Consider the following 115,343-nt stretch of genomic DNA (forward strand, 5'->3'; position numbering starts at 1 on the left):
AATCGGTGCAGTCACATCTGTAGAAACCGTACCTGTACTTGGTAATGAGGTGTTACCCGCTGGGTCTGTCGCTGTTGCAGTAACCGTTTCACCATTGGTCAAGCCACCTGGATTTGGTGTGGTCCACGCCCCAGTCGTTGGATCTGTTGGGACCTGAACACTTGTACCATCTGGGAAGGTCACGGTCACAGTCGAACCAGGTTCTGCTGTACCACTGATTGGGTCGGTCGCATTGATCGGATCAAGCACTGGTGCATTTGGTGCAGTGGTGTCCACTGTATAAACTTGAGTGTCCGTTACATTGCTGCTGTTACCTGCTGCATCTGTAAACGTAACTTTTGCATCGATGGTCTTATCGCCATCTGCCAATAAACCACTGCCCGGTACACTCACACTCCACGTACCATTTGCTGAATTTACTGTTGCGGTATAAGTCACCCCATTCACAACAACAGTCACAACCGTCGTTGCAGCATCTGCAGGCACACCTGTTAATGTCCCCGTTAATGTCACATTCCCCGCCGATTCTGCCGCATTAATAACATTATCCGCAGTCACTGGATCAATGTTCAGCGTTGTACCAGAAACATCTGGCCCAACCGTATCCACTGTTTCAGTCCCTGGTACAGACGGGTTACCCGCCGGATCAGTTGCTACAGCTGTTACTGTACTGCCATTCGGTAAGTTACCTGGATTTGGTGTGGTCCATGCCCCAGTCGTTGGATCTGTTGGCACCTGAACACTTGTACCATCTGGGAACGTGACCGTTACTGTTGAACCAGGCTCCGCTGTTCCTGTAATCGGATCTGTACCATTGATTGGATTAATCTCTGGCGCATTCGGTGCAGTGGTATCCACTGTATAAACTTGTGTATCCGTTACATTGCTGCTGTTACCTGCGGCATCTGTAAACGTCACTTTTGCATCGATGGTCTTATCGCCATCTGCCAATAAACCACTGCCCGGTACACTCACACTCCACGTACCATTTGCTGAATTTACTGTTGCGGTATAAGTCACCCCATTCACAACAACAGTCACAACCGTCGTTGCAGCATCTGCAGGCACACCTGTTAATGTCCCCGTTAATGTCACATTCCCCGCCGATTCTGCCGCGTTAATAACATTATCCGCAGTCACTGGATCAACGTTCAGTGTTGTACCTGAAACATCTGGAGCTGTGGTATCAACTGTATAAACTTGTGTATCCGTTACATTGCTGCTGTTACCTGCTGCATCTGTAAACGTAACTTTTGCATCGATGGTCTTATCGCCATCTGCCAATAAACCACTGCCCGGTACACTCACACTCCACGTACCATTTGCTGAATTTACTGTTGCGGTATAAGTCACCCCATTCACAACAACAGTCACAACCGTCGTTGCAGCATCTGCAGGCACACCTGTTAATGTCCCCGTTAATGTCACATTCCCCGCCGATTCTGCCGCATTAATAACATTATCCGCAGTCACTGGATCAACGTTCAGTGTTGTACCTGAAACATCTGGTCCCACCGTATCCACTGTTTCAGTCCCTGGTACAGACGGGTTGCCTGCAGGATCAGTTGCTACAGCTGTTACTGTACCGCCATTCGGTAAGTTACCTGGATTTGGTGTAGTCCATGCCCCAGTCGTTGGATCTGTTGGTACCTGAACACTTGTACCATCTGGGAAGGTCACGGTTACTGTTGAACCTGGTTCCGCTGTTCCTGTAATCGGATCTGTACCATTGATTGGATTAATCTCTGGCGCATTCGGTGCAGTGGTGTCCACTGTATAAACTTGTGTATCCGTTACATTGCTGCTGTTACCTGCTGCATCTGTAAACGTCACTTTGGCATCGATGGTCTTATCGCCATCTGCCAATAAACCACTGCCCGGTACACTCACACTCCACGTACCATTTGCTGAATTTACTGTTGCGGTATAAGTCACCCCATTCACAACAACAGTTACGACAGTAGTCGCTGCATCTGCTGGTACACCTGTTAATGTGCCTGTTAAGGTTACGTTCCCCGCCGATTCTGCCGCATTAATAACGTTATCCGCAGTCACTGGATCAATGTTCAGTGTTGTACCTGAAACATCTGGTCCCACCGTATCCACTGTTTCAGTCCCTGGTACAGACGGGTTGCCTGCAGGATCAGTTGCTACAGCTGTTACTGTACCGCCATTCGGTAAGTTACCTGGATTTGGTGTGGTCCATGCCCCAGTCGTTGGATCTGTTGGTACCTGAACACTTGTACCATCTGGGAAGGTCACGGTTACTGTTGAACCTGGTTCTGCTGTACCACTGATTGGGTCGGTCGCATTGATCGGATCAAGCACTGGTGCATTTGGTGCAACGGTATCAATCGTCAATACTGCGCTATCTGTACCGACATTGCCCGCTGCATCTGTCGCAGTCACCGTCACCGTATGGTTGCCTTCACCCAAGGTCGGTAAAGTATTGTCCGCCAAGGTCCAAGTACCATCACCATTGTTCACCGCTGGATAGTTCACACCATCCACAGTCACCACAATCGTGGCTGTTGGATCATTCACGGTACCCGTCAATGCAGGGCCCCGTTAAGGTTACATTCCCCGCCGATTCTGCCGCATTAATAACGTTATCCGCAGTCACTGGATCAATATTAAATTTTACGGCATCGGTACTTGGTGGTGTGGTATCTGTATTGTTGTCATTATTTCCCCCACCTCCACCGCCACCACTTGCTGCTGCAATACCACCAATCGCAAGTACAGGTAAAGCCCATAGCCACGGACTGAAACCACTAGATGCTTCACCCGCATAAAGTAATGGCTCTACTGCCTGAATAGGTTGTAATGTTGCTGCTTCAACAGGTGCCGCCGCCGCCTCAGGCACAACTGCTGGAGTTTCTTCTAGAAAAACAGCCCCTTCATGATCATCATCATCTGAGTCCGCATCAGCATCGGCGTCCGCATCGGCATCTGCGTCTGCATCAGTTTCAGCATCTTTAAAATGCGCCCAAACTAATTGATTATCTTCACCTTGAAGAACCAGACTATTATCTGCTACTTCACTATTATTGAAGAAATTATGAATAACGATTGTTTCGCCATTCTTTAATACTACTACCGCATTTACACCATCTCTCTTAACAACTGAAATATCATTTGCAGAGACCTTAATTAATACAACTGAAGGTTCAGAAGGTAATGTGGCTGTTTTTCCCGTCGTATTTACAAGGGTTTGATGACTTTCCTTGGAAATAATTTGTATCTGAGACATGGTTATATTCCTCATTATAAATTTTTAATATTTAATCAGTTCTTAATGCATTATTAACTTAAGTTTAAATTATTGTTTCTAAGTGATAGAGTTCACAGCACCACTTTAAATCAAACCAAATAAATGTTAAATAGCTCACAAAATAAAAAAGTAAAATAACATTGAAACACTTCTTAACAAATAAACAAGATATTGATTAAAAAGAAAATAAAACATTAATTTTTTTTAAAATTAAAATTCAAATTACACTTTTAAACAAATAGAACCCCAATTACCATTAAATTCCCAAAAGGTATTTAAATAAAATTTAAAAGACTATTAAAATATAATATCAAAATAGATTTAGCATAAAAAAATATTTAAAAATTCTTAAAAGACATTTAAAAATCTTTTAGATATAAAATAAAAAAAGCCTTTCAAAAAAGGCTTTTTTTAACAAACAAAAAAAACATAGTATTAAAAGTTATCAGGATTCTCTAAACGCTTAACCTCTTCACGTTTATTCGGATGATGCATGGTTGCAACACCATCATCAGTTTTTTGATCCAATAAAATCTCTGGATTAAAGATAGTAATTGTTTCACGCCCCTGACTATCTTCACCTACAATATATTTAAAACCACGACGATTCATCTTATTACACAGCCGCTGATAGAAGCCTTTCAAACCTTGGGTCTCTTCACTCGGGTTGTAGTAGAAAGCATTCATTACAGCTGGTAAACCAAGACCACAAACCACACCTGATAGCAATACACTAATAAAGGTATAACCTATCAGGATGCTGCTGTATTGACTCAATTCAGGAATATTCGCTACAGCAAGGATCAATGCCAATGAAATGCCCCCACGCACTCCGCCCCAAGAGAGTATCGCTAAACTACCGTTATAGCTTTTATTTCGGAATGATGGAAATAAGGCAAAAGCGGCAAAGTTCGCCGCAAAGCGAGATAAATGTAGAATAATAAAGGCAATGATGCCACCAATAATCAAATTCGCACTCAAATCAAGGATAAACAGCTCTAAACCGATCAAAGTGAATAGGAAGGAGTTAATAATCCCCTCAACCGTATGCCAAAAATGATTGACCTCGCGAATTTCTCGCTGCTCACGAATTTCCTGCCATTTATTTCCGACGATCAACCCACCAATCACACAGGCAATCGGTGCAGAGGCATGTGCAAATAAAGCCACTAGATATGAACCACTGGCAAGTAAGGCCGTGGTTAAAATCAGAGATTCCATCTCATGTTTACCACGAAGTAAACGTAAGATCGCAAAACCAAATGCAAAACCGATAATTACTGCAACGAAGATCTCATATAATAAGGTTTCAACTGTTGCCAATAATGAAAAATGCTCTCCTTGTAAAACTTTTAACAGCGTCATAAATAAGGCAATACACATTGCATCATTAAATAATGACTCACCTTCCAGTTTCACAATCAAATGATGCGGTGCCCGAATAGAACTGAGTACTCCTTTAACCCCAATTGGATCAGTTGCACCAAGTGCCGCACCTAATAAGAGTAAAACACCGATTGGTACTGGGTAGCCAACCAGCCATTGAAATAAGTACAGTAAACCTGCATAAAATCCAGCACATAACACCAAAGCAATTGTGGCCAAAATGCTAATCGGCTTCCAGTAACTTCTCAAATCTGAAATTTTAAACTTCAATGCAGATGAAGTTAAAATAAAACAAATCACACCATTGATTAGAAAATCATAAAAATCAATATTTCTTACAGCAGCTTCAATATTATGAATATTAATGGTAATAAATTGATTGCCATTTAATAAACTCGCACCCCACTGTAAAATAAAGACAAAAATAGCCGAGACAATTGGAACACCAATGGCCTGAGGAAAACCTAATATTCGTTTATTAAAAATGGTCGTTGCAATGGATAAAGCAAAAACAACCGTCAATGCTTGCAAAAGAAAAAAGTTACCCATAAGACCTCTTTATTTATTCAATTTTAATAACATAGACCTGCTTTAAATTTTAAAATTTTAATAAATGATAAAATTTAAAATACTGTACGATTGAATAAAGAATGATGGCCTATGCTGTAATTCATTCATCTGATTATTTAATTCTTATTAACAAATGGTTTAAGCACAACAATAAACCAATCATCCTCAATTCAGCATAGACGCTATTATTTTACGTTAATTCTTCTTCTGATTCGTATATCTTCCGTATAAAAATCAAGGAGCAACGCTCCTTTTTTATCCTACTTAAAGGTATTACACTGATTCACATCACCCGATTTCAACCCAATTTGGAACCATTGCATCCGTTGTTCACTGGTACCATGGGTAAAACTATCTGGCACAACTTGTCCAGTCGCACGGCGCTGGAGATAATCATCCCCAATTTTCTCAGCTGCATCCATCGCTTCTTCGATATCACCTTGCTCTAAAAATTGAGTTCGTTTCTGATTCTGATGTGCCCAAATGCCTGCGAAACAATCTGCCTGCAGTTCCAAACGTACAGAAAGTTGGTTGCCTTGTGTTTGACTGGCTTGGGCACGTGCCTGCTGTACCTGCCCTGAAATACCTAATAGGTTTTGGATATGATGCCCTACTTCATGTGCAATCACATAAGCTTGGGCAAAATCACCCGCTTGATCCTGACGAGAGAGTTCAGTTTGATTCTGCTCACCAGAAATGCCCATTTGCTGACGCATTTCTTTAAAAAATGAGGTATCGATATAAACTTTCTGATCAGCCGGACAATAAAAAGGTCCCATCGCAGCCTGTGCAGTACCACAACCTGATCGAACCACCCCACTAAATAATACAAGTCGTGGTGGTTTGTAGCTCATCCCCAATTGTTGAAAAATCGGCGTCCACGTATCTTCGGTATCTGCCAACACCGTCCCAACAAAATCACTGGCCTCTTTTTGATCAGGTGTTAAGCTTTGTGGTGCACTGTCTTGCTGTGAAGACTGAGCATTGGTAACCGCTTGGGTTGCTTGATAGGCCTGTTGAGGGTCAACCCCAAAAAATTTCCAAGCCACAAAAGCGACCACCAAACCGATAATACTAATTCCACCTGCTTTCGCACCGCCACCACCGCGACGGTCTTCAACATTGGTACTGACTCGACGACCTTTCCAACGCATAACTACCTCACATAATTCTGATGATGACGACTTAGCTTTAAGCGGATGCTTTTTTTGGCCAGAATTTCTGAATCAAACTGACAACCATCAACACAACCGCACCTGCAAGCAACCCCACCCCTAAGTTAATTAAGGTTGGCGTTAAAGCACCAATAATTGAACCTACACTTGGAATCAGCTCTAAATGATCAACCGTTTCTTCAGTAAAGTGATGCAATAAAGGAATGGTATGCGTAATGATCCCCCCGCCAACTAAAAACATTGCAATCGTGCCTACAATTGAAAGTGTTTTCATTAAAATTGGCGCAAAAGCAAGTAAACCACGACCGATTGTATTTTTTAATTCAGAAGCTTGTTGTGTAAGATATAAACCTAAATCGTCAATTTTTACGATCATTGCAACTAAGCCATACACCCCGACAGTCATGACGATTGCAATAATACTTAATACTGTCACTTTATTCATAAATGCAGCTGTTGCAACGGTACCTAACGAAATCACCACAATTTCAGCAGAAAGAATAAAGTCTGTTCGAATTGCTCCCTTTACTTTTTGCTTTTCAAACTGAGCCAAGTCGACCTCGACTTGTTGTAAGTTCTCACTGGCTTCCTCTGCTGTTTTGGCTTTTTTATGGAACAGCATATGCACGACTTTCTCTACCCCTTCATAACACAGAAAGAGGCCTCCGATCATAAGCAATGGATTAATCAACCAAGGGGCGACAACACTAATCAATAGGGCCAATGGAACGAGAATTAATTTATTAACAAATGAACCCTTTGCAACACTCCAGACCACAGGTAATTCTCGATCTGAACGCACACCGCTGACTTGTTGGGCGTTAAGTGCTAAGTCATCACCTAAAACCCCTGCGGTTTTTTTGGCTGCCATTTTACTCATGACTGCAACATCGTCTAAAATCGTTGCAATATCATCCAGTAGTAGTAATAAACCACTCGCCATTTTTATGTCCTAATTTGTATTTATATACCCATTGTAGAATCACGCAGTGAAAGCACAATATGATTTTAAGAAAAAGTTAAAATTATCGCTGACGAAAAAAATTTATTTCTCGTACAATAATATCAATCTTATATCTATGAAATTACTGAATCTTGGAACATATCATGAGTAATGTTGATCAACGTCCCATCATTTTGACAGGCGACCGTCCTACAGGACAACTCCACCTTGGCCATTTTGTCGGTTCATTACGTTCTCGTGTAGGTTTACAAGACAGTCACCATCAACATCTGCTCTTAGCTGATGCACAAGCGATGACAGACAATGCAGATAACCCAGATAAAGTACGCAACAATATTCTTCAAGTGGCGCTCGACTATCTTGCTGTTGGCATTGATCCGACTAAAACCACGATCTGCGTACAGTCATGTTTACCTGCGCTCAACGAATTGACCATGCTTTATCTCAACTACGTAACTGTTGCACGTTTAGAGCGTAATCCAACGATTAAGTCTGAAATCCAAATGCGTGGTTTTGAACGTGATATTCCAGCGGGTTTCTTGTGCTATCCAATCGCCCAAGCAGCTGATATCACTGCATTTAAAGCAACGGTTGTCCCAGTGGGCGAAGATCAGATTCCAATGATTGAGCAAACCAACGAGGTTGTGCGTCGTGTGAATCGTCAAATTGGTCATGACCTACTACCAGAATGTAAAGCCCTGTTATCAAATATGGCTCGTTTACCTGGTTTTGATGGTAAAGCGAAGATGTCAAAATCCTTAGGTAATACCATTGTGCTCAATGCCACTGATAAAGACATCAAAAAAGCCGTAAATGCGATGTATACCGATCCAAACCATTTACGTATTGAAGATCCAGGTCAGGTTGAAGGCAATATTGTCTTTACCTATCTTGATGCTTTTGATCCAAATAAAGAAGAAGTAGAAGAGTTAAAAGCACATTACCGTCGTGGTGGTTTAGGTGATGGGACGGTAAAAAAACGTTTGGAAGGTGTGCTAAAAGAGTTAATTAGTCCAATTCGTGAACGTCGTGCCGAATTAGAAAAAGATCCGGATTACATCATGGATATTTTAAAACACGGTACAGACAAATGCCGTGATATCACTCAACAAACACTGGATGAAGTAAAAGCGGGATTAGGTTTATTTAGATTTTAATTTACGTTACTTTTCCCATAAAAAAGCCCACACTTGGGCTTTTTTTTATTTAACTATCTGATTAACTTTAATTATAAAACTTTATTAAAAAAATGAAAAACTAACAGTTTTCGTCACTTCTTAACATCAATTAACAGTATTTAACATGAATACCGATGAACTTAGTCAGGTTTTTTAATAATATGGCCTCGTAGGTTAGTTAACACTAATCTCATGACATTTCTCCTTTCAACCGAAACTGTTTTAAACAGATTCGTTGTTCAACGCACTGATCACCCCAATCATTGCGTTTTTTTTTGCCTGCAATAATGTGGTCGATATAGGTTGAAATTCAGACGTATACGCTTTACTCTTATAACTGTTTTATTTTTATAAAAAATTTATTAATTAACGCTAAAAGAAATAAGAGTAATCGCGATGATCTGGGATCTTTTAATACATCCGTCTAATTTGGTTTTTAGCATTGCTTTAATGCTGTGCCTATTTATCGGTATCCTTGAACTCATTCTTTTATTATTCGGTGGTAGTTCAAGTTTTCTAGAACAGTTTTTACCTGACAGCCTCAGTGAGGTTGATCATGCAAATGTCTCTTTAGAGTCATCAGAAAATATTTTCACCCAATTATTAGAATGGCTCTATCTCGGTAAAGTCCCTTTACTCATTTGGCTGATTATCTTTTTAACTGTGTATGCACTGACGGGCTTGATCATCCAAGACCTTTTTTTCCAGTTTACTGAACACTATCTATCAGCATGGATCATTGCACCTGCCTGCTTATTTTTATCAATGCCACTCGTACGCTATAGTGCTGCATTAATTGCCAAAATAATCCCCAAAGATGAAACAACTGCAATTCAAGCAGATGATCTGATTGGTAGAACTGCACACATCATTTTAGGGGATGCTAAACCCAACTCCCCTGCACAAGCCAAAGTTAAAGACCAATTTGGCCAAACGCATTACGTCTTGGTTGAACCCGAGCTGGATCTAGTTTTCCATCAAGGGCAAGACGTGATTTTAACGCAAAGAACCAAAATTGGATTCCAAGCGATTGCTGCTTAATTTTTATATTTATTACATGAGGGTATTTACATGTTGAATTCAGCATTGACTGAAATTTTAATTATTACTGGTGTTATTTTTGCAGCACTGATTTTTATTGGCATTATCATTGCCCGTCTCTATACCCGTTCAAGTAAAGAAGTCTCCTTTGTCCGCACAGGTTTTGGTGGCGAGAAAGTGATTCTAAACGGTGGCGCCATTGTTCTCCCTGTTTTACATGAAATTATTCCTGTAAATATGAATACCTTACGTTTAGAGGTAAAACGTGCCGCGGACCAAGCACTGATTACTCGAGACCGTATGCGTGTTGATGTGATGGCCGAGTTCTATGTTCGTGTCAAACCGATTGCTGAATCAATTGCAACCGCAGCCCAAACCTTGGGGCGTAAAACCATGTCCCCACCAGAACTTAAAGATCTGGTTGAAGGTAAATTTGTCGATTCACTCCGTGCTGTTGCCGCTGAAATGGCGATGGAAGAATTGCACGAAAAGCGTGTCGACTTCGTACAGAAAGTTCAACAAGTGGTCTCAGAAGATTTATCCAAGAATGGTTTAGAGCTTGAAACAGTATCCTTAACAGGTCTAGACCAAACCAGTTTTAAATTCTTTAACCCACAAAATGCCTTCGATGCGGAAGGTTTAACTAAACTGACTGAAACCATTGAAGACCGTCGTAAAAAGCGTAATGACATTGAACAAGATGCGGACCTTGCCATTCGTGCCAAGAACTTGGAAGCAGAGCGTGCACGCCTAGAAATTTCACGTGAAGAAGAATATGCAAAGTTGCAACAAGAGCGTGAAATCTCGATTCGTAAAGCTGAACAAACCGCAGAAATCGCCTCACAAGAAGCAGGTAAAAAACGTGAGGCTGAAGAAGCTCAAATTGCTGCTGAGCGTGAAGTGGAGCTAAAACGAATTGCTTCTGCTCGTGATGTAGAAAATGAAAATATCCAAAAAGCGCAGCTCATTCAAAAAGCACAGGTCGAACAGAAGAAAACTATTGAATTGGCTGAGCAAGATCGCGCCATTGCGATTGCTGAAAAATCTCGTGCTGAATCAGAAGCCAAAGCGCAAGCTGACAAGGCCCGTGCCGAAGCGGTAAAAGCAGAGGAAGAAGTTGTGACGGTACGTGAAACTCAACGCGCTGAGCGTCAAAAAGCAGTCGAGCTGGTTGCAGCTAAACAAACGGCAGAGAAAGAAGCGATTGCGATTACCGTAGCTGCTGATGCAGGTAAGAAAGCCGCTGCCGATGAAGCAGAAGCAGTACGTATTGCAGCAGAAGCAGATGCTGAAAAGATTCGCTTAAAAGCGAAAGGTGAGGCGGATGCAAAAATCCTACTTGCTCAAGCGTTGGAAAAACAATATCAGGTTGATGCGGAAGGTGCTCGTGCAGTCAATGAGGCAGCCAATACCTTGTCTGCTGAACAGGTAGAGATGCAAGTTCGCTTGGCACTGCTCAAACATTTACCAGAGATCATTCGTGAAAGCGTCAAGCCAATGGAAAATATTGATGACATCAAAATTTTACAAGTGAATGGCTTAAATGGCTTTGCAGGTGGTTCTGCTGTTTCAAGTGAAAATACTGAACATGGCTCAACGGCTTCATTATCAGATCAGGTGGTAAATAGTGCCCTACGTTACCGTTCACAAGCACCATTGATTGATAGCTTGATGAATGAATTAGGTCTACAAGGTGGGGACATCAATGGTTTGACGCAAGGGTTAAAACCAAAAGCGGAATAAATGTATATACGCCATTTATAGCACTCTTTTGTCAATGGAGACCGAAATGCCGAATGTTCGGTCTTCAATTTTTATCTTACGCTCTTCATTCTTTTCACTAGTATACATGCCAATCCATAACCTCATATTTTACAAGTATGAGTACTTTAGGCAAGATGAACCACTGCATTTCACTGAACTTCAGCCAAGAATAGTTTGATAATCGAGGCAGCATGACTCGGCACAGCTTGAAGTAAACAGTGAGGTGCATCAATCGGTACAATACGAACGGTTGAAAGTTCCTTCTGTATAAAATATGCAGCCGTAGGTGGAACGACTCGGTCTTTGGTTGCTTGTAAATACAAAACTGGCACTGCAATGAATTTTAACTTTGACAAAACATTAACTGCGTGAACTGCATTCAGTCGTGCTTCAAACGCTGCAGACGACACCTGCCCCACTGCCAAAGCTAGAGCTGAACGAAGTTCTCTAGTCGAATAGCGACCGAGCAGTAGGTAATCTAGCACCGCAATCGGCGCTAACCTAGGTGGGAGGATTTTAAGCAGAGAACGAAATACCGAAAAAGTTGGACGAGGGTTGATCGCAAAGGTGCAGCATAAAATCACACCAATCAGACCTTTCGGCTGTGCCGCAGCAATAGAGATCGCGATAGGTCCAGAGAATGATTCACCAAGGATCACGAAAGGCTCATCAACTGGAAGGCTCTTTACAACAAGCTCTTCCAAAGTCTCATAACCGAATGCTTCTGTAGATGGATATCGAATAACTTTGACGTTAAAAGTATCACCAACTTCTGCGATCAGTGGCTGAAACAACGTGCCAGTGCCATCCATTCCAGGAAGAAGTACGAGAGCAACCATACAATACTAGCTACAGCTATACGGAAGATAACCATATAACTTTCCAAAAATTATTCCAAGGCTTCTCATCGATTTTATGTAATAACCAAAATTTGGGGATTAAAGCAATAATAACCCAATAAAAAAACCCCAATGTCTCCATTGGGGTTTTTTTAAAGATTAAAATCTAACGTATTACGCTAAACCTTTCTCTTTTAAAACTTGCAACATTGTTGAACCAAGCTCAGCTGGGCTACGCGTGTAAGCCATTCCTGCGCGTTCAAATGCAGCGAATTTTTCTTCAGCAGTACCTTGACCACCAGAAATGATCGCACCAGCGTGACCCATACGTTTACCTTTAGGTGCAGTTACACCAGCAATGTAACCGACTACAGGCTTAGTCACGTTAGATTTGATGAATTCAGCAGCTTCTTCTTCCGCTGTACCACCGATCTCACCGATCATGATGATTGCATCAGTATCTGGATCGTCTTGGAACAATTGAAGTGCTTCGATCTGATTCATACCTGGGATTGGGTCACCACCAATACCGATACAAGTAGACTGACCTAAACCAAGCTTAGTTGTTTGAGCAACAGCTTCATAAGTCAATGTACCTGAACGTGAGATGATACCAATACGACCTGGTTGGTGGATGTGACCAGGCATAATACCGATCTTACATTCACCTGGAGTGATCACGCCTGGGCAGTTAGGACCAACTAAACGAGTACCGTTACCGTTAGTTTCTAAGTAGCGTTTCGCTTTAAGCATGTCGATTGTTGGAACACCCTCAGTGATCACAACGATTAGGCCAACACCTGAATCAACCGCTTCAACGATTGAGTCTAAAACGAATGGAGCTGGTACATAGATTACAGATGCATCTGCATTTGTTTCACGTACCGCTTCTTTCATTGTGTTGAATACTGGTAGGTCAAGGTGAGTTGTACCACCTTTACCTGGAGTAACACCACCAACAACTTTTGTACCGTAGTCTAAAGCTTGTGCAGAGTGGAAAGTACCGTTTTTACCAGTAAAACCTTGTACCAATACTTTAGTGTCTTTATTAATTAATACGCTCATGATTGATACTCCTTACGCTTTAACTGCAGCTACAACTTTTTCTGCGGCATCAGATAAACCGTTCGCAGAAATTAATTTCAAACCTGATTCATCAAGTAATTTAGCACCTAACTCAGCGTTGTTACCTTCTAAACGAACAACAACTGGTACAGTTACATTTACTTCTTGAACCGCTGCAATAATTGCTTCAGCAATCATGTCACAACGTACGATACCACCGAAGATGTTGATTAAAACACCTTGTACAGATGTATCAGCAAGGATGATTTTGAACGCTTCGATTACGCGCTCTTTCGTTGCACCGCCACCAACGTCAAGGAAGTTTGCAGGCTGACCACCATAAAGTTTGATGATGTCCATGGTTGCCATTGCAAGACCAGCACCGTTCACCATACAACCAATGTTACCTTCTAAAGCAACATAGTTAAGGTCAAATTCAGATGCTTTCAATTCACGCTCATTCTCTTGAGACTTGTCACGTAAAGCAGCAACTTTAGGTAAACGGTAAAGCGCGTTAGAATCGATACCAACTTTCGCATCTACACATAAAATATCGCCATTTTCACGAACTGAAAGTGGGTTAATTTCGAATAATGCAAAGTCATTTTCAACAAATGCTTGGTAAGCAGCAGCCATAATTTTTACAAATTGGCTGATTTGCTTGTCTTTCAAACCTAAAGCAAACGCAACTTCACGTGCTTGGAAAGGTTGTAAGCCAACTAAAGGATCAACTTCAACTTTGATAATTTTTTCAGGCGTTTCTTCTGCAACTTTCTCGATTTCTACACCACCTTCGGTAGAAGCCATGAAAGTAATACGACGGCTAGAACGGTCTACAACCGCGCCTAAGTAAAGCTCACGCTCAACAGGATAAACGTCTTCAGCAACGATAATGCTGTTAACTGGTTGACCATTTGCATCTGTTTGATACGTTACAAGACGAGTACCAATGATGTTGTTAGCAAATTCAATTACATCTTCTTTAGATTTTGCAACTTTAACGCCGCCAGCCTTACCACGGCCACCAGCATGAACTTGCGCTTTCATTACTGCGAATTTACCACCAAGCTGTTCAAATGCAGCGACTGCTTCGTCTGCATTTGTTGCCAAGATACCTTCTTGTACTGGCATGCCATATTCTTTCAATAATGCTTTAGCTTGATACTCATGTAAGTTCATTTAGTTACCTACTATGTTGTTTGTAGTGATGCAGCCTAGATCTTCTTAAAACCAGACTGCTACATATTGAATCAATGATTATCTAAACTAGACAATCATCATCATTCAAAAAAGTGTGGCGAACCACACTTTATGTTTTATTTACGCTTACGTTGAATGGCGTGGATTGCACGACCGTCAACTGAAAGCGCTGCTTCATGTACAACTTCTGAGAATGTTGGGTGACCAAAAGTCATCAACTGTAAGTCTTCAACAGAAGAAACAAACTCAAGCGCGATCATACCTTGGTGTACGATATCAGATGCATTAGGACCCACAACGTGCATACCTAAAAGACGATCTGTTTTCGCATCAGCAACGAATTTCACAAAACCAGCAGTATCACCAGCAGCCAACGCACGACCATTCACCGCAAACGGGAATTGACCAGCTTTAACTTCGTGACCTTTTTCAGCAGCTTGTTCTTCAGTTAAACCAACCCAAGCAGCTTCTGGGTGTGTATAGATAACGCTGATAATCGTGTCATAGTTCACTTGAGCAGCATGACCGTGAATACGTTCAACCGCCATTACGCCCTCTTCCATTGCTTTATGTGCAAGCATTGGACCGCGTACCAAGTCACCAATCGCGTAAACACCTTCTACAGATGTTTGACATTGATCATTTACATCAACCAAACCACGCTCAGTCAATTTAATGCCTGAATCTTCAGCCAATAAACCTTCTGCATATGCTTTACGGCCTACACAAACGATAAGCTTGTCAAAAACTTGTTCTTTGTCTTCGCCAGCTTGGTTGTATTTAACCGTTACTTCTTGACCATTGGTTTCAGCGCCAGAAACTTTCGCACCAATGCGGATATCCAAACCTTGTTTTTTCAAGATTTTTTGATATTCCTTCGCCAATGCTTTGTCAGCCATTGGTAAGAATGCATCTAATGCTTCAAACACAACAACTTCTGAACCAAGACGACGCCATACTGAACCAAGCTCTAGACCGATAACACCTGCACCGATCACACCAAGACGCTTAGGAACTTCTGAGAATTTCAATGCGCCAGTTGAGTCAACAATTAAGTCTTCATCAACAGGTGCGACTGGGATATTTACAGGTACAGAACCCGTCGCAAGAATCACGTACTTCGGTTCTAAAACTTGTACTTCACCTTCAAACGGTGTGAATTCTACTTTTTTACCTGCAAGTAATTTACCCGTACCTTGTAACCACTCGATACCATTACCTTTTAGTAACTGAGCAACACCACCCGTCAATTGATCTACAACTTTGTCTTTACGTGCCAACAAAGTGTCTAAATCAAATTTAACTTCACCCGTGGTGATACCGTGTTCAGCAAGTTCGTGAACAGTTGCTTCATAACGGTGAGAAGAGTCAAGCAATGCTTTAGAAGGGATACAACCAACGTTTAAACAGGTACCACCTAAAGATGGCTTACCATTGTGAATACGTTTTTCGATACAAGCGACTTTGAAACCAAGTTGAGCTGCACGAATCGCCGCTTCATAACCACCAGGTCCACCGCCAATGACAACAAGATCAAACTGTTGAGACATTTTTATCTCCAAAATCCCATATAAAGGATCACTTTATATGGGAGGCAATATTTGTAGTATTAAAGATCAAGAATGAGTTTAGCTGGTTCTTCTAACAATTCTTTGATTGTTACCAAGAAACCTACAGCTTCTTTACCATCGATTAAACGGTGGTCATAAGAAAGCGCTAAGTACATCATTGGCAAGATTTCAACTTGACCATTTACCGCCATAGGACGTTCTTGGATTTTATGCATACCTAAGATCGCTGTTTGCGGCGTATTCAAAATTGGCGTAGATAATAATGAACCGAAAGTACCACCATTGGTAATCGTGAACGTACCGCCAGTCATGTCTTCGATACCTAATTTACCGTCACGCGCTTTGAAAGCGTAATCACGGATACCGTTTTCCACTTCTGCATAGTTCATACGGTCAGTATCACGAAGGACTGGTACAACTAAGCCACGCTCACTCGATACAGCGACACCGATGTCATAGAAACCGTGATAAACAATATCATCACCATCAATAGAACCGTTCACTGCTGGGTAGCGTTTTAATGCTTCAGTTGCTGCTTTAACAAAGAAAGACATAAAGCCTAAACGCGCACCATGACGTTTTTCGAAAGCATCTTTATATTGCTTACGCATTTCCATGATTGGCTTCATGTTAACTTCGTTGAACGTTGTTAACATTGCAGTTTGTTGTGTCGCAGCCAATAAACGCTCAGCAACACGCTTACGTAAACGTGTCATCGGAACACGTTTCTCGATACGCTCGCCAACAGCAACGCTTAATGGTTGAACTGATGTACCTGGCTTATGGTTCGCAACATCTTCTTTAGTGATGCGACCGCCACGGCCTGTACCTTGAACGTCAGCAGCATTGATACCAGTTTCAGATAATGCTTTACGAACTGCAGGCGCTTGGTTCGAATCAACTGCTTGAGTTGATGCAGCAGCCGCAGGAGCAGATGCAGCAGGTGCCGCTTCTGCTGGAGCAGCAGCTTCAGGAGCAGCGGCAGCAACAGCACCAGCTTCGAATTGAGCAATCACTTCGTCAGAAAGAACTGTATCGCCTTCACCTTTGATGATTGCAACTAAGCTACCATCAGCTGGAGCAACCACTTCTAAAACAACTTTATCGGTTTCAATGTCACAGATCACTTCATCACGTGATACAGGTTCACCTACTTTCTTGTGCCAAGTTGCGATCGTACCGTCAGCAACTGACTCTGGAAATACCGGTGCTTTAATTTCGGTTGCCATTATTTAGAATCTCCTGATTGTTCAACTTCAATCGCAAGTGCGTCATTGATAAGCTGAGCTTGTTGTTTTGCATGCAAGTATGGCGAGCCACAAGCAGGTGCGGCAGATGCTTCACGACCAGCATAGCTAATACGGATTTGTTTACCAGATTTAAGAACGTCTTCATACAAACGAGGAACGATGAATAACCAAGCGCCTTGGTTCTTCGGCTCTTCTTGTGCCCAAACAAGTTCTTGAATGTTTGGATACTCAGCCATAACTTCAGCTAAGCGTTGTTCTGGGTATGGATACAATTGTTCGATACGTACGATTGCAACATGGTTTAGACCAAGTTCACGACGTTTTTCGAGCAAATCGTAATAAACCTTACCACCACAAAGCACTAAGCGAGTTACGTCAGCTTTGTTGATTTGATCAATTTCATCAATCACAGTTTGGAATGAACCGTTTGCTAACTCATCTAAAGTTGAAGTCGCAAGTTTATGGCGCAATAACGATTTTGGTGACATTACGATCATTGGTTTACGAATCGGGCGAACTGCCTGACGACGTAATGCATGGAAAATCTGTGCAGGCGTCGTTGGTGTCATCACTTGCATGTTGTCTTCAGCACATAGCTGTAAGAAACGCTCTAAACGTGCAGATGAATGCTCTGGACCTTGGCCTTCATAACCGTGTGGTAACAACATGGTTAGACCACACACACGCTCCCACTTGGTTTCACCCGAAGCGATAAACTGGTCAATTACCACTTGTGCACAGTTAGCGAAGTCACCAAATTGAGCTTCCCAAACGATCAAGCTTTTTGGCAATGTCGTTGAATAGCCGTATTCAAATGCAAGCACGGCTTCTTCTGACAATAAAGAGTCATAGACCGCAGTGCGTGGCTGATTTTCTTTAATATGGCAAAGTGGGATATAAACAGAACCATCGACTTGGTTATGTAATTTGGCATGACGGTGCGAGAATGTACCACGCCCCACGTCTTCACCCGTAATACGAACCAAGAAACCGTCATCAAGCAAAGTCGCATACGCTAAGGTTTCTGCAGCACCCCAGTTGAGTGGCATTTCACCGGTTTGCATTTTCACGCGATCATCAATGACTTTTTGAACTTGGCGCTGCAATACAAAACCTTCTGGTAATGTATTCATGGTTAAACCAAGTTCTTTCAAACGATCGATGCTGAATGTTGTATCCCAAAGATCGGTGTATTCATGGCCCAAGTAAGGCGCCCAATCAACAAACATTTTTTTGTTTGGTTCACGAACAAGCGCATTGGCAACATGATTACCTGCTTCTAAATCAGAACGATACCCTTCAACCATTGCATCTGCGCTTGCGCGATCGAGGATTTTTTCTTGAACCAATTGATCAGCATACAAGGTACGCGTAGTCGCTTTCTTGTTGATCACTTGATACATCAATGGCTGAGTTGCAGATGGTTCATCCGCTTCGTTATGACCACGACGACGGTAGCAGAACAAGTCTAAAATGACATCTTTACGGAAAGTATGACGGAAATCATGTGCAAGCTGAGTCACGAAAATCACAGCTTCTGGATCATCACCATTGACATGGAAAATTGGTGATTGGATCATTTTTGCAACGTCAGTACAGTATTCTGTAGAACGTGTATCACGTGGATCAGAGGTTGTGAAACCAACTTGGTTGTTGATCACGATATGGACTGTACCGCCCACTGTATAACCACGTGTTTGTGACATTTGGAAGGTTTCTTGGTTTACACCTTGACCCGCAAATGCAGCATCACCATGTACGATCACAGGAAGTACGTCATCACCGCCAATGTCTTTACGACGAACTTGACGTGCACGAACCGAACCTTCAACCACAGGTCCAACGATTTCTAAGTGTGATGGGTTAAACGCTAATGCCAAGTGAACTTCGCCACCTGGTGTCATTACGTTTGAAGAGAAACCTTGGTGATACTTAACGTCACCAGAACCTTTCTTATGTAGGCTCTTACCTTCAAACTCACCAAATAGGTCAGCTGGGTTTTTACCCATAATATTAACAAGAAGGTTGAGACGACCACGGTGTGGCATACCAATCACAACTTCTTTACAACCAACACTACCTGCACGCTGGATGATTTCGTTCATCATTGGGATAAAAGACTCACCGCCTTCTACACCAAAACGTTTCGCACCAACGAATTTATTACCAAGATACTTTTCTAAGCCTTCTGCAGCGGTTAAACGCTCAAGGAAGCCTTTCTTCTGATCACTGGTATAGTTAAATTTACCGCGAACACTTTCCAAACGTTGTTGAATCCAACGCTTTTCTTTGGTGTCAACGATATGCATGTATTCCACGCCAACTGAACTACAGTAAGTCGCTTCCATGGCCTCAACCATTTCAGACAATGTTGCTTCTGCTTTGCCAATTGCGAGGTTGCCAGTATTAAATACAGTATCAAGATCTGACTTGGTTAAACCGTGAGCAGATAAATCGAGGTCAGGAACGTCTTCGCGTTTCGCAAGACCTAATGGATCGAGTTTAGCTTTTTGATGACCACGGTTACGGTAAGCAGCGATGAGTTGTAATACACCAATTTGACGACGCTCATGTTCTGTACTTACAGTGCTTTGTACGACAGGCTGAACTCGGCTTGCATTACGTCCCAAAAGGAGGAATTGCTCGCGCACACTGCCGTGTGGTTGATCACCTTTAGGGTATTTATCGAAATATTCACGCCAATCCTCTGACACTGAGGTTGGAGAAGTTAGGTACTGTTCGTATAGCTCTTCAATATACGCTGCACTATCAGCGGAAAGTTCAGTGTCAAGACGCGATGCGTCAGCAACTTCTTGCATTTTTGGACCCATTTCCTATTGCAAAAAATAATACAGGCTGCCTTTTAAGCATACCCATGATTCATAGTGTCAAACTGGTAAACACGACACTACTACTCAAGATCATCCAACCTTGAGACATTATTACTACACATCAGGAGTATTCCCTTTGATGTAACAAATGAGCTACGCACCTTCAATTCAAGGCCCATAACTCATTCTTCATACTCGATGAAATCGAGCAATTTTTTGCAAATCATTTTAGAAAAATTAACTCGAATTTTAACTTTTCTAAATTGACTTTTTTGATGAAATCTGTACAAATCAGCAAGACACTATCGAACGATAACATCAAGAATCTGTTTATTTTTTGATTTCATTTGTGGCAGAAATCCTAACATGTTCTCAGGCTTGGATTGATTTTTTTGACACATACCATCCATAAAGCAGCGAAATACACATATCAAATTATATTCTAATATACCGCCCTTTTGATAAAAGTTGCACTCCAATTGGTCAAAAATAAACATTCTCTACAAATCTTGCACAAACACTATTCAATCTGATGAAAAATAAACCAATATTTTAAATATATCGATTCTCATGATTTGTCTTAACAGCAAAATCTATAAATATTTAAGGCCGAATTACTGAAATTCAAGTCTAAAATATTTAAGTAAACACTTTTTAACCAAGCTCACCCTTTAATCAAATCCCAATAAAAAAAGAAGCCCCTTTCGGAGCTCCTTTTTCGCATTAGAAAAACAGATTAACCTGCTTGATCTAACAACATATTACGAATGTGACCAATTGCCTTTGTCGGGTTCAAACCTTTAGGACATACAGATACACAGTTCATGATCCCTTTACAACGGAACAAAGAGAATGGGTCGTCTAAACGAGCCAAACGCTCTTGTGTTGCCGTATCACGAGAGTCAATGATAAAGCGATATGCATTTAATAATGCTGATGGCCCAAGGAACTTATCAGGGTTCCACCAGAATGATGGGCATGATGTTGAACAACATGCACAAAGAATACATTCATATAGACCATCTAAGTGTTCACGTTCTGCTTGAGACTGTAAACGCTCTTTTGCTGGTGCTGGCTGATTGTTAATCAAGAACGGTTGGATCTTGTCATATTGATCATAGAACTGGTTCATGTCTACAACCAAATCTTTTACCACTGGTAAACCAGGTAAAGGACGGATCACAATCTTCTCTGGTAAATCGTTCAAGTTCCACAAGCACGCTAAACCATTTTTACCATTGATGTTCACACCATCCGAACCACAAATACCTTCACGGCAAGAACGGCGGAATGTTAATGATTCATCTTGCACTTTCAACGCAAGTAACGCATCAAGCAACATACGGTGCTTATCGGTTAACTCAAGTTTGAAAGTTTGCATGTACGGCGCTTTATCCTTATCAGGATCATAGCGGTAGATTTCGAATGTACGAGTGCCTCTACTCATCTTTGTTCTCCCGATTAGAATGTACGTGGCTTAGGTTCAATTGCTTCAACCGTTAATGGGCTGAAACGTACCGGCTTATATTCAAGACGATTGTCTGATGAATACCATAAAGTATGCTTCATCCACTCATCATCACGACGACCGTAAGAGTAAGTTGGGTGATCAGGTGCTAACTCATAGTCAACAACTGTATGCGCACCACGACATTCTTTACGTGCAGCAGCAGAAATCAGAGTCGCCTTCGCAACTTCATATAAGTTTTCAACTTCTAATGCTTCAACACGCGCAGTGTTAAATACTTTAGATTTGTCTTTTAAATGAATGTTACGAACACGCGGTTCAATCGCAAGAATTTCTTTTACGCCTTTATCAAGCAAAGCTTGAGTACGGAATACACCTGCGTGATCTTGTACGATGTCACGAATTGCATCAGCAACTTCTTGTGCGTTTTCACCCGTCGTTGAATCATCTAACTTACGAATACGATCTAATGTATTTACTAACACATCAGTCGGAAGCGGTTGATAATCATCGCCATGATGTTTGGTCACGTAATCAATGATGTGCTCACCCGCGGCTTTACCGAAGACCACAAGGTCAAGCAAAGAGTTGGTACCTAAACGGTTTGCACCATGTACAGATACGCAAGAACACTCACCGATCGCATAGAACCCTTTCACTGGTTTTACATAATCACGAGTACCAACATAATGATACTCTTTAGTGTCTTTGTTGTAGCTTGCAGAGAACTCACCTTCTTCTACGCCATGTGGTACAACCACTTGACCATGAATATTGGTCGGAATACCACCCATTTGATAATGGATTGTTGGTACCACTGGAATTGGCTCTTTGGTACAGTCAACGTTCGCAAACTTCTTACCAATCTCAAATACAGATGGAAGACGCTTCATAATCGTTTCAGCACCCAAATGCGTCATATCTAACAAGATATAATCTGCTTTAGGACCACAACCACGACCTTCTTTAATTTCTTGGTCCATTGAGCGTGATACGAAGTCACGTGGTGCCAAGTCTTTTAACGTTGGTGCATAACGTTCCATGAAAGGTTCGCCGTCTTTGTTACGAAGGATACCACCTTCACCACGACAACCTTCAGTTAACAATACGCCTGCGCCCGCAACACCCGTTGGGTGGAATTGCCAGAATTCCATATCTTGCAATGGAATACCTGCACGAGCAGCCATACCAAGACCGTCACCAGTATTGATATAAGCATTGGTTGATGCACGGTACACACGACCAGCACCACCGGTAGCAAATAAAGTTGCTTTGGCTTGGAATACTGCGATGTTACCCGTTTCTTGGTCAATCGCCGTTACACCAAGTACATCACCTTCTTCGTTGCGGATTAAATCTAATGCAATCCATTCAACGTAGAACTGTGTACCCATTTTCACGTTGCTTTGATACAAGGTATGCAATAACGCATGGCCTGTACGGTCAGCAGCAGCACACGCACGTGGAACTGCTTTTTCGCCGTAGTTTGCAGAGTGACCACCGAATGGACGCTGATAGATCGTACCATCTTCGTTACGGTCAAACGGCATACCTAAGTGTTCAAGCTCGTAAACAACTTTTGGCGCTTCACGCGTCATGAACTCGATTGCGTCCTGATCGCCTAACCAGTCAGAACCTTTCACCGTGTCATAGAAGTGGTAGTGCCAGTTATCTTCCTGCATGTTACCTAACGACGCACCGATACCACCTTGGGCAGCAACCGTATGCGAACGTGTTGGGAATACTTTGGTCAATACAGCAACTTTTAAACCCGCTTGAGCAAGTTGGTAAGCAGCACGCATACCTGAACCGCCGCCACCAACGATAACAGCATCGAAAGTGAGGTTTTGAATATTTGAATAATCTTCTTTAGGGTTAATTGCGCCCATGATCTCTTCCTATCAATTTGCCCAGAAAATCTGGATACCCCAGATTGCGTACACGAACACTGAAATAATGACAGCAGAAGTCAGTACAAGGCGTAAACCTGAAGCTGAAGGACCCATTTGACGAGTCGTTACATAATCAGTAAAGACTTGCCACATACCAATCCAAGCGTGTGCAACCAGCGATAACACTGCTAATAAAGAAAAAATCTTCATTGGCAAAGTCAGCATAAAGCCAGCCCATTGTTCATAACCGAATCCGCTATTGCAAAGGATCCAGCCAAACAAAACCACAGTGTATGCAGCTAACACTACAGCACTGACACGTTGGATATACCAATCGCGAGAACCTGAACCTGTTAAACCTGTAGCACTTTTCATCAGAACATAATCCATACGAATGCTGCGACAATACCAATCGCAGACAAGATCAATGAAACTGTAGCAGCGATACGACCGCTTTGAAGTTCTTCAGCAAAACCGAGGTCAGCAAGTAAATGCTTCACGCCTGCGATAAAGTGGAAAATCAAGCCAGCTACAAATACCCATACGATAAAACGTACAATGATATTTCCGAAAACGACATTTTTAACGTAGTCAAATCCTTCTGGTGAAGATAAAGATTTATCCAAAATCCATAAAAGAACTGCGACTAATAAGAATACGATTACACCTGATAGACGGTGTAGAATTGATGCAATAGCCACGGGTGAGCGTAAATTTACCGCTAACACCTGACCCATGGACAAATTGACAGGTCTGTTGCTTTTCACAGCGGGCATCCTGTAGGTAGAAACTCCATCCGGAGTTTGTTTGAATTAATTCAAAGGAAAGCTGGCATTGTTAGGCAAGCACAGCACATGCCTAACCTATAAACGACATCGAATTATAAAACGTGAAATATCAAAATACAAACAATCAACTTTCGCTTTAGTCGAAAAAAACTTTAAATAAGAATCATTCACACGCATAATAGCGGCGATTAATGCAGCAAGTTTAAGCAAAAACAACTATCTGATTGTTTTGTAATGATAAAAATAAAATACTATTTTTTATAGATACTTTTTAATTTTATAAATTCTTTTCTTCATATTTCACAAAAAATGCCCTTTTCAGCGTCAAAGCAGCGCAATTTTTCAAGCTTTATATATAGTCTAAAATAATACTGCTCATTTATATATTAAATATAATTAATTAATAATCTATGTTTATGCTTGTTTTTGCCAAATTCAATCAGTCATTTTTTAAACAATTAATCGCACCAAAATGCACCAACAACTTATCGCTCTTGAACGCTTTTGATTGGTTTTTGAATGAACAGTTCACTGTAAAGCACGGTAAATATAGGGCTTGCAGATGGGGTAAGTATTTATTTTATAAGCCGCAACATCTAAGCCCAATAAAAATTTACTTACAATTGGACTGATGCTTCATTTTTTTTATGCACCTAAAACTTGATTTGACATATTATACTCGACCGGTGCTGTGATTTTACTCAGTTTTTTCTTCGATACTGAATGACTAATTGACTGTAGCAACGTCATTTTTTATCCCTAAGTATAATTGACAAAATTTTAGTAACCACTAATCTTATAGCAAATTTTGACACCGTCTGATTCGCACATGACAAGATTAGTATTTCGAGTCAGATAATCATTCACCAGGACAGGAGATCTATTGAATGTCTGCAGCAACTGGCAAAAAAGCCGTATTACAGCTTGATGGCAAAGAAATTGAATTACCAATTTACAGCGGCACATTAGGCCCAGATGTAATTGACGTTAAAGATGTATTGGCATCAGGTCACTTTACTTTCGACCCTGGTTTTATGGCGACAGCGGCTTGCGAATCTAAGATCACATTCATTGATGGTGACAAAGGTGTGTTATTACACCGCGGCTATCCAATTGATCAATTAGCGACTCAAGCAGACTACTTAGAAACTTGCTACTTATTACTCAATGGCGAGCTTCCAAATGCTGAACAGAAAGCAGAATTTGATGCGAAAGTACGTAACCATACGATGGTTCACGACCAAGTAAGCCGCTTCTTCAATGGTTTCCGTCGTGATGCTCACCCTATGGCAATCATGGTTGGTGTTGTTGGTGCATTATCTGCGTTCTATCACAATGGCTTAGACATCGAAGATGTTAACCACCGTGAAATTACTGCAATTCGTTTAATCGCGAAAATCCCTACACTTGCAGCGTGGAGCTACAAGTACACTGTAGGTCAACCATTCATTTACCCACGTAATGACCTTGGTTATGCAGAAAACTTCTTACACATGATGTTTGCTACGCCTGCTGACCGTGATTACAAAGTAAATCCTGTTCTTGCTCGTGCAATGGATCGTATCTTCACGCTTCATGCTGACCACGAACAAAATGCATCTACGTCTACAGTTCGTCTTGCAGGTTCGACTGGTGCGAATCCATATGCATGTATCTCTGCGGGTATCTCTGCACTTTGGGGACCTGCGCACGGCGGTGCAAACGAAGCTGTACTTAAAATGTTAGATGAAATTGGTAGCGTAGAAAACGTTGCTGAATTCATGGAAAAAGTAAAACGCAAAGAAGTTAAACTCATGGGCTTCGGTCACCGTGTTTATAAAAACTTCGACCCACGTGCGAAAGTCATGAAAGAGACTTGTGACGAAGTTCTTGCTGCATTAGGCATCAACGATCCACAATTGCAACTTGCAATGGAACTTGAGCGTATTGCGCTGAACGACCCGTACTTCGTTGAACGTAAACTTTACCCGAACGTAGACTTCTACTCAGGTATCATCTTAAAAGCGATTGGTATCCCTACAGGTATGTTTACGGTGATCTTCGCGCTTGCACGTACTGTTGGTTGGATCAGCCACTGGTTAGAAATGCACAGCGGTCCTTACAAGATCGGTCGTCCACGTCAGCTTTATACAGGCTCGACTCAACGCGACATCAAACGTTAATTTCGATTAGCGTTAATAAAAAAGGATGCTTCTGCATCCTTTTTTTTGTTTTATCGGTTATGCTCTTGAAATAAAACTTAAACAACATTTATTTTACAGAACTAATTTACCGAGCCGATGATCAAAAAAACTACTATTTTGATGCAAGTTACGTTGCCCGTCTTTCAAATAAAAATGGCGTCTTTTACCTTGTTTTTATTGATGATCATACTAACTTGGGCGATTTTCATTTACTTTATTTATGATTTAAGCCTGTATTATTTTTATCAATTTATTCCTTTTTTCGCCCAGCTTTTCAATATCGCCTTGATGTTCGGTTTATTGCTTATCATTGTTTACCTATATAACCAGCTTTATCAGAGGTACTTTAGACGCGCCATCACCTTTAAGTTATACCAGCAAGGCATGGCACTAGAGAGTGCAAAGCAATCTACTTTTTTCACTTGGCAAGATTTGATTCAGATCCAACTTCAGCAGCAGCAAGCTCAAATCCATAGTTTTAATCTCCTGAGTAAAAGCAAGCCCTATCGACAGTATTTTTATTTTAATTCATGGATGTGGCCTGCCACATTAACCCAGCAACATTGTGAGTTTTTACCATTTTGGAAAAAACTGGAAGCGCTGGCAAAACAGCAACAGTTGCAACGAGTCAGCAATACCAGTACCCATAAAAAAACCCATATTGACATCATTAGCATAATTGCAAATCAACAGGCACTAGACGCTTTTCAACGGAAACAGAGATGGACTGCTTTCGCATTCATTCTTGGTATTTTAGTGAGTTTCAGCCTTTTTATTGCCTATCTACTCTGGGATAAATTTAACGATGGTAGTGTCAAACTCCCTCATCAACAAACCCAGTCAATCTCTGGCACAAATTTCGAAACATTTCAGAATCAAGTCTATATTTTTAAACAAGGCCAAGGTAGTTTTTTACTCCCTCAAGTCAAGGCCGATCAATTTACTGCTTTAGCCTTGGATAACCCTCCTGATCGTGCACCTGAGCTGTATAGCAATGTTGGTAAAACAGCCCAACAAGTTTACTGGCAAGAGCATATCTTGTCTGGACTAAATCCAGCTCAAACCCGTTATTTAGGCAATGACTTTACCAAAGATCATCAACAGGTTTACTTTCAGGATAAACACTTAGTCAACGCGAATGCAGATCACTTTGCAGCAGTACTGCATCCAGTTTTCAACACATTAAGTTATTTTTATGCTAAAGATGCTCAACAGGTTTATTACAAAACCCACGCCTTAACTGGTTTAAATCCACAACAGAGCCAAGCATTTCCGAATAGCAGCCAATATATTCACGATCAGCAGCTGGTTTATTATCAAGATACAAAGCTGAACCAGTTAAATGCACAACAAACGCAAATTTTCAGTGGCAGTAATCGTTTTAGTCGAGATCTGAATTTAGCAACCGATGGCCATGCTTATTATCTCAATCAACAACCACTCCCTCATATTGCTGAACATAAATTCTGGGGAACTACACCTGTTGACGTGACTCAGTTACAACTGCTTGGCAGTCAAAGCAATGAACCCTACCCCGGAAATTTCAGCTATCTTTTTGCAGATCAGCAACAGATTTATGTCTATGACGAGTTTTATCAACAACTCAAAGTGCTGTACCGTTTTCAGCAGCCTGTGCGATTAATAGTTTTAGCTGATCGACGTCTAAGTGATGGGCAACATAGTTACATGATTATTGAAAAACTCTACCGCACCAGAGGACGCTCTTCTGGCAGCACCACCCATGGCTTTAAAATCAGCCTGATTCGTGAACAAGATCAACAGATCATGGCACAATATTTTGCTCGCAACCCTAACGCTCTAAAACTATCCAACCTACTTCATGACAGGGAGATCAACTAATCTCAGAATTAACAAGATAATAGGGATGTCGATCAACATCCTTGGTTATCATTCAGATTTCTGCAGGATTGCTGGCTTAAATCTCATCTTCTTCTAGCTCTAATGCACGCAATAGTGTATTGCTGATGCCATCGGCACGCAACCACGCCAATTCATAACTAGCCTTTGCCAAAGCCAATACGCGACGCTCAAACTCATCCCAGATCGGTTTAACCTGAGCATCGCTAATTCCCAGCCCACTCTCATGTGCCAAGTGTTTGTTTTTTTCACAAATCTTCAAAGCATGGTACAGCTTGCGCCCTTTACTGGCACTGTCTAAGACACGGGTTCGTTTATTCTGAATAAAACCCTCGATATGCTGTAAATTCGCATGAGGTAACAAAGGCACCAAAATTTGGTCCAGTTGCGCATCTAAGCGCTTCCACACCATCAAACGCTGCTCTGGCGTATAGGTATTCCACTGAATCACTTCATGATTAAAACGGCGACAGCCACGGCAGACCAGATCACCAAATACCGTTGAACAACGCCCTGCACACGGGGTCAATGAAGGGATTCGACGATCATTACTCAAAACCAACTCCTCTAAAACCATATTTATTTTATGGTTTTCTCGCTTATTTTCAGATTTCGCGCTAAAATGTGCGCCTTATTTTTCTATCTTAATACATTTGGAGTTATCCATGAACGCTACTGTAGAACAGCTTGCACCTGTAGAACAGCAAGCGACCAATAATTGGGTTGTTGCGGCACTATATCAATTTAAAGAAGTTTCAGATGCAGCGGATCTGCAACAACGTCTTTTGGACTTAGTGAAAAGCATCAATTTATGTGGAACTCTGATTGTAGCATCTGAAGGCATTAATGGTACGGTTGCAGGCGATCGTGCCGCGATTGATGCCGTTCATCAATTCCTTTTGAACGAAGGTTTTAACGCAATGGAATATAAAGAGTCTGAAAGCTCTGAAAAACCATTCCGAAAAATGAAAATCAAACTTAAAAATGAAATTGTAACTTTAGGTGTAGAAGTCAAGCCACGCGATTTAGTTGGCCACTATCTTGATCCTAAGGAATGGAACGAGCTAATTAGTCGTGATGATGTGATCTTAATTGACACACGTAATGACTATGAATATAAAGCAGGCACATTCAAAGGTGCAATTGATCCGAAAACTGAAAGCTTCCGTGAATTCCCAGAATACGTAAAACAAAATCTTGAACAGCACAAAGACAAAAAAATTGCGATGTTCTGTACGGGTGGTATCCGTTGCGAAAAATCGACCTCTCTCCTGCTTCAAGAAGGTTTCAATGAGGTTTATCACCTCAAAGGCGGTATTTTAAAATACCTAGAAGAAACCCCTGCTGAAGAAAGCATGTGGGAAGGTGAATGCTTCGTATTTGATGGTCGTACTGCGGTGACTCATGGGGTTGAAGAAGGCGAAAACATCAAGTGTCATGCGTGTGGTTGGCCACTGACCAAAGTTGAAGCTGAACTGCCAAGCTATGAACATGGCGTATCTTGTGTGTACTGTATTGATAAAACCACGGACAAGCAAAAAGCAGGCTTCCGTATGCGTCAGTCACAAATTGCTGCAGCAAAGCGCAAACGCCTGTAAGCTAAAAAGTAGATTAAAAGCCATAGTTTAACTATGGCTTTTTTATTGCGCGATAAAATCAAGTAACGATTCCACCCTTGAGCATTCACATAACAATCACTATGCTGAAAATAACAATCAAATGAATCAGATAAGGGCGTTATGGGACTTGAAGAATGGGTTCTATCCATCATGGAGAAACTGGGATATTTAGGTATCGCATTTTTAATGTTTCTCGATAATGTTTTTCCACCGATTCCCTCAGAAATCATTATGCCATCGGCTGGCTATACCGCTTCAAAAGGTGAACTCACTCTGATCGGCGTCATTATTGCAGGAAGTGCTGGTTCAATTTTAGCTGCGATGCTGCTGTATTGGGTCGGGCGCAAAGTCCCCCAGCAACAGTTGTTTCATTTTATCGAACGCTACGGCAAATATTTACGCATTCAAGTGAAAGATCTAGAAAAAGCACTGACATGGTTTAACAAACATGGACATCGCATTGTGTTCTTCGGGCGAATGATTCCAGCAGTTCGCTCCTTGATTAGTATCCCTGCAGGGATGAGCCGAATGCCTTTTGGTAAATTTATGCTTTACAGTAGCGCTGGAACCGTGATTTGGACCAGTTTTCTCGCCTATCTCGGTTATCATTTTAGTGAAAATCAAGCGCTGATGATCGTGATTCTACAGCGTGTCAGCTATCTGATCCTTGCCATTGTGATGCTGTACCTGCTGTGGTGGGCAATTAAAAAGTTTTACCTGTCTAAATCAAATCGCAACTCATAGCACCAACAAAACTTAGCCAGAGATGAAACCGTATTAAATCGAACTTATAGCCAGTGTATCAAACCCCAACTGGCTTTTATGCATTTCATCTCTTAACCAGTCTCTGAGCAATCGTTTACGAATATCATCCTCAAAAGGTTGCGCGGATAATAAATAATAGGCCGAACTATCCGCATAGGCTGTGGTGAGTGGCTCCAACATTTGATATTTCATTTCTCGCTCAACCATATAGGCAGAAACCACGGTTGCGCCTAAACCCGCCAAACAAGCCTCGATACAAAGATAAAAATGCTCAAGTGAAGATCGTTTTAAATCAGCAAACCGTTCTGGGTTTCGGCGCTTAAACTGTTGCCATAGCTGAGGTCTGGATTTAGAAATAAATACTTGCGTTGTTGCCGCTTGATCATACTTCGCCGCTACAGCAAGCATCTGTTCATCCGCAATTTTTTCGCTATACAGGGCTGCCCCCCAATCAAAATCATCTCGCCTTAAGGCCACATCAATATGTTGTGAATTAAAATCCACCGCCCCGCCGCCCGTTAACAAGCTCACTTCAAACTCTGGATAGAGCTGCTTAAATTGCGCTAAACGTGGGATCAGCCATTTCATCGCCAGCGTCGGTTCACAGGACAGAATCAGGTTCTTTTGTGCTTTGCTGTGTTGTTGTAATTGTAATAAGCATTGTTCAATCTGCTGAAAGACCTGCTGACAACAATCAAACAGGACTTCACCCTCTGGCGTTAAACTTAATTTTCGGGCTTCGCGCACAAACAATACCAGACTTAAACCATCCTCCAAGTTTTTAAGCTGTTTGCTGACTGCACTTTGTGTCACAAATAGCTTTTCTGCAGCTACAGTGACACTTTCATAACGCGCCACATAATAAAAAAACTTAAGTGAATTCAAAGACAATCGTTCAATCATTCCAAAAACTCATACATAACAGGAATTAACTTCAATTTTAAATATAGCAAGAATATGAAAAATATAAAAAATCTTTAATGAGTCAATTTAGGAATAAATGAGTGAATGAAATCATTGCTGTAGGTTTAGTGACCCTGCTCGCAGTTATTAGCCCCGGTGCAGACTTCGCCCTTGTGACACGAAATAGTTATCTCTATGGCCGCCATTTGGGCATCTGTACCGCCTACGGCATTGCAATGGGTGTCTGGGTACATATCAGTTATAGTTTGATTGGACTCAGCTTTTTACAGCAACACCTTCCCCACTTAATCCAACTGATTCAATATATCGGTGCAGCTTATTTGATTTATATTGGCTACCAAACCTTTACCCAAGCCCCGATCCTGTTTGATGAAAATAGCCATCAGATCACACGTTGGCAGGCCATTAGACATGGATTTCTTACCAACAGCCTCAACCCCAAAACCACACTGTTTGTGATGAGTATTTATTCACAGGTCATGACCAGCAATAACAATCTACACACCCTAATCGGCTATGGTGTATTTATTTCTGGCAGCCATCTGGCTTGGTTTAGCCTCGTTGCCTTATTCTGCTCCACCCCTTTTATTCGCAATAAAATCCTTGCGCGACAAGTCAGTATCAATCGGGTCATTGGCGGGATCTTGAGTGCTTTAGGACTCAGTCTATTTTTTGCTCATTTTTAAATCTTAGTCTTGAGATGAGCTCAATAGAACAGCACAAGCAGCCATAAAAAAACGCCTTCTAGAGGCGTTTTAGTATTTTATGATCATTCATCAACCACGATGACCGCAGTATCAGATATGCCCTTACGCAGGCGTATGGTACATAAGATAAATTTCATTTAGATTATCAGGAATTTCTTCAGCCAATTCATCCATTAACTGACCATTACGGCGGAAAGATTCCATCTGTGGATCTTCTTCATCAATACCGCTAAACACCATGATTGGTAGGGTTAAATCAACCAACTGCTCTTCAAACTCAGGCGCAAACCATGCATCTTCATTGAGGAACATGGCATCAACGAAACCAACACTCCAATCACCTAAGCTTGAATCTACATCTGCTTCTTCAATTTCAAATGGAAATTCGATTCCATTTTCATTGGCCAAGTCTTGACGAATTGATTCCAACCAAGCTTTAACTTGTTCAATGATTTCACTTGGAACTTTCTTTTGATTGCTCTCAAAAAGTTCATCTAACCAACGATCGAATTGTGGACCAACTGCAATCGCACATAAAAAGCCATGAGTCGCTGCAAAATCTAGACCATATTCGTTTTGATCGCCGTCAAGATAGTTACTCAATAAGTCTAAATCTAACGTGCTCATTCTTTCATCCAACTTTAAAAATACATCGGCAACAGCATAACATTTTCGGACATAAAGTCTTAGCTATTTCGCTCAGTCTTCGTCGTCAAGGTCATCGTCGTCGAAATCATAATCAAAATCTTTGAGTTCTCGCTCTAAACGACGTTGGGCCAAGAGATCATCGATCAAACGGCGCTTTTCTAATGATTCTTTGGCGCTGATTTTTCCAGATGATTCGTCAAAACCAGCATCATCTTCACCATAGTTATCATCATCTAATTCAAAATCTGTAGAAGACACTAAGTACCTCTAATGAAAAAATATAAATGGGCCTAGCCGCTATTTATCGGTCTTGGCCCACCTTGTCAAGTTTTATTTGTTTTTTTTACTATAAAATGATGATTTGTACTTTTTTTCGTCAGTTTTTTTGTGTATTTATAATCTGAGGATTGTTGCCCTTAAAAAACATCTTTAATCAGGACTGACTGCTTGAAAAATGATAACTTAACCCCATATTCAAGGAACGAACATGAAATCAAAGCTATTTTTTATTTAAAGCAAACGGATCAAATCCAAAACATTCGTCGTGAATTGTGCTATCATGCACGGTTTTTCACCGCCCCAGATTCAACAAAAGAGTAAGCAAAGATGAGCGATATGAATTCCCCTACTTCGCAAGTAGCGGCTCTGATTAGCCGAGGCAAAGAGCAAGGTTATTTAACTTACGCTGAGGTTAACGATCATCTACCAGACTCAATTACGGAAAGTGAGCAGATTGAAGACATCATTCAGATGCTTCAAGACGTTGGTATTCCAGTGCATGAACGTGCGCCAGAAACTGACGACACCATGTTTGGTGAATCAACTGAAGCTGCCGATGAGGTTGCTGAAGAAGAAGCTGCTGCCGTATTAGCATCGGTTGAAAGTGAGCCTGGTCGTACCACAGACCCTGTCCGTATGTATATGCGTGAAATGGGTACGGTTGAACTTCTTACACGTGAAGGCGAAATTAGCATTGCAAAACGTATCGAAGAAGGTATTCGTGACGTTTTACACTCGATTGCTTACTGGCCAAATGCTGTTGAAGTTGTTTTACAAGAATATAATGACTTTTTAACTGGCGAGCGTCGTCTTGCCGATATTCTCTCTGGTTATTTAGATCCAGAAACTGACGAAGATATTCCTGAAGTTCTTGAAGAAGAAACTGAACTTGAAGAAGAAGAGACAGATTCTTCTTCAAAAACCAAAGACGTTAAACTTGATGATGATGACGAAGAAGAAGAGTCTGAAGGTGATGATGATTCTGAAGGTGATTCAGGTCCAGATCCTGAAGTTGCCAAAGTTCGTTTCTCTGAACTAGAAGCAGCGTGGAATGAAACCAAAACTGTTGTGGCAAAACATGGCCGCAATAGTGATGAAGCAAAAGCCGCGCTTGAAGCGCTTGCGGCTGTGTTCATGATGTTCAAATTCACGCCACGTTTATTTGATATTATTTCAGAAATGATTCGTGGTACGCATGAACAAATCCGTTCGAACGAACGTGAAATTATGCGTTATGCAGTTCGTCGTGGCCGTATGGACCGTAACCAGTTCCGTATGACCTTCCCTGAGCAAGAGTCAAATCCAGCTTGGTTAGATGAACAAATCGCGAAAGCACCTGCTGAAACCAAAGCACATTTGGAAAAAGTACGTCCTGACGTATTGGCATTCCAGCAAAAGATTGCCGATATCGAAAAAGACCTTGATCTGAACGTGAAAGATATCAAAGATATCTCGAAACGTATGGCGGTTGGTGAAGCGAAAGCACGTCGTGCCAAGAAAGAAATGGTTGAAGCGAACTTACGTTTGGTTATTTCGATTGCGAAAAAATATACCAACCGTGGCTTACAGTTCCTCGACTTGATTCAAGAAGGTAACATCGGTTTGATGAAAGCCGTGGACAAGTTTGAATATCGTCGTGGTTATAAATTCTCGACCTATGCAACGTGGTGGATTCGTCAGGCGATTACGCGTTCGATTGCGGATCAGGCACGTACCATTCGTATTCCAGTACACATGATTGAGACCATCAACAAGATCAACCGTGTATCTCGTCAACTTCTTCAAGAAATGGGCCGTGAACCGACTCCTGAAGAATTGGGTGAGCGTCTGGAAATGGACGAAGTTAAAGTTCGTAAAGTACTTAAAATCGCAAAAGAACCGATTTCGATGGAAACACCGATCGGTGATGATGAAGATTCGCATCTTGGTGACTTTATTGAGGACTCAAACATCACTTCACCAGTAGATGCTGCGACCTCAGAAGGCTTAAAAGAAGCGACCCGTGAAGTACTTGAAAACTTGACTGAACGTGAAGCGAAAGTATTGAAAATGCGTTTTGGTATTGATATGCCAACCGACCATACTTTAGAAGAAGTAGGTAAACAGTTTGACGTAACCCGTGAACGTATTCGTCAGATTGAAGCGAAAGCGTTACGTAAGCTTCGTCACCCTTCTCGTTCAGAACACTTACGTTCATTCTTGGAAAACGACTAATCTTTGGGAAATCTTGTGCTAGACCAATACATGGTATTGGTTTAGCGCAGGACTTGAAGTTCAACACTTCATCCCCATTTATGTATTAGATCAAAAGCGCCTGCACTGATGCAGGCGTTTCAAATTAAGAGGTTGCTCATGTTAGACCGCACTCCTTCTCGTGAATTGCAAGAACATCTTTGGGTTTTCCCGATGGACTATCCAATCAAATTAATTGGTAATGCAGGGGATGAACTTCGAGTGGCTGTTGTTGATATTTTGCAGAAGCACTTCCCTGAATTTGATGGTGACACCGTAAAAGTTCAGCCGTCACGCACAGGCAAATACCACTCTTTAACTGCACAATTGCGCTTTGAAGAGTTGGAACAAGTTCATGCCTTATACGCTGACCTTGCAGCCTGTCCTTTAATTAAGACAGCGCTTTAATAAAGAAGTCCAAAATACGAAAGTGTTTTGGATTTTTTTTCGCAAAAAATAACACGCGACTTTTTAATAAACCCCTATTGATCTGATCCAAATCATTACATAATTCAACAACTCATCAATTCAAAGCTGACAAGGAAATCCTGTTGTAATGAGCGCTGCAAAACCAACTTTAATCATTCGTTGTTTCAATGATCTACAAGATTACACGACTCGTTTTGAAGCAATGAAAGACTTCACAAGCAATCGTGATGAAAGCACACCTGATGAGGTTTGGCTGTTACAGCATCAAGATGTCCTAACCCAAGGACAAGCAGGCAAGCCTGAACATATTCTACTGCACAGTAATCTGCCGATTGTACATACTGATCGCGGTGGCCAAGTCACTTGGCATGGCAAAGGTCAATTGGTTGCCTATTTTCTGTTAGACCTCAATCGCTTGAAATGGCATGTCCGTACTTTGGTCAGTTTTGCAGAACAGGCCATGATTGATCTACTCAAACAATACAACATCCATGCCTATGCCAAAGCTGATGCCCCAGGCGTTTATGTCGATGACCGCAAAATCGGGTCCTTAGGCTTTAAAATTCGTCGTGGCCGTAGTTATCATGGTCTTGCCCTGAATATTGATTGTGACCTCACTGGTTTTCAAACCATTAATCCCTGCGGTTATGCAGGCTTAGAGATGGTACGCTTACAAGACTTACTGACAGATTATCCAAGCTTTGAGCAGCTCTGTGCCGATTTTGTCCACTATCTGCAAAATACCGATTTCTTTAATGACCTTGTAGTCAAATCTGAATAATTTACTTTTCAATTCCAATAAAATAAATTAGAGTAAATACTCTAAATTAGCTTTTGCATAATTTTAACAAGGGATACGCAAGTGATTTCAACCAAAGCAGTGAAGCCCACGTTGCAATTTGCCTACGTCAAACTCATGATGGATGTTGTGGGTCGTGGCCTCGTGATGGCAAGCCAAGTGGATGATGAAGTACAACAGGAAGTGTCGAAGTTTCCGGTTGGTTTTATCCTTTCAATGAATGTTTTCCCCAATGGACCTGCATTTGTTGCTCGAGTAACCGAAGAAAAACAATTAGAGCTATTGTCTAATTACAAAGGCAAGCCTGATTTAACCATTACTTTCAAACATTTAACCCATGCCTTTTTGGTATTTTCTTTCCAAGAAAGTACCGCACAAGCCTTTGCCAATGACCGTATGATTGCCGATGGTGATGTTTCAAGCGCCATCCGTCTGGTGCGTTGCTTGAACAAAATGGAAGCTCTGATCTTACCTAAGCTAATCGCTTCACTTGCAGTCAAACGCTACCCTGCTGAATTAACATTAAAAGAAAAATTCACGGGTGCAAAAAATATTTATCTTAAAGTCGCAAAATCATATCTCAAACGGAGCGCATAACATGGCTAAGCCTTATTACGAGTTTTTCTGTCCTGTAAAAGTCATTGCTGGTAACGCTGCCTTAGAGCATATTCCATTTGAACTTGCGACGCTTGGCGCAAAACGTCCGATGATCATTACCGATAAAGGTGTACGTGCCAATGGTTTACTCAGCCCAATCGAAGCAGCATTCAGCACCACCGATGCAGTGATTGGTGCGATCTTTGATGATGTTCCACCCGATTCAAGCTTGGAAGTGGTTCGCTTAGCCGCAGAACTGTACCGCAAGCAAAAATGCGATGCGATCATTGCAATTGGTGGTGGTTCAGTCATCGATACCTCAAAAGCGACCAATATCTTGGTGTCTGAAGGTGGTGACGATTTATTACAATATTCAGGTGCGCACAATCTGCCAAAACCACTCAAACCTTTCTTCGTGATTCCAACCACCTCTGGTACAGGTTCAGAAGTGACCATGGTAGCTGTGGTTTCGGATACGCAACGCAATGTCAAACTGGCTTTTGCCTCTTATTACTTGATGCCGCATGCTGCAATTCTTGATCCACGCATGACACAGACACTCCCACCTCATTTGACTGCCATGACAGGCATGGATGCACTGACACACTGTGTTGAAGCCTATACCTGCTTAGCTGCGAACCCACTCAGTGATGCCTATGCCAGCGCAGGGATTAAAAAGATCAGCGAAAACTTGTTCAAAGTTTTAGACAATCCAAGCGATGCACAAGGTCGTTTAGAGCTTGCACAAGCATCTACTATGGCAGGGATTGCTTTCTCGAATTCAATGGTGGGCTTAGTTCACTCATTGGGTCATGCACTTGGTGCAGTTGCACATCTGCCCCACGGCTTATGCATGAACTTATTCCTACCATACGTGCTGGAATATAACAAAGAAATCAATGGTGACAAGATTGGTGAATTACTGCTGCCGCTTGCGGGTGCAGATATTTATGCTCAAACGCCTTCTAACTTACGTGCAGACAAAGCGATTGCCACAATTTTAGCGATGCGTGATCGTTTATTCAGCCTGACCAAATTGCCACGTACGTTACGTGAAACAGCTAAAGTCACTGAAGCACAATTGGATGAAGTGGCTGACAAGGCGCTGAATGATGGTTCGATCATTTACAACCCGAAAGAAGCAAACTTGCAAGACATTCGTGCAATCTTACAAAAAGCATGGTAATACATTGAGTTAAATCAAGTATTCCTGCTTAACAGCCCCGATATTGATGTGATATCGGGGCTTTGTATTTTTAAGTGAATCTTTATTCATCTATTTATTTACCCAATTGGCAAAAAAATTGCTAAAAAAAGCATAAAAGTACTGACAATTTATAGTGTTTTAGGATAGATTGGCGCACTTTCGTTTTTTGTACGGGGGATCGTTTTTGTCTCAAACGATCCTTAACACTATGGCTGATCTTTGATCAACGATTATGAGGATAACGCCGTTGACAAATTTATCTGGGACTCAACCAACAGCGAAGCTTCAAAAGAATCTTGTGCTTTGGCACATCATCATTATTGGCTTAGCTTATATTCAACCATTAACTTTATTTGATACGTTTGGTTTAGTATCTGAAAGAAGTGGTGGTCATGTACCGACTTCCTACATATTTGCCTTAGTTGCAATTCTTTTAACGTCGATCAGTTATGGTCACATGATTCGTCGTTATCCGTCTTCTGGTTCTGCATATACCTATGCCCAAAAGTCGATTCACCCTAATGTTGGTTTTATGGTGGGTTGGTCTTCGTGGTTAGATTATTTGCTCTCTCCTCTAGTGAATATCATTCTTGCTGATATTTATTTGAGAGCACTCTTCCCAGAAGTAAATAACTGGATTTGGGTGATTGGTTTAACCGTCCTGATGACGGTGATCAACCTGTTTGGGGCACGTTTTGTCGCGCGTTTTAACAGTACCATTGTGGTCATCCAGCTCGGTGTTATTTTCTACTTTGTGTATCAGGTCTATATCCTGCTCACACAAGGGGTTTATGCCGATGGAACCCTGAATCCGGATAAAGCTGAGTTATGGTCGCTTGCGCCATTCTGGAATGAAATGACCTCTGTCGGGGCATTAATTGCAGGTGCAACGGTGCTATGCTTCTCATTTACGGGCTTTGATGCGCTTTCTTCACTTGCCGAAGAAACCAAAGATGCTGAAAAGACTTTGCCACGTGCAATTTTCACCACAGCATTGCTTGCAGGTATCATCTTCATTGTCAGCACCTACTTTATTCAGCTTTACTTCCCAAGTAATCCGAATACCTACTTCAACCCACTGGATGAATCTCAACCAGTCATGGTTGCAGCCATTGGTAGCCTTGCATTTAAAACCATGGTGCTATACTTTGCAGTCGTAGCAGTGATGGCATCAGGTATTTCGGCACACGCAGGTGTATCGCGTTTAATGTATGTGATGGGTCGTGATGGCGTGATCAATAAGAAATTATTCGGTCATATTAGCCCACGTTTACATACGCCAACTTACAACATCTTGATTGTGGGTGTCGTGGCGTTGTCTGCTGGTTTCCTTGATCTTGAGCATATCGTGAACTTAATTAGCTTTGGTGCATTAACTGCATTTAGCTTTGTTAACTTCTCGGTGATTTCTCGCTATGCATTAAGAGATGGTAAGAACAAGACGCCTAAAGACATTATCAGCTATATCATTATCCCAACACTCGGTTTTGCCAGCGTGTTTATGATGTGGTTGGAAATTGACAAATTGGCTTTACAGATTGGTTTGGCTTGGGCCGTCATCGGTGTCGGTTATCTTGCTTACAAGACCAAAGGCTTCAAATACAATGCGCCACAGCATAATGAATTTGATGACAGACATTAATCTGGTGAAATCATAAAAAAGGCGCTGAATGCGCCTTTTTTATGCGCTTAAATTTAAACAATTCTCGATTTTGATCTTCTTAAGCCTTCGACATTTGATCTAATCTGAGTAATTAAGTCGCCACCGTCACGAATGGCAATCAGGTTTAATACTTTATCTGTCTTGTCGGTACTGATCAGCACAATATTACTTAAGCCAAAAATGCGTAGAAAAAAAGGCTGCTCATGTCGATAGTCTCTGACTCGATAGAGTTCCAATTGATTGGTGGTTTTATTCAACACCCCTTTGGACATAATTAAACGCTCAGAGGTTAACTCGTATTTTGTATATTTAGTCTGTAACCAACGCCATAAGATCAATAGCAAAGGAATGACCAAAAAGAATAAAACACCACACACAACAAAGTAAGCAAGATTACTGATTTGAGAAGGAGTCCCCTGCCATTCTACATTTTCCATAACAACCCCGATAAGTCATTTAAAGTTTTTATGAGATCGCTTTCACAATTATTTTTATTGATCATTGCCTTATTAGAAATAATCGCTTTAAAAATTAGTTATTAAAAAATAATGTATGAAAGCACTCTGTTTAGTACATATTAATAAGAAAGAACTTTTAATACTTCCACAGCAAATATAATCAAAAAAATCAAAGTGATCAAAAGATTCAGATATAAAGCATATTCAATAAAAAACATTTAAAACCAATTTAACAACCCGATTAGGCCTTTTGTTTATTTCTCTTTCAAAGCTGCATTATGATTAAAAAAAATCCAACAATATTTGAAAATTAAAAATCAAATTGATTTTTAAACGCCACAAAAACAGAGGGAATTAAAATAATGAAAAATATCGTTAAAGGAAGTGGCGTTGCGCTGCTTTCTGTAGCACTCAGTGCTTGTTGGTTTGACTCTGGTAACGGCGGAGGTTCAAGCTCATCTGGACCTGCCCCAACGCCTACGCCAACTCCAACTCCAACGCCGACACCAACACCAACACCGACACCAACTCCGACGCCGACACCCACTCCAACACCTACGCCGACGCCGACTCCAACGCCGACACCTACACCTACGCCAACACCAACACCAACGCCAACTCCGACTCCGACTCCGACTCCGACACCAACCGTATCTCAAACATTTGCAGGAACTTGGGAGTCTCCCTTTTGCTATCCTGCACCCAATAATTTCCGTCTAATTATGGAAAATCATATCGTATCGAATAATTCGTTTGATACGCTGATTGAAGGAGAGCGTTATCAAGAAGCCAGTTGTTCAGGGGAAATTTTTGGAGATTTTGAACATGATGGTGGTCCTCGTGGTTTGTTGTACTACAATATAGGCAATGCCCAACGCACGAATCAGACCACATATCATCTGGCACGAGTAAAACTTTATGGTGCCAATGATAGTAATTCCAATGCAGCCGTATTAGCCTTTAAAGATGCCAATACCCTTTGTATTTTTGAAAGCTCAGAAACCAATGGCACGAACATTGATCGCACAGTACAAGCCATGGACCCAAATCAGTGCTGGAGAAAATCACCGCTTAAACGCTTCCAAAGTTTGAGGGCAAGTCCATTTATTACGACCAGCACTTATGAATTTAAAGATCTGGAACCCACCCTTGCACGACTCAAAAATCAACTAGATGCTCAAGCCAATGCAGGCTTTAGACTGGTAGATGTTCGTATTGATACCAATGTAACTTCCGACACCGCATCTTCTTTGCTTACTACCGAAGAAATGCGTATGCGTAATCTTTATATTAAAAACAACGCAAACAATGCAGCTAAGTGGCAATACCAACTCACCACGGCCACTACGACAGGCACATCAACCGAAAGACACAATCTGTTCAAAGCCGAATTAACGACTCAAGCGAGCCAAGGTTTCCATTACCGTACACAATATCAACTTGATCAGGATAAAGGCACCTTTAATATTTATGAAAAACGCGTTGGTGATACTGCAGTCTATACGGTAGATGAAAGTCTTATCCGCCCCAATCTCGTGACTCCAACAACTTGGACAAATTATGCCAATGAACTTGGCAAAGCAGGCTGTCGCTTGGAATATGCTTATCGCATCAACCTCCAACAGTACTCTTTCCTCTGTACCAACAGTAATCTTCATAATGGGACTTATGATTATCGTTGGATTCCAATCAGTAGCAGCACTAAAGCCACTGAGATCAAAACGATTTTGGATCAACAAAAAGCCGCTGGTTATATTTATCGTTTTAATTTCCAAGATGGTAATGATGATTATGGCTTAGTATTAGAAAGAGATAGCAGCAATACCAATACCACCAATTTGGTATACAAAATATTTGATGGCAGTGTCTTAGATGATCGTGAGCCAGGTGCCAGCGTTTATCTATATACACAACGCCTGATTGGACAGTCTTCTCTTGGCTGGAATTTATGGGCTACACCAATTACTGGTAGACGCTTCGCAAGTGGTGATCAAACACTTACGATTTATGCCAATCGTGCTAGAGACTAAGCCCATCGTGACACAACATTAAAAGCAATAACAAAAGACCGCCTAAATTTGGCGGTCTTTTGTTATTAGTTTAAAAACTTAACCATGCAATTTTTCAACAATTGCTTTCACGCGTTGTGCATAAAGCTTCGCTGTTTCTAAATCCCCTGTTGGAATCTCATCGGTACTTGCATCAGATGGAGACTGAACCAACAATCCAACCGAACCACCTAAGTTATTTACATCTTCACGCTTCGCTGCTTTGGTATTGGCAGGCAACAAACCTAAGCTCACCCAAATACCACCATGCTGCGAAGCCAAAGTTTGTAACTGAATCAAGGTCACTTGCTTATCACCATTCAGGCTCGCGCTATTGGTAAAACCCGCAAAGACTTTATCTTGCCAACCACGAGTAAACCAGATTTTTGAAGAAGCATCGGCAAATTTCTTAAATTGCCAAGGGGCTGCCGCCATATAAGTTGGTGTGCCAAACACAATCCCTTGTGCATCATTTAAAGTCTGCCAGTCTTGCTCTGTGATCTCACCATTCTGATCAATTTCAATTAAAGCTGCGTCAATCGCACCCGCAAAAGTTTCAGCAACCACTTTGGTATGGCCATAGCCCGAGAAATATACAACCGCAATTTGTGTCATGAGAGTATCCAAAATTTTTCAAAAGTTCGATTTAATGATATATTTTAGAAACTAGGTGTCAATTAGTTACCAGATGGTAACTACTGCCATTCAATTGAAAAAAGAGGGTTGTCGCTATGAATCAGGCATTAAAATACGATATTTATCAACAACATTGTCCTGCTCGGTTATTTTTTGAAAAAATTGCAGACAAATGGGTGCTGATGATCATTAATGTGCTTGCGCGAGAAACCCAACATTTCAATTTACTCAAAAAGAGCATTCAAGGCATCTCACCTAAAGTATTGTCACAGAAACTAAAAATGCTAGAACGTGATGGCTTTATTGAAAGGCAAGTACAAGATACTGCACCAATTCGGGTGGATTATTCACTCACGCCACTCGGTCTGGAAGTTGCAGAAATGGCGTACCAACTCAAAGATTGGGCTGAAAGTAATATTGAACAAGTGATCTACGCTCAACAACGTTTTGATACGATACAGGAACAACAATTCGAATAATTCCGTGAGGTGTCTATGTACCCACAGCCTTTAATTGCAGTGGCCGATGTCGAGAAAACCAGTCAGTGGTATCAAACGGTACTGGGCTTAGAAAGTGGACATGGCGGCAGAGAATATGAACAATTGCTGTTTGAACAGCGCATGGTGCTGCAATTGCATCAATGGCAAGCCCATGACCACTCACATATCGGAGACCCGAAACGGGTCGTTGGTAATGGCGTTTTGCTTTGGTTTGAAAGCACTCAATTTGATGAGATTGTAGCGAGTTTACAAACCCATCAAGTCGAAATTTTGGAAGGGCCGAAATATAATCCGAACGCGCATCATCGCGAAATCTGGTTTAAAGACCCGAATGGTTATACCTTGGTGGTTGCAAGCCCCTATGGTGATCTCTAAGCTGCGAAAATTAGAGTTGTTTAAAACCCTGTTGTCGCCACGCTTCATAGACAATCACAGCGGTTGCATTCGAGAGGTTTAAGCTTCTTGAATTTTCAGCCATCGGCAAACGAATCCATTGCTCTTGCGGGAACATGAGACGCACTTGCTCTGGCAGACCACGGGTTTCAGGCCCCATCAACAAGGCAACGGGACGATTCAGATCAACCGTATGCGGTGTCGCTGTCCCTTTGGTGGTAAGCGGGAAAACATGCTCAACCCCTTTCGCCTTTAAATCGGCAAGGCAAAGTTCGATATTGTCCCAGATTTGCATTCTCGCCCATTCGTGGTAATCCAAACCTGCACGCTTCAACTTTTTATCATCCAGCTCAAAACCTAAAGGTTTGACTAGATGTAGTTGCGCACCGGTATTGGCGCATAGACGAATGATATTACCTGTATTCGCTGGAATTTCAGGTTCGTATAGGACGACATGAATCACAAATTTTCTCTACTAAATTTTTCTAGATAAATCTTAAATATTTTACCAAGAATTAACCAATTTTACTTTGGCAATCCCCCAAGGAACCGCCTCAAATCCATTCGGATTATCATTTAAAAATGCTTCAATTTGATCGCTTTTTGAGGGCTCTTCAAACAACCCAAATTCATTTAAAGTTAAATCAAATTTTTCAACTAAATTTTTAGAAAGATCATGGCAGTGAAAACTATGAAAATCACCACTTACTTCCAAGCCAATATAGTCATATCCCAAAAGCTTTTCATCTGGGATGCAATCTTCTCTAATGCCTTTTTTTAAACACTGATAGATACCAATTTCGCCAACATGTTCAGAACTTGAAGCAAAAATCTCTAAAATATCACTCCTATAATCACCATCTACATAAAGAGATAGCAAATAAATATCAGCATGATTTTTAAAAAATCTTTCTTTATATTGGGTTGCGGTCTGAATATCCTGAAAGACATTAGCCCAACCTAGCAAATTCTTCTGATGTAAGTCATTTACCCAATTTTCAAGTAAATGGAATTGTTCATTCGTTAAACTAAGTTTGGATTTTATTTCCTGAATTTCGTCTTGCGTTTTTAATACCCAAGAATATGACCAACGATCAACAAGATGATCATTTATACAAGAACTACATGTAAAAATTCTAGATGGCACGTCCTTAAATAGATTAGCTGATTTCAATTGAATGAGATGATAACCAGCTAAATAGAACGCCATGATCTTATCCTACATAGACCATTTTAACTGTTCACGTAGACTGACCACTTCACCAATAATGGTTAAAGTTGGCGCTACGATCTGATGTTCAGATACTTTGGTTGCGATGTCTGCCAATGTACCCACCACCACTTTCTGATCAGGGGTGGTACCTTTAGAAATTAAGGCCACAGGCATCGTTGGACGCTGACCATGTGCAATCAATTGCTCACAAATGCGTTCCAGACCAACCAAGCCCATATATAACACCAAAGTCTGGTTCTCATAAACCAGTTCATTCCAAGGTAGCTCAGGTGAGCCTTCTTTTAAATGACCTGTCAGGAAACGTACACTTTGCGCATAATCACGATGCGTCAGTGGAATACCTGCATAGGCAGAACAACCTGAAGCTGCGGTAATACCCGGAACAACTTGGAAAGTCACATTGGCTTCCACCAATTCTTGAATTTCCTCTCCACCACGGCCAAAGATAAAGGGATCGCCACCTTTTAAACGGCAAACACGTTTACCTTGCTGTGCATATTCCACCAATAAGGCATTGATGCCATCTTGTGGAACCGAATGATTAGAACGGGCTTTACCCACATAAATCTTTTCAGCATCACGGCGACACAATTCCAAGATGGGTGCAGACACCAAGCGGTCATAAATCACCACATCGGCTTGTTGCATTAGACGCAAAGCTTTTAAAGTCAGTAGTTCTGGATCGCCCGGCCCTGCTCCAACCAAATATACCTCACCTTTCGGTGCGGTCCATTCTGTTAAAGCCTGCTCAATCAGATCATTGGCTACATCAATATTGTCATTGAAAACCTGTTCTTTCAGCGGACTAGCATACAGGTTTTCCCAGAAGATACGGCGCTCATCTGGATTGGCAATTTTGGCTTTCACTTGCTTACGCCACTGACCTGAAAACTCAGCCAATTTACCCATACCATGTGGCACAAGAGTTTCGATCTGAGTGCGCAACTGTCTGGATAACACGGGTGATGCGCCATTGGAAGCTACTGAAATCACCAGCGGTGAGCGATCAATAATCGCAGGCACCATAAAGCGGCAATGCGGAATATCATCGACACTGTTGACCAACAGATTACGCTGTTCACACTGTTCAAATACGCTTTTATTGACTTCAGGCCGATCTGTGGCAGCAATCACTAAGCGATAAGCTGTTGCCAGAACCGTTTCAGAAAAAGGCGCTTGAATATATTGCCCTGCCGATTGTTCAATCAGTTGGTCTAATTCGGGAAGGATATCTGGTGCAATCACATCCACAATTGCACCAGCTTTGACGAGCAGGTTTGCTTTACGGTAGGCAATATGCCCCCCCCCCACAATCAGACAACGTTGCTGCTGCAACTTTAAAGAGATTGGGAAAATTTCCACGTGACGCCTCTATATTTTCAATCTGATTGAGCTCAAGCAAAAACTATGCACAAAATCGATGCACAGTTTAGTCGATGTAGCTAACACCGCCCATATATGGACGTAAAACTTCTGGAATCTCGATTGAACCATCAGCGCGTTGATAGTTTTCCATCACCGCAAGCAAGGTACGACCAACTGCCAAACCTGAACCATTCAAGGTATGCACCAATTCGATCTTCTTCTGATCAACACGGTAGCGTGCTTTCATACGACGTGCTTGGAAATCGCCCACATTTGAGCAGCTTGAGATTTCACGATAAGTATCTTGGCTTGGCACCCAAACTTCTAGGTCATAGGTTTTAACCGCACCGAAGCCCATGTCACCACCACAGAGCAAAATCTTACGGTACGGTAAGCCCAATGCCTGCAAAATGCCCTCTGCGTGTGCAGTCAACTCTTCAAGTGCCTGCATAGAGTGCTCTGGTTTTACGATTTGCACCATTTCGACCTTATCGAATTGGTGTTGGCGAATCAAACCACGGGTATCACGGCCATAAGAACCTGCTTCGCTACGGAAACATGGCGTATGTGCAGAATATTTCAGTGGCAAACGATCCGCATCAATAATTTCGTCACGAACGAAGTTGGTCACTGGCACTTCAGCAGTTGGAATCAAGTAATACTCTTTTTCACCCTGAAGTTTGAATAAGTCTTCTTCAAACTTAGGCAATTGACCTGTACCACGTAAGCTGTCTGCATTGACCAAATACGGCACATAAGCTTCGGTATAGCCATTTTTAAGCGTGTGCGTATCCAACATGAACTGGGCTAAAGCACGTTGTAAACGCGCCAAAGGTCCTTTCAAGACACTGAAACGTGAACCTGTTAATTTGGTCGCCGTTTCAAACTCCAGACCACCCATCATTTCACCAAGATCGGTATGATCTTTGATCTCGAAATCAAACTGACGTGGTGTACCCCACTTTAAGATTTCAAGGTTATCGCTTTCATCTTTACCAAAGGGAACAGATTCATCTGGCAAGTTTGGAATCGCCAATGATTTTTGTTCAAGCTCAGCTTGCAACTCAGCCAAAGCCACTTCCGCAGCTTTGATCTCATCACCAATGGCCGCCATACGCGCCATGATTTCAGAAGCATCTCCACCCGATTTTTTGATTTGACCGACTTGTTTCGCTCCCGCATTACGCTCAGCTTGCAAGTTTTCAGCTTTGGATTGCAAATCTTTACGGCGAGCTTCTAAATCAGCCCACTCTTGCACATTTAGCTGAATACCACGTTTTGCCAAAGCAGCATTGACTGCTTCGATATTATTTCTAAGTAATTTTGGGTCGATCATAATCAATCATGAATAGAGAAAAAAACTGGCTATAGTGTAAGGCTTTAACCTAAAAAAATACAGCGATTGGCAACAAAGTCTCAGCATCTACATCTAAGATGTAGATGCTGGAGAAGAACTAGTTCGGATCTTTTGGCAAACTTGGTAAATATTCAGCCTTCACAAACTGTTTGGCTGCATAGTACGGCAAGGTCAACTCACTCATGCCTTCCGCATAAGATGCCAATTCATACAGCGGATAAACAAATACGATGCCATTTACCCCATAGTAATAGTTATCACTGACCTGTAATTGTTCTTTTTTAATGCTGTGGTCTTCGAGCCAGTTTTGATTGGATGCATATAGTTCATCGCGCAGTTTGGTATTCATATCAGGTTTGAGCAATTCACTGACCGTGATATGTTTTTTATTACTCAAGTCAAAATTCACAAACTCTTGATGTGACATGCCATGTGCCGCCCCCGCAGAATAAGAATAAGTCTGGATTGCAAAAGTGGCTAGATTATAGTTTTGCCCCACAAAGCGGACATAGGTACTGCTTTCGCTTTGCGATGCTTCGTCCGCAGGGACTTTTACTTTCTGGTCTGCAATATTGGAAAACGCATTCGGCTCGGCCTTTTTCATCCGATTTACGAAATATTCATCAATCCATTTCTGATTGGTTTCTACCGTTTGTAAATCATAGCTGGTACAGCCATCCTCCAAACAGACTTTCTGCTTTGGAATTTTAACCGTCACCACTTTTGCATGAATCAACGGAATATCGACTTTTTCAGTGGTCGCAGTGCTGTCTTTTTTAGGTTGGCAACCTGCTAATGCAACAACCGTCAGAATGGGGAGCAGTGGAATAATTTTTGATAATTGTGAAGGTTTCATCGTCATGCAAGTCTCTGATGTTTTTCTTCACTATACAAAGCCTTGCCCCAAGATGAAATTAAAAAATGTATCCAAACTTCATATCAAAAAAGCCGCAACATGTGCGGCTTTTCAAGTCAAGCGGAGAGTTACTGATCAATAATATCGGTGCCTTTAGGCGGTGTGAAATTAAACACTGATGCTGGAATCGCCTGATTCACTTTAATATTATTGAAACGCACATAAGTGGTTTGCCCCAAAGAGTCTTGTAATACCATCAAATTCGGCGCTTTATTGCCGCCAAAACTAATGGTTAAACTCTGGAATGCCCCATCTTCTTGCTTAGGATATAAAGTGTAATACAGCTTGCTGCGATCCGGTTGAGTCACACGATAAGACTGCATGATCTGGTTGGTATTGCCCGATAACAATAATGCTGGCGTATTGGCAATTTGATCATCTAAGCTTTGACGCACGGCTTGCTGCAAGTCTGGATCATAAATCCACACCACTTTACCCGTAGTCACGATGGTTTGTTTGGCTGGACTGGTGGTTTCCCAATAAAATTTCCCAGGACGCTCAACTTTCATTGTTCCTTTAAAGGTCTGATTCATGTGTTGAGCAGTTAAACCTTTTTTTTGTACTGCTTTATTACTGTTTGCTACTTTTGTGCTTTGTTCAAAATCTGCGGTGAATCGTTGCAAGCCAGATAACTGTTGAACCAAACTGGTGGTCGCTTGCTGAGCCGATGCAGCAACAGGTGCAGCGAAGACCTGACTACTCACAACAGGAGCAAGTGTCATTGCACTTAACGTTGCAGCATAAGCCATTTTTTTTACGAAATTCATAAAAACAACCTTCTATCAGATTTCTACTGGTATGACGACATCTTACTGTTTTTGATCATTAAAAAAATGAAGAAAAGCAACGGTTTTGTGTAATTCGTGTCGCAAAGTTCTGCATTATGTATGAAGTTGCAGCCTTTATGTAGAGATTGTAAGAACGAAAATTAACTTTTCGACCATTCACCAACTACATCCGTCAATGTCTGATCAGGGAAAATTATTGCTCAGCGTGAATCTAGACGAATCACCAGCATTTGCTAAGCTAAAAGCCAATGATTTTAACCAGCATCATTCATGAAAAGTCTTGCCTTTATCCACCGGAATGACACGCGATTTGCGATTGGCGATTTTTATCCCGCCCTTTCAGTCTTTTCGTATCAGGAACTGGGGAATACCACCTCACCGTTTTTATTATTGGATCATCTAGGGCCAGGACGCTTGGCACCCAAAAGCACGAAAAAAGGTGTGAATGAGCATCCACACCGCGGCTTTGAAACAGTGACCTTTGTGTTTTCGGGTGAGTTACAACACCAAGACTCTACGGGGCAAGGTGGAATCATCGGACAAGGTGATGTGCAATGGATGACAGCAGCTTCTGGCATTCAGCATACCGAACATTTTAGCCCTGCTTTTCGTGAGCGTGGTGGATACTTTGAAATGCTGCAATTGTGGATTAACCTTCCTGCAAAAGACAAAATGTCTGCACCTCGTTATCAAAGTCTATTAAAGAATACGATCCCAAAAATACCTCTCGAACAGAATGCAGGCTATGTCCGGATTGTGGCTGGACAGTTTCAAAATATTCAAGGGATCGCCCAAACCTTTAGCCCAATGAATGTCTTTGATGTTCATCTAAATAAAGCTCATCAACTGACACTCCCTGCTCAGCATGGGGACACGACTTTAATTTATTTACGTAAAGGCAAGCTTCAATTCACCGAACATGAAGACACATTGGAAGAACAGGCCTTAGCGGTGTTGTCCAGCTTTGATACTGATGTTGCGATTACCGCATTAGAAGATAGTGATCTGTTATTTTTATCTGCGCCGCCCTTGCAAGAGCCAATCAATGGGCATGGCTTTTTTGTGATGAACAGTTATGAGCAAATTTTACAGGCTTATGAAGATTTAAAAACAGGAAACTTTGGAAAACCTTCAGACTAAACCACAATGCAAAAACTTATATGCATAAAAAAACCCGCTAAAAGCGGGTTTTCTCGAACTATTAAAACTTAAGCTTCAACAGTTACATAGCGACGGCCAAATTGACCTTTCACTTCAAATTTTACTACGCCGTCAGCAGTAGCAAATAAAGTATGGTCACGACCCATACCAACATTTGCACCAGCGTGGAACTCTGTACCACGTTGACGAACGATGATGTTACCAGCAGTTACAGTTTGACCACCGTAAACTTTAACACCTAACATCTTAGGATTCGAATCACGACCGTTCTTCGTCGATCCACCGGCTTTTTTAGTTGCCATGTCTATTTACTCCTCGTATTAGCCTGCGATACCAGTAATTTTCAACTCGGTAAACCATTGACGGTGACCTTGTTGTTTACGATAGTGTTTACGACGACGCATTTTGATGATGCGGATTTTGTCGTGACGACCATGGCTAACTACTTCTGCAGTTACTTTTGCGCCAGCTACAACTGGAGCACCGATTTGAATGTTGTCACCGTTAACAACCATTAATACGTCATCAAACGTAATAGTCGCGCCAGTTTCAGCTTTCAATAATTCTACTTTAAGGGTTTCACCCTCAACAACACGGTGCTGTTTACCACCGCTTTGGATTACTGCGTACATAATGTACTCCAACTTGCCCGTGTCGTCGTGCCGATAAAGGGACATATCGATCTTAAGACGAACGCCACTGGGGTTATACAAGGGGACAAATTTTAAGTGAAAATTGATCAAACGACAAGTGATTTTACATAAACACATGTATATCGATAACTTGCTTGGATTTTTAAGCAAAATCAATTAGATTGATGACGGATTTTCGATTGATTCTGATCAAAATTTGAAATACATTTCTGAAAATAAGTTGTAACAATAACAAACTGTGTTTTTTAAAAGCCATAATTAAAGTAATGGTATGTGGTGGGAAACCTCTTTTCTGTCTAAATTAAGACCAAAAAACTCTTCATCGTGTCTTAAATAGCAGATTACACAGTCTGTATAACTGTTTAGTTATAGATAAATTGATACACTTGGCAACATTACCCACCTATACGAGGTTTTTCTTCATATGGTTATCGATTTTAAGCAAGACATTCTCTCCCCTGTTGCGACAGATTTTGCTGCGATGGATCGCCTCATTAATGAAGGAATTAGCTCAAAAGTGGGCCTCGTCATGAGTGTCAGCAAACACGTGGTTGAAGCAGGCGGAAAACGCATGCGTCCGATTATGTGTTTATTGGCAGCGCGAGCTTGTGGACTCGCCGATATGCAGCAGGCACAGCATTTGGCGGCAGTCATTGAAATGCTGCATACTGCAACCTTGGTGCATGACGATGTGGTCGATGAATCAAGTTTGCGCCGTGGTCGTCCAACCGCAAATGCAACATGGAACAATCAAACTGCGGTTTTGGTCGGTGATTTCCTAATTTCAAGAGCTTTTGATTTATTGGTCGATTTAAATAATATGACCTTATTAAAAGATTTCTCGACTGGGACTTGTGAAATTGCAGAAGGCGAAGTCTTACAGCTTCAATCGCAGCACCAACCAGAGACCACAGAAGAAACCTATTTAAGAATTATCCATGGTAAAACTTCCCGCTTATTTGAACTCGCCACCGAAGGCGCCGCCATTTTAGCTGGAACAGAAGAATACCGTGAACCTTTGCGTCGCTTCGCAGGTCATTTTGGCAATGCCTTCCAAATTATCGACGATATTTTAGATTACACCTCTGATGCTGAAACATTAGGTAAAAATATTGGTGATGATTTAATGGAAGGGAAACCGACTTTACCGTTAATTTCTGCATTAGCTCATTCAACTGGCGAGGAACACCAAATCATTCGTCGCAGTATTGCAACAGGTGGTGTTGAGCATTTAGATAAAGTGATTGAAATTGTTCATCACTCGGGTGGCCTAGATTACTGTCAAAAACGTGCCCAACAGGAAACGGATGCCGCTTTAGAAGCGTTGAAAGCGCTGCCAGATAATGAATATCGCCAAGCACTAATCAATTTGACCTTAATGGCTTTACATCGACTACAATAATTTTTTGACTGCCTATGCATTTAACCTTATCTGATCTTTTTTTAAAAATGCAGGAACAGCTTGACCAACCTCAAGCTGTTCTTGACGAACAACTGCTGATTGAACTGGTCAATCGGATCCGTCCCAAAAATCCAAATGATGCGGATGAAGTTAAACAGCGTATCCATGCGCTAATCAAAATCTTATTACTGACTCCAACGTCAGCCATCTTACTGCAAAACTTTTTACTTAAGCTCATCAGCCAATATAAACAGTTAAGCTTATATGCTGACAGCGGGATTCTTTCGCTGGATGGATTTTGGAACCAGTTGGGACAACGTCTGGGCGCGCACTTCCTCCCTTTAGTCGAAGATGGTCAACAGCTTAAAACCCTAATTGGAAAAGTCTTTCACCAAGAAAATGACAGTGAATGGCTCGATCTGATTGAGAATCAGGACTGGATTACCCTATTTAATCTATTAGGTGAAAGTCAAAGCAATACCACAGAAAAACAAATTTCAAAAAATGAGCTAATTAAAGCGATTACGGTATTGTCCTATCGGATTAGTGGTATCGGCCTCTACCCTGAATTTATTAATGCGCAACCTGAAATTACCGAATATGAATCACCTTTTCTGGTGCAAAATCGTGAAATCGTAGAGTTCATCGAGAAATATAAAAAACAGATTGATGATCAAGATGCGGTTGTGGTTTTACCACCACCAGATGCATCGCAAGCCTTTGTGATGCTGGATCAATGCCGTGAAGTGGTGCTCAAAATTCGCCGTGCCACCAAGCGGATTGGCGTTAGTATCAGCCTCACCTATTTATTATCGCTGTTAGAACAGGCAATTGATCGGATTGAACTGCTACTGACCCTATTAGCCAGCAAAAATGATGCCCGTTACACGGCATTAGGTGAGTTAATCACTGACTTAACCAAAGCGCATTATAATGAGAAAAGTGTCCGCCACTTATTGACTTCAACCAGTGAGCTGATTGCCTTACAGGTCACCGAAAATGCCAGTAAAACAGGTGAGCATTATGTAAGTACCGACAAATCAGGCTTCTTTGGCATGTATAAAGCAGCTGCAGGTGCTGGTGCGATCATTGCCACCATGGCAACGCTGAAAATTTTAACGGCGCGTTTGGTCTTGGCTCCATTTGGTCATGCCTTTTTATACAGCATGAACTATGCGCTTGGTTTTATGCTGATCCATGTATTGCACTTTACCGTGGCGACCAAACAACCTGCCATGACTGCAGCGGCGTTGGCGTCAACCGTACAGCAGCAAAAAGGCAGCAAGACCGCACAAATTGCAGAACTGGCCGCATTGATTATTAATATTATCCGAACCCAGTTCATTGCAATTTTAGGGAATATCTCGATTGCAATTCCAACCGCAGCACTGATTACCTTTTTGTGGCAATACAATCTTGGTGAGCCACTGCTCAATCACGCCAAATCTGCCGCATTGCTACATAGCCTCAACCCCTTTACGTCATTGGCAGTTCCACATGCCGCAATTGCGGGTGTATGTTTGTTTTTCTCTGGCTTGATTGCAGGTTATTTCGATAACTTGGCAGTTTATCGTAAAGTCGGTCCACGTTTAAAACAGCATCGACGCTTAAAACGCTGGATGGGACAACAACGCTTAGATAAATTCGCGGGTTATATCGAGACCAATCTCGGCGCCTTGGCGGGTAACTTCTTGTTTGGAATCATGCTGGGCAGTATGGGCACGATTGGATTTATTCTCGGTTTACCTTTAGATATCCGTCATATTGCCTTCGCCTCTGCCAACTTCATCCAAGGTTTAATGACCATTGGTGGGCCTGACATTGGTTTAATTTTAGTGTCATTCCTTGGTGTGATGCTGATTGGATTAACCAACTTATTTGTCAGCTTCACCCTCACCATTATTGTTGCTTTACGCGCCCGCCGTGTCCGTTTTGCACAATGGAAGCCTCTCGCAAAGTTGGTAACGACTCACTTCCTGACCCGACCAAGCGATTTTTTCTGGCCACCTAAACAACCTGTTGAAGTGGAAGAACAGACTAAGAACACCCCATCTGCACACTAGCTTTGTACAGAAAAAACGACAAAGTACAAGTCTAACATTTGAACTATTTTTGCGTATAATCAAGTCACCAAAAATAGTTTAAATGGGTTGGTATTCCCTGCGTCTATGATTGAATAGATTACTTCTCCGCCATGGTATCCCTTTTACTAGGAGATACTATGACGCCAGTCTATAAGTATCTCGAATTGAATGAGAGATCTCAATTATGCATCTGCACTCTAAAACTTACTGCTAAAACCATGTAAAACAACTTATTCAATCTTGATCTTTTACTTTTTGAATATTGCACTGAGCTGAATATTGCCTACATAAATACAGTTTAGGCTGCTTGAGTCAAACGAGGTGATGCAAAGTAAATTTGCAATCTAGAGAATGGCTTAGGCTGTTGAGAAAACAGCTTAAAAAAGTACTTTTCATGATAGGCATAGATTCAATTAAAAGTGAGATATACATCAAATTTTGTTATGTTTTTTTACTAAGTCTTAAAAAAACATCAAAATGAAATTATCATAAAATTTCAAGACTTGACCAAAAGTGTACTCGCGAGTACACTTTCAAACACTCAACAACCCTGAATAATGGTTAAGCAAATAATGAGTAGCGCATGCCGTACCTATTGCTTTGTATTGGTTGCTTTTTTTTAGGATTCGGTGTGATTGGATTAGTTCTTTCCAACACATCAACTTTAGACCTTTTTAGTGTTCAAGTTTTTTTTGAGCACCGTTCATTTACGCTTAATCATGTGACAGTTCTGCTCTCTCTACTTGGCGGGATGCCTTTTTTACTATTTTTAACTACATTTTTGTGTCTTTACCAAACTTGGATTAAAAATTATAAGAATGTGACCTTTATCGCTTTAAGTGTGATCGGCAGCATTGTGATTGGTTGGCTTCTGAAATGGAGCATTGATCGGCCAAGACCAATGGAGTTTTATCACTTGGTTCAAAGTTATGGTGCATCCTTCCCAAGTGCCCATAGCCTTTATGCTGCAACCCTTGCGAGTTTAGCCATGTTGTTGTGTCAACAACACAAATATCGCACCAGTGTCATTTTAGTATCTACTTTATGGTTTATCTTCATGGGGATATCTAGAGTTTATGCGGGGGTTCACTACCCAACTGACGTACTTGCCGGTTGGGGAATTGGGTTGATTTGGACTTCCTTGCTTTGGTTTGGGCTGTATCAAAGCACTTTCAGCAATAATTTGTTTTTAGATAAAAAATCTAAATTGAGGTGGAATAATGATGTCGGCTAAGCTTTGGGCTCCTGCCCTCACTGCTTGCGCATTAGCAACAAGCATTGCGCTTGTTGGTTGTAGCAAAGATCCTAAAGATGCACAGCAAGCTGCTGCTGCTCAAAAAATGCCACCTCCAGAAGTTGGTGTCATTGTTGCTCAACCACAAAGCGTTGAACAAAACGTCGAACTGTCAGGACGAACCTCTGCATATCAAGTTTCTGAAGTGCGCCCGCAAACAGGTGGCGTGATTCTAAAACGTTTATTTGCTGAAGGTAGCTACGTTCAAGCAGGTCAAGCACTTTATCAAATTGATGCAAATACTAACCGTGCAACAGCAGACAATGCTCGTGCAACCTTATTGCGTCAACAAGCAAACTTAAATGCATTACGCGTGAAAGAAGGTCGTTATCGTCAATTGGTTGGAACCAATGCGGTTTCTAAACAAGAATATGACGATATCAATGCTCAAGTAAAATTGGCTGAAGCTGATGTGGCTGCGTCTGAAGCTGCATTAAAAAATGCTGAAATTACACTAGGTTACTCAACCGTTCGCGCACCAATCTCAGGTCAATCTAGCCGTTCTTCGGTGACGCCTGGTGCTTTGGTAACTGCAAACCAAGCTGATCCATTGGTCACGATTCAACAACTTGATCCAATCTATGTTGATATCAACCAATCAAGTGCTGAATTATTGCGTTTACGCCAGCAACTCAGCAAAGGCAGTTTAAATAACAGTAACAATACCCGTGTCAAAATCACACTGGAAGATGGGTCTGAATACCCAGTCGAAGGCCAACTTGCTTTCTCTGACGCAAGCGTGAATCCAGATACAGGTACTGTAACCCTACGTGCAGTCTTCTCGAATCCAAACCACCTGTTATTACCAGGAATGTATGCAACGGCTAAAATCTCGCAAGGTGTTTTACCAAATGCATATCTGATTCCTCAAGCAGCGGTATCTCGTTTACCTACAGGCCAAGCAATTGCATTGGTGGTCAATGCTAAAGGTGCAATTGAAACACGCCCAATTAAAACAGTGGGTGTGAAAGGTCAGGACTGGATTGTAACTGAAGGCTTACAGGCTGGTGATAAGGTTGTTGTTGATGGTGTTGCCAAGGTTAAAGAAGGACAAGAAGTGTCTGCTAAACCTTACCAACCAAAAGCAGCTGAAGGTCAAAATGCAGCACCAAAAGCTGCTGAACAAAAACAAGCCAATTCACCAAAAGCTGAACAAAAAGCAACTTCAGAAGCTTAAGGGGTAGATTGCATGGCTCAATTTTTTATCCATCGCCCAATTTTCGCTTGGGTGATCGCACTGGTCATTATGTTGGCGGGTATTATCACGCTCACAAAAATGCCAGTTGCACAATATCCGACAATTGCCCCCCCCACGGTAACAATTTCTGCAACTTATCCTGGGGCTTCTGCGCAAACCGTTGAAAATACGGTCACCCAAATCATTGAACAACAAATGAATGGTTTGGATGGTTTACGTTACATTTCATCGAATAGTGCGGGTAATGGTCAAGCATCAATTAACTTGAACTTCGCACAAGGTGTCGATCCAGATATCGCCCAAGTACAAGTTCAAAACAAACTGCAATCAGCTACAGCACTGTTACCTGCTGACGTACAACGTCAAGGTGTAAAAGTGACGAAGTCTGGTGCAAGCTTCTTACAAGTTATTGCATTTTATTCGCCAGATAACAGCCTTTCTGCTTCTGACATTAAAGACTATGTGAACTCAAATATTTCTGAGCCACTGAGTCGTGTGGCAGGTGTAGGTGAACTCCAAGTATTTGGTGGTTCATATGCAATGCGTATCTGGTTAGATCCAGCAAAGCTGACTAGCTTTAACTTGACGCCAAATGATGTTGCAACTGCTATTCGTGCACAAAACTCGCAAGTTGCGGTGGGTCAGCTCGGTGGTGCGCCATCAACTGCAGGCCAAGTTCTTAACGCAACGGTAAATGCACAAACCATGTTGCAAACCCCTGAACAGTTTAAAAACATCTTCCTGAAAAATACCTCAGGTGGTGCACAAGTTCGTTTGGGTGATGTTGCACGTGTCGAACTCGGTTCAGATAACTATCAATTTGACTCAAAGTTCAATGGTAAACCTGCAGGTGGTGTCGCAATCAAACTGGCAACAGGTGCCAACGCATTGGATACTGCTGCTGCGGTTGAAAAACGTTTATCTGAGTTACGTCATAACTATCCGAGCGGTTTAAAAGACAAGCTAGCCTATGACACCACACCATTTATTCGTCTTTCGATTGAAAGTGTTGTGCACACGCTCATTGAAGCGGTTGTCTTGGTATTTATCGTAATGTTCTTGTTCTTACAGAACTGGCGCGCAACGATTATTCCAACATTGGCAGTTCCTGTGGTTGTGTTGGGTACATTTGCCGTGATTAATATCTTCGGCTTCTCAATCAACACCCTCACCATGTTTGCAATGGTACTGGCCATCGGTCTATTGGTCGATGACGCCATCGTTGTCGTCGAGAACGTTGAACGGGTGATGCAGGAAGAGCATCTTGAACCGGTCCCTGCGACTGAAAAGTCAATGAGTCAGATTTCGGGTGCCTTAGTCGGTATTACCAGCGTATTAACAGCGGTATTCGTACCAATGGCGTTCTTTAGTGGAACCACTGGGGTAATTTATCGTCAATTCTCGATCACGCTGGTTACTGCGATGATCTTGTCATTGATCGTAGCACTTACCTTTACCCCTGCCCTGTGTGCAACCTTGTTAAAACAGCACGATCCAAACAAGCAGGAAAGCAACAATATTTTCGCGCGTTTCTTCCGCTGGTTTAACCGTAGCTTTGAAAAACTTTCAGAGAAATATCAAGGCGGCGTCAATCGTATGACCCACCACAAGTTATTCTCTGGGGTACTTTATATTGTTGTGATTGCCGCTTTGGTTGGCATTTATAAAGTTTTGCCATCTTCATTCTTACCAGAAGAAGACCAAGGTGTGGTGATGACACTGGTTCAGTTACCACCGAGCGCGAGCTTGGAACGAACCGACAAAGTCATCGATACCATGACAGGCTATTTCTTGAATAAGGAAAAAGAAAATGTAGAGTCAATCTTTACAGTTGCTGGTTTCTCATTCACAGGGGTGGGTCAAAACGCTGGTCTTGCCTTTATTAAATTAAAAGACTGGAGTGAGCGTACGACACCAGAATCACAAATCGGTGCCATCATTCAACGTGGTATGGCATTGAACATGATTGTGAAAGATGCGTCTTACATCATGCCATTGCAGTTACCCGCAATGCCTGAATTGGGTGTCGCTTCTGGTTTCGATATCCAGTTAAAAGATGCCAGCGGTCAAGGGCATGAAAAACTCATTGCTGCTCGTAATGCGATTTTAGGTATGGCATCACAAGACAAACGTCTTGCGGGTGTACGTCCAAATGGTCAAGAAGATACACCACAGTACCAGATCACCATTGATCAAGCGCAAGCAGGTGCAATGGGTGTCAGTATTGCCGATATTAACAGCACTATGAGCATGGCTTGGGGTGGTTCATATATCAATGACTTCGTTGACCGTGGTCGTGTGAAGAAAGTTTATGTCCAAGGTGAAGCGGATACCCGCATGATGCCTGAAGACTTGAACAAGTGGTATGTGCGTAACAACAAAGGCGAAATGGTTCCTTTCTCTGGCTTTGCCAAAGGTGAATGGACCTATGGTTCACCACGTCTAGAGCGTTATAACGGCGTATCATCTGTTAACATTCAAGGTACGCCTGCACCGGGTGTCAGTTCTGGTGATGCAATGTTGGCAATGGAAGAAATCATTGGTAAGTTACCTTCTATGGGCTTAACTGGTTTCGACTATGAATGGACAGGTTTATCTTTAGAAGAACGTGATTCTGGTAGCCAAACAGCACCTCTTCTTGTTCTTTCATTATTAATCGTATTCCTGTGTCTTGCTGCACTCTATGAAAGCTGGTCTGTACCTGTTTCGGTATTGCTGGTTGTACCTTTAGGTATCGTCGGTGCATTTGCCTTGACATGGTTAGGTATGCTGATTAAAGGTGATCCAAACTTGTCCTTTAACATTTACTTCCAGGTTGCAATTGTTGCCGTAATTGGTCTATCCGCGAAGAATGCGATTTTGATCGTCGAATTTGCGAAAGAATTACAGGAACAAGGCGAAGAACTCTTTGAAGCAACATTACATGCTGCCAAAATGCGTTTACGTCCAATTATCATGACTACACTTGCATTCGGTTTCGGTGTTTTACCGCTCGCCCTAGCAAGCGGTGCTGGCGCAGGTAGCCAACACTCGGTCGGTTATGGTGTACTTGGTGGTGTAATTTCTTCAACACTTTTAGGTATTTTCTTCATCCCTGTATTCTTCGTGTGGATTCGTAGTATCTTTAAGTACAAACCTAAAACTTTAAATACTCAGGAGCATTGATCGTGATGCAAACTGTATGGTCTATTTCCAGTCGTGGCATTGCAATCTCTGCCCTCGCGCTGTCTTTGGCTGCCTGCCAAAGCATGCGCGGGCCAGAGCCTGTGGTAAGCTCAGATGTTCCTGAAAGCTTCGCGTCTTACGGCAATGCTTCTGGAACATCAATCGCAGAACAAGGTTACAAAGATTTCTTTGCTGACCAACGTTTGCTGCAAGTGATTGATCTGGCGCTTGCCAATAACCGTGATTTACGTACTGCGGCTTTGAATATCCAAAAAGCACAACAGCAATACCAAATCTCGGAAAACAATCAGTTACCAACGATTGGCGCAAGTGGTAGTGCGGTTCGTCAAGTGACCCCTACTCGTGATCCAAATAACCCATATTCAACCTATCAAGTCGGTTTAGGCCTAACTTCATATGAGTTGGATTTCTGGGGTCGTGTACGTAGCTTGAAAGATGCAGCTTTAGATAGTTATCTTGCAACGCAAAGCTCACGCGATGCAACGCAGATCAGCTTGATCAGCCAAGTCACTCAAGCCTGGTTGAACTACTCATACGCGAACGCACAATTGAAACTTGCGGATCAAACGCTGAAAGCTCAACAAGACTCGTTTAACTTGAACAAGAAACGTTTTGATGTGGGTATTGATAGCGAAATCCCTGTGCGCCAAGCACAAATTTCGGTTGAAACAGCACGTAATGATGTTGCGAACTACAAAACTCAAGTTGCTCAAGCACAAAACTTGTTGAACTTGCTTGTTGGTCAGCAAGTGCCACAAAATCTGTTACCACAACAACAAGTAGCGCGTATTACCCAACAAAGCGTGTTTAGTGCTGGTTTACCAAGTGACTTGCTCAACAACCGCCCAGATGTGAAAGCATCTGAATACCAGTTAAGTGCTGCAGGTGCGAATATTGGGGCGGCTAAAGCTCAACTGTTCCCAACGATTAGCTTAACTGGTTCTGCGGGTTATGCATCAACTGACTTGAGCGATCTGTTCAAAGCAGGCAATGGTGTATGGTCTATTGGTCCAAGCCTGAATATCCCAATTTTTGACTGGGGTACACGTAAAGCGAACATCAAAATCTCTGAAACCGATCAGAAAATTGCATTGGCTAACTATGAAAAGTCAGTTCAGTCTGCTTTCCGTGAAGTGAATGATGCTTTGGCAACACGTGCCAATATTGGTGACCGTTTAACAGCGCAACGTCGTTTGGTTGATGCGACCAATACCACATATAAACTTTCAAACGCCCGCTTCCGTGCAGGTATTGATAGCTATTTAACCGTATTGGATGCACAGCGTTCTGCTTATTCAGCTGAACAAGGTTTATTGTTGCTTCAACAAGCAAACCTTAACAACCAAGTTGAACTGTACAAAACCTTAGGTGGCGGCCTCAAAGCGTCTACCAGTGAAACGGTAACGCATCAGCCATCAAGTTCAGAACAACATTACGCAAAAAAATAATTTCATCTTTTGCGGATAAAAAAGCTCACTTCGGTGAGCTTTTTTGTTGCAACCCTTGCGAATATTTCTTATCTTCAAACTGAATAGATTGAAGATTTAGAAAAGACAATGTTATTGAGCAGTTTAGAGTCTGTACCCGGGCATGAAATTTTACGTCAACTTGATGTGGTGTATGGCAGCACCGTTCGTAGTAAACATGTCGGCCGTGATTTGATGGCAGGCTTAAAGAATATTGTCGGTGGTGAGTTGACGGGTTATACCGAACTGCTTGAAGAATCTCGCCAAGAAGCGACTCAACGGATGATTGATAAGGCCAAAGCTTTAGGCGCCAATGCCATTGTCGGGATACGTTTCTCGACTTCAAATATTGCACAAGGCGCATCAGAATTATTTGTCTACGGCACAGCAGTGGTGGTGCAACCGGTTGCCCCTAAGCTCCCAGATCCATTTGGCGCATAGGCAAAACCATGGATGGATTCATTTTTCAGATCGTCCTGTTTCTGATCCTATTCTCAGTCGGTTGGGGTTTTGGTCGTCATATCGAGCAAAAACACTTGCGCGAACTGGACCAGAAAGAAAAGCAATTGGCGCATATTCGGATTGATACCAATCGCTTTGTCAAAACCTCTGCACATGGACACATGGTCAGCAGTAATGTGGTGATCTCACACGATTATTTTAAATATGTATTGGCAACCATTCGCAACTTCTTTGGTGGGCGTTTGGTCAGCTATGAAAGTGTGGTGGAACGTGCGCGTCGTGAAGCTGTGATTCGACTCAAGCAGGAAGCCCATGCTATGGGTGCCAATCAGATTATGGGGGTTCGACTCAGCACCACTGAATTGGGTATGCAAGGTGGTATGGTTGAAGTATTTGCCTATGGAACTGCCATCGTAAACGCTTCACATTGATGACAGTAGCCTATTGGGGAATTACTGTATTACCAATAAAATAAAAAATGCCTCGAATCATGAGGCATTTTTTCTAGCTTAGATTTTAAAGTTAATGAAATAAAACAATCGCCTTTTGCAAAGTAAACCAAATCCCTGCCAGTAAAGGAAGCCCCACCACCAACCAAGCAAGTACCACGGTAATCGTCTTGGATGGCGCATGTGCTACATCATGATTTAGGCTTAAATCTTGCGGTAATTTCTCATGTGCCAAAGCCTTTTCAGCAGCCAATTCAGCCTCTGTCATGTATTGATCTTCATCAACTGGTTTGACCATTAAATTGAGTACAAATCCAATCGCTAACATAGCTGCCAAAATATACATCGTCGTGTCATAAGATTGCGCTTGAGCTATGCCATGTGCCAGTTGATAATCTCGAATATTGGTAATCAATAAGGTTCCAAATACGCCTGCGACAGACCATGCGGTAAGCAAACGCCCATGAATAGCCCCAACCATTTGGGTACCGAAAATATCAGCCAAATAAGCAGGCACAGTGGCAAAACCACCACCATACATCGACAGGATGACACAGAAGGCTAAAACGAATAATGGCAAATTTTCGGCCTGTGCCAAGTGTGGAATCGAGACATATAACAAGAAACCCAAGGCGAGAAAAATAAAATATGTGTTTTTACGACCAATAAAGTCCGATGTCGATGCCCAGAAGAAGCGCCCAGCAATATTAAATAAGGACAGTAAACCCGTGAAGCCTGCTGCAAAAGTTGCAATCTGCATTTTTTGGTCCGCATTTAATTCATTAATTCCCACATCTAAGCCGATGAGACGTCCGCCAAATACTTCCTGTAACAACGGCGAAGCCATTGCTAAAATACCTATACCAGCAGATACGTTTAAACAAAGTACACCCCAAATCAACCAGAACTGCTTGGTTTTCCATGCCTTATTTAAATGCACGTGACGATTGGTCATAAGACCTGTCGCCTGCGTTACTGTCGGTTGCCAGCCACTCGGTTTCCAATTTGAAGGCGGAATGCGGTAACCAAAGGCACCGCCAATCATGAAAATAAAATAAACGGCAGCCAGTACCAAAAACGTTTGCCAGACACCCACAGAGGTATCCGTTGCAAAGAGCTTCATTAACTTATCTGCCAATGGCGCACCAATCATGGCGCCTCCACCAAAGCCCATAATGGCAAGACCTGTTGCTAAACCCCGACGGTCTGGAAACCATTTAATCAGGGTAGATACAGGTGAAATATAGCCAAGCCCAAGCCCGATGCCCCCTATTCCACCTCCTAACCACAATAACCACAACTGATGTGTATAAACACCCAGCGCAGATAAGATCAAACCACTTGCCCAGCAAAATGCCGCAACCACGCCTGCCTTTCGCGGCCCTGCATGTTCAAGCCAACCCCCAAACAAAAATGCGGATGAACCTAAAAAGACAAAAAACAGCGTGTACATAATACTTAATGTAGACACACTCCAGTCACAGGTTGTAGTGAACAACTGCTCAAGCAGACCTATGTTTTTACATTCGATTGGCGCATCAATTCCCAATGCTTTGGATAATGGCAACCAAAACACAGAAAAGCCATATGCCATACCAATGCTGAGATGAATCGCTAAGGCGGCAGGAGGCAATAGCCAACGGTTATAACCAGAATGGGCAATCGTGCGTTCCTTGGCCAGAAGTGAAAGTCGTCTTTCCATGTACAATCTCCATGCCTTCACTGCTAAAGAGAGGTTAGTATTATTCATTTGGATCTAGGCAGCGATTCACGCTTATGCCAGAGCTTTGTATTATGCTTATTTTTCAGTGAAGACCGAATGATTGTGCAAAAAATAGCTTGTTTTTATCAAGTAGCTTTTTTTAATAAAAAGTAAATAACGGGTTTAATGATTTTTAAAAAAATCCTGTGTCAAGCACAGGATTTTTGCTTAGGAGTCGGCAAAGATGGCTTGCCAATAATGATAGGTTTGTTCTTCCCCATTCTCTAACTTAAACTCATAAGACATTTGCCGCGTTTCAGCAATCTCAAATTCAACAGGGAACTTAAATAACCCACCTGCATAAGCAAAGGTATGGTACTCCCCATTTTCACCACAGACATCAACTTCACTTGGCATTCGCTCAAGCAAAGCTGCATCGATATCTTGACCAATAAACGACTCATCGAGCTTGCTGGCATCGGTCACAATAATTTTGGTTTGAATCCCTGAATCCAAAAAATCTTGCATGACTTCAGTCGAGTTCAGGTTCCAGATTGGCTCAACCACTTCGATGCCTAAAGGCTGTAAACGATCTTCCCGATATTGACGCACATCACTGAGATAGATATCACCAAAGATAAAGTGCTCAACCCCCTGTGCCTTAAAATGATGGGCTGCATCCAACATACGCTGTTCATAGATAGGCAGATTTTTGGGCAAAAACACTGGATAAAGTGGAATGCCAATACTTTCAGCCTGCTTTTCAAGCAGCCTATGTGGAATGGCATGCATCGAAGACAACTCGGTTTCTTCATTCACTGTAGTTAATAAAGCAATCACCTCGAACTCGTCCTGCTGTAAGACTTTATACAATGCTAAGGATGAGTCTTTGCCGCCGCTCCAATTAAAAACGGCTTTTTTGCGGTTATTGATTGTCATTCGATTACACCATTCCACAGAGCATCTAGAATCCACTCTATTTTCAATTACTTCAGTCTAGTTGAGAACACTGGTGAGATATAAAACCAAAAAAAAAGTTAAACCCCCGAATATCCAGACAGTCGTAGATAAAATGTGAGGCACTTTTTTAATCATGATCGGCAAAGCAATCAGACAAGATAAAAAGATCGATGGAACAGCCAACATAAAGACTCCCATCCATGCATAGCCATTAGCGCCTTCAAAATGGGAAATCGTGACGGTCAATAACTGAGCCACAAGTCCAGCAATGAAGAAGCTGGCAGGCAAAGCAAGTAACAAATAACTGACAATCAATGGAATCGATACGTGATGGCTCGAAGATGGCTGAGATAAATTTTGACTATCTTCCACCTACACGTCTTTTAAAACCACAATATTCACAATCATTTCACTTTCATTTTGCGAATCATCTTATACAACAAGTTGGGTGACAATCGAGAGACCAACACACCCAATTGCTCTTTTTTCCCGCCAACGACAATATATTGCTCGCCTGCCATTAAGGATTCCACCACCCGTTCCGCAAATACATCAGCATCTAGACCATTTTCAATGGCTTCATCCTGATGCCCTTGGGGCTTACCTTCACCATTTAAAGCATTGAATGATACATTGGTTTTCACAAAACCTGGGAACACCACTGACACCTCAACCCCTGCTGGTGCAACTTCGGCACGCAGACTGTTAGCCCACATATGAATTGCTGCTTTTGCGGCAGAGTAAGTGGCACGATACTGTGTCCCCAATAAGCCTGCTACACTGGAAACAAACACCACACGACCCGACTTTTGTTGTAGCAAGGTCGGTAATACGGTTTTGGTAAAGAACACTTGCGAGAAATAGTCCACCTCCATAATGGCACGTTCAGTGTGCATGGTGGTGTCCTGAATTAAAGCACGTTGACTCAAACCGGCATTATTGATCAACCAATCAATCCGCCCTTTACAGGCCAAAACCTGATCATGCGCGTAGCGGACTTGGGCTTCATCGGTAATGTCGGCAGCAATCGAAAGATGCTGTTCTGGCTTGAGTAGTCCAACCCGTACCGCTTCTAATTCATCATAACGACGTGAAGTGAGCACCACTTGTGCCCCTTGTAAGGCACATTCACGGGCTAAAGCTTTACCTAAACCAGAAGAAGCCCCTGTAATCCAGACCACTTTATTTTCAAGTGTTTTGAGTTTTGCCATTTCTCTGTCCTACCTATGCTTGCTGGCGCATAAATTTAAGGAAATAATCGACATAGGTTGCTGCGACTTGCTGATCAATTTGCGCACCCAGTTTTTCTAAACGCTTATAGCCCAAATGTGTGGTCATATTAATGACCCCATTCAGCGTTTTATCCACCACAAAATTAAACTTGAGACATTTTTTCGGCTCACGGATTAAATGAGTTACCCCAACATCAATCACTTCTGTTAATAATTTTAAGGCACTTGGAATTTCGCGACTATCGCCTTCAGCCAATTTCAGACTAGAGGTTCTGACTTGCTGTGCCAACAGTTGTTCAACAGGATAGGTCATATACACCTGTTCATCTTCAATCTGTAGGGTCTTGGAGAGATATTCCACCAAAGGGATTAAACGATCATTGCCAAAAAATGAGATCGACCACGGCATATATTTACGAATCGCATCTAAAATTTGCTGAATGACTTTTTCTGATTCACCTGTTTGCGAATATTGCTGATTCTCTTGGAGCAGTACCATAAACACTTGTTCAATCACTTCACATGCCATTTCCGACAATACACTGCCTAAAGCATTGGCCTGACTTTCTTTACTTCCTTGCAATAATTGCGTCCGAATATGTGCAAAACGTGCATAAGTATCCGCATGAATATTTAAAAAAACGGCGGTGTTCATTTTAATAACCCTAGTTTTTGGATCGCATAAAAAAGAGCTTGATCAACAAGCCCTTTCATCAGATCAATTTTTCTATCATTTTTGGCGTTGTACACGCCGAATTTAGCACACTCTATTCAGTATCGACATGCATAAATGCTAAAAAATGATTGACACAATCCGTTGCGGCATTGCTATCCACTTGATTACCCATTTTCTCTAAACGCTTATAACTTAAATGTGCAGTCATATTGATCACCCCATTTAAAGTTTTATCCACCACAGCATTAAAATTGAGACATTTTTTCGGTTCACGAATCAAATTGGTTACCCCCAAATCCACGATTTGGATCAAGGTTTGGAATACATCGACCATATCACTGATTTCATTATTCTTGAGTTGCGTGACCAAACCATGTGCCTGCTGTACCAGTTGTCGATCAATCGGATAAGACACATACACCTGCTCATCGTGATACTTGATCATATTGGAAAAATAATTGGCAAAGGGACAAAGACGCTCATTGCCAAATAAGGCAATCGACCACGGCATATATTTACGCACAGCAGCAATAATCTGTTGAATCACTTTTTCAGATTCAACGGTGTTTTTTTGGGTGAGTTGTGTCGGTTGATGGCTTTGAATCAGTAAAACCGCAAACACTTGCTCGACAATTTCACAGGCAATTTCGGATAACACCTCACCCAAGATACGAGATTGGCTTTCATGAGTGCCCGCGTTCAATTGCTGGCGAATGGTCTCAAATTGTCCATGTGTGACGTCATTAATTTTCAACAAGATTGAATAAGTCATGAGCAGCATCCCTTTTTAGTTTTTCGCATTCTTATATTGTTGTTTTAAGCATCAATATTTTTAAGTTATGTGATGCACTCCACAAATCTAACCCTATTTGTATGAAAATCCAACGCCTTTCATCGGCTTTTTTAGAAAAAATTGAAGTGTATAAAGATGTTATCGTAATTGAGTAGTCGATTCGCTCTAATAAAAACCACTTTATGAAGATGTACTAAACACCTAATCTATAAAAGCTCAAGAAACACCGATTTAGCCATTATTTAAGCGGCATTTATCATTCACATCAGGTCAGGCTGAAATGCCTACAGAAACGAGGATTTTTTGCTACAATAGATCTAATTTTTTATTCAATTTTAATCTTCTGTACTATGACTGACGCTCAATCTGCTCAAAATATTGCAACCACTTACGATCCAACCGAGATCGAAAAGAAATGGTATCAAATCTGGGAACAACAAGGTTATTTCAAACCCTCAGGTCAAGGTGAATCATTCTGTATCATGATTCCGCCACCGAACGTCACGGGTAGCTTGCACATGGGACATGGCTTTAACAATGCCATCATGGATGCACTGACGCGTTACAACCGTATGATGGGTAAAAATACCTTATGGCAACCTGGGACTGACCATGCGGGGATTGCAACGCAGATGGTGGTCGAGCGTCAATTGGGTGCGCAAGGTGTCAGCCGCCATGACTTAGGTCGTGAAAAATTCATCGAAAAAATTTGGGAATGGAAAGAGCAATCAGGCGATACCATCACCCGTCAGATCCGTCGCCTAGGTTCTTCTGTAGACTGGTCGCGCGAACGCTTCACTATGGATGAAGGTTTATCCAATGCAGTCAAAGAAGTCTTCGTTAAACTGCATGAAGATGGCTTGATCTACCGTGGTAAACGTCTCGTCAACTGGGACCCGAAACTACAAACTGCGCTGTCAGATTTAGAAGTTGAATCAGATAAAGAAGAAGCAGGTTCATTGTGGCACTTCAAATATTTCTTTGAAGATAAAAACCTACGTACCCATGATGGTAAAGACCATATTGTGGTCGCTACCACTCGTCCTGAAACCTTGTTAGGTGATACTGCGGTTGCTGTGGCACTGGATGATGAACGCTATACACACCTTGTGGGTCAGAACATTATCCTGCCAATTACAGGTCGTGCTGTTCCAATCGTTAAAGACGAATATGTAGATAAAGAATTTGGTACAGGCTGTGTGAAAATCACCCCTGCGCACGACTTTAACGACTATGAAGTCGGTAAGCGTTGTGAATTGCCAATCATCAATATCTTCAATAAAAATGCAGAAGTATTGGCTGAGTTTGAATACATTGCCAAAGCAGGCGAACAAATTTCTAAAACCATCCCTGCCCCTGCGGACTATATTGGTTTAGAGCGTTTTGAAGCACGTAAAAAACTGGTTGAACAAGCCGAAGCTGAAGGCTGGTTAGATCAAATCCAACCTTATACGCTTAAACCACCTCGTGGTGACCGTTCAGGTGTGATCGTTGAGCCATTATTGACAGACCAATGGTATGTAAAAATTGCGCCATTGGCTCAACCTGCGATTGAAGCGGTTCAAGATGGTCGTATCAAGTTTGTTCCTGAGCAGTACAGCAACATGTACATGGCGTGGATGAACAATATCCAAGACTGGTGTATCTCGCGTCAGCTTTGGTGGGGTCACCGTATTCCAGCTTGGTACGATGCTGAAGGCAACATCTATGTCGGTCGTGACGAAGCGGAAGTTCGTGCCAAAAACAACATCCCTGCTGATGTTGCGTTAAACCAAGATGAAGATGTACTGGATACATGGTTCTCTTCTGCACTTTGGACCTTCTCAACTTTAGGTTGGACGGGCGATGCCAAGAAAGATGCGGAAAACTATTTCCTCAATACGTTCCACCCGACTGATGTATTGGTAACGGGTTTTGACATCATCTTCTTCTGGGTTGCTCGTATGATCATGTTTACGATGCACTTCATGAAGAATGAAGATGGTACGCCACAAGTCCCGTTTAAAACGGTTTATGTGCATGGTCTAGTCCGTGATGGCGAAGGTCAAAAAATGTCGAAGTCTAAGGGTAACGTACTTGACCCTCTTGACTTGATTGATGGTGTTGACCTTGAGACTTTGGTACAAAAACGTACTACAGGTCTGATGAACCCGAAACAAGCAGCGAAGATTGAAAAATCAACGCGTAAAGAATTCCCAGAAGGCATTCAAGCTTACGGTACTGACGCAGTTCGTTTCACGTTCTGTGCATTGGCGAACACGGGTCGTGACATTAAGTTCGACATGAAGCGTGTTGAAGGTTACCGTAACTTTGCCAACAAGATCTGGAACGCAACCCGTTTCGTATTGATGAATGTTGAAGGTCAAACCGTTGCTCAAGAAGCGCGTCCTGAGCTGTGGGAACTTCCAGAAAAATGGATCATGAGCCGTCTGCAAAAAGCAGAAGCTGCGGTACATCAAGCATTCGCGACATATCGTTTAGACCTTGCTGCGCAAGCGATATATGACTTTATCTGGAATGAATACTGTGACTGGTATGTTGAGTTAACCAAACCCGTTCTGAACGATGCCAATGTATCAGAAGAGCGTAAAGCAGAAGTTCGCCGTGTATTACTTGCGGTGATGGAAGCATCTTTACGTTTGGCACATCCTTTGATGCCGTATTTGACAGAAGAAATCTGGCAAACGCTTGCGCCGATGTTAGGCAAAGGCGGTGCAACGATTATGACTGCGCAATACCCTGTTCCTGATCAAGCCAAGGTGAATGATCAAGCTGAAGCAGATATGCAGTGGTTACAAGGCTTGATTGGTGCAGTACGTAATATTCGTGGTGAAATGGGCTTAGGGAATGCGCGTTTATTGCCTGTATTACTTAAGAACATTTCTGATGCTGAGCGTGAGCAAATCATCCGTATTGAAGCTTTATTCAAAGCATTGGCGAAAGTTGAAAGCATTGAGTTCTTGAGCAATGAGCAAGAACCACCGTTGTCTTGCTCTAGCGTTGTTAGCCATGCATCGGTATTTGTACCAATGAAAGGTTTGATTGATCCTAAAGCTGAATTGGGTCGTTTGCAGAAGGACTTGGATAAAGTTCAGAAGCAACATGATCAAATTGCCAATAAACTTTCGAATGAAGGTTTCGTAGCGAAAGCACCAGCAGCGGTTGTTGAAGGTGAAAAAGTGAAATTGGCTGAATTTGCTGATCAGTTAGTGAAAATTAAGCAAAGTATGGAGCAAATTGCTGCGCTTTAAGCGGTAATTTAAATAAAAAACCCCTCAATTGAGGGGTTTTTTTGAATGCATAAAATTAATAAATAAATTGCTAAGGGATCTAAAAATTGTCCAAGAGCCTATTCATGTAGATGACAAAGAAAGTTCTATAAGAATTTAAATATAGGACTCCTAATATCCTTTAATATCGGTTCTTTTTTGTATATCTGTTTCTTTAAGAAAACATGCATATTCACTCAACTTAAAAAGCCTCATCTCTCTAGGTTTTATGTCCAACCAATCTTTTACATCCAAGAAGATGTCATTATCAATATCCCATATTTGCTTATAACGGATATCAATTTCTTTTTCCTTACCAACAAACAGTTGAAAAGTATTTCTTAGAAACCCATCTTGTTGAATTACTGTTAAGCGCTCATCATCTAAACGATACAACTTTCTATCGAATAGAAAAAAAATAAACTCTTCGCAACCCAAAATTGCTACTAATTTTTTCTGTTTATCTACTTCAATAAAAAAACCATATCCATTCGCTGCACGCTTGGTTCTAGAGATATTTGATCTCTCTAATTCTTTATTTTCAAAATTAAAAGAATAAAGTTTTTCTTCATTATTAATATTTAAAAAAATTACTGGATTATTGTCCATTCTTTAAAATCCAAATAACTCTAATATTACTATGTTGCTTGATTCTATTCACGCTGAAAGTAGCAAATTTTCTAACACAGATTCGATATATCAATTTTCCCTCTACTTTTAGGAGAGGGTTAGGGAGAGGTCTTATTAGAAAGCGCACAACATTTATTCCATAAATCATCCAAAACTCTCTCAGTATTTTTTAAAATCTCATGATTCCAATACCGTTCTACTTTTAAATCCAAAGCCTCTAAAAACTTGGTTCGTTCAGCATCATAAGCCCGCCCATCCTCAGTCCCATGCTGACTACCATCCAGTTCAACGACCAAACACAACTCATGGCAGTAAAAATCTACAATATAGGGTGCAATCACATGCTGTCTGCGAAATTTAAGATTCATAAAACGTTTAGCACGAAGTAGTTGCCACATCAGGTGTTCTGCATCTGTCGCATTACTGCGCATGGCTTTAGCGAATTCTAATAACTGTGGGTCTAGTTTCATTTTATGTTATCACCTCTCCCTAGCCCTCTCCTAAAAGGAGAGGGAATATCATCTAATTACATACCACTATAAAATCCATTGCTACTCCCTCTCCCTCAGGGAGAGGGTTGGGGTGAGGGAAAATCAAAGCACCCCATGACCCAACAACATTTCCACTCCACTCACCCTTTTCATATGTTTTAAACGCTCTTTTTCCCACTTTAACTGCTGCTTTAACTCAGCACAATCCGCATCTATGGCTTTATACACATCACCAATATGCAGATGCTCAGCTTTTACTTTTTTCGCCAACTGAAAAGAATCCAGAATCTCTTCAATTTGACTGTCGAGCTGCTGACTCTGTGCATCCAAAGCCAATTTATAAAACTTCACTTGCTCTGCTGATAACTCTTTAGCGCCTACACCCTTATTCTGTTCTAGCTGTAATTGAAGTTTGAGTAAATAAAATAAATCCTGCTGTTCATAAGCCTGACTTGCCTGTTGGAACAACTCAGTTTTTTCTTCTTTTTTTGTTTCGTCTGGCTCACGATCAGGATGAATCATGGCAGCAATTTTTAAATACACCGTTTTCAACGATTGCGCTGTCATCTGCTCAGCTTGTTCACGTTTCTGTTGTTGTCTAAGTTGCTTGGCTTGTTCACGGGCCTGTTGCTGCTCGGCAGCATATTGCTCAAAGTCATCTTGATCTAATTCTGCTCTTTGCTCATCCCCCTCATCAGATTCAAACTTGACTGACTGTAATTTTTTATTCTTTTTAACCAATTGCTGGGCATGTTGCTGATAAAACGTATCGATCTGCTTGACCAGTTTTAACTGTTCATCCTTCAATATCTTGGAACGCTTTAACAACTGTGCAAGCTGGGCAATTTTTTCATCCAGTTGCTGCATTTCCGCTTTGGAAAATTCATGCTGTTGTAATAGCGTCCAAAGCTGATCCAACTGCTGAAACAGGATTTCATGCAGCTCGCTATACACAGGCATCAGCTTTTGCCGCGTATGCTGTTGAATCTCGGCTTGCGCATTCTGCCATGTAGTAAGGCTGATTTTTTGCTGTTCTATTTGATCAATCAGGCGATTCAGCTTTTTCTGCTGTGAGGAAGGTTCAGCCCTTTGCTTTAAACTGACTTTAAGATCAAAAGACATAACGCATCTGCCTAAAAATTAAAAAGTGTAGCAATAATCAGCCGATAAAGGCAGCAAACGCTCTCAATATCGTGTTTGGACAAACGAGTCGTTTAATTAAGCTTTACTCATCGCCAAATAAGGCATTGGCTGAAACCACTTTGGTGATTTTAACTTTATCTTGTTTCAGCAAGGGATAGATTTTTTGTCTAACTGCATCACTGGTCATAGTGCCATTCAAATTCAGTAACACTGGCTCTTCACTCAGAGAGCCTTTGCCCAAGTATTCTTGATTCAAATCATTGGTAGTTGCTTGATTGACCACAACAAAATATCCCGCAATGCCTTTGACCTGACCACAGGCCAAACTTTGCGGTGACCAATCCCCTTGGCGAATCACTTTTTGCAACGTATAGCCTTTACTTTTTAATTGCTGCGTTTGTGCTGCGGTTGCAATTGGAAAATCAATCCGCTTTTGCTGGCCTTTCCAGTTCACCAGCAAATGACTCGATTGACAAGATTCACGCATAACGCCTCCACTTCCTCTCAATGCGCCTTCATCGGGATCAAAACAGGATGAAATCACTTGAAAAGTCGCTTCACCACAATGCAAGGGCTCAGATTGATAGGTCTTGAATGACGTTGCTTGAGCTTGGTTTATTTGAATTAAACACAAAGATAACAGGCAAAAGTTGGCGAATTTATTGTTCATATCAAGTCATATTAGAATTAAAGGCTGATTCATTCTAACCAAGAATATTTATTTTTTTACTAAAATTTGAACAAAAGCATCACATGTATTCTGAAGGAAAGTGGGATCTTTATAAGCTCTTTCCATCACAGCAATACCCCTCGTATATGTGATTAAAACATCTGCTGTTTGACCAACTTCTAAAATCAATGAATCCTTCCATTTTGGGTCAGATAATTTAACCTCTAATGCCAATCGAAGTTCATTCATGAAATCTCTTAAGCGCTGCTGTATACGTTCACTTGTTAGATTTATATCTACTAACATTTTAGTGGTCAGACATCCTTTTGCAGGAGTGCCCTTAGACATATTAGCCAATGCTGCGCTGAAAAAATTGGTTAAAACCTCCTGTAATGAATCTCCTTTCATTGCCAAATCAATATTATTTAAAAAATTTTTACAATAAATTTCATATGCTTGAAGAAAAAGCTCATCTTTTCCTCCATACGCATTATACAAAGATCCTCGTTGGACACCTGTTTCCTTCGCAATCTCAACTAATGAAGTTGCTTGCCAGCCATTTCTCCAAAAGATATCCAAGACTAATGGGAGGATAAATGCCTCATCAAACTGCCTTACTCCAGACAAGTTACACTCCTTATACTTGACAACCCTGTCAAAATTGACAAGACTGTCAAAGATAACTCACAATTATCGTAATTAAAAGATTAGAAAATAATAGTTTTTCAATTTGTCAATTAACTAAAAGAGTGTTGTATGACATTGAAAAACCAAAATTAACACATTCCGCTATGAGGATGATTGTATATGAAAACAAATAGCAACTCTTATCAGTTTTTCATATTTTTAATATCAACTCAAAAATATAATCAAGAGTATTAATTATCCTTGGTTATAATTTGGTTAAGGACAATACAATGAATATAAAATCAAAATCTTATCCCCTAGTGACAATGGATAAATTAAGATATTCAGATACTGATAGACAAGGCCATATTAACAATGCTTTATTCTCAACATTTCTAGAAACAGGACGTGTAGAGATTTTATACAACCAAAAAATAATAAATCAATCAAATGAAACTGAATTTGTAATAGCAAACTTAACCATACAATTTATAAGTGAAATTTTATGGCCAGGCTACATAGAAACGAAAACTGCTATAAAAAAAATAGGTACGAGCTCCATTATTTTTGAACAAGTTATTTACCAAGCTGAAAAACAATGCGCAGCAGCAGAAACCGTAATCGTTCAAATAAACAAATCAAACCGTCAACCATCGCCGTTAACAAATATGGACATCCAAGAATTAAATAAATACTTAAGAGAAAGTTAAACATCAAATAAACAAGGATGTTAAAAATGACAAAAACAAATGAATCTTGGTTAGGTATTATCTACGGAAGCTTAGCAGCTTTAATATGGGCAGCTTTTCCAGTCATGACCAGATTTGGGGTTTCAAAATCAAACTTAGATCCCTTTGAGATTACTTTTATACGTTTTTTTGTTTCAGGAATATTAGTCATTCCTTACTTGCTCATGAATAAAAATATGAAAACCCCAATAAAAGGGCTTCTAATGATAACTGTTGGCTTAGGTGTTCCATATATGCTTATAATTTCCTTTGGACTCAAATATGCACCTGTCGAACAGTTTTCAATTATGACTCCAGCCTGTATGATCTTATTCTCTCTTTTATTAAGTACAATGATATTAAAAATAAAATCTCATAAAAATGAAAGTCTAGGTATCATCACCATCATGATTGGAGTTCTATTTTCAGTATATTCAACATTTAATAGCTCATATATATTTTCACACTTTCTTTTTATTATTGGAGGATTTTTATGGGCAACCTATACGATTGCATCTCGGTATTATTTTAACTCAGCCATGTATGCAACTGCGCTGGTATGCTTCTTTTCAATGATTTTATATACACCATTTTATTTATACATCAAAGGAATAGAAATATTTTCCAACCCTTTATCCACTTTAATCCCTCAAATTATTTATCAAGGGTTTTTCGTTTCTATCATCGCACTATTTTTTTACAGTAAATCTGTAATTTTACTTGGATCAACTACAGGATCTGTTTTTGCAGCCTTAGTTCCTATTCTATCCACTCTAATTTCAGCAGTAATACTAAAAGAAACGATATCCTTAACTTCTATATCAGGATTATTCATCATAACCATTGGTATACTTATCACAATATTCAAAGCAAGTCAGTGGAAAAATATATTCCAACTTTTCAAAGATAAGAAAATAAATAGATTATAAATATAGACAAAAAATCTTGCTACCTCCCCCTCAAGTGAGAGGGAGTGTTGTCCTTACTGTGCAGTATAACCACCATCCATCACCACCGCCTGCCCTGTGATTCCTGCGCCTTTGTGACTGGCAAGGAAAATGGCATAGTCGGCAATTTCTTCAACACTCAGTAAACGCTTCTGTGGCACCATCGCTAAAATTACATCTTCCAAGGCACTTTCCAGACTCACATTGCGGGTTTTCGCCAAATCTGCAATTTGCCCGCGCACCAATGGTGTATCCACATAACCTGGACATAATGCATTCACAGTAATGCCATCACGCGCACATTCCAAAGCCGCCACTTTGGTCAAACCAATCACGCCATGTTTGGCACTGTTATATCCCGCCTTACCCGCAAAACCAATCAAGCCATTGATCGAAGACATATTGATAATACGACCATATTGCTGCGCTTTCATAATTGGAAACGCATGTTTAATCCCGATAAATGAACCAGTCAGCATCACCTGAACCAGTTTCTGATAAATCTCCGTGGCGAAATCTTCAATCGCAGCGACATGCTGAAAACCCGCATTATTGATCAGGATATCCAAACGCCCAAAGGTTTGTGTAGTCAAATCAATTGCCGCTTTATAAGCTTGTTCATCAGTTACGTCACAAGGCGCAGATAAGGCTTCAAAACCTTGCTGTTTTAACTGCTCCACGGCTAGCTGGCATTTCTCTGCATTGACATCAGAAATCACTACTTTGGCGCCTTCCTGCGCAAATTTTTTCGCGATTTCTAAACCAATACCACTCGCCGAACCAGTAATAAAGGCCACTTTGGCTTCGAGTTGTTGAGTCACTGTGCTACTCCTGTTCTTAATCATTTTGATTGCTCACCTGTCAAAACAGGCAAGCTGAATTTAAAATTTGCCTTAGACAATACCGAACCATGTAAACGCAGCAATCACCACAAATACCGCCAAGGTTTTAATAATCGTCACTGCGAAAATATCTTTATAGGATTGTTTATGGGTTAAACCTGTCACGGCAAGTAAGGTAATCACTGCGCCATTATGCGGCAGTGTGTCCATACCGCCCGATGCCATTGCTACCACACGATGCATCACTTCAGGGGGGATACCCGCTGCTAAAATCGCTGCATTGTAGGTTTCTGCCATCGCGCTCAAAGCAATACTCATCCCACCCGATGCAGACCCTGTAATCCCTGCCAGCACTGTCGTGGTCACTGCACCATTGACCAAAGGATTGGTAAACGTTGTCCCCAATGCATGGCTAATCAAAGCAAAGCCTGGCAAGGCCGCAATAATCGCTCCAAAACCATACTCCGATGCAGTATTCATCACCGCCAATAATGAACCACTGATACTGGCATTCACACCTTCTTTAAAGTTAGTTACCACGCGTTGATAATCAAATAAAATCGCGGCAATAATGCCGACAATCAAGGCCAAACCGACTGCCCAGATCGCCCCTGTTTTTGCCACATCAACAGTGTAGTTGGCTAAACCAATTGCATTAAAATCAAAGCCATTCGGATACCATTCTTTGATGGCTGTGGATAGATAACGGTTCATCACCGCAACCAGAATCAACGGAACAAAGGCCATACATTGACGCAGCACTGAACCGTTGTTTTGCTGAGATAGCTCTACATCAGCAGTCGTTTGCATGGCTGCATCTTCAGCAGCAAAACCAGCATAACCTTCACCTGCACGAGCAGCAGCTTTACGGCGTGATTCCAGATACAGTAGACCCATGCTTAAGACGAAGATCGCCCCAATTACACCCAAAAACGGTGCTGCATAGATATTGGTACCAAAGAAGGTGGTTGGAATCACGTTCTGAATTTGTGGTGTGCCCGGCAAGGCATCCATGGTGAATGTAAATGCACCTAGGGCAATGGTGCCGGGAATCAAACGTTTTGGAATATTGGCCTGTTGGAACAACTGATTGGCAAATGGATAAATCGCAAATACCGCCACAAATAAGCTAACACCGCTATAGGTCAGAATGGCACCCAGTAAAACTACGGTTAAAATGGCTTTTTTTGCGCCAATCAAATTGACAATGGTACGGGCAATCGACTCAGCAATACCCGACATTTCCACCACTTTGCCAAAGATCGCCCCCAGCAAGAACACCAGAAAATAGTCTTTAATGAAATTAACCATTTTCGGCATAAAAACGCCCGAATAAAACGGCAATACATTGGCGGGATTAATCAGAAAAACCGCCAGCAATGCACATAACGGTGCCATCAAAATTACGGAAAAACCGCGATAGGCCGTGTACATCAGCAAGCCTAAAGACAGCAGAATGACAAATAAGTCCCACATATTCTTTTACTCCATTCCAAAGAATATATGTCAGGGTCAACCAAATTATTTTTTTTATACTATGTGGTGGTTATCCTAACCATAAACAAAATTAAAATACTGCGAACTGCGGTACAGAATCTAAAGCAAAGACGCATGCTAAAACGTATTTTAAAATAGCATTAAAATCATAAAAAACAAGACGATTAAAACAAAATACACCATTTAAATTAATCATAAAAATCATACAGATATAAAAATAACACCCAAATAATTTAATTGATTAATAAAACAAATTAACTATTCAAAAATACTCATTAATCTCATCAAAGTATATTTAGCTTATTATTTTAATAATCTATTTTTCGATATTGAGATAAAATAAATCAATAATCTCATATCGTATTTCAAAAAAATAAACGGCTTGCCTCTCATCAGCGAATTAACAAAAATGCCAGTCACAATGTGCTGTTTTTTTTATAAATTACAGTATATAAATCAAAAACTTTCCGCATAGGTCGTCCACCATGACTTTAAAGCAACTCAAAGCATTTCTGGCTTTGACCCGTACCCTGAATTATGCAAATGCCTCTGCTGAATTGCATCTCAGTCAATCTGCTTTAAGTCTAAGTATCAAATCACTGGAAGAAGAACTGGGTGGCAAGCTGTTTAAACGTAATACCCGTCGGGTTGAGCTGACACAGGAAGGAAAGTCATTGATTCCCTATGCCAAGAAATTACTGGCCAATTGGGAAGATATGGAAAAAGACGTTAAACAACGTTTTAAACTCAATCGTGGCACATTGAATATTGCTTCGATGCCCTTTGTCACCCATGCGATTTTACCGCAAGTGATTCATAGCTTTTTAGCCAAACATCCCAATATCAGCTTTTCCATTCATGACATTCCCAATGAAAAAGTACTGGAAAATGTTCAGGATGGTATTTTTGAAATTGGCATCTGCTTTGAACCACCACGCAATGATCAACTGGAATTTAAACCCTTATTTGAGGAAGATTTCCTTGCGCTCTTACCAAAAACGCATCCTTTGGCAAGCGCGGATTCGATCAGTTGGAAACAACTGTGTGCCAATCCCTTTGTGACCTTGCAACATCCCTCGATTGTTCGGCATCTGATTGAAGAAAACTGTCTTAAAAACCATCTGACATTAGATTTAAAAGTCGAATGCCACCAGATCAGTTCCCTCTCCAGCTTTGTGGCATTAGATATGGGCGTCAGTGCCATCCCCCGTCATTTTCAAAATTTTATCGACAAGGAACATAACGTCTTGATTGAGATTGAGGACGGCAAATTGCCGCAAGCGATTGGGATTGTCTATAAAAAAGACTTTGAGCTTTCCAATATCTCAGCCGAGTTTATTGAGATCTTGCTGCAACATGATTTTGGCTAAGCCCTTTCGGCTGCTACAGCAAGACAGATTCACCCCATCATCGTGCCCTGTTGAGTGAAATAGATGAAATTTATTGTATTAATGAGTTTCCCTCATTAATCCTTTAAAAATTTAAACTTCTGTAAATAATCCTTGAATGCTAAAACTATTAGAAACCAAGGAATTTACAGGTGAAAAAAATGAATAAAGTCTATTCAAGCGCAGCATTGGCACTGCAAGATGTGGTGCAAGATCAACAGACTTTTGCGGTTGGCGGTTTTGGCTTATGCGGTATTCCTGAAGCCTTAATTCAGGCGCTGAAAGAAACAGGTGTCACAGGCCTGACTTGTATCTCTAATAATGCAGGTATTGATGATTTTGGCTTGGGTGTCTTACTCAAGACCCGACAAATTAAAAAAATGATCTCCTCTTATGTGGGCGAAAATAAAGAATTTGAACGCCAATATTTGAATGGCGAACTCGAAGTTGAACTCACCCCACAAGGTACATTAGCTGAAAAACTACGCGCGGGCGGCGCAGGCATTCCTGCTTTTTATACCGCAACAGGTGCAGGTACCTTGGTGGCTGAAGGTAAGGAACAACGCGAATTTAATGGTCGTACCTATATTCTGGAACTATCTCTCACTGCGGATGTGGCCTTGGTCAAAGCCTATAAAGCGGATAAAGCCGGCAATCTGGTATTCCGTAAAACCGCGCAAAACTTTAACCCTGAATGTGCTATGGCTGGAAAAATGACCATTGTCGAAGTTGAACAGATTGTAGAAATTGGTGAACTGGATCCAGATGAAATCCATTTAGCAGGGATTTACGTCAATCGTGTGGTGCTGAATGCCACGCCAGAAAAACGGATCGAACAAAAAACCCTCAAAGCACAGGACGCATAATCATGGCATGGACACGTGAACAAATGGCACAACGTGCCGCACAAGAATTACAAGATGGTTTCTACGTCAATCTGGGAATTGGCCTACCAACCCTAGTTGCCAATTACATTCCAGAGGATATGGATGTGTGGCTACAATCGGAAAATGGTCTGCTCGGCATTGGTGAGTTTCCTACTGAACAACAACTTGATCCCGATTTAATCAATGCAGGCAAACAAACTGTCACCGCGCGTGCAGGTGCAGCCTTTTTCTCAAGCAGTGAATCCTTTGCCATGATTCGTGGCGGGCATGTCAACATTGCCATTTTGGGTGCCATGGAAGTCTCCGAGCAAGGTGACTTGGCCAACTGGATGATTCCGGGCAAGAAGGTCAAAGGCATGGGCGGCGCGATGGACTTAGTTGCAGGCGTACAACGTGTGGTGGTGTTGATGGAACACAATGCCAAAGACGGGACTGCCAAAATCGTCAAACAGTGCAGCTTACCACTGACAGGTCAAAAAGTCGTACATCGCATTATTAGCGATTTAGGTGTTTTGGATGTTGTTGCTGAAGGCATCAAACTGGTGGAGTTAGCACCTGATGTGACTGAACAACAAATTCAAGCGGCTACAGGTGTTGAGCTGTTGATTGAAGCCCAAGCTTAATTCTACACACACTTTTATTTTTCTCGTTGAAGTGATGCTGTGATGGCATCACTTTTCGCTGTTTTCATAACAGCAAAAATTCATTTAGGACAAATGAATCAGGTACAACAAAATTAAAAATGGATGCTCAAGATGAATAAACAACCTGCCTTGTTAGAACGGTTTGCCCTGCGGATTAGTAACTGGTCGGAAAAATGGTTTCCTGACTCCTACATTTTTGCCCTGCTCGGTGTAATTATCGTTTCCTTTGCTGCCATCGGGATTGGTGCATCGGTACAAGATGTCGCAAGCTCCTTCGGGAATGGTTTCTGGAGTTTAATCCCCTTCACCTTACAAATGACCATGCTGATTATTGTCGGTTATGTGGTTTCTGTTTCTGCACCTGTGAAAAAACTGATTCAGAAAATGGCACGGATTCCACACTCTGGACGCAGTGCGATTGTCTTAGTCGCCACCGTCAGCTTATTGATTTCATTGGTCAATTGGGCAGTCAGTACCATTTTGACCGCGTTATTGGTAATTGCGCTGGCTAAGCGTAAAGAGCTACAGATGGACTACCGTGCTGCTGCCGCCGCTGCAATTATTGGTATGGGCGCAACCTGGGCACTGGGCATTAGTTCGTCTGCGGCACAATTACAGGCCAATAAAGCCAGTTTGCCTGAATCCATCTATAACCTCACGGGTGTGATTCCATTTACCGAAACCATCTTCCTATGGCAATCCATGCTGATGACCTTGATCTTAGTGATTGTCTCGATTGCGATTGCCTATTGGTCTGCGCCGAAAGGTGACAATGTCAAAACCATGCAGGATTTTGAGCTAAACTTTGAAGAAGAAGAAAAAACTGAGGTCAAATCGACCCGACCGGGCGACTGGTTGGAAAACTCACCCTTATTGACCATTATCGTGGTGGCATTAGGCTTGATCTGGATGTTCATCGAGTTTTCTAAAACCAATCCAATCATCGCCATCTCCAGTCTTAACACCTATAACTTTGTGTTCTTGATGCTGGGGCTTGCACTACACCGTACTCCGCGAAACTTCCTCAATGCAGTGAGTCAGGCGGTGCCTGCGGTCTCAGGGATTCTGATTCAGTTCCCGCTCTACGGCAGTATCGCCTTTATCATGACCCAAGCACTGAATAGTCAGGATTTATCGCTGTCGCATTATATTGCTGAATTCTTTGTTTCGATTGCCTCGAAAGAAACCTTTGCAATTGTGATGGGCATCTACTCTGCAGTACTGGGTTTCTTTGTTCCTTCTGGCGGTGGTAAATGGATTATTGAAGCGCCTTATGTGATGCAAGCAGCCAATGATTTACAAGTGCATTTAGGCTGGTCGGTGCAGATTTATAATGCGGCAGAAGCCTTACCAAATCTGATCAATCCCTTCTTTATGCTGCCAATGCTCGGGATTTTAAAACTCAAAGCCAAAGACGTGATCGGTTTTACTGTGACTCAATTGGTGTTCCATCTGCCTTTAGTGTTGTTCTTACTCTGGATTTTAGGACGCACTCTTACATATAGCCCACCAGTTATGTAACTACACAGTTCCGTCAGCGCCACTTTTTATCTTGAAACTCTTGAAGATGAAAAGTGGTGATCTCTGTTGCTTAGCACAGTAAAGATCATCGACCGATCTTCATGCGCGTTTACCTGGTTCGCTTTATTTAGTAATGTCCAAAACCGTGCTATTTTTAAGCAAATTGCACCACTTTTCACCAAAATTACAATTTAACTTCTAAATTGGTGCGTTTTTTGCTTTAAATATTTCATCAAATTAAGTTGTTGCAATACAACTTGAGTTTCTAGATTTACTAAATCCATTTTGGTGCAGAAAACGAATCAAATATTTGCATCAAAATAAAATTTAGCACTTTTTTTGAGCACCACTATGCAAAACGTAGATCTATTTTTCTTACTGCTCGGGGCAGTACTGGTATTGGCAATGCACGCTGGCTTTGCGTTCTTGGAGTTGGGCACCGTGCGCCATAAAAACCAAGTCAATGCATTGAGTAAAATCCTCACCGATTTTGCCATTTCAGCGATTGCCTATTTCTTTGTAGGCTATTGGATTGCATATGGTCAAAACTTTTTCCATGCAGGCAGTACCTTAGCAGCCGATCACGGTTATAACCTGATGCGCTGTTTCTTCTTACTAACCTTTGCTGCGGCGATTCCCGCGATTATTTCAGGCGGTATCGCTGAACGTGCCAAAATGCGTGCGCAAGCCATTGCCACACTGATCTTGGTTGCCCTGATCTATCCATTGTTTGAAGGCATGATTTGGAATGGTAACTATGGTCTGCAAAAATGGTTAGAGAACTCTTTTGGTGCAAGTTTCCATGACTTTGCAGGTTCTGTTGTGGTTCATGCCATGGGCGGCTGGATTGCCCTTGCTGCTGTGATTTTACTGGGCGCTCGTCATGGTCGTTATAAAAATGATGGTCGTGTCAGTGCCCATCCACCCTCATCTATTCCATTCCTTGCTTTAGGTTCATGGATTCTAATCGTGGGCTGGTTTGGCTTTAACGTGATGAGTGCACAACGGGTTGAAGCGATTTCAGGTCTGGTGGCAATTAACTCACTGATGGCGATGGTTGGGGGTACTTTGGCAGCCAACTTCATGGGCCGAAATGACCCAGGTTTCTTACACAATGGTCCATTGGCTGGCTTGGTCGCAATCTGTGCAGGTTCAGATATTGTGCACCCAATTGGTGCACTTATCATTGGTGGTACGGCCGGTGCACTGTTTGTTTACCTGTTCACCTATACTCAAAATAAACTGAAAGTCGATGATGTGCTTGGGGTATGGCCTTTACATGGTGTTTGCGGTGCATTGGGTGGCATCGCAGCAGGCATCTTTGGACAACAAGCACTTGGCGGTCTCGGTGGTGTTTCACTCATCTCGCAAATCATTGGCACAGGCCTCGGCATTATCATTGCCTTGCTTGGTGGTTTTATTGTCTATGGCCTATTAAAAGCTACGATGGGGATTCGTCTGTCACAAGAAGATGAGTATCGTGGTGCGGATCTTTCCATTCATAAGATTTCAGCCAACTCTGAAGAGTCCATGTTCTAAGCTTGTGAATGCATAAAAGCGGCGATCAATGCCGCTTTTTTTATGTGTAATCAAACAATATAAGTGATTCAATCTTTCCTATTCCAAGCTCTATTGTCAGCAGAAACGGCCTATGGATTGAGTATGGCAAGTCCTTGAAACATGCCACGCAAGATAAATGCTGTGCATGCTATCTAAAATCCAAATCACAGTCATGGCACATATCATGCTTTATATTTCTTGCAATTTTTACTGTAATTTACAATGTTTAAATTACACCATTCATCCACCATTACGATTAACAAAACCGTAAAGAATATCGCTTGAGCATGTGCATTGAACTCCATTAAGATGAAAAATAATGTTTTTTAATACATCAAAAAGAACACATTATTTTTCATAAAAATGAACGGTTAAACCGCAACAATGACGCATGCGATCATAACGATACAAAAGGAGTTTTGTAGATGATTTATAAACGCACCATGACCTCTCTGCTTTGTGCAGGCACAATGATATTCGGACTCAGTGCTTGTAGTGACAACAAAGCGCCGGCTGCTGGCGACAAAGCGACTGAAGCGGGTGCCTCCACTTCGGGAACATTAAACAAAATCAAAAGTTCTGGCACGATTGTGCTGGGTTATCGCGATTCATCGATTCCCTTTTCCTATATTGCCTCTACCCCAAACCAACCTGTTGGTTATGCACATGATCTGCAACTTAAAGTTGTTGAGGCAGTGAAGCAGAAGCTGAATATGCCAGACCTGAAAATCCGCTATAACTTGGTCACCAGTCAGAACCGTATTCCACTGGTCTCGAATGGCACGGTAGATCTGGAATGTGGCTCAACCACCAATAATAAAGAACGCCAGCAGCAAGTCGATTTCTCTGTCGGTTTCTTTGAAGTAGGTTCTCGATTGCTGACTGCAAAAAATTCGGGCATCAAAGACTTTGCCGATTTAAAAGGTAAAAAACTGGTGACCACAGCAGGAACCACCTCTGAGCGCTATATCCGTCAACATCAACAAGAACTTGGCATTGGCGAAATTATTTCCGCCAAAGACCATGCTGAATCCTTCCTGATGCTACAAAATGGTCGTGCTGTCGCGTTTATGATGGACGATATCCTACTGGCAGGAGAAAAATCCAAAGCCAAAGATCCAAATCAGTGGGATATTGTCGGGACCGCACCCATCCATGAAATTTATGGCTGTATGCTGCGTAAAGGCGATACAGGCTTTAAACAAGTGGTCGATGATGCCATTAAGGCAACCTATGCATCTGGTGAAATCAACAAGATGTATGAAAAATGGTTCCAGCAACCGATTCCACCGAAAAATATTAATTTGAACTTTGCCATGTCGGATCAGCTCAAAGCCTTAATCAGCAATCCACATGATCGCGATCAGTAATTCGCTCCCCTTATAGCAAGAATAGTATGCTGGAATGGGGCAACAGTAAATGTTGTCCTAATTCTGCTCAGGAGTCGTTATGAATTATAGCTGGAACTGGGGAGTTCTGTGGCAATCGACAGGGATCGGAGACACCACCTACCTGAACTGGATCATCACAGGTCTAGGTTGGCTACTTGTGATTGCTGTGGTCGCATGGAATATTGCCCTGCTGCTTGGTAGCACGCTTGGTATTATGCGCACGCTCCCCAATAAAACCGCCAGAGCCATCGGCACTGCCTATGTCACCTTATTTAGAAATGTACCTTTACTGGTTCAATTATTTATTTGGTTTTATGTAGTTCCCAACTTTCTGCCCGCACCAATTAAAAGCTGGTGGATGAATGATCTTGGCGCCAATACCACCGCACTGATTTCCGCCAGTGTCGGACTGGGTCTATTCACCGCAGCACGTGTTTGTGAACAGGTGCGAACAGGGATTGAAGCTTTACCTAAAGGGCAAATCAATGCTGGCTATGCCATGGGATTTACCACAACACAACTCTATCGTTATGTGATTCTACCGCAGTCCTTTCGTACCATTTTACCGCCACTAAGCTCAGAACTGACTAACTGCGTCAAAAACACCTCTGTCGCCTCATTGGTTGGGGTCGCAGAAATTATTTCGCAGATGAAAACCATTAGCGAATATACCCAGAACACCATTGAGATTTATACCTATGTCACACTGATTTTTATCGTGATCAACATCTGCCTCATTTTTAGCATGAACCTGTTGGAAAAACGTCTACGTATTCCTGGTTTAATCTCAGGAGGCAAGTAATATGGAATGGTTAACTTCTTTTTTCAGTGACTTACAGCAGTCCGGGCCTGCACTCTGGTATGGATTCAGCATTACCTTAAAAGTCGTGGTGATTGCAACCATTGGCGGTATTGCGATTGGTACTGTACTGGCAATGATGCGCTTGTCTTCAATCAAAATTTTCAATTGGATTGCACAAGCTTATGTGGATCTGTTCCGTTCCATTCCACTGCTATTGGTCTTGATGTGGTTCTATTTTGCTGTGCCATTTTTTTATACCGCCATCACAGGTCAATATCTGACCATTGATACTGCTTTGGTTTCAAGTATCGTGGCCTTCATGTTATTTGAAGCCGCTTATTTTTCTGAAATTGTGCGTGCAGGGATTCAATCTATTCCCAAAGGCCAATCGGCTGCGGCTTATGCTCTCGGAATGAGCTATAGCCAGTCAATGCGGCTGATTATTTTGCCACAGGCATTCAGAAAAATGACCCCGTTGCTACTTCAGCAGACCATCATCCTATTTCAAGACTCCACCATGGTCTATGCCATTGGGTTACTTGATTTCTTTAGAACAAACTATGTTCGTGGTGATCTGATGTCTCTGCTCACCCAATATATTTTATTTGCAGGTCTGGTGTACTTCACCATCAGCGCTTTAGCGACATTCGCAGTGAAACGTTTACAAAGGAGGTTAAGTGTATGAGTGACAATAACGTAATGATAGACCTCCAAAATGTCAGTAAATGGTATGAACAATTTCAAGTTTTAACCGAATGCAGCACCCAAATCTGCCAAGGTGAAGTGGTGGTGGTCTGTGGTCCATCGGGCTCGGGCAAATCAACACTGATTAAAACCGTGAATGGGCTTGAACCGTTCCAGCAGGGTAAAATCTTTGTTGATGGTGTTCCTGTGCATGAACCCAAAACCGACATGACCAAATTACGAAGCCGAGTTGGAATGGTGTTCCAACACTTTGAACTGTTTCCGCATTTAAGCATTACCGAAAACCTAACTTTGGCACAAATCAAGGTTCTTGGGCGTTCCGAAGCCGAAGCCAATAAAAAAGGACTGGCCTATTTGGATCGTGTTGGGCTGAGCGCGCATGCCAAGAAATTTCCGGCACAACTGTCTGGAGGGCAACAACAACGTGTAGCAATTGCCCGTGCGCTCAGTATGGATCCGATTGCGATGCTGTTTGATGAACCAACCTCTGCACTTGATCCTGAAATGATCAATGAAGTGCTTGATGTAATGGTCGGACTTGCCAAGGAAGGAATGACCATGATGTGTGTGACCCATGAAATGGGCTTTGCCCGTCAGGTGGCCAATCGTATTATTTTCATGGATCAAGGTAAGATTGTAGAAGATTGCTCCAAAGATGAATTCTTTGGCACACCACGCGGTGAGCGCGCGCAGCAATTTCTGGATAAAATCCTGCATTGATTTTTGATGTTTAGATTAAAAATAAAGCAGCCAAATGGCTGCTTTATTTTGAAATAGAATAACCGATATCATTGTGCTCGTTTTAAGAAACAGCTAAATAATTAGCTATTGGCCTGTTTACATTTAAAATTCTACTGCTGATTTTTATCTTTGAAATATCCATTCGTGATGCTTGTTTTAATATTCCTTTAAGAGCCAATTAAGACTTTTCACTTTAAATAACAAGATCAATTTTTCGGGCAAATCGTACGTTTCATGATCTTGAAATCACCTTTCTTCTTATGGCTGAGTTTTTTATTATTCGTCAGCTTTTTCATTTTGTTATGGGTATTTCCTGTCGGTGGGACCATTGATTTACAACTGATTCAACCGTGGGTCAGCTTACATGGCAGCTTTCCCTATAAAAATGATTGGTTTCTTGAAAAGCTAAATCACACCTATGTTAAGCAGCTATTAACCGTTGTTTATGTAGCTTTTTTCTTTTTATGGTGCGCCTCTTTTAAAGTCGAAAAGCTGAAACCACAACGTTGGCAATATGGCTACATGTTTTGGGTGAGTATGTTATGTACTGGCATTGTCGGCTTACTCAAAGCCCACTCCTATCATGCTTGCCCTTGGTACATGACCCATGAAACCACGATGGGCTTTGTCTGGGATTTCTCGGCAACCGCTGGGCATTGTTTTCCAGGTGGACATGCCAGCACAGGCTTTGCTCTGATCACAGGCTATTTCGTCTATCGCTTGCATCAAACACAACGAGCTTGGTTTTATTTGATTGCAGGAATCATTATTGGCTTTGCCATGGGCTGGGCGCAGATGATGCGTGGTGCGCACTTCCTTAGTCATAACCTTTGGACGGCTTGGGTTTGTGTCGCAATTAATTTGGTCTGTTATGCACTGACCTATAAATATCATCAAGCCGTTGCAAATCGTAATTCTATACCTTTACCGACAATTGATGTGGTAAAGTGAACGCCCGTACTCAAAGAACGAGTACGTTTGACGCTCACATTAGGATTATTTTTGCTGCCGTATGTCTGACTATCAATCTTTTTTGGAAACCACTTTAGCAACTCAATCCGACTCTATTCAATCTTATGAATTAGATTCACGCAAAGTATGGCTTAAAAAAGCATCTGAACGCCATGGATTATGGCTTTACACTCCATTGAAATGGCTAGCAAAAATATTTAACCTCGGCTCCATCACCCCTGTTCCCAATCAAGGCGGGTCAGCTGCAATTCAATGTGAATTCAAACGCATCCAGCAACTCAAAGCCTTGGGGATTTCAACCCCAAATGTTTTGGCACTCTCAAAAAAAGGCATTTTACTCGAAGATGTCGGCTCACAACGTCACAGCCCTGTGAGTCAATTAGATCAGAAGATTGCCAGCTTAAAACACCATCCTGAAGCACAATTCGACTTATTTCATCAAGCCATTCAGTCCATTCGTCAACTGCATGCAGACGAAGGTTATTTAAGTGAAGCCTTTGCACGCAACATTTTAGTCGATGAGCAAAATCAGTTTACTTTTATTGATTTTGAAACAGATCCGCGAGATGTACTCAGTTTGCATGATTGTTTTGTTCGGGACTGGTTACTGTTTATCTTCTCAACAGCCTATCATTTTGAATTTGAAAGACTTGAGTCAGCCAGCCAACTGCTCTATCAAGCTTTATTAGATGAACCTCAAGTCTATAAAGATATTTGTAAGGTTGGTAAACGTTTAAATTGGGTATTACGCTTCAATGTCAGCAAAGTCGGTAATGATGGCAAACGTATCCAGAAATGTGTGCTCTTCCTGCGCTACCTAAAACAGCAATCGGAAAGCAATACACAGCCCAATTAAGTGCTGTGTTTACTCAATGCGGTCATGATGTGCAAGTTTTTTCGGTAATTTGACCAAAACACTCAGACCACCTAATTCAATACTTCGAGATAAAGTCAAAATTCCACCTAAACGTTGAGTGGCTTTATCCACAATCGAAAGTCCAAGCCCACTCCCCACTTCTAAATGATGATGGACACGATAAAAACGTTTTAAAACTTTGTCATATTGTTCAGGATCAATTCCTGTACCGCTGTCTTCGATTTGAATATAGGCAAAATCATCCGCATCGCTATACACTGAAATATTAATAATGCCCTGATTTGGGGTATATTTAATTGCATTATCAATCAAGTTGAAAATAATCGAATGTACGGTTGATTCAAGGCTCTGCATTTCGATTGGATCATTACGTTCAAAACCTAAATCGATTTCCTTTTGCATAGCCAAATTGACTAACTGTTCAACACAGTTGAGTGCAACATCATTCAATCTGAAGTTTGTGTTGGGTTCAATCAGACTCAGCGCAACATCCTGTTTTGCCAAGGCCAAAAGCTGGGTAACTAAATGTTGAATACGAGCCAAGCCTTTGCTCAGATTCTGTAAAGCCTCATGTTCAGGAAACTGGCTGATCAAGATTCGTGTTTGTAAATTCAGCGCAGTCACAGGGGTTCTGAGTTCATGTGCAGCATCGGCAATAAATTGCTTTTGCTCGGTCTGAGCATGTTGAATACGTTCAAATAGACGATTCATTTCTTCGATGGTGGGCAACAGTTCTTGTGGATAATCTTTCACATCTATCGGCGACAGACCATCTGAATCACGCTGGGTCAGTTCGGTTTTAAAATCATCCAGGGGTTTTAAACTTAAACTAATAATAAATGCCAGTACAATAATTGCGATCGGTAACAGTAGGATATAGGGAACAAACATACTCCCAGCCAATTCCCATGCAAACGCATGGCGAACCTGTTCTTGCTGACTGACCTGAATCTGATAATCTTTGAGTGGAATCACATAAACACGCCATTTTCCTTGCGGTGTGTTTTGGGTATAAAAACCAGCTTGCTTCACAGGTGGAACCAGAAGATGAGTCTGATGCCATAAATGGCTTTGATCTTTATAGGCCCAGATATCAATCAATAAATCTTCTTCGTGATAGGTTCGATGCAGTTCCACTCGACTTGCCATTGGCGTTACAGGATGAGAGCTTGAACGCTCCGCCATATACTGCATTTGGGTATCTAAAATTTCATCGACTTCATGTAATGAAATTTTATAGGCGGCTAAAATCAAAAAACAGCCCAGCACAATACTGAAAATGGAGGTTCCCCAAATCAGTCGTTTCTTCAGTGAATAATGCCGAGTTGTTTTCATAAATTTAAGCTTGCCCCAAACGATAACCTAGACCACGAATGGTTCGAATAAAGTCTTTGCCAAGTTTGGCACGTAAATGGTGTACATAGACTTCAATGGTATTACTGGTCACTTCACTGTCAAAATCATACAACTTATCCTCTAAATTGGCTTTAGAGAAAATTTTATTGGGATGAGAAACCATCGGAATTAAAATTGCCCATTCACGATTGGAAAGTTCAATCTGCTGCCCTTTAAAGGTTGCTAAATGCTGTTCTACATCTAAGATCAGCTCACCACTTTTTAACAATTGTGACTGACTTTTTAGTTGTGCAGCCTCATTACTGCCACGACGCAATAAAGCATGAATACGCGCTAGTAATTCATCAAACTCATATGGCTTGATCAGATAATCATCTGCGCCTTGGTTTAAACCATCGACACGATTTTGTAGCTGATCTCGTGCAGAAATAATCAACACTGGAACAGCGCTACGTTGGCGAATCTGTTTAAGGATTTGCATCCCATCCATTAACGGCAAGCCCAAATCTAAAAGTACTAAATCAAAAGCCTGTTTGGTCAGCAAAGCTAGCCCATCAACCCCATTGTTAACCCATTCCACCTCAAACTGATGGTATCGCAATAAAGTCAATGTTGACTCTGCAATCATAAAATCATCTTCTATCATCAAGATCTTGGTCATGATTCCATTACACCTTATGGTTTCGTACATGTTGCTAACATGTCATCTTTAGCATTAATTACGTTGGTTTTAATATCAAGTAAACTGAGCATGGTTGGGAATAAATTATCCTGACTCAGCTTATTTTTGCTTTGTTGTGCCAGACATTTGACTTGCTTGGCTGCTTGTTGCTGCCATGTATTCGAGAACCACATCAGCATTGGAACATGGGTTTGCTGAGTGGGTGCAATCGCATAAGGCGCACCATGCAAATACATCCCACTCTCACCTGTAGACTCACCATGATCAGATAAATACCACAAACCAGTTTGATATTGCGTTGTATTTTTTAAAGTCTCAATCACTGAATCTAAAACATAATCAGTATAAAGCAGAGTATTGTCATAACTATTAATCAAAGCCTCTTGGGTACAGCCTTGGATCGCATTGGTATCACAGGTCGGTTTAAATACTCGATACTCCGCAGGTATCCGCTCATAATAAGCTGGACCGTGACTCCCCATTTGATGTAACACCACCAAACGTGGCCGTGTATCATCCTTCGGAATCGTTTCAAGATAAGCCTTCAGACTATCAATTAAGATATCATCGAGACATTCACCGTTCTTACACCATTTTTGTTGAATTGGCTCAGGAATTTTAAACTCACCCACCCGATCACAAGTTCCTTTGCAGCCTGAATTATTATCAATCCAAGTGACTTGATAACCCGCTCGCTTTGCAATATCAAGTAATCCTTCACGATGACTCGCTAAACGCTCATCATAATCCTCTCGCTGCATACCTGAGAACATGCAAGGAACTGATACCGCCGTAGCCGTACCACACGAACTGACTTGAGAGAAATTTAAAATATCCTGTTTGGCGAGTTTCGGATTGGTGTCTTTGGCATAACCATTTAAAGAAAAATTTTCAGCCCGTGCTGTTTCACCGACCACCAAAACCATTAGTTTTGGTAATCCTTTCACTGCTGCATTTCGCTGTGCATCTTCACCATAGCTCACTAAAGGTAAATTCTCTTTAGGTGCTTTCTTTTTATAATAAGACACCGATGAGGCAATCATATTTTGTGGTGAAATCATGCCTTTTATATCGCGATTCTCTCGAAAGATTGCAGCAAAATCAACATAAAACACAAAGAGTAAACCACCAACAACCGCTAAAGAAATCACAGAAGTTATTACTTTTTTGATGATTTGTTTAGTTACAGGTTCAGATTTGAGTTTGACAATGAAAATCAAAATGCAAGGGATAACAATCATACCCAGCAGCCACACAAGCAAACGCCAAGACCAAGTATCTCTTGCTTCAGCCAAATTGGTTTGCATTAGATTTTGAATTTGGTCCGAAGTAATCCAAACGCCTAATGTATTCACCGCATAGGCCGCAAAGCCGCCGATAAAAACCAAAGCAATTGCAATCGGTTTTGCGGTCCATTTCCAATTTAAAATTTGAAAAATAAAATTATATAATGCAATGACCACACCCACAGCAGCTGCCACAAAAAGCCCTGCCTTCATCCCTGTATAAGGTGTTAGAGCTTGCATCTTTTGATAAAAGGCAACATTCAGGAATAAGCCTAACCAAATCGCAAGCAATAGATTAAAACTAAGTAATGAAATAGACCTAGATCTGAATTTTTGTAGCGACATAGAAGGCATCATAATCTAAAAGTAAATTTTTCGTTTTTTTAAGATAAGAATAAAAACTTAAAAATGACTTAAACCAAATCATCAATAATCGTAGATTCATTCAACTCAATCGTTGTTTTTATTAATAATTAAAATAACATCCTGTTTTCTAAGGATACTTTACCACTACTTAAACTTAAATGTCACTTTGTTGTTATAAAATAATAGTTTGTAATTTCATTAACGCTTCCACAAAAAAGAAAGCGCCCTTTAAGCTTGCTTAAAGGGCGCTTTCTAAGACAAATAGATTAGAACTTGAATTCTAAGCCTAGACCCGCTACAGGTTGTTTATCTTTTTTACTTGCTTGTTCAAGCGTTAAATAACCTGCATAACCATAGGTTTTCACTTGTTTGTTAAAAGCATAGTCCGCACCAGCAATAATTTGTTTTGCTTTAAAATCGGCAGTGTTGGTTTTAAAGCTGGTGTCATTCTGGCTGTATTGGCCTTTCACGGTCCAGTTTTTCGCTTGAGGGATGTTATATTCAGCCCCCAGTAACCAGCCTTGTGCATCATCAATATTTTCAGAACCTGCCGCATTACCTTCGGCCTTTTCAACTTCAGAAGTTTGATAAAGTGCTTTTAATGCTAAACCTTCAAGCGGTGTCACTTTACCAATGGCACGAACTGTATTCGCCGCAGCAAAAAGGCTCCCCCCCGTAATTGCCGGTTCAGCAGCATTTAAGAAGCCTCGACCAAGGAAATTACTTGGAATCGCTTTGTCATAACCGATCCCTGCTACCACCAATGGATTTTCATACGTGATCGATGTTGACCATGCATCACCTAAACCACGACCCGCAGTTTTAACAACACCTTTGTCTGACTTAATACCACTTGATTCACCAGTCGCAAGTAATGCATTAAATTTAAACGCACCATCCAGTAATTTCACGGCTGGAGATTCATAGACAACCACATTTGACACACGGTTCTCACCTGTGAAAATACCTGTGATATCAGCCTTGTTGGCAACATAGTTGTTGAATGTGTCGACTGTACTTGAGAGTTGTTTTAATGGCGTATCATGTGCACCAATTTTTAATGTACCCAATTGCGCATCTTTTAAACCCACAAAACGGTTACGCTTGCTCCAGTCGTCGCCATCGCCATCGGCATTAAATGCCCATTCGATGGCATAGACTGCACTTAAACGCTCAGTCAGTTTTTCATCGCCTTTAATCCCAACGAATGAACTGTTTGAACTGATTTCCCAAACATCTTTGTTTGATTTAGTTGCATTTTTTTCTGGTAAATAATCAACACTGGCATCAATTTCACCATAAAATGTCGGTGCTGCAAATGTGGTTGTTGCAAGCAGACTGAGCACTGCTGCTGTTACAATTTTGATTTTCATTGTTTACATCCTGGTTAAATTTGTAACAAATCCTACACATTAACTTTATATGACAAAACGATTAAAATCTTATTAATTTATTCCAATTTCGACTAAAGTTTAATTTTTATACACTCACTTACTCATTCGAATTGATCTATTTACGACATTTCCAACTGAAAATTTAATATCTATATCAATTAATTATAGTGAGATCACATGATTTTAATTCACAGAATTTTCTATATTCATAAAATAATAAAATCCGACGAAAATCATTCTATTCCCATATAAGCTAAGTCATGTACCCATTTTTTGTTTCAACGCACATCTTTTAAATACAAAAAATGTAATAAAAAGTGACCACTATCTTGCTTTATTTTTCCAATAAAAAATTGGGCTCAAACACAGGATTGAAATGAAGCAAATCACCATTAGATAATCCGCATAACCGAGCCAATCTCCAATCACGCCACTGAATAAATAGAGAAAACCACTCACCGTGGCCATAATTGAAACCTGAAAGGTAAAGTCCGTCCCTGCAAAAGGTTTACGGCTATATTGCATAACCAGTGTCAACATCACCACCAGCAGCATTGCTGAACAGGCATCTTCAATCGCATTGACCACATACAACCAAACTGGCGCAATGTAAAACTGTGATTCATAGGCATAGCCTAAAACAGCATAGGCACTCAAACTTATAATTTTCAGAAATGAGAACACAATTAAACAATGTATTCTTGAAAAGTATTTTAACAGTAGCCCAGCAACAGCTGCTCCCAATAATGCCGCAATCGCCCCAAACATGGTAATAAACACCCCAATCTGGGTGAAGTTCAATCCCATATCCACCATTAAAGGTTTTAATAAAGGTCCAGCTAAACCATCCGCCACTTTAAAACTGATCAATACCAGCAACCATGCTTTTAATTCTGAAGAAGATTGGAAATAATCTAAATAGCTTTTGACCGCCTGTATAAACGATTGAGCATGTGCTTTATTGAGTGTGTCTTCGCTTTTATGTTGTGGCTCGGAATAAAACAAAACAGGCAATGTGTTTAAAAAAACCAAACAGGCTAAAGCCAGAAAAGTCTTTTGCCAATCCAGCCAATCCAAACACCAAAGTACAGCTCCCCCACCGACAATAAAGCCCAAACGCGATCCAATCACTTGAAAGGTATTCCCCCAATGCTGTTGATCACTTTTAAGTAAATTGACAGCTAAACCATCTGTGGCAATGTCTTGCGTTGCTCCCGTTAAATTCATGATTAGGAGCAACGCAAAGAAAACCAGCAGATAACTAGGTTGATCTAGTGTTTGTATCGGGAAAAAAGATAAAATAACAAGGATAATAACGCTAGATAATTGAGTTGGAAGAATCCAACTACGGTAGTGCCCAAATCGAGAGATACCCAAACGATCGACATAGGCTGCCCAAAAGATCTTAATCGACCAAGGCAACATTAATAAACCAAAGCCACCAATATGTGCCAGCGACACCCCCTGCGCCCTTAAAATCACTGGCAATGCATGCGTCATAAAACCGACAGGCAAACCCTGTGCCCAATACAAAGAAAACAATAAAATGTAAATCTGTCTAAGATTAGGCATTCCGAGTTTTCCATGGCTGCACGATAAGGTCGCTCAAGTATCCAACCCTTTCATCGCTAAGGCAATAAAATCTTATTTTTTGCCAATGCAGCTACGGTCATGAATGTTTAACATAATTGTAGTTGTCATTACATATCGTGATTTATGCCACAGCATTTTCCAGATTTACCTCCGCTAGTTCCACAACGTGGTACAGCTTATAGTCGTGCATTGTGTAAAAAACTTTTTCTCGGCCAAGGCTGGACGGTTGTCGGTGAGATTCCCAATCTACCCAAAGCGGTTGCGATTATCTCTCCCCATACCTCCAATATTGATGGCTGGTATGGCTTTCTCGCGATAGGTGGTCTGGGTTTAAAAATTACGGTTTTAGGTAAAGATACTTTATTTAAACCAGCTTTGAAGCCACTTCTAAACTGGGCGGGACTCATTCCTGTTCATCGTGATAGTGCTCACGGGCTTACCGAACAGGTGGTTGCCACGATTCATCAGCACGATAAAATCTGGATTGGCATGGCGCCTGAAGGGACCCGTAAAAAAGCCGAAAAAATGAAAAGCGGTTTTTACCATATCGCTCATGCTGCTGGTATTCCAATTGTGATGTTTGCCTTTGATTATGATCACAAAACCATTTACTGTTTAGGTGCTTTTACCCCAACAGGTCATTATCAACAGGACCTCGAACAGATCATGCAACGTTATGTCGGGCACTTCTCACCCAAGAACCCTGATTGGCTGGCAGAACCATTACAAAAACTTGTGAAAAAAAACTAGAAAATTAAGGGCAAATCTGATCTGATGTGCCCATCTTTTTGTTCATTTTATCTGCATTTGATATGAAAATTGCTCGACTGTCTTGCTTGGCTGTTCTAAGTCTCGCTTTATTTGGTTGTGATCAAGCAGCAAAGAAAACACCTCAAACTACGGCGATTAAAGCACGTGAACCTGTCATTGCACTCGCGTTGGGTGGTGGTGGTGCCAAAGGCTTTGCCCATATTGGCGTAATTAAGGTGTTAGAGTCGCATGGCATTAAAGCTAAAATCGTGACAGGCACTAGTGCGGGGAGCTTCGTGGGCAGTATTTATGCCAGCGGTCAAACACCTTATCAAATGCAGAATCTGGCGTTAAAACTGCAAGAATCCGATTTGCGTGACTTAACGTTAAATAGCCAAGGCATTATTCTCGGTCAAAAACTGCAGAATTATGTGAATACGCAGGTGAGCAATAAACCGATTGAGCAATTCCCAATTCGTTTTGCTGCGGTCGCAACCCGTTTGGATAATGGGAAAAAAGCTGAGTTTATTAAAGGCAATGCCGGACAAGCAGTTCGTGCTTCTTGTAGTATTCCAAATGTATTTGTGCCTGCGGTGATTGGCAATACCAAATACGTGGATGGAGGCCTCGTCAGTCCAATTCCAGTGAAAACAGCCAAAGATATGGGCGCTGATATCGTGATTGCTGTGGATATCTCTGCACGTCCAGTGGGTGGCAAACCTTTAAGCATGTGGGGCTTACTAGATCAAACCATTAATATCATGGGCCAACAAAGTATTAATGAAGAGTTGAGTCAAGCCACCGTCGTGATTCAGCCTAAAGTGGGTCATTTAGGCGCATTAGACCTAAAATCCAGTAATGAAGCGATTTTAGAAGGTGAAAAAGCGGCTCAAGCCAAGATCACTGCAATTCGAAATGCCATTACCACATTTAAAAACTCCCCTGCGGCTCTCAAACCTGCACCAAAATCTAAATTCTAAAAATCCGCTAAAGGGCTGTTGCCGCTGATAAAAACCTGTCCAATGGACCAGTGCTTTAAGCAGTGCTAGCCCTAAACTCTAAAAAAACAATCTTTGTATATTCATCAAGATAATGATCTGTTACAGTGCTAAAGGTGAATATTTTTTCACCTCCACTCCGTTTCATTATGCGAGCAAATCTATGGAATTTGTAGTTGAACCTTGGCACTGGTTTGTATTAGGGATTTTACTGATTCTTTCAGAATTGATTTTGCCTGCTTTTGCTGCATTATGGTTTGGCATAGCAGCAGTCATGGTCTGTATTTTACTGTGGCTTTTCCCGATGATGGGCTTTACCACCCAAGTGATTACTTGGGGTGTTTTATCTATTTTATGTACGATTCTTTGGTTCAAATTTATCAAACCACTGTCAATTGATAAAACCAAAGCAGGACTCCCACGCGAAGCAACCATTGGTCAAGTTGGTATGGTCATCCAGACTGGTCTTGAACATGGACAAATCATTGTACGCTTCTCGATGCCTGTCTTAGGTTCTGATGAATGGAATTGCCGTTGTGCTGTTCCAGTACACGTTGGTGATCGCGTTCGCGTGGTTGATATTTTGGGTAATGATTTAGTCGTTCAACCTCATACGTCATAAACACAAAGAGGGTTTTCAATGTCTGTCGGTACGATTGTTGTTTTAGCTTTTTTAGCTTTTATTGGTATAACCATTTTTAAAGGGGTTCGCATTGTTCCCCAAGGTTATAAATGGATTGTGCAACGTTTAGGTAAATACCATACCACGTTGGCGCCAGGTCTAAATTTCGTGATTCCCTATGTAGACGAAGTTGCTTATAAAATCACGACCAAAGATATTGTTCTGGATATTCCTTCACAAGAAGTGATTACCCGAGACAATGCGGTATTGGTCATGAATGCGGTGGCTTATATTAATCTCACCACTCCAGAAAAAGCGGTGTACGGGATTGAAAACTATACATGGGCAATTCAAAACCTTGTTCAAACTTCACTCCGTTCAATCGTGGGTGAAATGGACTTGGATGATGCGCTGTCTTCTCGTGATCATATTAAAGCGAAACTCAAAGCGGCCATTTCTGACGATATCTCAGATTGGGGTATCACCTTGAAAACGGTTGAAATTCAAGATATTCAACCATCACACACCATGCAAGCGGCGATGGAAGCGCAAGCAGCAGCTGAACGTCAACGTCGTGCGACGGTGACCAAAGCCGATGGTGAAAAACAGGCCGCGATTTTAGAAGCAGATGGTCGTTTAGAAGCTTCGCGTCGTGATGCAGAAGCACAGGTAGTCCTTGCTGAATCTTCACAACGTGCGATTGAAATGGTTACCACTGCCGTAGGTGATAAAGAGATCCCTGTTGCTTACTTACTCGGTGAGCAATATGTGAAAGCGATGCAGGATCTTTCTAAATCAAGCAACGCAAAAACTGTGGTACTTCCAGCTGATGTACTCAATGCTATTCGTGGAATTATGGGTAAACACTAAGCCCTGTTTCCAACCAAAAATAAAGCAGCGTTATCGCTGCTTTATTTTTATACATTCTGAATCCGTTTTCGATCTTTAACAGGGAGTTTCCCCACCACCAAATCATATGAATCTTTAACCAGATCTTGCAGTAAATCAGCTGTAATTTCATGACCACTGGCTATCGAGATCCAGTGTTTCTTATTCATGTGATAACCTGCCGAAATCGAAGGATACAGTTCCTGATATTCCAAGCTTTTCTCTGGTTTGCATTTAATCGTCACCAGCAACTTGCCCGAATAAGCACCAATCAACATGAATACCTTGTCAAAGACCTTAAACACCTCACAGTCTGGACCAAAAGGTTGTGACTGGATAGAAAAAGCCAGTTGTTGTCCATATTCAAGCGCACATTGTTCTAATTGATCGTCATTCATAAAGCGATGCTCTGTTGTTATTTCTATGGATCATCTATTTATCTTAGATTCACTTTTATATTAAAACAATGATTTATAAACTGCTTAAATCTGTTCTGTTGATTGTATTAAGGTATATAGCTACTCCCAAAAAAAGACCATACAAGGATGGTCTTTTATAACATTCAATCATTGATCAAAACTGACCAAAGATTAACTTTTACGCGCCAGTAAAAACTGTGAAATCTCAACCAACTCTTTGGCATCATCACCAAAATAAGCCAAGGCTTCAAAAGCTTGATCATGTAGGTTTTGTGCATAGGCCTGTGCTTGCGCTAAGCCCATCAACGATGGGTAAGTTGATTTCTGAACTTGCTCATCTTTACCAGCCGTCTTGCCTAAAGTTTCAGTGCTTGCAGTCACATCCAGAATGTCATCTTGCACTTGGAAGGCTAAACCAATCGTTTGCCCAAATTGGCGTAATTTAGGAATTGCTTGATCAGTCCCATTAAAAATGGTCACCGCGCCCATCATAATCGCCGCTTGAATTAAAGCACCTGTTTTATTGCGGTGAATATTTTCCAATTCAGTTTGATCAACTTGTTTTCCTTCCCCTTCAGCCTGTAAATCCAATACCTGACCACAAACCATTCTTGAACTTGCTGTTGCTAAGATTTGCACTTGTTTTAAGACAATTGCAGCCTCTGTAGCTTGTCCCTGTTCATCGAACAAACGACTGCCTAAAATCTCAAACGCCATCGACTGCAAAATGTCACCAGCCAATAAGGCAGTATCTTCACCAAATGCCACATGGCAAGTGGGTTGTCCACGACGTAGTAAATCATTGTCCATGCATGGTAAATCATCATGTGCCAACGAATAACAGTGAATCAATTCAACTGCAACTGCGGCACGGCGCGCTGCTGCAAAGTTGTGATTTGGCCGTAATGACGCTGCTGCATAACAGAGTGCAGGACGAACCCGTTTACCACCTAACATCACGGTATGATGAACGGCTGCTTTTAAAGGTTCTGGAATTGAAAATGCAGCCAATGCTGTCAATAAATCTTGTTGAATACGTTGTTGAGCTTGTTTTAAAACATCCGCATTAACTTGAGAGATAGATGACACAGTTGCCTCGGGAAATCTTAATGAATGGAAAATGACAAGACTTGCCAGAATGAACACATCATAACACTATTTATCTGAAGAAATTGTGTTTGTATTTTTAATCAATTCAAAATAATAAAGCCTTCAAATGAAGGCTTTATCAAATAACATGGCACACAAATTAGAAGCTATCACCCGGGACACGTACCCAACCTTCCATCAGTACACGCGCACTGCGGCTCATAATGGCTTTTTTCACAGACCATTTGCCTTCAATCAATTCAGCTTGAGCACCTACGCGCAAAGTCCCTGATGGATGACCGAAACGAACTGCTTCACGCTCGCCACCACCTGCCGCTAAATTCACCAAGGTGCCCGGAATAGCAGCTGCCGTACCAATCGCGACCGCTGCTGTTCCCATCATGGCATGATGTAATTTACCCATCGACAAAGCGCGAACCAATAAATCCACATCACTCGTCTCAACGGGTTTACCACTTGATGAGCTATAGCTTTTTGGCTGTGATACAAAAGCAATTTTAGGCGTATGCTGACGTGCTGCTGCTTCCGAAATATCTTTAATCAAACCCATCTGCACTGCACCATAGGCACGGATTTTTTCAAAACGTGCTAAACCTGCTGCATCACTATTAATATGCTCTTGTAACTCAGTTCCCTGATAACCAATATCTTCGGCATTGAGGAAAATCGTTGGAATCCCAGCATTAATAAACGTTGCTTGGAATGTACCAACTTCAGGAACGGTCAATTGATCGACCACATTTCCTGTCGGGAACATATCCCCGCCTTCTTCACCATCATCAGCTGGGTCTAAAAATTCAATTTGCACTTCGGCAGCAGGAAAGGTCACGCCATCCAGCTCAAAATCACCAGTTTCCTGTACTTGCCCATTAGTCACAGGAACATGTGCAATGATGGTTTTTTGAATATTCTTCTGCCAAATCCGTACCGTGCAAATGCCATTCTCAGGAACACGCGATGCATCGACCAAACCATTTGAAATCGCAAAGGAACCCACTGCAGCAGTTAAATTACCGCAGTTCCCACTCCAGTCAACAAACGGTTGGTCAATCGATACTTGACCAAATAAATAATCAACGTCGTGTTCTGGCTCCGAACTTTTTGCCAAAATGACGGTTTTACTGGTGCTTGAAGTTGCCCCACCCATTCCATCAATCTGTTTACCGTAAGGGTCTGGGCTACCAATCACACGCAGAAGAAGTTGATCACGTGCTTTGCCTGCTACTTGTGCCGCTTCAGGTAAATCATCCAGTTTGAAAAATACACCTTTACTTGTGCCTCCACGCATATAGGTCGCAGGGACTTTGATTTGCGGTACTGAGCTCATGTCAATTTCATCCTTTTATCATGTTCTTGGTGCAGATTGGTTTTGAGTCTAAAGTTACTGCATGGCATTCAAAAATACCATACGACCAATTGTTTTAGGATCGGTCATACGAGCTCAAATCTCGACCTTATATTGAGTCGGTTTCCATACTTTCACAATGGCAGAAATTCCAATCCGTCTGTCGGGAAAAACAAGGACAGAATTTAAGCGTCTAAATTTACAGCAATTTTCATTTTAATATTCATACAAATAAATGATTTTAAATGACTTTTAAAAACAACTTTCCAGTCATAGCATCACTGTACTTTTACTAGGCGAAAATCTTTGAATCTATTAGAATAATCCAGTTAATTCCTCGTCGAGCTCAGTCCTTTGAACAACGATTCTTCTCAACTTCAGCGTGGACTAAAAAACCGCCATATCCAACTCATCGCGATGGGTGGAGCGATTGGTACGGGCTTATTTTTAGGTTCTGCGCAAATTATCCAGTCTGCTGGACCATCTATTATTTTGGGGTATGCAATTGGCGGCTTGATTGTTTTTCTGATCATGCGTCATTTAGGTGAAATGATTGTTGAAGAACCTGTAGCAGGTTCTTTTAGCCATTTTGCTTATAAATATTGGGGTAAATTTCCAGGCTTTATCACAGGTTGGAACTATTGGGTGCTCTATATCCTTGTGGCAATGACTGAGCTAACGGCAGTAGGTAAATATATTAATTACTGGTGGCCACAAATCCCCGCTTGGCAGTCTGTATTATTCTTCTTCGTGGTGATTACAGCAGTGAATTTGACCAATGTTAAATTCTATGGTGAATCAGAGTTCTGGCTAGCAATCATCAAAGTGACTGCTGTCGTTGCTATGATCTTATTTGGTTTATTCCTACTCTTCACTGCGGATGCCAATTCAACTGCCTCATTTAGCAATCTTTGGGCACATGGCGGCTTTTTCCCGCATGGCTTCGATGGCCTGTTCTATATGCTGGCTTTCCTGATGTTTGCCTTTGGGGGAATTGAACTGATTGGTATGGCCGCAGCAGAAGCCAAAGATCCAAAGACCACTATTCCTAAAGCGATTAACCAAGTGGTCATTCGTATTTTAGTGTTCTATGTGGGTTCGCTTGCGATTCTCTTGTCTCTTGTACCTTGGAACCAACTGGATTTAGGTGGCTTAGATAAAAGTCCATTCGTGATGATTTTCAGTCAAATGGGAATTGGTTGGGCAGCGCATTTACTTAACTTTATTATCCTGACAGCTGCATTATCCGTGTATAACAGCGGAATGTATGCCAACAGCCGTATGGTGTTTGGTTTAGCTCAACAAGGTAATGCGCCAAAAATCTTTACCAAAACCAATAAGCAAGGGGTTCCTGTTCCAGCAGTCCTTCTCTCTGCTTTCCTTATTTTTGGCTGTGTCTTGTTAAACTACTTTGTGCCTGAAGATGCGCTTGGACATTTAATGTATGTGGTTGTTGGCGCGCTGGTTTTAAACTGGGCAATGATCAGCTTAACCCATTTAAAATATAGACGTCATATCAAAACAGCGCAAATCAAGACTTCGTACCCAGCTTTGTGGTCTCCATTCAGTAACTACTTAGTTTTAGCTTTTATTGGTGTAGTGCTCTACATCATGTGGCAACAAGGCTTCAAAGAATCAGTACTGATGATTCCGATCTGGATTGTATTGATGTTTATTTTCTATAAATTTTTAAATCGTAAAACTGAAGATTAACAGTTGATCGGTTTCATTAAAAAGTGATTGCTTCTGCAATCACTTTTTTGTTTATAATCATAAAATTATGCGCTTATAGCTTAACTGGATAGAGCAGTTGCCTCCTAAGCGACCGACGTGGGTTCGAGTCCCGCTGAGCGCATAACCCATCAACCCTCTTACGCATTGCCCAATCGTCAATATGAGTCATCTAAATATCCCAGCTTTTTTCGATAGCTGTAATTTGGCTATAAACACTTTGATATTCAGCCTGCTTTAGCGTACACCATAGCGTGGCAAAGTCCTTACCTAAGGATTCGATTAAAACCGAGTTGGCTTGGAATAATTGCAATGCCTGCATTTGCTCAGTCGGCAATAATACATGCTCACTTTTCAGTTTTAGCTGATGTGCTTGCTTAGGAATATCTAATTGATGGGTAAAACCATGTAAAGTTCCAATCAACATCATTGTCACAGCCAAATAAGGATTACAATCTGCTCCCGCAACACGATATTCCAACCGTTGATTTTCTTGATCAGAACATGGAATTCGAATCGCAACATTACGATTATTCAACCCCCAATTGGCTTCAAGCGGCACATGATGACCAAGTTTAAAACGTCTAAAAGAGTTTAAGTTAGGCGCTAAGATCGCCATTGAATCAGGCATCAATAACAGCAGTCCACTCACCGCTTTTAATAAATTATCAGAGATTTTATCTTGCGCCGAACTAAAAAGATTCTGCTGCTTTTGATCTAAAAGACTCATATGGAAGTGCATACCACTGCCCGCTTTATGCATATCAGGCTTGGCAAGAAAGTTTGCACGTAAACCATGCTGATTGGCAATTTGTTTAATGCTTCTTTTCAACAACATAATCTGATCACATAAGGCTAAAAGATCAGTTGTATGCTGTAAATTAATCTCATATTGCCCTGAAGAAGATTCAGAAACAATTCCCGTAATTTGAATATTCTGCCTTTTTGCAACGGCTTCAATCTCATTCAGAATATGTTGATAAATGTCAGAGGTATTAATATCAAAACACTGGCTTGTGGACTCTTGCACAGCGGACAATTCAGTTAAAGGATGTAAATAGAATTCGACTTCGGCTGCGATGCAAGCAACGTAATTTTTATCGTGAAGTTGATAGAGCATCTTTTTTAAAATATTACGAGGTTCATATAGGCAATCTTGGGCATGACTGTCTTTCATTGTTAGAAGTAGCTGAGCTGTTGTTTCGGGCTCAAGCGCATGTGGTTTTAATGTTCCTAAAACAGGTTCACATAAATGATCAGGCTCTCCAATATATTTACCGAGTCCTGTCTCTTCAATCACTTTACCATCCAGACTCATGGCATAAATCGACAATGGGAAATAACAGCCTTTATTCAGATTTTTTAGACAACCGACATCAATACGTTTACCGCGTAAGTGTCCATTTAAATCACATAAATAAATGTCGACATGCTGGGTATTGGGATAATGTTTTAAATAAGTTTCGACTTCTTCTATAAATCGTTTTTTTAGCGTAACACCATCAATATCATTGTTGCAGATTGCCGTTTGAATATACTTTTTAAACGCAGATGGATGATTGATCTCAACAAGTACAGCACTCATAGCTGAAAGCTCAAGTTATATAGATAGATTCAGCTTAGTTGAGGCTCCAATAGAAGTAACGTAAACAGTACGTAAACTCTTTGGGAAATCGAATAAATTTCTTATAACTCAGGCAATAAAAAACGGAGTCAAACCCCGTTTCTGATTCGATTAAATCTCTAATCCGCAATGCGAATGATTTTCAACCTTCTGATTCTGATTGCCAATGCTTTTAAAACATAATTGATAGATATGACCAGCATAAAACCAATCACAAAAGAACCAATCACATCAAAGGGAAAATGGACGCCTACAAAAATTCTTGCTAAACCCACAATGGCACTGAGAATCAAGCCAATAATGCCAATCTTCTTAAAGCCCGCTAACAAATAAGAAAATGCAATAATCACGATTGTGAGCGTATGCTGACTTGGAAAAGATGAACTAGAACCATGACCAATCAACTTATGTCCTAAATCGAGCTGAAATGGACGCGGATGATGATAAAAGAATTCAATAATGTCACTTAGCAGCAGAGAAAACAGGACAATCACAAGTGCTTTGGCAAATATAAGATTGTATATTTTCCACTGCGTGACCAACAAAAATACCAAAAAACTAATAAAGACCGTATTCAAATCCTCAGCTAAAAAAACCGCAAGCTGATCAAGCAATGGGTTTTCTTTCGCAAAAGAATTTACACTATTAAATAACGAAATATTTAATGCTTTAAAAATCATTTCCTTTTCTATCCGCACTATCCATGAAGATCAATGCGCTCAATATACAGGATAATAATGAAGAAATTATTAATTTTTCCTGTAGTTTATTGTTCATATCTTGCTAAAGAATTAAGCGGAGCTATTACATGAAAAATAGATATAAATTCATGGAAAAAGCACCAATAAATAGAAGAAACCTCCGCTATTCATTGATGCTAATCAACTGAAAATTAGAACTTAAATTCTAAACCCGTGCCTGCAATCGGTTGCTTATCTTTAGCACTCGCCTGCTCAAAAGTTGAGTATCCAGCATAACCATAGGCTTTGACTTGTTTGTTAAATGAATAATCAGTTCCTAGCAATAATTGCTTAGCGTCAAAATCTGCTTCATTGCTTTTAAAGCTGGTGTTGTTTTGGCTGTATTGTGCTTTTACAGTCCACTTCGACTGATTTGGTAACTTGTATTCAGCGCCAATCAACCATCCTTGTGAATCATCAATATTGATGGCACCTGCATCATTCCCTTTTTTATCCGCAACCTTTGAAGTTTGATACAGCGTTTTTAAAGCGAGACCTTCAATTGGCGTTAGACGACCAATTACACGCACCGTATTTGCTGCTGCAAATACTTCTTCAACTTGGGTCTCTGTCTCTGCTGCATTCAGCAAACCATGTCCCAAGAAATCACTTGGAATGGCTTTATCATAGCCGACACCAACCAAAAACACGGGATGGCTATAACTGAGTGATGCAGACCATGCATCTCCTAGTCCACGACCAGCGGCATTCACACCACCACGCTTGTCATCTTCAATGCCTCTACTTTCGCCTGTTGCGAGTAAAACACTGGCTTCTACGTTACCACCATTCAACGCAATTTCAGGAGAATCATAGACCACCACATTATTGACACGGTTTTCACCCGTCATAATCCCAGTGATGTCAGCTTTATTACCAATATAGTTATTAAAGCTATCCACTGGGCTTGATAAATCTTTTAATGGTGTATTATGTTTTCCGACTTTAAGCGTACCAAAACGTTCGTCTTTTAATCCGACAAAACGGTTTCGTTGTGACCAATCATTTCGATCTCCATCCGCATAAAATGCCCATTCTGCTAAATAAATCGCACTCAAATTTTCGGTTAATTTTTCCTCACCTTTAATCCCAAGAAATGAACTATTACTACTTACCTTCCAGACATCACGATCGGATGAATTCGCATTTTTTTCTGGTAAATAATCAATACTTGCATCAATTTCTCCATAAAATTTTGGTGCTGCAAATGCAGAACAGGTCGCAATACTCATCATCGTTGCGAGAGCAATTTTCATCTTCATTGTTATCTTCCTAACCATCTAAAAAAAAGTAAAAAAACGCTATTTCGCTCTATTTCAAGCAAAATTTAAAATTAAGGGGGAACGAATAAATATGAATGCTTTTATATATTTATGCATATAAAAGCATCATCATAATTAGATTTACATATTATAAAATGGGAATACGCCAAATATTAATGCACTGCCCATCAATACGCAGCAGGTAATAAATGCCCATTTCAAAGTGAATTTTTGATGGTCACCCATTTCTACTGCAGCCAAACCACAGAGTAAGTAGGTTGAAGGAACCAATGGCGATAATAAATGGATCGGCTGACCAATAATCGATGCACGTGCGATTTCTACAGGGGCAATACCATAATGCGATGCAGCTTCTGCAAGAATCGGTAACACACCAAAATAGAAGGCATCATTAGACATAAAGAAGGTTAAAGGCATACTTAATACACCCGTAATCGGTGCCAAATAAGGTCCTAAACTTGGCGGAATCACCGCGACGAAGCCTTTAGACATGGCTTCAACCATACCTGTACCCGATAAAATTCCAGTAAAGACACCTGCAGCAAAGATTACACCTACCACTGCTAATACGCTATCGGCATGCATCGCAATACGTTTTTTCTGCATGTTCACGCATGGATAGTTCACCACCAATGCAATACAGAAACCCAGCATAAACAGGATCGACATTGGTAAAATCCCTTTCACCAAAGACGCCATTAACACCAGTGTTAAAATTCCGTTAAACCAGCGTAAATGCGGACGTTGTGCTTCTGGATCTTTTGAAATTGAAATATCATCAGCATGGCTGATATCCACCAACTCAATCACACCTAAGCGTTTGCGCTCATACATGCCATACAGATAAGCCAAGAAGAATAACCAAGCAGCAGCCACAATCATCGATGGAATCATTGGAATAAACACTTCACTGGCATCGACTTGTAATGCACTCGCTGCACGCGCAGTCGGTCCACCCCATGGTGTCAAGTTCATCACACCGCTACAAAGCAGCATCAAACAGGTCATAATCAGGGGATTCATGCCAACACGTTTATACAGCGGCATCATAGCAGCCACACAGATCATGTACGTGGTTGAACCATCACCATCTAAAGAAACCAGTAGCGTCAAAAAAACCGTACCTAATGTGATTTTTAGCGGATCACCTTTTACTTTCTTTAAAATCCATCTGACCGAAGGATCAAATAAGCCCGAATCAATCATTAATGCAAAATACAAGATTGCAAAAAGCAACATCACACCAGTTGGCGCCAGTTTTTTAATCCCCTCTAACATGGTATTGCCAAGTTCAGCGAGCTGGATATGACTCAAACTGTCAAAATAAAAACCGAGACCCCAAGCAATGAGGGCGAATATGAATGGGATTAAAATTAATGCAACTAATGCACTGAGACGTTTTGACATGATCAAATACATAAAGCACATGATCATGCTGATACCTAAAAAAGTCAGCATTGAACGCAATCCTTAGCATAATAAATTTTTTATTAATGGGTAGACCCTACCCTAATCCAGCACAGATTCTATGCGATTTAACTTTAGGTAATTCATTTAATTTAATTATATAGTCAACACAGCCATTCACATGAAAAATACTTTAAAAGTATGCAAATATACTTTTTAATATAAGACTTTAATTATTAATATATTTTTATCAAACAATTTAGATCAATCGATCAAAACATCCGAGTAATAAACAAACAAAATACAACCTATTCAAAATATTAATGCTATATTATGGTGCAATTTTTGATTAAAAAATAACGTTTTTAAACAAATGATAATTAAAACAAATATCACTCATTTACAAAACTACTATTCTGGTTAAAATAAAAGCAGGAGAATAACCCTTATTGTATTGCTCTCAAATTATAATAAGTATTATTATCATAGGATATTAAAATAATATTAAAAATTCATATTCCGAGAATAAAACGACTTATTTAAACTCAATTTCATTATTTTTATGTAGCCTATACTCATTTGGTGAAATCCCAACCCAATTTCGATAGGCTTTTCTAAAATTTGAGGTGTCAGAAAATCCTAAACGTTCTGCAATTTCATCGATGCTCAAGCTGGTTGTTAAATACTCATCGGCAAGTCGGCGTCTAGTACTATCTAAAATTTCCTGATAACTGATATCGACATCTGCCAAACGACGATACAAAGTTCGCTTAGATAAATGTAATTGATCCGCCATCTGTTGTGCAGTTGGAAAGCTTCCCACAGCATCTAATAAAATGAGTCGAATGGTACGAACTAACTCGGGCTCTTGCTCATTGTCATCTGTTGCTAACATGCGCTCACAAAAAGATTGGCACATATCCGCAGTAATCGGATTAGCATTGGGACAAGGCCTATCAAGCCAATCAAGATCAAAATGCCATTGCATCACCTCAGCATCAAACTCGACAGGACAACGAAATACCTTTTCATACTCTGCCGCATATTCTGGGGCTGGATAAGGCAGTAATAATTTTTTAGCTTGAAATGGCGCTTCCAAAACACATTCAATCAAGCTTTGCATCGAACTAAACCAAAACTCGCAGACCAAAGGCAATAGCTTGCCGAGCGCAATAATCTCATGGCCTTCAAAAATGGCGACTTGCTTTTGAATTGAAAAGGTTTTCTTAAGGACTGGTGCAGCGAGTTTGATATGACGAATACCAAACTCCACTGCTTGTTGAAAATTACGGGAAGCGTAAAGCGCATAGCCATAGACACCAAAGTCGGATAAGCGTTGCTTTTGACCCGCCCGCATACCAATCAGCGGATCTGTGGTTAAACGCTGAATGGTTTTAAACAGTTGTAATTTTTGATAGGGAGAAATATGGGAAGCTGCGCTATTCAGTGCATCCTGAGAAATGCCCGTACCAGCCAAAAGTTCTGTCAGACTATAACCTTGTTGTTGCATCGCTTCTAGCAGACTAGTTAAACCAAGAATCGGTGTTCCCTGAGCCATCTGTTGTTGATCATAACGTGCTTCGACCAATGTTGAGCCCAGCTCTTGTTTACGCATTTTTTTCACCTCATCCCTTAAGTGATGATGCATAATGGCACTAAATTACTTTTTGTTGTCTCAATTTAACATCGACTACAAAACGCATCAATCATAAAGTCTATTCTACTAATAAGCATGAAAGGAGCAACAATGACACTTTCAACTTCACAGGCCTTCAGTGATCCTGCAACCGAGCATATGCATTCGGTTTTCAAGCAACAACGTGCTGCTTTTACTGCTCAGCCCTACCCTGCTCTCGATGATCGACGTCGCAAATTATTGCAAATAAAAAAACAAATTATCCGTTATCAAGATGTGATTGCGTCTGCAATTAATACCGACTTTAGTTCACGCTCTGTAGATGAATCAAAACTGCTGGATTTACTTGGTTCTGTACTTGAAGCGGAACATGCCATTCGCCATGTCCGCCGTTGGATGCGACCAAGCAAACGTAGCACTGAATTGCTATTTTTATCGAATCGCTTACGAGTGCAGTATCAGCCCAAAGGTGTTGTTGGGGTCATTGTTCCTTGGAACTTTCCAGTTTATCTGGCCTTAGGTCCTTTAATTGCCGCAATTGCAGCAGGTAATCGGGTGATGATCAAACTACCCGAAGTGACTCCTGCGACTAATGCTGTGGTACGACGGATGTTGGCTGAGATTTTCAGTGAAGATGAAGTTGCTGTTTTTGGTGAGGAAATCCTTGACCCAGCCCAATTCACTTCGCTTCCATTCAACCATATTGTATTTACCGGCTCGCCTGCGATTGGTCGTGTAGTAATGCGCGCGGCCGCAGATAATCTGACCCCAGTCACCTTAGAACTTGGCGGTAAATCCCCTGCTTTGGTGAGTCGTAACTATCCTTTGGCTGATGCAGCAAAACGTGTTTTACACGGCAAAGCCACCAACTGTGGTCAGATCTGCGTTGCACCCGACTATGCACTGGTGCCAAAAGAAAAAGTGGATCAATTCGTTACAGAATGCCAAACGAATTTCACCAGTATGTATGGCAACAACATTCGCAACAATGACAATTACACCTCGATTGTGAATGATCGTCATTTAAAACGTTTACTCGATATTTTGGATGATGCCCAAGCCAAAGGCGCTCAAATCATTGCCTGTGGTGAATATGATCGAGACCAAGATGCACGTCGTATGCCCGTGCATCTTGTGCTGAATTGCACCCCAGAGATGCGAATTTTAAAAGAAGAGCTATTTGGCCCAGTTTTACCTGTGGTTGCTTACGATAGCGTAGACGATGCAATTCAGTATATTCAGGCAGGTGAGCGACCATTGGCTTTATATTTCTTCACTCACGATGCCAATGAACGAGATTACGTCTTAAAGCAAACCCACTCTGGTGGCGTGACCTTGAATGATTGGGGCTGGCATGTAGTCAACCACGATGCACCTTTCGGGGGAATCGGAAACTCTGGCATGGGTTCTTATCATGGCGAAGAAGGTTTCCGTGAACTTTCTCATGCTAAAACAGTGTTTGCACGTCATCGTTTCTTCCCAACCCAGTTGTTCTATCCGCCATACGGTACTTGGGTACAAAAGTTGGCCATACGTTTCTTCTTGAAACAAGGTGACCCAAATATCAAATAATCTTTAAGAATAAAAAAGCCTCATCAAGAGGCTTTTTTATTCTGCAGATGAAAAAATGAATTACTTTAGAACACCATCTTGTTGGTATTTCGGTGAACGAGGTCCATAGAGTAAACCTAAACCTGGGTTATGCTGTGTTGGGGTAAAGAGTTGCGTATTCACCACCGATGCCAACGGATAAGCCCGATCATTTAAGCTTCCCGCAATTTGTTCAACCAATGCCCCGACCAACGCAGTGAGTAAGTCATTGTTGCCACTATTGCTGGATTGAACAGCCTTTTTCTCACCCGTCCAAAGCGTCTCATTGCTGTTTAAATCAACCAATTTTGCTTCTACACTGACGGTTGCAACACTTTGGATCACTTGATACTGAGAACCATATTCTTTAATTCGAATATAGAGTGCGGCATCAGCCCCAAAGATTTCCTGTAATTTCTGCGGCGCAATGCTTTGTGCATCATGGCCATTGGTCACGCCGTTCTCTTTAAACATCGAGTCGACCACAGAAATCGGAAAGACGTAATAACCTGCTTCAGCAACGGGTGTAATCACGGTTGGCCAATAACTATAAGTTGCCTTCACATCTGGGGAATCATTGACTGGCGGTAACACCAGAATAGATTTCGGCATATGCTGTTTATAGGCCGTCATATCCTTATTCACCGTTGGAGATGATGCACAGCCTGTAACCAGTATGCCTGTAAGTAGAAGGTTTGAAACTAAAAATGCCTTGATCATGGCTTTGTAATTCCTCCATTGGCATTCATCTTCTGCAACAAACGATTCATCAATACCGTAGATTCAGGATAAACCTGTCGTTCCAATTGAAAATATTCCACGGCTTTTTGTGTATGATTCACTTGTAAAGATAACCAGCCCAGATGTGCATATAAGCCTGGTGGAACACCTTGATTCTTCGCCTTGGCTTTTTCGATTTCCGCTTCTAACTTGATAATTTGTGCGCTCGGTGTGGCTTTTTCTGGTTGGTTATACATCAGATAGGTCTGCTGTGTATAAGAGCCCCAACTATATAAAGGTTGAGGTCCAGCAGCACAACCGACCAATCCGATGCTGATCAGACTGGTGCAAACAATGTTTTTCATTTTAGGACGATCCAGTCTTATTGCGCAGTCCAACGATTATTCTGAATATCAGTCACTAAATTGTTGACCGCTTCACGTACCGCTAGATCAAGCACCTTACCATTCAAGGTTGAGTCATAAGAGGCTGTAGAACCAAAACCAAGCACTTCACGCGCGCCCAATGCGTACTCACCCGCACCTTGTACTGAATGTACAATCTCTGAGGTTTTTACATCGACAATATTCAAGTTCACTTTGGCATAAGCAATTTGCTGTTTACCGCGCCCTAAAATCCCAAATAATTGTTGATCACCCACTTCTTTGCGACCAAATTCAGACACATCGCCAGTAATCACATAGCGTGCACCTTTAATGCTTTGAGTGCTGTTGCTAAATCCCACTTCTTGTTTAAGTTCAGACAAATTATCGCGATTTAGAACTGAGAAATAACCCGTTTGCTGTAAATGCGTTTCTAAAATCGTTTTCGCCTGTCCACCAAGACGATCCACATTGTCAGAGAAGATGCCT

At 41.3% G+C, this 115,343-nt stretch carries 102 protein-coding genes, 1 tRNA gene and 1 pseudogene (1 of these 104 running past the window's edge); 47 read left to right on the forward strand and 57 right to left on the reverse strand.

The window, feature by feature from the left end:
• The 4 genes and pseudogenes from NG55_RS15215 to NG55_RS15235 form a co-directional block, all read right to left on the reverse strand.
• Positions 1–3,253, reverse strand: a pseudogene (locus NG55_RS15215) (Ig-like domain-containing protein); the annotation flags it as partial.
• Between the two features lie 456 nt (positions 3,254–3,709).
• Positions 3,710–5,209, reverse strand: a complete 1,500-nt coding sequence (locus NG55_RS15225; RefSeq protein ID WP_016541327.1) for a cation:proton antiporter — start codon at positions 5,207–5,209, stop codon at positions 3,710–3,712.
• A 281-nt stretch (positions 5,210–5,490) separates the two neighbouring features.
• Positions 5,491–6,384, reverse strand: coding sequence for a KPN_02809 family neutral zinc metallopeptidase (ypfJ, locus tag NG55_RS15230; protein ID WP_065343718.1), 894 nt, complete (start codon positions 6,382–6,384; stop codon positions 5,491–5,493).
• A 37-nt stretch (positions 6,385–6,421) separates the two neighbouring features.
• On the reverse strand, positions 6,422–7,348 hold the full coding sequence (locus NG55_RS15235; protein ID WP_065343719.1) for a DUF808 domain-containing protein: 927 nt from the start codon (positions 7,346–7,348) through the stop codon (positions 6,422–6,424).
• A gap of 164 nt (positions 7,349–7,512) precedes the next feature.
• Here NG55_RS15235 and trpS point away from each other — a divergent pair, with 164 nt between their 5' ends.
• From trpS to NG55_RS15250, 3 genes are all read left to right on the forward strand, one after another.
• Complete coding sequence (gene trpS, locus NG55_RS15240; protein ID WP_023271589.1) at positions 7,513–8,526, forward strand: tryptophan--tRNA ligase; 1,014 nt, start codon at positions 7,513–7,515, stop codon at positions 8,524–8,526.
• A gap of 417 nt (positions 8,527–8,943) precedes the next feature.
• Positions 8,944–9,588, forward strand: a complete 645-nt coding sequence (locus tag NG55_RS15245) for a YqiJ family protein (protein ID WP_016541331.1) — start codon at positions 8,944–8,946, stop codon at positions 9,586–9,588.
• A 30-nt stretch (positions 9,589–9,618) separates the two neighbouring features.
• On the forward strand, positions 9,619–11,331 hold the full coding sequence (locus tag NG55_RS15250) for a flotillin family protein (RefSeq protein WP_016541332.1): 1,713 nt from the start codon (positions 9,619–9,621) through the stop codon (positions 11,329–11,331).
• A gap of 170 nt (positions 11,332–11,501) precedes the next feature.
• Here the strand turns inward: NG55_RS15250 and NG55_RS15255 are convergent, their stop codons facing one another.
• The 10 genes from NG55_RS15255 to sdhC all read right to left on the reverse strand — a co-directional run bounded on the left by NG55_RS15255 (position 11,502) and on the right by sdhC (position 24,244).
• Positions 11,502–12,191 (reverse strand): alpha/beta fold hydrolase, encoded by a 690-nt coding sequence (locus NG55_RS15255; RefSeq protein ID WP_016541333.1) that lies wholly within the window; start codon positions 12,189–12,191, stop codon positions 11,502–11,504.
• A 174-nt stretch (positions 12,192–12,365) separates the two neighbouring features.
• Positions 12,366–13,256, reverse strand: coding sequence for a succinate--CoA ligase subunit alpha (gene sucD, locus NG55_RS15260; RefSeq protein WP_003655479.1), 891 nt, complete (start codon positions 13,254–13,256; stop codon positions 12,366–12,368).
• A gap of 12 nt (positions 13,257–13,268) precedes the next feature.
• The gene (sucC, locus tag NG55_RS15265; protein WP_003655470.1) at positions 13,269–14,435 is read right to left on the reverse strand and encodes an ADP-forming succinate--CoA ligase subunit beta; all 1,167 of its coding nucleotides are present in this window, start codon (positions 14,433–14,435) and stop codon (positions 13,269–13,271) included.
• A gap of 137 nt (positions 14,436–14,572) precedes the next feature.
• Positions 14,573–16,006 carry a dihydrolipoyl dehydrogenase gene (gene lpdA / locus NG55_RS15270; protein ID WP_004803172.1) on the reverse strand — a complete coding sequence of 478 codons (1,434 nt, stop codon included), beginning with the start codon at positions 16,004–16,006 and terminating at the stop codon, positions 14,573–14,575.
• Positions 16,007–16,065: 59 nt separating this feature from the next.
• Positions 16,066–17,256 (reverse strand): 2-oxoglutarate dehydrogenase complex dihydrolipoyllysine-residue succinyltransferase, encoded by a 1,191-nt coding sequence (gene odhB, locus NG55_RS15275; RefSeq protein WP_065343720.1) that lies wholly within the window; start codon positions 17,254–17,256, stop codon positions 16,066–16,068.
• Positions 17,256–20,096 (reverse strand): 2-oxoglutarate dehydrogenase E1 component, encoded by a 2,841-nt coding sequence (locus NG55_RS15280; RefSeq protein ID WP_016541334.1) that lies wholly within the window; start codon positions 20,094–20,096, stop codon positions 17,256–17,258. The genes odhB and NG55_RS15280 overlap by 1 nt, the downstream gene beginning before the upstream one ends.
• 748 nt (positions 20,097–20,844) lie before the next feature.
• A complete protein-coding gene (locus NG55_RS15290) occupies positions 20,845–21,555 on the reverse strand; it encodes a succinate dehydrogenase iron-sulfur subunit (protein WP_004664446.1) in 711 nt (236 codons plus the stop codon).
• A gap of 14 nt (positions 21,556–21,569) precedes the next feature.
• A complete protein-coding gene (locus tag NG55_RS15295) occupies positions 21,570–23,465 on the reverse strand; it encodes an FAD-dependent oxidoreductase (RefSeq protein WP_016541336.1) in 1,896 nt (631 codons plus the stop codon).
• Between the two features lie 12 nt (positions 23,466–23,477).
• Entirely contained in the window at positions 23,478–23,843 is a 366-nt protein-coding gene (gene sdhD / locus NG55_RS15300; protein WP_004652198.1) for a succinate dehydrogenase, hydrophobic membrane anchor protein, read from the reverse strand.
• Positions 23,843–24,244, reverse strand: a complete 402-nt coding sequence (sdhC, locus tag NG55_RS15305) for a succinate dehydrogenase, cytochrome b556 subunit (RefSeq protein ID WP_010589984.1) — start codon at positions 24,242–24,244, stop codon at positions 23,843–23,845. The genes sdhD and sdhC overlap by 1 nt, the downstream gene beginning before the upstream one ends.
• Positions 24,245–25,143: 899 nt before the next feature.
• On the opposite strand from sdhC, the gene gltA reads away from it, so the two are divergent.
• Together gltA and NG55_RS15315 are read left to right on the forward strand one after the other, a co-directional pair.
• Positions 25,144–26,418 (forward strand): citrate synthase, encoded by a 1,275-nt coding sequence (gene gltA, locus NG55_RS15310; RefSeq protein WP_004652200.1) that lies wholly within the window; start codon positions 25,144–25,146, stop codon positions 26,416–26,418.
• A gap of 117 nt (positions 26,419–26,535) precedes the next feature.
• Positions 26,536–28,299 (forward strand): DKNYY domain-containing protein, encoded by a 1,764-nt coding sequence (locus NG55_RS15315; RefSeq protein ID WP_065343721.1) that lies wholly within the window; start codon positions 26,536–26,538, stop codon positions 28,297–28,299.
• A 76-nt stretch (positions 28,300–28,375) separates the two neighbouring features.
• Here the strand turns inward: NG55_RS15315 and NG55_RS15320 are convergent, their stop codons facing one another.
• Positions 28,376–28,873 (reverse strand): DUF1289 domain-containing protein, encoded by a 498-nt coding sequence (locus tag NG55_RS15320; RefSeq protein WP_016541339.1) that lies wholly within the window; start codon positions 28,871–28,873, stop codon positions 28,376–28,378.
• 109 nt (positions 28,874–28,982) lie between these two features.
• Between NG55_RS15320 and trhO the strand changes: the two genes are divergently transcribed.
• Together trhO and NG55_RS15330 are read left to right on the forward strand one after the other, a co-directional pair.
• The gene (gene trhO, locus NG55_RS15325) at positions 28,983–29,915 is read left to right on the forward strand and encodes an oxygen-dependent tRNA uridine(34) hydroxylase TrhO (RefSeq protein WP_023271583.1); all 933 of its coding nucleotides are present in this window, start codon (positions 28,983–28,985) and stop codon (positions 29,913–29,915) included.
• A 141-nt stretch (positions 29,916–30,056) separates the two neighbouring features.
• Complete coding sequence (locus tag NG55_RS15330) at positions 30,057–30,680, forward strand: DedA family protein (RefSeq protein ID WP_023271582.1); 624 nt, start codon at positions 30,057–30,059, stop codon at positions 30,678–30,680.
• 33 nt (positions 30,681–30,713) lie between these two features.
• Here the strand turns inward: NG55_RS15330 and NG55_RS15335 are convergent, their stop codons facing one another.
• Positions 30,714–31,604, reverse strand: coding sequence for a LysR family transcriptional regulator (locus NG55_RS15335; protein ID WP_065343722.1), 891 nt, complete (start codon positions 31,602–31,604; stop codon positions 30,714–30,716).
• Positions 31,605–31,705: 101 nt separating this feature from the next.
• On the opposite strand from NG55_RS15335, the gene NG55_RS15340 reads away from it, so the two are divergent.
• Positions 31,706–32,311 (forward strand): LysE family translocator, encoded by a 606-nt coding sequence (locus tag NG55_RS15340; RefSeq protein ID WP_023271580.1) that lies wholly within the window; start codon positions 31,706–31,708, stop codon positions 32,309–32,311.
• A 123-nt stretch (positions 32,312–32,434) separates the two neighbouring features.
• Here the strand turns inward: NG55_RS15340 and NG55_RS15345 are convergent, their stop codons facing one another.
• Together NG55_RS15345 and NG55_RS15350 are read right to left on the reverse strand one after the other, a co-directional pair.
• Entirely contained in the window at positions 32,435–32,959 is a 525-nt protein-coding gene (locus tag NG55_RS15345; protein WP_016541344.1) for a YecA/YgfB family protein, read from the reverse strand.
• 72 nt (positions 32,960–33,031) lie between these two features.
• Positions 33,032–33,238, reverse strand: a complete 207-nt coding sequence (locus tag NG55_RS15350) for a PA3496 family putative envelope integrity protein (protein ID WP_004652209.1) — start codon at positions 33,236–33,238, stop codon at positions 33,032–33,034.
• 348 nt (positions 33,239–33,586) lie between these two features.
• Between NG55_RS15350 and rpoD the strand changes: the two genes are divergently transcribed.
• From rpoD to NG55_RS15380, 6 genes are all read left to right on the forward strand, one after another.
• Positions 33,587–35,473: an RNA polymerase sigma factor RpoD gene (gene rpoD / locus NG55_RS15355; RefSeq protein WP_065343723.1), complete on the forward strand. Its 1,887-nt coding sequence runs from the start codon at positions 33,587–33,589 to the stop codon at positions 35,471–35,473.
• Positions 35,474–35,611: 138 nt separating this feature from the next.
• Positions 35,612–35,899 carry a YbeD family protein gene (locus NG55_RS15360; RefSeq protein ID WP_004652212.1) on the forward strand — a complete coding sequence of 96 codons (288 nt, stop codon included), beginning with the start codon at positions 35,612–35,614 and terminating at the stop codon, positions 35,897–35,899.
• Between the two features lie 148 nt (positions 35,900–36,047).
• Positions 36,048–36,701 (forward strand): lipoyl(octanoyl) transferase LipB, encoded by a 654-nt coding sequence (gene lipB, locus NG55_RS15365; protein ID WP_065343724.1) that lies wholly within the window; start codon positions 36,048–36,050, stop codon positions 36,699–36,701.
• An 81-nt stretch (positions 36,702–36,782) separates the two neighbouring features.
• Positions 36,783–37,316: a hypothetical protein gene (locus NG55_RS15370; RefSeq protein WP_004652214.1), complete on the forward strand. Its 534-nt coding sequence runs from the start codon at positions 36,783–36,785 to the stop codon at positions 37,314–37,316.
• Position 37,317: 1 nt separating this feature from the next.
• A complete protein-coding gene (locus NG55_RS15375; RefSeq protein ID WP_065343725.1) occupies positions 37,318–38,502 on the forward strand; it encodes an iron-containing alcohol dehydrogenase in 1,185 nt (394 codons plus the stop codon).
• A gap of 268 nt (positions 38,503–38,770) precedes the next feature.
• Positions 38,771–40,165, forward strand: coding sequence for an APC family permease (locus NG55_RS15380; RefSeq protein ID WP_016541349.1), 1,395 nt, complete (start codon positions 38,771–38,773; stop codon positions 40,163–40,165).
• A gap of 53 nt (positions 40,166–40,218) precedes the next feature.
• On the opposite strand, the gene NG55_RS15385 is transcribed toward NG55_RS15380, so the two are convergent.
• Positions 40,219–40,623: a PH domain-containing protein gene (locus tag NG55_RS15385; RefSeq protein WP_016541350.1), complete on the reverse strand. Its 405-nt coding sequence runs from the start codon at positions 40,621–40,623 to the stop codon at positions 40,219–40,221.
• A gap of 383 nt (positions 40,624–41,006) precedes the next feature.
• On the opposite strand from NG55_RS15385, the gene NG55_RS15395 reads away from it, so the two are divergent.
• Positions 41,007–42,674 carry a PT dipeptide repeat lipoprotein gene (locus NG55_RS15395; RefSeq protein WP_141669906.1) on the forward strand — a complete coding sequence of 556 codons (1,668 nt, stop codon included), beginning with the start codon at positions 41,007–41,009 and terminating at the stop codon, positions 42,672–42,674.
• 78 nt (positions 42,675–42,752) lie between these two features.
• Here NG55_RS15395 and NG55_RS15400 read toward each other — a convergent pair whose 3' ends face one another.
• Positions 42,753–43,307 carry a flavodoxin family protein gene (locus NG55_RS15400; protein ID WP_023271577.1) on the reverse strand — a complete coding sequence of 185 codons (555 nt, stop codon included), beginning with the start codon at positions 43,305–43,307 and terminating at the stop codon, positions 42,753–42,755.
• A gap of 116 nt (positions 43,308–43,423) precedes the next feature.
• On the opposite strand from NG55_RS15400, the gene NG55_RS15405 reads away from it, so the two are divergent.
• Positions 43,424–43,807: a winged helix-turn-helix transcriptional regulator gene (locus NG55_RS15405; protein WP_016541353.1), complete on the forward strand. Its 384-nt coding sequence runs from the start codon at positions 43,424–43,426 to the stop codon at positions 43,805–43,807.
• A gap of 15 nt (positions 43,808–43,822) precedes the next feature.
• Positions 43,823–44,203 (forward strand): VOC family protein, encoded by a 381-nt coding sequence (locus tag NG55_RS15410; RefSeq protein ID WP_065343726.1) that lies wholly within the window; start codon positions 43,823–43,825, stop codon positions 44,201–44,203.
• Between the two features lie 10 nt (positions 44,204–44,213).
• On the opposite strand, the gene NG55_RS15415 is transcribed toward NG55_RS15410, so the two are convergent.
• The 6 genes from NG55_RS15415 to lolA all read right to left on the reverse strand — a co-directional run bounded on the left by NG55_RS15415 (position 44,214) and on the right by lolA (position 49,860).
• Positions 44,214–44,684 (reverse strand): tRNA (cytidine(34)-2'-O)-methyltransferase, encoded by a 471-nt coding sequence (locus NG55_RS15415; RefSeq protein WP_004803126.1) that lies wholly within the window; start codon positions 44,682–44,684, stop codon positions 44,214–44,216.
• A gap of 42 nt (positions 44,685–44,726) precedes the next feature.
• On the reverse strand, positions 44,727–45,431 hold the full coding sequence (locus NG55_RS15420) for a hypothetical protein (protein WP_065343727.1): 705 nt from the start codon (positions 45,429–45,431) through the stop codon (positions 44,727–44,729).
• A gap of 9 nt (positions 45,432–45,440) precedes the next feature.
• Complete coding sequence (gene cysG / locus NG55_RS15425) at positions 45,441–46,817, reverse strand: siroheme synthase CysG (RefSeq protein WP_065343728.1); 1,377 nt, start codon at positions 46,815–46,817, stop codon at positions 45,441–45,443.
• A gap of 67 nt (positions 46,818–46,884) precedes the next feature.
• On the reverse strand, positions 46,885–48,156 hold the full coding sequence (gene serS, locus NG55_RS15430) for a serine--tRNA ligase (RefSeq protein WP_005205904.1): 1,272 nt from the start codon (positions 48,154–48,156) through the stop codon (positions 46,885–46,887).
• Positions 48,157–48,274: 118 nt separating this feature from the next.
• The gene (locus NG55_RS15435; RefSeq protein WP_065343729.1) at positions 48,275–49,039 is read right to left on the reverse strand and encodes an RsiV family protein; all 765 of its coding nucleotides are present in this window, start codon (positions 49,037–49,039) and stop codon (positions 48,275–48,277) included.
• Positions 49,040–49,161: 122 nt separating this feature from the next.
• Positions 49,162–49,860, reverse strand: a complete 699-nt coding sequence (gene lolA, locus NG55_RS15440) for an outer membrane lipoprotein periplasmic chaperone LolA (protein ID WP_016541357.1) — start codon at positions 49,858–49,860, stop codon at positions 49,162–49,164.
• A 291-nt stretch (positions 49,861–50,151) separates the two neighbouring features.
• Here lolA and NG55_RS15445 point away from each other — a divergent pair, with 291 nt between their 5' ends.
• Positions 50,152–51,021 carry a pirin family protein gene (locus tag NG55_RS15445; protein WP_065343730.1) on the forward strand — a complete coding sequence of 290 codons (870 nt, stop codon included), beginning with the start codon at positions 50,152–50,154 and terminating at the stop codon, positions 51,019–51,021.
• A 68-nt stretch (positions 51,022–51,089) separates the two neighbouring features.
• On the opposite strand, the gene rpmA is transcribed toward NG55_RS15445, so the two are convergent.
• Together rpmA and rplU are read right to left on the reverse strand one after the other, a co-directional pair.
• Positions 51,090–51,344, reverse strand: a complete 255-nt coding sequence (rpmA, locus tag NG55_RS15450; RefSeq protein ID WP_004640422.1) for a 50S ribosomal protein L27 — start codon at positions 51,342–51,344, stop codon at positions 51,090–51,092.
• Positions 51,345–51,362: 18 nt separating this feature from the next.
• A complete protein-coding gene (gene rplU, locus NG55_RS15455; protein ID WP_065343731.1) occupies positions 51,363–51,674 on the reverse strand; it encodes a 50S ribosomal protein L21 in 312 nt (103 codons plus the stop codon).
• A 445-nt stretch (positions 51,675–52,119) separates the two neighbouring features.
• On the opposite strand from rplU, the gene sdsA reads away from it, so the two are divergent.
• The 8 genes from sdsA (at position 52,120) to NG55_RS15495 (ending at position 63,218) form a co-directional block, all read left to right on the forward strand.
• Positions 52,120–53,097, forward strand: coding sequence for an All-trans-nonaprenyl-diphosphate synthase (gene sdsA, locus NG55_RS15460; RefSeq protein WP_016541359.1), 978 nt, complete (start codon positions 52,120–52,122; stop codon positions 53,095–53,097).
• A 14-nt stretch (positions 53,098–53,111) separates the two neighbouring features.
• Complete coding sequence (locus NG55_RS15465; RefSeq protein ID WP_016541360.1) at positions 53,112–55,160, forward strand: site-specific recombinase; 2,049 nt, start codon at positions 53,112–53,114, stop codon at positions 55,158–55,160.
• Positions 55,161–55,764: 604 nt separating this feature from the next.
• Positions 55,765–56,415 carry a phosphatase PAP2 family protein gene (locus tag NG55_RS15470; protein ID WP_016541361.1) on the forward strand — a complete coding sequence of 217 codons (651 nt, stop codon included), beginning with the start codon at positions 55,765–55,767 and terminating at the stop codon, positions 56,413–56,415.
• Complete coding sequence (locus NG55_RS15475; RefSeq protein ID WP_065343732.1) at positions 56,402–57,652, forward strand: efflux RND transporter periplasmic adaptor subunit; 1,251 nt, start codon at positions 56,402–56,404, stop codon at positions 57,650–57,652. Before NG55_RS15470 ends, NG55_RS15475 begins: the two co-directional genes overlap by 14 nt.
• Positions 57,653–57,664: 12 nt before the next feature.
• Positions 57,665–60,838, forward strand: a complete 3,174-nt coding sequence (adeJ, locus tag NG55_RS15480) for a multidrug efflux RND transporter permease subunit AdeJ (protein WP_065343733.1) — start codon at positions 57,665–57,667, stop codon at positions 60,836–60,838.
• A gap of 5 nt (positions 60,839–60,843) precedes the next feature.
• Complete coding sequence (gene adeK / locus NG55_RS15485; protein ID WP_016541363.1) at positions 60,844–62,307, forward strand: multidrug efflux RND transporter AdeIJK outer membrane channel subunit AdeK; 1,464 nt, start codon at positions 60,844–60,846, stop codon at positions 62,305–62,307.
• Between the two features lie 108 nt (positions 62,308–62,415).
• Positions 62,416–62,766, forward strand: coding sequence for a YbjQ family protein (locus tag NG55_RS15490; RefSeq protein WP_005227055.1), 351 nt, complete (start codon positions 62,416–62,418; stop codon positions 62,764–62,766).
• Positions 62,767–62,774: 8 nt separating this feature from the next.
• Entirely contained in the window at positions 62,775–63,218 is a 444-nt protein-coding gene (locus NG55_RS15495) for a YbjQ family protein (RefSeq protein ID WP_023271571.1), read from the forward strand.
• A 91-nt stretch (positions 63,219–63,309) separates the two neighbouring features.
• Here the strand turns inward: NG55_RS15495 and NG55_RS15500 are convergent, their stop codons facing one another.
• The 6 genes from NG55_RS15500 to NG55_RS15525 form a co-directional block, all read right to left on the reverse strand.
• Entirely contained in the window at positions 63,310–64,938 is a 1,629-nt protein-coding gene (locus NG55_RS15500; protein WP_065343734.1) for an OFA family MFS transporter, read from the reverse strand.
• 228 nt (positions 64,939–65,166) lie between these two features.
• On the reverse strand, positions 65,167–65,877 hold the full coding sequence (locus NG55_RS15505; RefSeq protein ID WP_065343735.1) for a Dph6-related ATP pyrophosphatase: 711 nt from the start codon (positions 65,875–65,877) through the stop codon (positions 65,167–65,169).
• 57 nt (positions 65,878–65,934) lie between these two features.
• Positions 65,935–66,270 carry a hypothetical protein gene (locus NG55_RS15510; protein WP_016541368.1) on the reverse strand — a complete coding sequence of 112 codons (336 nt, stop codon included), beginning with the start codon at positions 66,268–66,270 and terminating at the stop codon, positions 65,935–65,937.
• A gap of 32 nt (positions 66,271–66,302) precedes the next feature.
• Positions 66,303–67,109 carry an SDR family NAD(P)-dependent oxidoreductase gene (locus NG55_RS15515; protein WP_065343736.1) on the reverse strand — a complete coding sequence of 269 codons (807 nt, stop codon included), beginning with the start codon at positions 67,107–67,109 and terminating at the stop codon, positions 66,303–66,305.
• Between the two features lie 13 nt (positions 67,110–67,122).
• Positions 67,123–67,785: a hypothetical protein gene (locus NG55_RS15520; RefSeq protein ID WP_065343737.1), complete on the reverse strand. Its 663-nt coding sequence runs from the start codon at positions 67,783–67,785 to the stop codon at positions 67,123–67,125.
• A gap of 112 nt (positions 67,786–67,897) precedes the next feature.
• Positions 67,898–68,578: a hypothetical protein gene (locus NG55_RS15525; RefSeq protein WP_065343738.1), complete on the reverse strand. Its 681-nt coding sequence runs from the start codon at positions 68,576–68,578 to the stop codon at positions 67,898–67,900.
• Positions 68,579–68,949: 371 nt separating this feature from the next.
• Here NG55_RS15525 and NG55_RS15530 point away from each other — a divergent pair, with 371 nt between their 5' ends.
• Positions 68,950–71,850 (forward strand): valine--tRNA ligase, encoded by a 2,901-nt coding sequence (locus tag NG55_RS15530; protein ID WP_065343739.1) that lies wholly within the window; start codon positions 68,950–68,952, stop codon positions 71,848–71,850.
• Between the two features lie 150 nt (positions 71,851–72,000).
• On the opposite strand, the gene NG55_RS15535 is transcribed toward NG55_RS15530, so the two are convergent.
• From NG55_RS15535 to NG55_RS15555, 5 genes are all read right to left on the reverse strand, one after another.
• The gene (locus NG55_RS15535) at positions 72,001–72,477 is read right to left on the reverse strand and encodes a hypothetical protein (RefSeq protein WP_065343740.1); all 477 of its coding nucleotides are present in this window, start codon (positions 72,475–72,477) and stop codon (positions 72,001–72,003) included.
• A gap of 119 nt (positions 72,478–72,596) precedes the next feature.
• Complete coding sequence (locus tag NG55_RS15540) at positions 72,597–72,968, reverse strand: endonuclease domain-containing protein (RefSeq protein WP_016541373.1); 372 nt, start codon at positions 72,966–72,968, stop codon at positions 72,597–72,599.
• Positions 72,969–73,091: 123 nt separating this feature from the next.
• Positions 73,092–74,111: a molecular chaperone DnaJ gene (locus NG55_RS15545; RefSeq protein ID WP_065343741.1), complete on the reverse strand. Its 1,020-nt coding sequence runs from the start codon at positions 74,109–74,111 to the stop codon at positions 73,092–73,094.
• 103 nt (positions 74,112–74,214) lie between these two features.
• Positions 74,215–74,802 carry a hypothetical protein gene (locus NG55_RS15550; RefSeq protein WP_065343742.1) on the reverse strand — a complete coding sequence of 196 codons (588 nt, stop codon included), beginning with the start codon at positions 74,800–74,802 and terminating at the stop codon, positions 74,215–74,217.
• 48 nt (positions 74,803–74,850) lie between these two features.
• Positions 74,851–75,429: a TetR/AcrR family transcriptional regulator gene (locus tag NG55_RS15555; protein ID WP_065343743.1), complete on the reverse strand. Its 579-nt coding sequence runs from the start codon at positions 75,427–75,429 to the stop codon at positions 74,851–74,853.
• Positions 75,430–75,719: 290 nt separating this feature from the next.
• On the opposite strand from NG55_RS15555, the gene NG55_RS15560 reads away from it, so the two are divergent.
• Both NG55_RS15560 and NG55_RS15565 read left to right on the forward strand, forming a co-directional pair.
• Entirely contained in the window at positions 75,720–76,139 is a 420-nt protein-coding gene (locus tag NG55_RS15560; RefSeq protein ID WP_016660184.1) for an acyl-CoA thioesterase, read from the forward strand.
• Positions 76,140–76,165: 26 nt separating this feature from the next.
• Complete coding sequence (locus NG55_RS15565; protein WP_016541377.1) at positions 76,166–77,086, forward strand: DMT family transporter; 921 nt, start codon at positions 76,166–76,168, stop codon at positions 77,084–77,086.
• Positions 77,087–77,139: 53 nt separating this feature from the next.
• Here the strand turns inward: NG55_RS15565 and NG55_RS15570 are convergent, their stop codons facing one another.
• Complete coding sequence (locus tag NG55_RS15570) at positions 77,140–77,925, reverse strand: 3-hydroxybutyrate dehydrogenase (protein ID WP_065343744.1); 786 nt, start codon at positions 77,923–77,925, stop codon at positions 77,140–77,142.
• Between the two features lie 72 nt (positions 77,926–77,997).
• Entirely contained in the window at positions 77,998–79,422 is a 1,425-nt protein-coding gene (locus NG55_RS15575; RefSeq protein WP_065343745.1) for a GntP family permease, read from the reverse strand.
• Positions 79,423–79,928: 506 nt separating this feature from the next.
• On the opposite strand from NG55_RS15575, the gene NG55_RS15580 reads away from it, so the two are divergent.
• The 11 genes from NG55_RS15580 (at position 79,929) to NG55_RS15630 (ending at position 90,910) form a co-directional block, all read left to right on the forward strand.
• Entirely contained in the window at positions 79,929–80,813 is an 885-nt protein-coding gene (locus tag NG55_RS15580; RefSeq protein ID WP_004803082.1) for a LysR family transcriptional regulator, read from the forward strand.
• A 179-nt stretch (positions 80,814–80,992) separates the two neighbouring features.
• Entirely contained in the window at positions 80,993–81,697 is a 705-nt protein-coding gene (locus tag NG55_RS15585) for a CoA transferase subunit A (protein ID WP_065343803.1), read from the forward strand.
• Positions 81,698–81,699: 2 nt separating this feature from the next.
• Complete coding sequence (locus NG55_RS15590; protein ID WP_016651056.1) at positions 81,700–82,341, forward strand: CoA transferase subunit B; 642 nt, start codon at positions 81,700–81,702, stop codon at positions 82,339–82,341.
• Positions 82,342–82,473: 132 nt separating this feature from the next.
• Positions 82,474–83,883, forward strand: a complete 1,410-nt coding sequence (locus NG55_RS15595) for a short-chain fatty acid transporter (protein ID WP_065343746.1) — start codon at positions 82,474–82,476, stop codon at positions 83,881–83,883.
• A 351-nt stretch (positions 83,884–84,234) separates the two neighbouring features.
• The gene (locus NG55_RS15600; RefSeq protein ID WP_065343747.1) at positions 84,235–85,422 is read left to right on the forward strand and encodes an ammonium transporter; all 1,188 of its coding nucleotides are present in this window, start codon (positions 84,235–84,237) and stop codon (positions 85,420–85,422) included.
• Positions 85,423–85,868: 446 nt separating this feature from the next.
• The gene (locus NG55_RS15605; protein WP_016541383.1) at positions 85,869–86,813 is read left to right on the forward strand and encodes a transporter substrate-binding domain-containing protein; all 945 of its coding nucleotides are present in this window, start codon (positions 85,869–85,871) and stop codon (positions 86,811–86,813) included.
• Positions 86,814–86,892: 79 nt separating this feature from the next.
• Positions 86,893–87,636, forward strand: a complete 744-nt coding sequence (locus NG55_RS15610) for an amino acid ABC transporter permease (RefSeq protein WP_065343748.1) — start codon at positions 86,893–86,895, stop codon at positions 87,634–87,636.
• A 1-nt stretch (position 87,637) separates the two neighbouring features.
• Complete coding sequence (locus NG55_RS15615) at positions 87,638–88,321, forward strand: ABC transporter permease subunit (RefSeq protein ID WP_016541385.1); 684 nt, start codon at positions 87,638–87,640, stop codon at positions 88,319–88,321.
• Between the two features lie 14 nt (positions 88,322–88,335).
• The gene (locus tag NG55_RS15620) at positions 88,336–89,061 is read left to right on the forward strand and encodes an amino acid ABC transporter ATP-binding protein (RefSeq protein ID WP_171068260.1); all 726 of its coding nucleotides are present in this window, start codon (positions 88,336–88,338) and stop codon (positions 89,059–89,061) included.
• A gap of 255 nt (positions 89,062–89,316) precedes the next feature.
• Positions 89,317–90,033, forward strand: a complete 717-nt coding sequence (locus tag NG55_RS15625) for a phosphatase PAP2 family protein (RefSeq protein ID WP_065343749.1) — start codon at positions 89,317–89,319, stop codon at positions 90,031–90,033.
• A gap of 61 nt (positions 90,034–90,094) precedes the next feature.
• Positions 90,095–90,910, forward strand: coding sequence for a lipopolysaccharide kinase InaA family protein (locus tag NG55_RS15630; protein ID WP_023271550.1), 816 nt, complete (start codon positions 90,095–90,097; stop codon positions 90,908–90,910).
• A gap of 9 nt (positions 90,911–90,919) precedes the next feature.
• Here NG55_RS15630 and NG55_RS15635 read toward each other — a convergent pair whose 3' ends face one another.
• The 5 genes from NG55_RS15635 to NG55_RS15655 all read right to left on the reverse strand — a co-directional run bounded on the left by NG55_RS15635 (position 90,920) and on the right by NG55_RS15655 (position 97,587).
• Positions 90,920–92,266 carry a two-component system sensor histidine kinase PmrB gene (locus tag NG55_RS15635; protein ID WP_016541389.1) on the reverse strand — a complete coding sequence of 449 codons (1,347 nt, stop codon included), beginning with the start codon at positions 92,264–92,266 and terminating at the stop codon, positions 90,920–90,922.
• Positions 92,267–92,270: 4 nt separating this feature from the next.
• Positions 92,271–92,948 (reverse strand): response regulator transcription factor, encoded by a 678-nt coding sequence (locus tag NG55_RS15640; protein ID WP_065343750.1) that lies wholly within the window; start codon positions 92,946–92,948, stop codon positions 92,271–92,273.
• A gap of 14 nt (positions 92,949–92,962) precedes the next feature.
• The gene (locus tag NG55_RS15645; protein ID WP_065343751.1) at positions 92,963–94,600 is read right to left on the reverse strand and encodes a phosphoethanolamine transferase; all 1,638 of its coding nucleotides are present in this window, start codon (positions 94,598–94,600) and stop codon (positions 92,963–92,965) included.
• 287 nt (positions 94,601–94,887) lie between these two features.
• Complete coding sequence (locus tag NG55_RS15650) at positions 94,888–95,994, reverse strand: porin (protein ID WP_016541392.1); 1,107 nt, start codon at positions 95,992–95,994, stop codon at positions 94,888–94,890.
• A gap of 345 nt (positions 95,995–96,339) precedes the next feature.
• Positions 96,340–97,587: an MFS transporter gene (locus NG55_RS15655; protein ID WP_065343752.1), complete on the reverse strand. Its 1,248-nt coding sequence runs from the start codon at positions 97,585–97,587 to the stop codon at positions 96,340–96,342.
• Between the two features lie 144 nt (positions 97,588–97,731).
• On the opposite strand from NG55_RS15655, the gene NG55_RS15660 reads away from it, so the two are divergent.
• From NG55_RS15660 to NG55_RS15675, 4 genes are all read left to right on the forward strand, one after another.
• A complete protein-coding gene (locus NG55_RS15660; RefSeq protein ID WP_023271546.1) occupies positions 97,732–98,358 on the forward strand; it encodes a lysophospholipid acyltransferase family protein in 627 nt (208 codons plus the stop codon).
• Between the two features lie 62 nt (positions 98,359–98,420).
• Complete coding sequence (locus NG55_RS15665; protein WP_016660182.1) at positions 98,421–99,338, forward strand: patatin-like phospholipase family protein; 918 nt, start codon at positions 98,421–98,423, stop codon at positions 99,336–99,338.
• 181 nt (positions 99,339–99,519) lie between these two features.
• A complete protein-coding gene (locus tag NG55_RS15670; protein ID WP_016541396.1) occupies positions 99,520–99,978 on the forward strand; it encodes an NfeD family protein in 459 nt (152 codons plus the stop codon).
• 18 nt (positions 99,979–99,996) lie between these two features.
• On the forward strand, positions 99,997–100,848 hold the full coding sequence (locus NG55_RS15675; protein ID WP_004652274.1) for an SPFH domain-containing protein: 852 nt from the start codon (positions 99,997–99,999) through the stop codon (positions 100,846–100,848).
• A gap of 47 nt (positions 100,849–100,895) precedes the next feature.
• On the opposite strand, the gene NG55_RS15680 is transcribed toward NG55_RS15675, so the two are convergent.
• From NG55_RS15680 to prpF, 3 genes are all read right to left on the reverse strand, one after another.
• The gene (locus tag NG55_RS15680) at positions 100,896–101,264 is read right to left on the reverse strand and encodes an MmcQ/YjbR family DNA-binding protein (protein ID WP_065343753.1); all 369 of its coding nucleotides are present in this window, start codon (positions 101,262–101,264) and stop codon (positions 100,896–100,898) included.
• Positions 101,265–101,456: 192 nt separating this feature from the next.
• The gene (locus NG55_RS15685; protein ID WP_065343754.1) at positions 101,457–102,374 is read right to left on the reverse strand and encodes a polyprenyl synthetase family protein; all 918 of its coding nucleotides are present in this window, start codon (positions 102,372–102,374) and stop codon (positions 101,457–101,459) included.
• 160 nt (positions 102,375–102,534) lie between these two features.
• Positions 102,535–103,722 (reverse strand): 2-methylaconitate cis-trans isomerase PrpF, encoded by a 1,188-nt coding sequence (gene prpF, locus NG55_RS15690; RefSeq protein WP_065343755.1) that lies wholly within the window; start codon positions 103,720–103,722, stop codon positions 102,535–102,537.
• 372 nt (positions 103,723–104,094) lie between these two features.
• Between prpF and NG55_RS15695 the strand changes: the two genes are divergently transcribed.
• Both NG55_RS15695 and NG55_RS15700 read left to right on the forward strand, forming a co-directional pair.
• Positions 104,095–105,453: an amino acid permease gene (locus NG55_RS15695; RefSeq protein ID WP_016660181.1), complete on the forward strand. Its 1,359-nt coding sequence runs from the start codon at positions 104,095–104,097 to the stop codon at positions 105,451–105,453.
• Positions 105,454–105,522: 69 nt separating this feature from the next.
• Positions 105,523–105,595, forward strand: a tRNA-Arg gene (locus NG55_RS15700).
• A 48-nt stretch (positions 105,596–105,643) separates the two neighbouring features.
• On the opposite strand, the gene NG55_RS15705 is transcribed toward NG55_RS15700, so the two are convergent.
• The 5 genes from NG55_RS15705 to NG55_RS15725 form a co-directional block, all read right to left on the reverse strand.
• The gene (locus tag NG55_RS15705) at positions 105,644–107,056 is read right to left on the reverse strand and encodes a glutamine synthetase family protein (protein WP_065343756.1); all 1,413 of its coding nucleotides are present in this window, start codon (positions 107,054–107,056) and stop codon (positions 105,644–105,646) included.
• A 158-nt stretch (positions 107,057–107,214) separates the two neighbouring features.
• Positions 107,215–107,775: an undecaprenyl-diphosphatase gene (locus NG55_RS15710; RefSeq protein ID WP_016541402.1), complete on the reverse strand. Its 561-nt coding sequence runs from the start codon at positions 107,773–107,775 to the stop codon at positions 107,215–107,217.
• A gap of 212 nt (positions 107,776–107,987) precedes the next feature.
• Positions 107,988–109,097, reverse strand: a complete 1,110-nt coding sequence (locus tag NG55_RS15715) for a porin (RefSeq protein WP_023271536.1) — start codon at positions 109,095–109,097, stop codon at positions 107,988–107,990.
• 141 nt (positions 109,098–109,238) lie between these two features.
• Positions 109,239–110,576 carry a CitMHS family transporter gene (locus NG55_RS15720; RefSeq protein WP_016541404.1) on the reverse strand — a complete coding sequence of 446 codons (1,338 nt, stop codon included), beginning with the start codon at positions 110,574–110,576 and terminating at the stop codon, positions 109,239–109,241.
• A 484-nt stretch (positions 110,577–111,060) separates the two neighbouring features.
• Entirely contained in the window at positions 111,061–112,140 is a 1,080-nt protein-coding gene (locus tag NG55_RS15725) for an AraC family transcriptional regulator (RefSeq protein ID WP_065343757.1), read from the reverse strand.
• Between the two features lie 132 nt (positions 112,141–112,272).
• On the opposite strand from NG55_RS15725, the gene NG55_RS15730 reads away from it, so the two are divergent.
• Entirely contained in the window at positions 112,273–113,733 is a 1,461-nt protein-coding gene (locus NG55_RS15730; protein ID WP_065343758.1) for a coniferyl aldehyde dehydrogenase, read from the forward strand.
• Between the two features lie 60 nt (positions 113,734–113,793).
• On the opposite strand, the gene NG55_RS15735 is transcribed toward NG55_RS15730, so the two are convergent.
• The 3 genes in view from NG55_RS15735 to NG55_RS15745 are tightly spaced (at most 17 nt apart) and all read right to left on the reverse strand, a layout consistent with a single transcriptional unit that may run on beyond the window.
• Positions 113,794–114,471: a DUF799 domain-containing protein gene (locus NG55_RS15735; protein ID WP_016541407.1), complete on the reverse strand. Its 678-nt coding sequence runs from the start codon at positions 114,469–114,471 to the stop codon at positions 113,794–113,796.
• Positions 114,468–114,836: a DUF4810 domain-containing protein gene (locus NG55_RS15740; protein WP_065343759.1), complete on the reverse strand. Its 369-nt coding sequence runs from the start codon at positions 114,834–114,836 to the stop codon at positions 114,468–114,470. Before NG55_RS15740 ends, NG55_RS15735 begins: the two co-directional genes overlap by 4 nt.
• Positions 114,837–114,853: 17 nt before the next feature.
• A protein-coding gene (locus NG55_RS15745; protein WP_016541409.1) for a CsgG/HfaB family protein crosses the window boundary here: on the reverse strand, positions 114,854–115,343 show its 3' portion. The gene runs 182 nt beyond the window's last position; 490 of the gene's 672 nt are visible here — the last part of the coding sequence; the start codon falls outside the window, past its right edge; its stop codon occupies positions 114,854–114,856.

The sequence above is a fragment of the Acinetobacter gyllenbergii genome (assembly GCF_001682515.1).
Taxonomy (GTDB): Bacteria; Pseudomonadota; Gammaproteobacteria; order Pseudomonadales; family Moraxellaceae; genus Acinetobacter; species Acinetobacter gyllenbergii.

Coding starts and splice junctions, on each gene's coding strand:
- NG55_RS15225 (WP_016541327.1), bottom strand. CDS start 5,209: ATGGGTAACTTTTTTCTTTTGCAAGCATTGACGGTTGTTTTTGCTTTA.
- ypfJ (WP_065343718.1), bottom strand. CDS start 6,384: ATGCGTTGGAAAGGTCGTCGAGTCAGTACCAATGTTGAAGACCGTCGC.
- NG55_RS15235 (WP_065343719.1), bottom strand. CDS start 7,348: ATGGCGAGTGGTTTATTACTACTACTGGATGATATTGCAACGATTTTA.
- trpS (WP_023271589.1), top strand. CDS start 7,513: ATGAGTAATGTTGATCAACGTCCCATCATTTTGACAGGCGACCGTCCT.
- NG55_RS15245 (WP_016541331.1), top strand. CDS start 8,944: ATGATCTGGGATCTTTTAATACATCCGTCTAATTTGGTTTTTAGCATT.
- NG55_RS15250 (WP_016541332.1), top strand. CDS start 9,619: ATGTTGAATTCAGCATTGACTGAAATTTTAATTATTACTGGTGTTATT.
- NG55_RS15255 (WP_016541333.1), bottom strand. CDS start 12,191: ATGGTTGCTCTCGTACTTCTTCCTGGAATGGATGGCACTGGCACGTTG.
- sucD (WP_003655479.1), bottom strand. CDS start 13,256: ATGAGCGTATTAATTAATAAAGACACTAAAGTATTGGTACAAGGTTTT.
- sucC (WP_003655470.1), bottom strand. CDS start 14,435: ATGAACTTACATGAGTATCAAGCTAAAGCATTATTGAAAGAATATGGC.
- lpdA (WP_004803172.1), bottom strand. CDS start 16,006: ATGTCTCAACAGTTTGATCTTGTTGTCATTGGCGGTGGACCTGGTGGT.
- odhB (WP_065343720.1), bottom strand. CDS start 17,256: ATGGCAACCGAAATTAAAGCACCGGTATTTCCAGAGTCAGTTGCTGAC.
- NG55_RS15280 (WP_016541334.1), bottom strand. CDS start 20,096: ATGCAAGAAGTTGCTGACGCATCGCGTCTTGACACTGAACTTTCCGCT.
- NG55_RS15290 (WP_004664446.1), bottom strand. CDS start 21,555: ATGAGTAGAGGCACTCGTACATTCGAAATCTACCGCTATGATCCTGAT.
- NG55_RS15295 (WP_016541336.1), bottom strand. CDS start 23,465: ATGGGCGCAATTAACCCTAAAGAAGATTATTCAAATATTCAAAACCTC.
- sdhD (WP_004652198.1), bottom strand. CDS start 23,843: ATGAAAAGTGCTACAGGTTTAACAGGTTCAGGTTCTCGCGATTGGTAT.
- sdhC (WP_010589984.1), bottom strand. CDS start 24,244: ATGCCCGCTGTGAAAAGCAACAGACCTGTCAATTTGTCCATGGGTCAG.
- gltA (WP_004652200.1), top strand. CDS start 25,144: ATGTCTGCAGCAACTGGCAAAAAAGCCGTATTACAGCTTGATGGCAAA.
- NG55_RS15315 (WP_065343721.1), top strand. CDS start 26,536: ATGATCAAAAAAACTACTATTTTGATGCAAGTTACGTTGCCCGTCTTT.
- trhO (WP_023271583.1), top strand. CDS start 28,983: ATGAACGCTACTGTAGAACAGCTTGCACCTGTAGAACAGCAAGCGACC.
- NG55_RS15330 (WP_023271582.1), top strand. CDS start 30,057: ATGGGACTTGAAGAATGGGTTCTATCCATCATGGAGAAACTGGGATAT.
- NG55_RS15335 (WP_065343722.1), bottom strand. CDS start 31,604: ATGATTGAACGATTGTCTTTGAATTCACTTAAGTTTTTTTATTATGTG.
- NG55_RS15345 (WP_016541344.1), bottom strand. CDS start 32,959: ATGAGCACGTTAGATTTAGACTTATTGAGTAACTATCTTGACGGCGAT.
- rpoD (WP_065343723.1), top strand. CDS start 33,587: ATGAGCGATATGAATTCCCCTACTTCGCAAGTAGCGGCTCTGATTAGC.
- NG55_RS15360 (WP_004652212.1), top strand. CDS start 35,612: ATGTTAGACCGCACTCCTTCTCGTGAATTGCAAGAACATCTTTGGGTT.
- lipB (WP_065343724.1), top strand. CDS start 36,048: ATGAGCGCTGCAAAACCAACTTTAATCATTCGTTGTTTCAATGATCTA.
- NG55_RS15375 (WP_065343725.1), top strand. CDS start 37,318: ATGGCTAAGCCTTATTACGAGTTTTTCTGTCCTGTAAAAGTCATTGCT.
- NG55_RS15385 (WP_016541350.1), bottom strand. CDS start 40,623: ATGGAAAATGTAGAATGGCAGGGGACTCCTTCTCAAATCAGTAATCTT.
- NG55_RS15395 (WP_141669906.1), top strand. CDS start 41,007: ATGAAAAATATCGTTAAAGGAAGTGGCGTTGCGCTGCTTTCTGTAGCA.
- NG55_RS15400 (WP_023271577.1), bottom strand. CDS start 43,307: ATGACACAAATTGCGGTTGTATATTTCTCGGGCTATGGCCATACCAAA.
- NG55_RS15405 (WP_016541353.1), top strand. CDS start 43,424: ATGAATCAGGCATTAAAATACGATATTTATCAACAACATTGTCCTGCT.
- NG55_RS15410 (WP_065343726.1), top strand. CDS start 43,823: ATGTACCCACAGCCTTTAATTGCAGTGGCCGATGTCGAGAAAACCAGT.
- NG55_RS15420 (WP_065343727.1), bottom strand. CDS start 45,431: ATGGCGTTCTATTTAGCTGGTTATCATCTCATTCAATTGAAATCAGCT.
- serS (WP_005205904.1), bottom strand. CDS start 48,156: ATGATCGACCCAAAATTACTTAGAAATAATATCGAAGCAGTCAATGCT.
- NG55_RS15435 (WP_065343729.1), bottom strand. CDS start 49,039: ATGACGATGAAACCTTCACAATTATCAAAAATTATTCCACTGCTCCCC.
- lolA (WP_016541357.1), bottom strand. CDS start 49,860: ATGAATTTCGTAAAAAAAATGGCTTATGCTGCAACGTTAAGTGCAATG.
- NG55_RS15445 (WP_065343730.1), top strand. CDS start 50,152: ATGAAAAGTCTTGCCTTTATCCACCGGAATGACACGCGATTTGCGATT.
- rpmA (WP_004640422.1), bottom strand. CDS start 51,344: ATGGCAACTAAAAAAGCCGGTGGATCGACGAAGAACGGTCGTGATTCG.
- rplU (WP_065343731.1), bottom strand. CDS start 51,674: ATGTACGCAGTAATCCAAAGCGGTGGTAAACAGCACCGTGTTGTTGAG.
- sdsA (WP_016541359.1), top strand. CDS start 52,120: ATGGTTATCGATTTTAAGCAAGACATTCTCTCCCCTGTTGCGACAGAT.
- NG55_RS15465 (WP_016541360.1), top strand. CDS start 53,112: ATGCATTTAACCTTATCTGATCTTTTTTTAAAAATGCAGGAACAGCTT.
- NG55_RS15470 (WP_016541361.1), top strand. CDS start 55,765: ATGCCGTACCTATTGCTTTGTATTGGTTGCTTTTTTTTAGGATTCGGT.
- NG55_RS15475 (WP_065343732.1), top strand. CDS start 56,402: ATGATGTCGGCTAAGCTTTGGGCTCCTGCCCTCACTGCTTGCGCATTA.
- adeJ (WP_065343733.1), top strand. CDS start 57,665: ATGGCTCAATTTTTTATCCATCGCCCAATTTTCGCTTGGGTGATCGCA.
- adeK (WP_016541363.1), top strand. CDS start 60,844: ATGCAAACTGTATGGTCTATTTCCAGTCGTGGCATTGCAATCTCTGCC.
- NG55_RS15490 (WP_005227055.1), top strand. CDS start 62,416: ATGTTATTGAGCAGTTTAGAGTCTGTACCCGGGCATGAAATTTTACGT.
- NG55_RS15495 (WP_023271571.1), top strand. CDS start 62,775: ATGGATGGATTCATTTTTCAGATCGTCCTGTTTCTGATCCTATTCTCA.
- NG55_RS15500 (WP_065343734.1), bottom strand. CDS start 64,938: ATGGAAAGACGACTTTCACTTCTGGCCAAGGAACGCACGATTGCCCAT.
- NG55_RS15505 (WP_065343735.1), bottom strand. CDS start 65,877: ATGACAATCAATAACCGCAAAAAAGCCGTTTTTAATTGGAGCGGCGGC.
- NG55_RS15515 (WP_065343736.1), bottom strand. CDS start 67,109: ATGGCAAAACTCAAAACACTTGAAAATAAAGTGGTCTGGATTACAGGG.
- NG55_RS15520 (WP_065343737.1), bottom strand. CDS start 67,785: ATGAACACCGCCGTTTTTTTAAATATTCATGCGGATACTTATGCACGT.
- NG55_RS15525 (WP_065343738.1), bottom strand. CDS start 68,578: ATGACTTATTCAATCTTGTTGAAAATTAATGACGTCACACATGGACAA.
- NG55_RS15530 (WP_065343739.1), top strand. CDS start 68,950: ATGACTGACGCTCAATCTGCTCAAAATATTGCAACCACTTACGATCCA.
- NG55_RS15535 (WP_065343740.1), bottom strand. CDS start 72,477: ATGGACAATAATCCAGTAATTTTTTTAAATATTAATAATGAAGAAAAA.
- NG55_RS15540 (WP_016541373.1), bottom strand. CDS start 72,968: ATGAAACTAGACCCACAGTTATTAGAATTCGCTAAAGCCATGCGCAGT.
- NG55_RS15545 (WP_065343741.1), bottom strand. CDS start 74,111: ATGTCTTTTGATCTTAAAGTCAGTTTAAAGCAAAGGGCTGAACCTTCC.
- NG55_RS15550 (WP_065343742.1), bottom strand. CDS start 74,802: ATGAACAATAAATTCGCCAACTTTTGCCTGTTATCTTTGTGTTTAATT.
- NG55_RS15560 (WP_016660184.1), top strand. CDS start 75,720: ATGAATATAAAATCAAAATCTTATCCCCTAGTGACAATGGATAAATTA.
- NG55_RS15565 (WP_016541377.1), top strand. CDS start 76,166: ATGACAAAAACAAATGAATCTTGGTTAGGTATTATCTACGGAAGCTTA.
- NG55_RS15575 (WP_065343745.1), bottom strand. CDS start 79,422: ATGTGGGACTTATTTGTCATTCTGCTGTCTTTAGGCTTGCTGATGTAC.
- NG55_RS15580 (WP_004803082.1), top strand. CDS start 79,929: ATGACTTTAAAGCAACTCAAAGCATTTCTGGCTTTGACCCGTACCCTG.
- NG55_RS15585 (WP_065343803.1), top strand. CDS start 80,993: ATGAATAAAGTCTATTCAAGCGCAGCATTGGCACTGCAAGATGTGGTG.
- NG55_RS15590 (WP_016651056.1), top strand. CDS start 81,700: ATGGCATGGACACGTGAACAAATGGCACAACGTGCCGCACAAGAATTA.
- NG55_RS15595 (WP_065343746.1), top strand. CDS start 82,474: ATGAATAAACAACCTGCCTTGTTAGAACGGTTTGCCCTGCGGATTAGT.
- NG55_RS15600 (WP_065343747.1), top strand. CDS start 84,235: ATGCAAAACGTAGATCTATTTTTCTTACTGCTCGGGGCAGTACTGGTA.
- NG55_RS15605 (WP_016541383.1), top strand. CDS start 85,869: ATGATTTATAAACGCACCATGACCTCTCTGCTTTGTGCAGGCACAATG.
- NG55_RS15610 (WP_065343748.1), top strand. CDS start 86,893: ATGAATTATAGCTGGAACTGGGGAGTTCTGTGGCAATCGACAGGGATC.
- NG55_RS15615 (WP_016541385.1), top strand. CDS start 87,638: ATGGAATGGTTAACTTCTTTTTTCAGTGACTTACAGCAGTCCGGGCCT.
- NG55_RS15620 (WP_171068260.1), top strand. CDS start 88,336: ATGATAGACCTCCAAAATGTCAGTAAATGGTATGAACAATTTCAAGTT.
- NG55_RS15625 (WP_065343749.1), top strand. CDS start 89,317: ATGATCTTGAAATCACCTTTCTTCTTATGGCTGAGTTTTTTATTATTC.
- NG55_RS15630 (WP_023271550.1), top strand. CDS start 90,095: ATGTCTGACTATCAATCTTTTTTGGAAACCACTTTAGCAACTCAATCC.
- NG55_RS15635 (WP_016541389.1), bottom strand. CDS start 92,266: ATGAAAACAACTCGGCATTATTCACTGAAGAAACGACTGATTTGGGGA.
- NG55_RS15640 (WP_065343750.1), bottom strand. CDS start 92,948: ATGACCAAGATCTTGATGATAGAAGATGATTTTATGATTGCAGAGTCA.
- NG55_RS15645 (WP_065343751.1), bottom strand. CDS start 94,600: ATGTCGCTACAAAAATTCAGATCTAGGTCTATTTCATTACTTAGTTTT.
- NG55_RS15650 (WP_016541392.1), bottom strand. CDS start 95,994: ATGAAAATCAAAATTGTAACAGCAGCAGTGCTCAGTCTGCTTGCAACA.
- NG55_RS15655 (WP_065343752.1), bottom strand. CDS start 97,587: ATGCCTAATCTTAGACAGATTTACATTTTATTGTTTTCTTTGTATTGG.
- NG55_RS15660 (WP_023271546.1), top strand. CDS start 97,732: ATGCCACAGCATTTTCCAGATTTACCTCCGCTAGTTCCACAACGTGGT.
- NG55_RS15665 (WP_016660182.1), top strand. CDS start 98,421: ATGAAAATTGCTCGACTGTCTTGCTTGGCTGTTCTAAGTCTCGCTTTA.
- NG55_RS15670 (WP_016541396.1), top strand. CDS start 99,520: ATGGAATTTGTAGTTGAACCTTGGCACTGGTTTGTATTAGGGATTTTA.
- NG55_RS15675 (WP_004652274.1), top strand. CDS start 99,997: ATGTCTGTCGGTACGATTGTTGTTTTAGCTTTTTTAGCTTTTATTGGT.
- NG55_RS15680 (WP_065343753.1), bottom strand. CDS start 101,264: ATGAATGACGATCAATTAGAACAATGTGCGCTTGAATATGGACAACAA.
- prpF (WP_065343755.1), bottom strand. CDS start 103,722: ATGAGCTCAGTACCGCAAATCAAAGTCCCTGCGACCTATATGCGTGGA.
- NG55_RS15705 (WP_065343756.1), bottom strand. CDS start 107,056: ATGAGTGCTGTACTTGTTGAGATCAATCATCCATCTGCGTTTAAAAAG.
- NG55_RS15710 (WP_016541402.1), bottom strand. CDS start 107,775: ATGATTTTTAAAGCATTAAATATTTCGTTATTTAATAGTGTAAATTCT.
- NG55_RS15715 (WP_023271536.1), bottom strand. CDS start 109,097: ATGAAGATGAAAATTGCTCTCGCAACGATGATGAGTATTGCGACCTGT.
- NG55_RS15720 (WP_016541404.1), bottom strand. CDS start 110,576: ATGCTGACTTTTTTAGGTATCAGCATGATCATGTGCTTTATGTATTTG.
- NG55_RS15725 (WP_065343757.1), bottom strand. CDS start 112,140: ATGCGTAAACAAGAGCTGGGCTCAACATTGGTCGAAGCACGTTATGAT.
- NG55_RS15730 (WP_065343758.1), top strand. CDS start 112,273: ATGACACTTTCAACTTCACAGGCCTTCAGTGATCCTGCAACCGAGCAT.
- NG55_RS15735 (WP_016541407.1), bottom strand. CDS start 114,471: ATGATCAAGGCATTTTTAGTTTCAAACCTTCTACTTACAGGCATACTG.
- NG55_RS15740 (WP_065343759.1), bottom strand. CDS start 114,836: ATGAAAAACATTGTTTGCACCAGTCTGATCAGCATCGGATTGGTCGGT.